We start from the raw sequence: 115343 nt of genomic DNA, 5'->3' as shown, positions 1-115343 counted from the left end.
GGCAGGCGCGACTTCAGCCATTCGAAATCGTGCCACTGCGCTACCGCCGCGGTGATCAGCGTCATCTGCTCTTCGCCATGGCGCACCACCGACATCTCGGTGACGATGCGGCCCTTGTCGTCGGCGAAATAGGCGAGGCCGATGCGGCCGGGCTTGGGCACCAGGCCGGTGACCTGCAGCGCCAGCCATTCGGCTGCGCCAGGACCTTCGAGGTTGAAGCGCGAGAAGCCGGGCAGGTCCAGAATGCCGGCGGCGTCGCGCACCGCCAGGCATTCTTCGCGCACGCGGTGCTGCCACGGCCCGTCGCGGCGGAAGGTGAGTGTTGCTTCTTCCGACGTGTCGTCACCGGGTTGCGCATACCAGGTGGCACGCTCCCAGCCATTATAGGCGTCGAACTGGGCGCCGAGCGCCTTGATGCGATCGTGGATCGGCGACAGCTTGCGGTCGCGCCCGGCCGGCCAGGCATGGCGCGGGAACTGGATGGCGTATTCGTTGCCGTAGATCTCCATGCCCTTGGCGACGCTATAGTCGGGGGCGGCCGCAAAGCTGGTGAAACGGCGCGGATCGCAAGACCACATGTCCCATTCGGTCTGGCCCTGCGTCACCCATTCGGCCAGCACCTTGCCGGCGCCGCCGCCCTGGGCGATGCCGAAGGTGAAGACACAGGCCTCGAACGCGTTGGGAACGCCGGGCATCGGACCGATCAGCGGACTGCCGTCCGGCGCGTAAGGGATCGGCCCGTTGATCACCTTGGACAGGCCGGCAGTGCCGAGAATCGGCACGCGGGCTACGGCATCGGCAAGGTAGTGCTCGAGACGGTCGAGATCGTCGGGGAAGAGCTGGAAGGAAAAGTCCTCCGGCATCGGGTCGTTGTGGGTTGCCCAATGCGCGCGGCAATTGCGCTCATAGGGACCGAGATTCATGCCGTTCTTTTCCTGGCGCAGATAGTAGGAGGTGTCGACGTCGCGCAGCAGCGGCAGCTTCTTGCCCTGCTCCTTCGACCAGGCCACCAGTTCGGGGATTTCCTCGAACAAAATGTACTGATGGCTCATCACCATCATCGGGACGTCGCGGCCGAACATTTTGCCGACTTCCGCGGCTCGGTAGCCGGCGGCGTTGACGACGATCTCGCAACGGATCTCGCCTTGCGGCGTCTCGACAACCCATTCGTCGTTCTCGCGGCGCACACCTGACACCGGACAGAAGCGGACGATCCTGGCGCCCATGTCGCGCGCACCCTTGGCCAGTGCCTGCGTCAGCTGCGCGGGGTCGATGTCGCCGTCGTTTGGATCGTAGAGCGCACCTTTGAGGCCATGCGTCTCGATGAAGGGATAGCGGCGCTTGATCTCATCAGGGCCGACAATGGCGATGTCCATGCCCTGGTAGCGGCCCATGCCCTTGGCGCGCTGGAACTCCTGCATGCGCTCCTTGGTGTGGGCGAGGCGGAGCGAGCCGGTAACGTGGTAGTTCATGGGATAGTCGACCGCGTCGGCGAGACCGCGATAAAGCTCGGTCGAATAGCGCTGCATGTTCATCAGCGACCAGGACGACGAGAAGGTCGGCACGTTTCCGGCGGCATGCCAGGTCGAGCCCGATGTCAGCTCGTTCTTTTCGAGCAGCACGCAATCGGTCCAGCCCGCCTTGCAAAGGTGGTAGAGCGAGGAGGTGCCGACGACACCGCCTCCGATGATCACCACGCGTGCCGTCGTCGGCAAACCGGCCATATTCTTCTCCCAAACCTGAAGCGCGCTGCGCTTCTATCTTTTTGCTTGATGCATGTCGTTTCCCAAACCGCTGCACACTTTGGGCGACATGCATTCAATAAACAGGCGGCGAAACCACCCAGATGACCACGGCCGGCTCGCTGCCGGGATTGCGCCAGCGGTACGGCTTGCGCTCGAAGCGGAAGGAATCGCCTTCGCCGAGCCGGTGCCAGACGCCGGCTATCTCGATCTCGAAAATGCCAGAGGCGATGTAGCCGGCTTCCTCGGTCGGCCGCAGCTGCTCGCTCTTCATCTCGGCGCCCGGCGCAAAGATCGAACGCACCATCTCGAAACTACCGCCGAGATCGGGCGACAGAAGCTCTTCCACCAGGCCGGATTCGCTTGTGCCAAGCGTGCGCCGGCTGCCGGCGCGCACGACAAAGCCGCGCTCCTTTTCGATCGGCACGTCGTGGCTGAAGAACAGGCTGAGTGGCACGCCGAACAGGTCTGCGAAAGCCCTGAGGTCGCCAAGCGAAGGGATAGACAGGCCGCGCTCGACCTGGCTGACCCAGCCGACGGAGCGACCAAGCTTCAGCGCGATCTCAGCCAGCGTCAGCCCGCGCGCCTTGCGCAGCGCACGGATGTCGCTCGCCAGCAGGCGCTCGTCAGGTCCATGCAATGTTTTGGGGATAGCTGGGGACAAAACGCTCACTTGATGAAAAACTTGAAATGAATTTCATGAGAGCTCACGTCCGTGAAAAAATCAAGCGAATTTTCATGTACACACAAGATTTGCTTGCGCGATTTTGGCGGTTCATGCAAAGGCTCTGGCACGAGCGGCGGGTGTGGGAATGCGGGTCGGCGACCAAGGATTGAAATCTGCGCAAGGTCTTTTCCTATAGCCGGTTCGGCTTTCGAAGTGTGCGCAAAGGGACGGCCCATGCTGGAAAAAAACGGCCTGGCAGCGCATAACGCGGCTGTTGTCGACGAGGCGATCATCTCGCGCCGTTCGGTGCGCGCCTTCCTGCCCGACATGGTCGATGACGAGACGATCCGAGCCATTCTTGGCGTCGCCGCGCGCGCGCCTTCGGGCACCAATATGCAGCCCTGGCGGGTCTATGTCGTCAAGGGCGAGGTCAAGCAGCAGATCACCGATGCCATCCTGAATTCCGGTATCCGCGCCGAAAAGGCCGATTGGGACGAGTATCGCTATTACCCCACCCAGTTCTTCGAGCCGTATCTCACCCGCCGCCGCGCCAACGGTTTCGGGCTCTATGGGGCACTCGGCATCGGCCGCCGCGAGGTCGACAAGATGCGCGCCCAGCACGACCGCAACTTCGTCTTCTTCGACGCGCCGGTCGGCATGATCTTCACCATCGACCGGCGGCTGAACCAGGGCTCGTGGATCGACTACGGAATGTTCCTGCAGAACATCATGGTGGCGGCGCGAGGCAGGGGCCTGCACACCTGCCCGCAGGCCGCCTTCGCGCCCTATCACCGGCAGATCCGGCCGGTGCTCAACATCCCCGACGAGGAGATCGTCGTCTGCGGCATGGCGCTCGGCCTCGAGGATACGTCGAAACCCGAAAACGACTTCCGCACCGACCGCGTGCCGCTGGAAGAGTGGGTGACGTTCAGCGGCTAGGCCTCGGCTACCGGGGCCTTATTCCACGTTCATCTGCGCGCCATGGCCGCTGACATGGGCACCGTCCTGCGGTGTCAGTCTGAGATAGGCGATCAGCGCGCACAACGTGATGACGCCCTCGACCACGAACAGGATGCGGAAATCGTTGGTCACCGCCGGCCTGCCGCCAGCCAGGAACGACAACAGCGCCGCCGCCAGGCCGACGCTGATCGCCACCCCCAACTGCCACAGTATGTAGTAGAGCGCGCTGAAGCGGGCGAGCTGGTCGGGCGCGATGTCGGAATAGGCGAGATTGCCGGTCGAAGCCCACTGCGCCGAGCGCAGGACGCCGAAGGCAAAGATATAGACGAGCACGATCCAGACCGGCGTTGTCGCCTCAATCAAGGCGAAGCCCGCTACCATGGCAGCAACGATCGGCGTGTTGACGACCAGCACGCGGCGAAAGCCGAAACGGTTGAGCAGGCGCGGCATGAACACACGCATGATCAGCGAGCCGATTGCGGCGACGAAAGTCAGCGATCCCGCCTGCACCGCGCTCATGCCGAAGCCGAGCTGGAACATCAGCGGCAAAAGGAAAACGACCGAGCTCAGGCCGATCGTGTCCAGCCCACCACCGGTGAGGAATGAGATGCGAAAGGTGCGGATGCGCAGGAGTTTCAGGTCAAGCAAGGGGTTGCGGGCGCGCAGGCAGTAGAAGGAGGCAAGCGTCAGGATGACGATCGCCAGCGTCAGCTCGGCCGCGACCATGCTGCCGGCGGCGTCTTTGGCCGCAAGCGAATCCATGCCGAAGACCAGCAGGACCATGCCGCTGCCGACCAGCAGGAAGCCCGGGAAATCGAACGGCGTGCGCACCGGTTTGGTAACGGCCGGAAACAGCGACGCGGCAAGAACGGCCGCGGCCAGCGCGAACGGCACGTTGATGAAGAAGATCCAGCGCCAGGAAATGTAGGTCGTCAGCGCGCCGCCGACCAGCGGGCCGACCAGCGGTCCGGACTGGCCGGCCAGCGAAATATACATGTTGATCTTCAGCGTGCGGCTGCGCGGGAAGGTCGACAGGATGACGACCTGGCCGAGCGTCCCCATCAAGGCGCCGCCGAAGCCTTGCAGCGCGCGGGCGCCGACCAGCGTCCAGATGTCGTTGGACAATCCGCACAGCGCCGATGACGCGGCGAACACCAGCAAGGCGAAGCAGTAAACGTTGCGCAGGCCGAAGCGGTCGGCGGCCCAGCCGCCGAGCGGCATCGAGATGATCAGGCTGGCGACATAGACGGTGATCAACAGGCCGAGCTGGCTCGGCGGCCGGCCGAGGCTGTCGCTGATGCCGGGCAGGGCGGTGACCACGACATTCTGGTCGAGGCTGGTCATGAACACGCCGCAGGCGACCGTGAGCGGCAGCAGGAGCAAGGCTCTGGCGGACACATCGGCGCGATCCGTGGCGCCGGCGGATAGTTCTGCGGTCATGGGGATGTTCGAACCAAATGACGATCCCGACTCTGAGACGGGATCTTTTTAATCCCCTGGGCCGGTTAGGCCACTTTCCCCACCATGGGCTTCCATTGGAGCATTCTCTAGCGGCAGAACCCGGCTGGCCTTGAGGCCAGAACGGCTGTCGGCCCTACTGAACCTCGTAGCCGACCTCCTCGCTGGCATGGCAGAGCGCCTTCCAGAACGAGCGGGCGAAGGAGCGGAAGACATAGATATCGAACTGGTCGGCGCCGGTGCGCTGGATCTGCGCAAAGACGTCGTGATGGGTGGTCGAACGGCCGGCGCCTATGGGGAAGGCAGGCAGGGCGAAGTCGATGGCGAAGAATTTCGCCAGCACCCATTCGGCCTTAGGGCCGGCGATGCGGATAGCGGTGCGGCCATGCGACAGGTCGGTGATCGTGCCGATTGCCGGGGTTACGTCCCCGGCAAAACTCGCCGCCAGGCCCTCGGCCTCGTCGACGACTGTGAATTTTCCAGGCGCGAAACCGAACACGGCCTTGCCGTCCTTGGCGAGACCGCCGCCGGCGCCATCGGGCAAATCGAGGCCGGTGACCTTGCCGATCACGTCGATCAGTTGCTTTTCCGCGCCCGGCCACGCGGCCAGCTGCAGGATCGAGCCCGGCCGGGTCTCGGTCAGGATGACTTCAACGCCATGCTCGAAATTGCCGTGCGAACCCGGATGGGACACCGGCTCGAGCGGCGAGAGGCGCTCGGGTGATTGGCGTTCGGGTGATTGGCGCTCAGCCATGCATGCGGCTCCCGTCCGGGTCGTAGAAATGGTTGGAGACGATCTCGACCGGCCCGAACCGCTTGCGCAGCGGATCGGAGACGAATGCCCGGGTGCCATGGCGCGCCTTGCCGCCCTCGACCAAAGCCAGCGCGATGTGCTTGCCCAGCGCCGGCGAGTAGCAGCAGGCGGTGATATGGCCGATGGAGTCGTGCGGATTGGCTTCGTCCAGTTCCTCGACGAGGTGGGCTCCGCCATTGAACGGCCGATTGTCGAGCGAGACCAGGCCGACCAGCTGCAGCCGCTCGGGCGCGATCAGGCCTTCGCGGTCCATCATCGCCGAGCCGATGAACGGCTTCTTCTTCGACAGCATCCAGTCGAGATGCAGGTCGCGCGCCGTAGTGCGCCCGTCGATCTCCGCGCCGGTGACATGGCCCTTTTCGATGCGCATCGTGCCCAACGCCTCCAGCCCGTAGGTGACCAGGCCGAACGGCTTGCCGGCTTCGATAAGGGCTTCCCAGACATGGGTGCCGTAGCCGGCGCCGCAATAGACCTCGAAGGCCATTTCTCCGGAGAAGGACAGCCGGCAAATCATCACCGGCACGCCTGATATCTCGCCGCGCACGATGCCCATGAACGGCAGGGCTGTGTTGTCGACCGCGGTGCCGGTGACACAGGCGGCGAGGATGGCCCGCGCCTTCGGCCCGCCGATGGCCGCGCCCGCCCATTCGTCGGTTACCGAGGTGACGTGCACTTTGAGCTCCGGCCAGATGACGTCGAGGAAATATTCCAGATGCTGCATCACCTTGCCGGCGTTGGCCGTGGTGGTCGTCATCAGGAAATCCTGTTCGCCGAGCCGCCATGTGGTGCCGTCGTCGAAGGCCAGCCCGTCCTCGCGCAGCATCAGGCCGTAGCGGGCCTTGCCGACGGGGAGGGTGGAAAACATGTTGGTGTAGACCCGGTCGAGGAATTCGCCCGCATCCGGCCCCTGAACGGCGATCTTGCCCAGCGTCGAGACGTCGACGATGCCGGCGCTTTCGCGCGTCGCCCTGGCTTCACGGACATAGGCCTGCTCGACCGTCTCGCCGGCAAGGCCGTAGATCATTGGTCGATACCAGAGGCCAGCGGAATACATCGTTGCGCCATTGGCGAGGTGCCAGTCATGCATGGGCGTCAGGCGCTCGGGTTTCAGATCGCCGAAGCGTTCGGCGGCAAGCGAGCCGATCGACACCGCGGAATAGGGCGGGCGGAAGCGCGTCGTTCCGACTTCGGGGATCGGTTTGCCCAACGCCTCGGCCATGATGGCGAGGCCCGGAACGTTGGAGTTCTTGCCCTGGTCGGTCGCCATGCCGAGCGTGGTGTAGCGCTTCAGATGCTCGACGGAGACAAAACCTTCGCGATGCGCCAGCCGCACGTCCTCGGCGGTGACATCATGCTGGAAGTCGACGAAGCTTTTGCCTTTCGCCTTGATCTCGAACACCGGAGCCGGATCTGGGTTTCCCGGGGCTGCTTCGACATCCGGCAAGGCTGCCGGCGCAGCCGCTCCGCCCGCTGCGGACAAGCCGGCTGCGCGGCCCTCAGTGATTGCTTCGATGGTCGAGAAGCTTCCGTTGAAAGCACCCGCACCAATCCATTGCTGATTTGGCCAGCGCTGTTGCGTTTGCTTTGGCGGCAGGAAGGCCTGGCGCGCAGGATTCCACTCGGCTCTCGCGCCAGCCTGGCTGGCGAGGTGGATGGTCGGCGACCAGCCGCCCGACATCAGCAGGCTATCGGCGTGGATGCTGCGGGCGTCACCGCTGAGCGCGCCCGAGGTCATGTCGAAGCGCTGCACCTTGAGGCCGGAGAGCGCCTTGCCGCCTTCGGTGGCGACCACGGCATGGCCGGAGAGGATTTCGGCTTCGGCCTCGGTGGCGAGGCTGCGCATTTCGGCCGAAAGCTCGGGGCGCACATCGACGATGGCGACAATAGCCGCCCCGGCCTTCCTCAGCGCCAGCGCCGAGCGATAGGCGCTGTCATTGTTGGTGAACAGCGCGATCCTGTCGCCGGGCAGCACGCCATAATCGTTAGCATAGCGCTCGGCGGCATGCGCCAGCATGACGCCCGGCCGGTCATTGCCGGGGAACACAAGCGGCCGCTCGAAAGAGCCGGTGGCCAGCACCACCGTCTTGGCGCGGATCGCCCAGTAGCGATGGCGCGGCTCGCCCTTGCCGGGCGTTTCCTTGTGGTCGGTGACGCGCTCGAGCGCGGCTAGCGTGTTGCCGTCGTAATAGCCCCACACCGTGGTGCGCGGCAGCAGGCGGACCGTGTCATGTCCTTCGAGCTGGCTGACGGCGCGCGCCGCCCAGTCGGCGGCCGGCGCGCCGTCGATGGCCTCGCCGGACCAGTTGGCCGAGCCGCCGAAACGCGGCTCGAGTTCGGCCAGGATGACGCGCGCGCCCTGGTCGGCAGCGGCCTTGGCGGCTGACAGGCCGGCCGGGCCGGAGCCGACCACCAGCACGTCGCAAAACGCGTTCATGCGCTCGTAGCGCGAGGTGTCGGCGGCAATACCGGCGCGGCCCAGGCCGGCGGCGCGGCGGATGAAATGCTCGCAGAACATCCAGAATCTGGTGCCCTTCAGCGGGCCGAAGACCGGACCCATGAAGGTCTTGTAGTAGAAGCCGGCGGCCAGGAGCTTGCCGCCGAGCTGGTTGATGGCGTTGACGTCCCAGGCGAGCGAGGGAAAGCGGTTCTGGCTGACGGCCACCAGCCCGTCATAGATCTCGACCATGGTTGCGGCGATGTTGGGCTCGCGCACTTCGCCGCGCAGCACCGTCACCAGCGCGTTCGGTTCCTCGACGCCGGCCGAGAGCAGGCCGCGCGGGCGGTGGTATTTGAATGAGCGGCCGAAAAGCGTGACGCCGTTAGCAAGCAGCGCCGAGGCCAGCGTGTCGCCGGCATGGCCGGTGTAGGGCGTGCCGTCGAAGGTGAAGCGGATGGTGCGCAGCCGGTCGACGCGGCCGCCAGTCTCGGTGCGGCGCGGGCTCACGACTTGCCTCCGGCTTTGTGCCGGGCGGCGGCATTGTGGTCGCCGCGGGCGAAACCGGTGCTGGAAATCTCATGCGTGACCGTGTTGCGCACCATCCTCAGATGGGTGCGGCAGCCGCCCGAATGCTGCCAGATCTCATTGTGGTCGCCGGCCGGGTTCAGCCGATCGTAGACATAGGCGTTCCAGGCGTCGAGGTCCTGCGAGTTGGGCTGCGGGCGCTCGCGGTTGCCGTCGCCCTGATAGGTGAACTCGATGACGTCGCGCGGGCCGCAATAGGGACAAGTGATAAGCATTTGTTTGAACCCTAATGCAGCCGGGGCGTTGCGCCCTGGCCCTTGTCGTCAATCACTAGGCCGCGATAAAAACGGTCGAGCGTGAACGGCGCGTTGAACGCGTGCGGTTCGTCCTTGGCGATGGTGTATGCGAAGCACCAGCCCGAGGCCGGCGTCGCCTTGAAGCCGCCATAGCACCAGCCGCAGTTGAGATACATGCCGGGCAGCGGGCCGGTGGTGATGATCGGCGAACCGTCCATTGACATGTCGCAGACGCCGCCCCAGGAGCGCAGCATGCGTACACGCGCAAGGCCGGGAAACAGCGCCAGCATCTCGCTCATCACCTCATCGACGATGGGCAGGTTGCCGCGCTGAGCGTAGCTGTTGTAGCCGTCGATGTCACCGCCGTAGACGAGGCCGCCCTTGTCGGACTGCGACATGTAGAAATGACCCATGCCGAAGGTCAGCACCGTGTCGACGAAAGGTTTCAGCGATTCGGTGACGAAGGCCTGCAGCACATGGCTCTCGATCGGCATCCTGTCGATGCCGGCAAGCTGCATCACCCGTCCGGTGCTGCCGGCAACGGCCACGGCGACTTTCTTGCCGCGGATCTCTCCGCGCGTCGTCTGCACGCCGGTGATGCGGTCGCCGTCGCGCAGGAAGCCGGTGACCTCGCAATTCTCGACGATGTCGACGCCGCGTCGGTCGGCGCCGCGGGCATAGCCCCAGGCAACCGCATCGTGACGGGCGGTGCCGGCGCGCGGCTGCATCAGGCCGCCGACGATGGGAAAGCGCGCGGAGGCCGACATGTCCAGCGCCGGGACCAGGCGCGCGATCTCGGCGGTGCTCATCAGCTCGGCATCGACGCCGAGATGGCGCATGGCGTTGCCGCGCCTTGCCAGGTCGTCGAACTGGCCCGGCGTGTGAGCCAGATTCAGGCAGCCGCGCTGCGAGAACATGACGTTGTAGTTGAGGTCGTGCGAAAGGTTCTCCCACATCTTCATCGAATGTTCGTAGAAGCGGGTGTTGGACGGCAAAAGGTAGTTGGAGCGCACCGCCGTGGTGTTACGGCCGACATTGCCGGAACCCAGCCAGCCCTTTTCCAGCACCGCGACATTGGTGATGCCGTGCTCCTTGGCCAGATAGTAGGCCGTCGACAGGCCGTGGCCGCCGCCACCGATGATGATGACGTCATAGGAAGCCTTGGGGTCGGGCTTGCGCCAGGCCGGCTTCCAGTCCTTGTTTCCCTTGAGCGCGTTCGTGAGAAGCGAAAGGGCTGAATATTCCGCCATTCTTCATGTCATCCCTAGAGCATGATGCCGAAAAGTGTGAAGCGGTTTTCGGACGACATCATGCTCTATATCTTTGATTTTTAGAGCCGGATGATTTCATGTCCAACAGACCTGAAGCCATCCGGCTCGGGTGCGATGCGGCAGACTATAGAGCAGGCGGCGTGCGCAAAGCCAAGATTGCGCCATGGCTTTTCGACTGGCCGACTCCCGCAAGGCGCCCAACTGTCATGACTTCGCCACGACTTGCCCCACGGGATGAGCGTCTCTATCAAGGACCGCTTTAGAAGCGGCCTTTGCCGCCCTTTGAGTCGCCACCATTATGTCTTTTCGCTTCTTTCGCCTGATCTTGGTCCTCGCGCTCGTTGCCTTGGCGCCGCATTCGTTCGGCGCGATGGCGCAGGGGCTTGGCCAGGCGCCTGCCGGGCTGGTCGCCGACCAGCAGAAAATCCTGCAGGGTTTGACGACGAAAACCGACGCTCTGGAGAAGAAGGTCCAGGAGGACGGCGTCGACGACACCACCCTTGTCGAGATCCGCCTGCAGTTGGAAGAGCTGTCGCGCGCTGCGCTGAACAGCGCGCTGGCGTTTCGTTCGCGGCTGGGAGAGATCAATTCGAGGCTCGAGCAGCTTGGCGCCCCGCCGGCTGCCGGACAGCCCCCTGAACCGGACATCGTGACCGGCGAGCGCCAGGCGCTGGCGTCGGAAAAGGCGGAGATCAACGCCGTCATCGCCGGGGCGCAGAACCTGTCGATTCGCATCAATTCGCTGATCGAGAAGATCGGTAATATGCGCAGCGAGCTGTTTCGCAGCGGCCTAACCAAGCGCTATGTGCTGTCCGATGCACTGAGCCCCCAGGTGTTTTCCGACGCAAGGGACGAATACGCCAACTTCTACAGGGCGGTGTCATCGTGGCTGAGCTTTGCCTTCAAGTTCAAGTTCCAGGCGATGCTCGCGGCGACCCTCATGGCGCTTGCTTTGGCGGTGGTGCTTCTGGTCGGTGGGCGCCGCCTGTTTGGGCGCATCTTCGAGCCCGACGCGTCGGTTGAAGATCCGACATATCTCAGTCGCCTGTCGGTGGCGTTCTGGTCGACTTTGCTGCCGACGCTGGCGGTCAGCGCCTTCCTCGCCTCGACGGTGTTCCTGTACAACTACTACAATGTGCTGCGCGGCGACATAGGCGTTTTCCTCAACGCGCTGGCAGCCGTCATCGCCATAGTGTTCTGTGTCAACCGCCTGACCAATGCGGCTCTGTCGCCCAGCATGCCGAACTGGCGCCTGATCCAGGTCGAGACCGGCCCGGCGCGTTGGCTGGTGCGGCTGACGACGGCCATGGCAGTCGTCATCGGCATCAACAATTTCCTGTCGATCGTCAACGACAAGATGGGCTCGCCCCTGTCGCTGACGGTGGCCAGGAGTTTTGTCGCCACCGTCATCGTGGGCGTCATCCTGATCCTTATGGCGCTGCTGAAGCCTTACAAGGACGCCGACGGGCGCTGGCGCCCCTGGCCGGCCTGGCTGCGCTACACCTGTGTCGCGCTCGGCCTGTTCACGATTGCGGCGGCACTGTTCGGCTATATCGGTCTTGCCATCTTCGTCTCGTTGCAGGTCGTGGTCACCGGCACCATCCTGCTCACCGCCTATATCGGCTTCCTGTCGGCGCGCGAGATCGGCGAGGAGGGTGGTTTCGCCGGCACGTCCATCGGGCGCTGGCTGAAGACCAATTCCAGCTATGAGGACACCGCGCTCGACCAACTCGGCCTCGTCGTCAGCGTCGCCATCAACCTGATGATCGTGCTGGTGTTCCTGCCGCTGATCCTGTTGATGTGGGGCTTCCAGCCCGGCGATATCCAGGCCTGGGGCTATAAATTGGCGACAGGCGTCACCGTCGGTTCGGTGACGATTTCGGTCACCGGCATCCTCACCGGCATCGTCGTTTTCATCATCGGCTATTTCCTGACCCGCTGGTTCCAGGGCTGGCTCGACGGCTCGGTAATGGCGCGCGGCAAGGTCGATACCGGCGTGCGCAACTCGATCCGGCTGGCGGTCGGCTATGCCGGCGTCGCGCTCGCTGGGCTCGTCGGCATCTCGGCGGCGGGCATCGATCTCTCCAACCTGGCGCTTGTTGCCGGCGCACTTTCGCTGGGTATCGGCTTTGGCCTGCAGAATGTCGTGTCCAACTTCGTGTCCGGCCTGATCCTGCTCGCCGAGCGGCCGTTCAAGGTCGGCGACTGGATCGTCGCCGGCGACACATCAGGCACGGTCAAGAAGATCAGCGTGCGCGCCACCGAAATCGAGACCTTCCAGCGGCAATCGGTGATCCTGCCCAATTCGAACCTCATCAACAACGCCGTCGGCAACTGGACGCACCGCAACAAGCTCGGACGTGTGGAGATCAAGGTCGGGGTCGCATATGGCAGCGACGTCAAGCGGGTACACGCGGTCCTGCTTGAGATTGCGCGCGGCCATGCGCTGGTGCTGAAGAACCCGGAACCCTTCGTCCTGTTCACCAATTTCGGGCCGGCAGCACTCGAGTTCGAGATCCGCGTGTTCCTGGCCGATGTGCTGAACGGCGCCATCGTTCAGAACGATATCCGCTTTGCCGTTCTCGATGCTTTTGACGCCGAGCACATAGAAATCCCCTCGACGCCGCGCGCCGAGGTCAAGGTCAAGCAGACCGACGCATGGCCGATCGACGACGACAAGATCGAGGTCGAGTTCGCCGAGAAGGAGCAGGCGGAGGCCAGAGCCGCCGCCGAGGCGAAGCGGCTGGCCAAAACTGGTCGCAAGGCCCGCAAACCCGATCCCAGCTAAGGCCCCAAGCTCCTCCCAAACCAATTGCGGCATGAATGCGGCATTCAGTTGCGGTTCAGCTTGCATCTCCTATAAGCTCACATGCAAAGGCGAGAATGCCTTGCGAAATGCAACAGAGGCGGTGTGGAAACACCGATATTGCAAAATGTGGAAGTCGCTCGTCGTCGCCATCGCTCTTACCGCAGCGAGTGGCTCGGCCTTTGCCGCCAGCGCGGTCAACAAGGATGCTGAGACCCGTACGCTGATCGTGACGGAAGGCGGCGGCAAGACGGAGCTGGCGCTGGCCGCCGGCGAAACCGTGGAATTCTGCCCGAACGGCTGTTTCGTCACCTTGCCCAATGGTGACCTCGAGGCCCTGACCGGCTCGGAAACGGTCGAAATCTCAGGTGGCGTTGCCCGCATCAAGTAAAGTCGGCAAGCANCTCGAGGCCCTGACCGGCTCGGAAACGGTCGAAATCTCAGGTGGCGTTGCCCGCATCAAGTAAAGTCGGCAAGCAGATGTAGTAAAGGCCGGGCAATGCCCGGCCTTTTATTGTTCGCGGTAGCGATTGCTTAACAATGACGCGGGAAATATCGTGGCGCCTACCGGCTGCAACCGTGCGTTTTAACGTTCAATACGCCGTTCCGCCGCTATACCGGTGCGAAGACGCCGAAACACGGCGCAACCGGTTATGAATAGGGCAGAACGGACATGGATGCGCGGTCGGACAAGAACGCAATCCCGCTTGCGGTCGACCTCGACGGCACGCTGATTGCGACCGATCTTCTTTGGGAAGGCCTGTTCATCCTGCTCAAGAAGAATCCGCTCTATGTTTTCCTGGTCCCGTACTGGCTGGCCGCCGGCCCGGCGCGGCTGAAACAAGCCATCGCCGACCGCATCGATATCGATCCGGCCTCGCTGCCCTATCGCGAAGCGCTGCTGCAGCGGCTGCTCGCCGACCATAGCGACGGACGCAAGATCGTGCTGGCGACCGGTACGCCACGCAAGTTCGCCGAGGCGATCGCGGCGCATCTGGGCGTCTTCGACTATGTGCTGGCGACCGACGGTCCCCACAACATGACCTCGGGCCGCAAGCGCGACGCGCTCATCGCCGCCTATGGCGACGGCGGTTTCGACTATGCCGGCAACAGCCGGCACGACGTCAAGGTTTTCGGAGCCGCACGCAAGGCCATCGTCGTGGCGCCCGACCGCCATGCGAAGCGCTGGCAGGCCGCGCATAGCGCCGAAAGGATGCCGGCGCCGAAAAGGACATTGAAGACATTCGTCAAGATGCTGCGCGTGCATCAGTGGCTGAAGAATTCGCTGATCGCGGTGCCGATGGTGCTGTCGCATGAATACTTCAACATCAACATGATCTGGCAATGCCTGCTGGCGTTCGTCTCCTTCAGCGCCGTGGCTTCCGCCATCTACATTCTCAACGATTTCTTCGACCTTGCGCTCGACCGCAAGCATCCGACCAAACGCAACCGACCTTTCGCCAGCGGCGCTTTGTCGATCCCGTTCGGTCTCGGCGCGATGGCGGTGCTGCTGGCGATCGGCATTGCCGCCGGGCTTCTGTTGCCGATCGAGTTCCTGGGCGTGCTCGCCGGCTATCTGGTGGTGACCACAGCCTATTCGCTGTCGTTCAAGCGCATGCTCCTGGCCGACGTACTGACGCTGGCGGGGCTATACACTGTGCGTGTGCTGGCAGGTGCTGCGGCGACCGGGGTCGAAGTCTCGTTCTGGCTGCTCGCCTTCTCGATTTTCTTCTTCCTGTCGCTGGCGCTGGTGAAGCGCTATGTCGAACTGCGCACCACAGCCATTCCGGTGGGCGAGCGCATTGCCGGCCGCGGCTACCGCATCGAAGACCAGGAGATCGTCGCCCAGGCAGGAATGGCGTCGGCCTTCTCCTCGGCGCTGGTGCTGGCGCTGTACATGGACAGCGTCGCGGTACGCGAACTCTATCCGCATCCCTGGCTGGTCTGGCCGCTGGCGCCGATCGTGCTGTATTTGACCATGCGGGTCTGGATCCTGGCGCGCCGCAACGAGATGAATGACGATCCGGTCATCTTCATCATTCGCGACTGGCGAAGCCAGATCGTCGTGGTGATCGGCGCCGCCCTTCTGGTCGCGGGAGGCTGGTAGGGGATGGCCGGCGAACGGTACCGGAGTTTTGGCCTCGCCACGCCGGCCGCAAAGCGAGCCATCGCGGCCGACGATGCCATCGCGCTGATGCGAAGCGGCAAGGCGACAAAGAACGCTCTGCTCGCCTATGGCAATGGCCGCTCCTACGGTGATTCCTGCCAGAACGGGCCAGGTGCGGTCGTGGACATGCGGCCGCTGAACCGCATCGGCGCCTTCAATGCCGAGACCGGCCTGCTCGAGGCGGAGGCCGGCGTGTTCCTCTCCGATATCATTGCGCACACTGCACCTTACGGTTTCTTTCCGACTGTCGTCCCAGGCACCCAGTTCGTCACCCTTGGCGGCGCGATCGCCAATGACGTCCATGGCAAGAACCATCACCGGCGCGGCACCTTTGGCTGCCATGTCGAGTCGTTCACGCTGCTGCGCTCGGACGGGCGGACCTACACCTGCTCGGCAACCGACAATGCAAGGCTGTTTGCGGCGACGATCGGCGGCATGGGGCTGACCGGCCTGATCCTGTCGGCCTCGATCCGGCTGATGCGGGTGCATTCGCTCGACATCGCCGAGAAGGTAACGCGGTTTGCCGATCTCGGCGAATTCTTCGAACTGGCCGAGGCCGCCGACCAGGCCAATGAATATGCCGTCGCCTGGATCGACCAGCTTGCCGGCGGCCATGGCCGCGGGCGCGGCCTGTTGTTGACAGGCAATCATGCCGAGTATGGCTCGCATGCGGCGTCTCGCGCCGGCTCCCGTTTTTCAGTGCCGTTCCAGCCGCCGTTCAATGTGCTCAACCGGCCGTTCCTCACCGCCTTCAACGCCGCCTATCGGTGGAAGAAGGGGCGCTCGCCGGGGCCGAGCCAAACCGGCTACCAGGGCTTTTTCTTTCCGCTTGATGGTGTCGGCGACTGGAATCGGCTGTATGGCCCGAAAGGTCTCTACCAGCACCAGAGCTTGGTGCCGGAAAATGTCGCGCGTCAGACCGTGCCGGCGCTGCTCGATGCGGCGCGACGGGCCGGGCAGGGCTCTTTCCTCACCGTGTTGAAGCGCTTCGGCTCGATCCGCTCGCCGGGGCTGCTGTCCTTTCCGCGGCCAGGCTTCACGTTGACGCTGGATTTCCCCAATCGCGGCGACAGGACGCTGGCCCTGCTCAGCGAACTCGACCGCATCACGGTCGCGGCCGGCGGCGCGGTCAACCCGTACAAGGATGCGCGCATGGGCGCTGATACTTTCGCGGCCTCCTTCCCGAATTGGCAGCGGCTTGAAGCGCTGCGCGACCCGGCTTTCGTGTCCAGTTTCTGGCTGCGGACGGCGAAAATGCTCAACGTCCGGCCAAGGCGTGTCGAGGCAGCTGAATAGGTACAATCCGAATAAGTCATGGTGAATAGATCGTAAGTTCCGTAGTTTACTCAAATCATTGTCGTGACTTCACGAAATGTTTGCAGGTTAGTAATAGGACCGTTGCGAGTGGCGGGTGCAAAATATGAAATACATCGTCTTCATTCTGTTCACGGTCATGACCAATGCCGCCGCGCAGCTGATGCTGAAGCAAGGCATGATGTCGCTCGGTCCCATTTCGTTCGAAGGCACCAATCCGCTGTTGAGGCTGTTGCAGGTCGTTTTCAGCCCATGGGTGTTTCTCGGCCTGTGCACCTTCGTCATCTCGATGGCTTCGCATCTCTACGTGCTGTCCAAGGTCGAGCTCAGCTTTGCGTATCCGTTCCTCAGCCTTGCCTATGTCGCGGTTGCGATCTTCGCCTATTTCATCTTCCGCGAGGACCTCAATGCCTGGCGCATTGCCGGCATCGCCTTCATCTGCGTTGGCACCGTGCTGATCGCGCAAAGCGGTCGAGACTTGGGCGGGCGCGGGCATGACGACCAAACCGCTTCCATCATCCCCGACAAGATCCAGACAAACGAGATCGTTCGATGAGACATGTTATTTTCGGCGGCGACGGCTTCGTCGGCCGTCATCTTGCCCCGAAGCTTGTGGCCGATGGTGAAGAGGTTGTCGTTGCCGACATCGTCAAGAGCGACCTGACGCACTATCGCAACGTTCGCTTCGTCACCTGCGATGTCACGGATACGGCCTCGGTGGCTAACATCGGATTGAAGGCCGACGACATGATCTACAACCTGTCGGCCAAAATGCTGTCGCCGATCCAGGTGCGGGCCAAGCGTCACGACTTCTTCTTTCCGGTGAATTTCCATGGCACCGAACACATCATGCAGGCGATGGACAAGGCCGGCGCGTCCAAGCTCGTCCACTACACCACCGACATGATCTACGGCCACACGGTCACCCAGCCGATGACCGAGGAGCACCCGGTCGCACCGCTCGGCGAATATGGCTGGTCGAAGCAGAAGACCGAGGAGCTCGCCGCTCAATGGCGCAAGCGCGGCATGTCGATCTCGCTGTTTCGCCCGCGTCTGATCATCGGTCCCGGCCGGCTCGGGATCCTGGAAAAGCTGTTCAAACTGATCGACTGGAATTTTCCTGTGCCGATGATCGGCTCGGGCAAGAACCCCTATCAGTTCATCTCGGTGTTCGATTGCGCGGAAGCTGCCCGCTCGGCCTGGAAGGCAGGCGTGCCCAACCAGGCTTATAATCTGGGCTCCCTCAATCCGCCGCCGGTGAAGAAATTGCTGGGCGACCTGATCAAGCATGCCGGCTCGAAATCGCTGCTGATCCCGACGCCGGGCTGGGCGGTCAAGCGCACTCTCGACCTGCTCGATCTCATGAACATGCCGATCATGGATCCCGAACAATATCTGATCGCCGATGAGGAGTGCGTGCTCGACGTATCCAAGGCCGAGCGCCAGCTCGGCTGGGTGCCGCAATATCGCGACGAGGACATGCTGATCGCCGCCTACAGCGAATACCGCGCCAAGAAAGACGGGCTTGCCGTCACCGCCAATCATGTCCCCGCCGAATAAGTGGGACGACCAGGAGAACTCCGAAATGACCGTCATGGCCAAGCCTGAGCAGACGAACGCGCGCACCATGGTCGGCGCGCCGGCGTTGTCGCCTACCGCCATCGCCAAGCCCGACCTGATCAGCGTCGAGCAGGCGAAGGCGATGGATGTCGCGCGCATGACCGACCTGTTCAAGGCGCATCTCAATCCGGGCCAGCTGCATTTCATGAAGCTGCTCGGCTTCCACAAGATCAAGATCGAGCGTGCCGAAGGCATGTTCTACATCGACCAGAACGGCCGCAAGATTCTCGACTTCTTCGGCGGCTTCGGTTCGCTGGCCTTCGGCCACAACCATCCGCGCATCCTGGAGGCCAGGCGCAAATTCCAGGAGGAGAAGCGCCAGGAAATCGCCATCGCCTTCATGTCGCAATATGCATCGGCGCTGGCGCACAACATCGCCAAATGCTCGCCCGGCGATCTCGACATGGTGTTTCTGGGCTCGTCGGGTTCGGAAGCGATGGAAGCGGCGGTGAAGCTCGCCGAGCGCGCCGCCGGGCCGAAGCGGCCGAAGGTCGTCTATGCCGAGAATTCCTTCCACGGCAAGACCAAGGGCGTGCTCGGCATCACCGACGGCCAGCTCTACCGCGCGGACTTCAAGATGGCTGAGAACACCGTGCGCATTCCGTTCGCCGATATCGAAGCGGTCGAGCGGCTGTTCCGCTCCGACCCGGAGGTCGGCGTTATCGTACTCGAGACCATCCAGGGCGGCGGCGGCATCATCCAGGCAGAGGCGCAATACTGGCAGAAATTGCGCGCGCTCTGCGACCACTATGGCGTGCTGTGGGTGGCTGATGAAGTGCAGTGCGGCTATGGCCGGTCCGGCCGCTTCTACGCCTTCGAACATTATGGCGTCGTGCCCGATGTGACGGCGCTGGCCAAGTCGCTCGGCGCAGGCAAGGCGGCGGTCGGCGCGATGGTCGCCCGGCGCGAGGTCTATATGAAGGCCTATGGCACGCCGAAGACGGCGATGATCCATGCCATGGCCACCTTTGGCGGCATGGGCGAGGCCTGCGTCACCGCGATCGAGGGCATCAACGTGCTCTATGATGAGGGGCTGATCGACAACGCCGCCACTGCCGGCGACTATCTGCTGCAGCGCCTGCAGGCGCTGAAGGAGAAGTACCCTAAGATCATCAAGGACGTGCGCGGCAAAGGCTTTATGATCGGGCTCGAGTTCCACGACTTCTCGCAGACCTTGCCGATGGTGCTACGTCCGATCGTCAGCGTCCTCGACGACAAGCTGAAGGGCTCGCTGTCGGGCTTCGTCGGCGCGCTGTTGTTGCGCGACTATGACGTGCTCGTCGCCTTCACCGAATACAACCGCAACGTCATCCGTCTCGAGCCACCGCTGATCTGCCAGCGCGAGCATGTCGACCGTTTCGTCGATGCTTTCGACAGCCTGCTGTCGCGCGGCATCGTGGGAATCGTCAAGGATTTCGTCAAAAGCCAGGTCCGTTAAAAGAAGTCCGTTGAGCGAAGTCCTGAGTCCGACAATGCTGAGCAAGTCTCCCGCCCCGCAAAACACACTCGACCGGCTGACTGCGGCCGCTCTCGCGTGGGGCGAGGGGACTTATGCGCGATGGGCGGCTCCGGTCGGCGCGATCGCGTTTTCGCTCTATATCCTGCTGACGGCGTTCATGGCCTTGACGATGCCCGACGCCAATTGGGACATGCTGCCCTATCTCGCCGTCGCCGAGGAGGGCGCTTATCCCGATGCGCAGGCATTGCATGACTATGCCTACAGCACGGTCCAGGCCGGCGTGTCGGCCGGCGACTACAAGACGCTGACCGACGATGGTGGCGGTTTCCGCAGCCATATGGCGCAAAATGCCGCCGACTTTCACTCGCTGCTTGGCATGTACCGGATCAAGTTCCTCTACGCCGAGATTCTTTCGACGATGAGTTCGGTGATGTCGCCTGTCGAGGCGATGCGGGTGCTGCAGGTGGTCTCGGTGCTGCTGTTCGGGATGATCACGCTGCTGTGGCTGCGAACCGAAGGCGCGTTGGCGCTGGCGCCGGTGGCCGGCGCGGTGCTGATCATGGCCGATTTCGGCGACGCGGCACGCGCCGCGACCCCGGATCTGTTGTGCTCGGCGCTGTTCCTCGGCGGGCTGCTTGCCTATGTGCGCGGCCGCGAGGCAGCGACCGCTGTCCTGCTTTTCCTGGCCTTCATGGCGCGGCCGGACAATATTGTTTTTCTGGCCATCTTCGCCGTGCTGCTGCTGGTCTTCCGGCAGCGGGCGTGGGGCGCGCTGGCCGGCTTTGCCGCGTCCTTCGTCGCTTATTTCGCGATTTCGCATTGGGCGCAGCATCCCGGCTGGTGGCCGCATCTGTGGTTCTCCAGCATCGAGCAGCACTACAATATGGATGGCTTCGAGCCACCGTTCTCGGTTGGCGCCTATGTCAAGGCGTTCGCCGCATCCTTCATTCGCGCCACCAGCCTCAACAGTTGGGTCGGGGTCTGGGTTCTGGCGCTGGCCGGGTGGCTTGCGCTCAGCCGCGCCGGCTTCCGGCTCGATCGCCGCGCCGGCATCCTGCTTGCAGCACTGGTGCTTGGCGTGCTGGCGAAATTCACCGTCTTTCCGATCCACGACACCCGCATCTACTTCCCGAACCTTCTGCCGCCCTACCTTTTGCTCGTCGGCCCGATCATGGCGCTGTGGGCGTCGGCAAGCCTGAATGGAAGGCGGCCCATCGCCTTGCACGCCATACCTGGAGATAAGCCATGAGTTCCATTTCCGGCCTGGCGCGCATCGCCCTTTCGCTCGGCCTGCCCGCCGGCCTGCTCGATCGGGGGCCGGCGTTGCGTGGCACGAAATTCCTGGCCAAGGCGGCGCTGAAGGCGCGGTTTGGCGGTGGGCAAGCCTTCCAGATGGTCAATGTCGGCGCTTGCGACGGCGCGCTGTTCGACGACGTCACGCCGTGGCTGCACCGCATTCCGCGGGCGCGGGCCGTGCTGGTCGAGCCGATCCCGTACAATCAGAAGCGGTTGCGGGCCAACTATCCCGACACGGAACGCTTCGTCATCGAACCGGTCGCGGTGACGAAGACCAAGGGCACGATCACCGTCCACACTTTCGATGCCGCGGCACTCGAGGCCGGCACGCTGCCGATCGAGTTCATCGGCTGCTCGTCGGTCACCGACACCAATCTGATGTCGGGCAAGAATGCCTGGGGCGAGGACGACGCCAATTTCAACAAGTTCGCGCCGCACGTGAGGGATATCGAGGTGCCGTCGGAAACGCTGCAGACGCTGCTCGACCGCAACGGCATCACGCATATCGACGCCTTCCTGGTCGATTGCGAGGGCGCCGACTGGATCGTCTTCGAACAGCTCGATCTCAAGCGCTATCGTCCGGGCATGATCAAGGTCGAGGTCGGCGCGCTGCCGGCCGCCGAAATCGGCCAGGTCGTGGTCAAGCTGAAGACATCAGGCTATCAGGTCGGCTTCCAGGCCGAGGACATCTGGGCCTTCGCCTGAGATAGATCGCCACTGGCGGCACGCCGGCGCGCCGGGTCGCGTCGCATCCGCGACGTGTCGCAAACAGGCGGTAGCTGCATCCACGTCCTCTGCATATTGTGCGCCATTCGAACGGGCGCGGACGCGCCCGCTTTATCCCCTTGGAGTCGCGGGCAATGGCAGAGTTTCCGAAACAGGCGAAGGTCGTCATCGTCGGCCTGGGTGGCATTGTCGGCGCGTCGATCGCGCATCATCTGATCGAGCGCGGCTGGACCGACATTGTCGGCATCGACAAGTCGGGCATCCCGACCGATATCGGCTCGACCGCGCATGCCTCGGACTTCTGCTACACCACGAGCCATGATTTCCTGTCGTGCTGGACGACGCTCTACTCGATCGATTTCTACGAAAAGATGGGCCATTACGCCCGCATCGGCGGTCTCGAAGTGGCGCGCGTCGGCGACGACAGCCGCATGGACGAGATCAAGCGCAAGATCGCCTCGGCCAAATCCTTCGGCACCCGCGCCCGGCTGATCGAACCGGCCGAGATCAAGGAAAAATTCCCGCTGATCGAAGAGTCCATGGTGCAGGGCGGCCTGTGGGATCCGGACGCCGGCCTGGTCATCCCGCGCTCGCAGACCGTCGCCGGCAAGCTGGTCGACCAGGCGGAAGCTACGGGGAAACTCAAATCCTTCGCGAACACGCCCGCCAAATCTCTCATCGTCGAGGAAGGCCGCATCAAGGGCGTCGTCACCGACCGCGGCACGATCATGGCCGATTATGTCATCGTATGCGCCGGCATCTGGGGCCGGCTGATCGCCGAGATGGTCGGCGAAGACCTGCCGGTCATGCCGATCGACCATCCGCTGACCTTCTTCGGGCCTTACAAGCAATTCGCCGGCACCGGCAAGGAGATCGGCTGGCCGCTGTTGCGCGACCAGGGTAATTCGGCCTATATGCGCGACACCGGCGACCCCAGGACCGCCGAAGGCGGCCAGATCGAATGGGGTTACTACGAAGAGACCAATCCGCGTCTTTGCCATCCGCGCGATTTGCTGGAGAAGGATCAGGCGCGGCTGTCGCCGTCGCAGCGCGATCTCGACATGGAGCAGATCCTGGCGCCGCTGGAGCGCGCCATGGAACTGACGCCGATCCTGGGCGAACTCGGCTACAATGAAAGCCATTCCTTCAACGGCCTGTTGCAGGTGACCGCCGATGGCGGCCCGTCCATGGGCGAGAGCCAGAAGGTGAGGGGCCTCTGGTACGCCGTCGCCATCTGGGTCAAGGACGGCCCCGGCATGGGCAAGCTGATCGCCGACTGGATGACGGACGGCCGCACGGAAATCGACCATCACGCCATCGACTATGCGCGCTTCTATCCGCACCAGACGAAAGAGCAGTTCATCTGGGATCGTTGCACCGAGACGGCGATGAAGGTCTACAATCCGGCGGTGCATCCGCGCGAGCCGTTCTCCAAAGGTCGCAACATCCGCCGCTCGCCGTTCTGGGAGCGCGAGAAGGAGCTTGGCGGTTACTTCATGGAGCTGGGCGGTTGGGAGCGCGCGCATGGCTATGCCGCCAACGAGCATCTGCTGGAGAAGTATGGCAACCGGGTTCCCGTACGTGAGAACGAATGGGACAACCGCCATTTCTGGCGGGTGTCCAATGCCGAGCACCTGGCGATGAGCGAGGATTGCGGCATCGTCAACCTCTCGCATTTCTCGATGTACGACATCGAAGGGCCGGACCATGTCGCGCTGCTGGAGTGGCTGTGCGCGGCCAAGATCGGTGGCGACAACAATATCGGCAAGGGTATCTACACCCACTTCCTCGACGAGGAAGGCATGGTGCGCGCCGACTTCACCGTCATCCGCATGGCCGACCGCTGCCGTCTGATCGACGGCGCCGACGCCGGTCCGCGCGACTTCCGCTACATGCAGCGCACCGCGCAGGACAAAGGCTTTGACGTCACCATCACCGACGTGACGGAAAAATATGTCACCATCGGCATCTGGGGACCGAACGCCCGCACGACACTGCGGAAAGTGGTCGAAAATCCGGATGGTCTCTCGCTCGAGAACTTCCCGTTCGCGGCGATCAAGCCGGTCAGGATCGGCGGCAAGGACGTCACCGCCTTCCGCATCTCTTATGTCGGCGAGCAGGGTTGGGAACTGCACATGCGCTACGAGGACGGCCTGGCCGTTTGGGACGCGCTGCGCTCGACCGGCGTGATGCCGTTCGGCGTCGAGACCTATGCCAACACCCGGCGCATGGAAAAGAGCCTGCGCCTGCAGAACGCCGACCTTCTGACCGAGTATAATCTGCTCGAGGCCGACCTTGCCCGACCGAAGGTCAAGGAGAACGACTTCTGCGGCAAGGCCAAACATGTCGAATACCGCGCCCGCGAACACCAGCCGGCGATCCTGTGCACGCTGGTGATGACGGAAAACGTCGATTCGAAGGGTGTTGCCCGCTATCCCGTCGGCACCATGCCGGTGATGGATCCGAAGACCGGCGAAACCCTTGTCGACGAACTCGGCCGCCGCTCCTTCACCACGTCGATGGCCTATGGCCCGACCATCGGCAAGAACATCGGCCTCGCCTATCTGCCCTGGGCCCACGCCCAGGAGGGCCGCAAGTTTGCCATCGAATATTTCGGCGAGACCTACCCGGTCGAGGTGGCTGCCGTCGGCTACAAGCCGCTCTACGATCCGGAGAATTTGAAACCGCGGAGTTGAGCGTCATAGGTTCCAACCAACACAGCGAAAAGCCCGGCACCTCGCCGGGCTTTTCGCTTTGTCAGCAGCCGATTTTCGCTTACCTTCGGGCATGTCTGCATTTTCTTGCGCACGACATTTGTTTTCAGGCAGCGCCGCACTGGCGCTGGTGCTCTGGCTTGTGCCGCCGGTTCAAGCCGGCGAGCCGGTCGACGTCGAGCTGGTGCTGGCCGTCGACGTGTCGCTGTCGATGTCGCCGGGCGAACTTGAAATCCAGCGTCACGGCTATGCGGCGGCGCTGACGCACGACAATGTTCTGCAAGCCATCGCCGATGGCGCCTACGGCAAGGTCGCCGTCACCTATGTCGAATGGGCGGGAGCGACCACGCAGCAGGTCGTCGTGCCGTGGACGGTGATCGCCAGCCGGGCCGATGCCGAGCGGGTGGCCGCGCAGCTTTCCGCCCATCCGCCGGCCAGCGCCCGGCGCACCTCGATTTCCGGCGCGCTGGAATTCGGCAGCGATCTGTTCGCCGAAAGCGGTTTTCAGGGGACAAAGCGCGTCATCGATATTTCCGGCGACGGCCCCAACAACCAGGGCCCGCCCGTCGACATCACCCGCGACGCGGTGGTCAAGCAAGGCATCATCATCAACGGCCTGCCGCTGATGACGCGCAGCGGGTTCGGCGGCGCCTATGACGTCAACAATCTCGACCGCTACTACAGCGACTGCGTCATCGGCGGTCCCGGATCCTTCATGATCCCGGTCAATGACTGGACGCAGTTTCCCGAAGCGATCCGCCGCAAGCTGGTGCTGGAGCTGGCCGGCGCCGCTTCGCCGCAACGGGCGAGCGAGGAGGCCGGGCATCCGCTGGTGGTGCTGGCGCAGGACCGGCCGACCGACTGCCAGGTCGGCGAAAAGATGTGGCGCGACCGCAGCTGGATGTTCGATGCGCGTTAGCGTGCGCATCATCACGCTGCCGTGAAGGGCCGGCTTCATTGACAAGCCCATGGGCGTCTGTGACACAATTCGACATCCGAAAAAACAAGGGGAACCGACATGAACAAGACCATCGTCGCTGCCGCGGCATTGGCGCTTGCGGCTGCAATATCCGTGCCGGCCGAGGCTGCCACATCGGTCACCATCGGCATCAGCGGATGGACCGGCTTTGCGCCGCTGACGCTCGCCAAGCAGGCCGGCATCTTCGAGAAGCATGGCCTCGACGTGACCCTGAAGAAGGTGCCGCAGGCCAGCCGGCCGCTCGCCATCGCCAGCGGCGACCTGCAATGCGCCGCCACCACGGTCGAGACCTGGCTGGTGTGGAACGCCTCAGGGGTGACCACCAAGCAGATCTTCCAGCTCGACAAATCCTATGGCGCCGACGGCATTGTCGTGCGCAACGACATCAAGACCGTCGCCGACCTCAAGGGCAAGAATGTCGCGTCCTCGGCGCCGGGCACGTCGCCTTATTTCATGCTGGCCTGGGTGCTGAACAAGAACGGCCTGTCGACCAAGGATGTGACCGTCGTCAACCTGGAACCGGATGCGGCGGCGCAAGCCTTCCTCGCCGGCCAGAACGATGCGGCGGTCACCTATGAGCCGTTCATCTCGGCGGTGCGCGACAAGTCCGATCAGGGCCACATATTGGCGACCACGCTCGACTACCCGATGGTGCTCGACACGGTCGGCTGCACGCCTGAATTCCTCACCGCCAATCCCGACGCCGCCAAGGCGCTGGCCGACAGTTATTTCGAAGCGCTCGACCTGATCAAGAGCGATCCGCAGAGATCCTACGAGATCATGGGCGCCGACGTGAAGCAGTCTGCGAAAGAATTCGAGGATTCGGCGAAATACCTGAAATGGGCCGACAAGGCGGAGAACAAGCAGTTCTTCACCAAGGAATTCCAGGACTTTTCCAAGACCGCCGGCGAGCTTCTGCTGCAGATGGGGTTGATCAAGGAAGCGCCAGATGTTGCCACGCTGGCCGACACCAGCGCGGTGGCGAACTGATAGTCCGGCCTTTGACCATTGTGCGGCGGCGCCTAGGGCCGCCGCTCTCTCCTGGACAAGTGATGATTTGACGATGCGGACGATCTGAAGATGCGCCCCTTGCATCCGGTGTCGCCGGGCATTCGAACCGTGCTTGGCATTTCCTTCTTCGTGCTGTTCGTCGCCTTCTGGGCGTGGATCACGCTTGGCGGCCACGTCAACCGCATCTTCCTCGCCGACCCGCTGTCGATGCTGCGGGATGGTTGGCGGCTGCTGGTCGAGGACCGCTTCTGGCTCGACATATTGATCACCATCTGGCGGGTCTTCGGCGGGTTCCTGCTGGCGTCGATCGTCGCCGTGCCGATCGGCATCGCCATGGGCGCCTGGAAACCAATAGAGGCGTTTCTGGAGCCGTTCGTCTCCTTCGCCCGCTACCTCCCGGCTTCGGCCTTCATTCCGCTGCTCATCCTGTGGGCCGGCATTGGCGAGCTGGAAAAGCTGCTGGTCATCTTCGTCGGCTCGGTGTTCCAGATCATCCTGATCGTCGCGGTCAAGGTGGGCTCGACGCGGCGCGACCTGGTCGAGGCGGCCTATACGCTGGGTTCGACCAACAGCGGCATCGTCAAACGGGTCATCATGCCGGCCAATGCGCCCGAGATTGCCGAGACGCTGCGGCTGGTGCTCGGCTGGGCTTGGACCTATGTCATCGTCGCCGAGCTGATCGGTTCGTCCTCAGGCATCGGCTACATGATCATCAACAGCCAGTCGCGGCTGGCGACAGGGCAGATCATCTTCGGCATCATCGTCATCGGGCTGATCGGACTGTTGTCCGACTTCGCCTTCAAGGCGTTCAATCGCTGGCTCTTTCCCTGGAGCCTGGCATGAGCAAGTTGCTTATCGAAGGCGTCTCGCGAACCTTCGCCGGCGTGCGCGGCGGGCAGCCGGTCAAGGCGCTGATGCCGGTCGACCTTGCGGTCGCGGCCAACGACTTCATCACCATTCTGGGGCCGTCCGGCTGCGGGAAGTCGACGCTGCTCAGGATCGTTGCCGGACTGGAAGCGCCGAGCGAAGGCCGTGTGCTGCTCGACGGCAAGGCGGTGACGCGGCCGGGACCGGATCGCGGCATGGTGTTCCAGTCCTACACGCTGTTTCCGTGGCTAACGGTGGCGCAGAATATCGCCTTCGGACTGCGCGAACGTGGCATGGCCGAAAAGGAGCGAGACGGGATCGTCGCTTCCTATGTCGACCTCGTCGGGCTCAAGGGCTTCGAGAACCATTGGCCAAAGCAGCTGTCCGGCGGCATGCAGCAGCGCACGGCGATCGCCCGGGCGCTGGCCAACGACCCCGAAATCCTGTTGCTGGACGAGCCGTTCGGTGCGCTCGACAACCAGACGCGCGGACTGATGCAGGAACTGCTGCTCGGCATCTGGGAGCGGCGCAAGAAGACAGTGCTGTTCGTCACCCACGACATCGAGGAGGCGATCTTCATGGCTTCGCGGGTGATCGTGATGAGCGCGCGGCCAGGCCGCATCAAGTCGGATGTCGCCATCGACCTGCCGCATCCGCGTCACTATACGCTGAAGACCAGCCGGGAGTTCTCGGCGCTCAAGGCGCGGCTGACCGAGGATATCCGCGTCGAGGCGATGCGCACAGTACAGGCGCAGCCCGCCGAAGCCTGAGTGCGTTTTCGGATCAGGCCGCCAGCAATTGCTTGCGGTCGACGCGCTCCTGCTGCGGCGAGCGGGCATAGAGTTCGCGGTAGCATTTGGAGAAATGCGACGCCGAGACGAAGCCGCAGGCGACCGCTACCTCGACCACCGGCATCGAGGACTGGATCAGCAGATGCCGGGCGCGGTCGAGGCGGATTTCCAAGTAGTAGCGGGCAGGGGATCTGCCCATCTCGGTGCGGAACAGGCGCTCGATCTGGCGGCGCGACAGGTCGACATGGTCGGCGATCTCGATCAGCGACAGCGGTTCGGAGAGATTGCCTTCCATCAGTTCGATGATGGTCAGCACCTTGGAATTCTGCACGCCGAGGCGGGCGCGCAGCGGCAGGCGCTGGCGGTCGGTGGGGCTGCGCACGCGGTCGGTCAGCACCTGCTCGCACACGCGGTTGACCAGATTGTCGTCGAAATCGTCGCCGATCAGCTTGAGCATCATGTCGAGGGCGGCGGTGCCGCCGGCGCAGGTGTAGATGTTCTGGTCGATCTCGAAGAGGTCGGCAAAGACGTTGGCCTTGGGAAAGGCCTCGGAAAAGCCCGGCAGGTTTTCCCAATGGATGGCGCAGCGCTTGTTGGAGAGCAGGCCGGCGGCGGCAAGGATATGCGCGCCGGTGCACAGGCCGCCGACGGCGACGCCTCTGTTGTATTCCTCGCGCAGCCAGGCGAAGGCCGACCTATTCTGGTAGCGCTCGACATTCATGCCGCTGCAGACGATGGCCATGTTCGGCCGATCCGGCCCGGCCATTTTCTTGCGCTCTTCCTCGAGCGAGGTGTTGACGGCGCATTCGACGCCGTTGGAGGCGCGCACCGGCTTGCCGTCGATGCTGGCGAGGCGCCAGCGATAGGCCTCATAGCCGAGCATGCGGTTGGCCGAGCGCAGCGGGTCGAGCGCCGTCGCAAAGGCGATCATGGTGAAGTCCGGGACAAGGAAGAATACAAACGATCGCTTGATCGGATGCTTTACGGCGTTCAAGGGAACCTCACGCGGCCATGGCGCGAACAGGATGTCGCGAACAGCACAGCGACATCAGGAAAAACCATTCCTGTCAATCGGCTAGGGGGCTAAGCGGAAACTATATTTGCGACATGGGTCGCAAATGAGCAATCGTCCGGGATGACAGGCACGGGCTGCCGACGGATTGGGCATGGTGGCGGCGGCATAGGTGCCAAAAATGAGAAACGCCGCTTCGGTCAAGCCGAAGCGGCGCTGTTATCGACTATCGGCAGCGGCAGGGAAGCGCTGAGCGCTAGCCGTTATCTCAGGCAACGAAACCGAGGCGCACCGCATTCATGGCACCGGTCTGGCCGGGCATGGTATTGGCAAGGCGCTGGCGCTCGAGAGCGGTCGTCAGGTTCATTTCGCGGCGGGCAAAGAGGCGGGCAAAAAGCTTCATCATCATCTCCTATCGGTTGCTCAGACGGGTCGCCTTCGCTTGATGGAGTGGGGCAGCTCGTTTGCTGACGGTGATATAGGCATGCGTGAGCAGAAACTAAATCGCAAATGCGAAGCGCTTGAATGGAAATGCGACATCGTTTGCGACATTATTGGGCATGGTGCCCAAAATTTACGATTACTTACAGTGTGTTACCGGCGACATTGAGGCGCCATGCAAGTGACGCATATGCGCCATGCAGCGGCGACACGGCTCTGAAAATCATTTGAGTGCAAATAAGTTGGAGAAAGCCTGCAGGGCCAATAGAGAAGGCCTGCCGGGCTGGTCTGCGCGGCAGGCCTTCAGCACAAGGTACACAATGGTTTACTTTGCTCCAGCCCAGGATCCGACGCCGTGGCGTGCACCGGTCTTGGTGTCGGCAGCTTCAGGCCAGCCGATATCCTTCTGCAGTTCGATCGGCAGCGAGCGGATCGCACGTTCGGTCTGGAAGCGGGCGCGGGCCGCGCTCAATTCGGTCGCAAGCCGACCGATGGATGACAGGATAGACATTTCATTCTCCTTTGGTTGTGGCACGTCCCGCATGAACGCGTTCCGTCGCCTGGATATTCCGCATCGAGTGCAATTCCGTGTCAGGAGCGTTGGAGCCATGGCACGTCCTGCCTTCGATGGAGTTGACTATCCTCCCAATCTGATGTTCAATCAAACGAAATGGAATGATGCTTCACATCAGAAAAATTGAAGGTCGATCCCGATGAACGCCCCACTCAATCATCCGCTGCCGCTGCTCGATCTCGACGTTTTGCGCACCTTCGTGGCCATTGCAGAGACCGGCAGTTTCACCACGGCGGCCAATGCGGTGTTCCGCACGCCGTCGGCGGTCTCCATGCAGATCAAGAAGCTCGAGGACATTCTCGGGCGCTCTGTTTTCGCGCGGGATGCGCGCTCGGTGACGCTGACCACGGATGGCGAGATGCTGCTCGGTTATGCCCGCCGGCTGTTGTCGATCAACCGCGAGGTGGTGTCGAAGTTCATCATCCCCGAGATCGTCGGCGTGGTGCGGCTCGGCTCGCCGGACGACTATGGCGAGCGCGTGTTGCCGCATGTGCTGAAGCGTTTCGCGCAGTCGCATCCGTCGATTGCCGTCGACGTCACCATCGACCAGAGCAGCAATCTGCGCCGCCGCATGGACGACCGGGCGCTCGACATCACGCTGCTGACCAATTCCTACAAGACCAGCGCACTCGGCGCCGAGGTGCTGCTCACCGAGCCGATCGTCTGGGCCGGCGCCAAGGGCGGCAGCGCGCATCTGCGCGAGCCTTTGCCGGTGTCGCTGTGGGAAGAGGGCTGCGCCTGGCGGGCCGGCGCGCTCGATGCGCTGAGCCGTGAAGGCCGCAATTACCGCATCGCCTATATGAGCGCCCACACGGCAGGCCAGCGCGCCGCCATCATGTCGGATCTCGCGGTTGCACCGTTGCCGAAGTCGTTCCTGGGCAACGACATGGTCGAGCTTTGCCCGAAGGACGGCATGCCCGATATCGGCACCTACAATCTGGCGATGGTGGTGTCGCCGGACGCCAGCGCGCCGGTCAAGGCCGTCGCCGACCATATCCGTGCGACGTTCGAGCTTTTCCGCGAAACCGGCAAGTTCTAGAGCGGTTCACCGTTTCACGGAAACGGCGAGCCGCTCTAACTCCTTGTTTTGACGCAATTCCCAAGGGAAAGCGCTACACGCTTTTGCCGGGAAAACCGTTTTACACTTTTCCTGGAATTGCTCTGCTATTCCGCTGCTTGGGCGGGGCGCGCCGCGAGAGCGGGTCGCGCCGTGCGCCGCGCAGTTGCGCGCCGCTTGGTGGGCTCGCCTTCAAGGAAGGCGACGATGCTGTCCCTGGCGCGACGCGCCTCCGGCATCTCGATCAGCGGCCAGACGTGGAACATGCCTTCCTCGTAGACGACCTGGACGTCGACGCCGGCAGCGCGCGCCTTTTTGGCGAAGATCAGATTGTCGGGGCTGAGCAGGTCGTGCGAGCCGGTCAGAAGCAGGGTCTGCGGCAGCACCGAGAGGTCGCCATAGAGCGGGCTGATGTGCCAGTCGCTGCGATCGATGCCGGCACTGTACATGCGGATCGCTTCCAGCCCGCCGGAAATGCCGAGCCACGGATCGTTGCGTTCCGCCTCGAACACTTCGGGGTTGGACAGCGACATGTCGAGGCCGGGTGAAATCAGCACGTGGCGCGACGGCAAGGGCAGGCCTTCCTCAGCCGCCATCATGGTCAGCACGACGGCCATGTTGCCGCCCGCGGAATCGCCCATGAAGACGATGTCTTCAGCGTCGGTCTCATCCAGCATCTGCCGGTAGACGTCGCCGACCATGCCGAACATGGCGTGGAAATCATGCTCCGGCGCGATGGGATAGATCGGCACGGTGATGCCGAAACCCAAGCGCTCGGCCATCTCGGCGATCAACCCCCAATGATAGGATGTGATCTGGAAGACATAGGCGCCGCCATGCATGTAGAGGATGCGCCTGCGTTCGCCCACCTTCGGCGCGATCTCGTAGACGGGAAAGCCATCGACGCTGCGCTCGGTGATATCGAGCCGCTCCCGCAGCAATGCCGGGGGATGATGATCCTCGGTCTTGCGGGCATAGGCGATCCAGCGCTGCAGGTTTTCCGGGCTGGCAAATGCCTTCTTGCGGCTGTGCCGGAGGATGAAGGAAACGAGGTGGCTTTTGAAACTGGGCATTCGAATACACAAGCTCGGCAGCAGCCGACTAAGAGAATTCCCCACTATCTCGAAGATCGTACCTCCAGCCGAAATGTCAAGATTCTGGCCCAAGCCAACACGGTTGTTTGATCAGCCACGTCCGCTGTTTTGCGCAGCGCGGCTCAGCGCCGGGGCAGCAGCGCGGCGCGAAGCTTGATGTCGGTCGCAGCCGGGACCACGCGGCGGTCCCGGCGATTGGTCAGCAATTTGCACTTGTCGGCGAAGGTCATCAGCGGCCCGAGCCTAGGATCAGACGCGACAGGTTGGTCTGGGCGTCGATGCGCGGCGACACGGGCCAGCCGATGTCCTTCTGGATTTCGGGTGGCAGGTTGTTCATGGCGCGCACGGCCTGTGCATTCTTCATGGCCGCACGAAAACGGCCGAGGGTCTCGAACATCTCTATTCTCCTTTGGAGCGTTGTGGCGGCGGAATAGCCCGGTCCGCCATTCGATGTCCGTTAAATGCTTCACGTCTGTATCGGACGTATTGCGCCAAAACAGCGTTTCGGTTTCCAGATCGGTGCGATCTGGAAACATTTGCATACAAATGAAATTGGGCGAATTGGCGGCCTTCGGAAGACGGCTTATCCCCGGCTGCGCCTGGCGGCATGGCCTTCGCGCGAACGCCGTCGCGGGGCGGCGTCGCCGGCGACGCCATCCTCGCTGACGGTCTTGCGTGGCGGCAATTTCACCGCCGCCGACAGTTTCGGGAACGGATCGACCTTGTTGGGAAGCGCCATGGCGTAGACGAAATGCTCCTGGAATTTCGGCTCCAATGCGGTCTCGATCTTCTCGATGTGGCTGACCGTGTCCTCGATCTCGCGGCGATAGCCACGATTGAGCAGCGCCATGCGCGCACCGGCGCCGGCGGCGTTGCCGACGGCCGATACCTTGTCGAGGTCGCAGTCCGGGATCAGCCCAAGCACCATGGCGTATTTCGGATCGATGAACGAGCCGAAGGCGCCGGCGAAATGGATGCGGTCGACATGTTCGGTGTTCTGCTTTTCCATCAGAAGCTTGGTGCCGGCATAGAGCGCCGCCTTGGCAAGCTGGATGGCGCGCACGTCGGTCTGCGTGATGGTGATCTTGGGTTCGCCTTCCTTCAAGACATAAGAGAAGGTGCGGCCGTTGACCGTGACGCGCGGCGACCGCTCGGCCAGCGACCCGTCGATCACTCCATCCTCGGAGATGATGCCGGCGAGGTACATTTCGGCCACGATCTCGATGATGCCGGAGCCGCAAATGCCGGTGACGCCGGTCGCCTGCACGCTGTCGAGGAAGCCGGGATCGTCGGACCAGAGTTCAGAGCCGATGACGCGGTATTTCGGCTCCAGCGTATCGGGGTCGATGCGCACGCGCTCGATTGCACCGGGGGCAGCGCGCTGGCCGCCGGAGATTTCCGCGCCCTCGAAGGCGGGACCGGTGGGCGAGGAGGCTGCGACCACCCGCTTGCGGTTGCCAAGCACGATCTCGGCATTGGTGCCGACGTCGACGATCAGCATCATCTCGTCCTGGCGGTGCGGGCCTTCCGACAGCGTCACGGCTGCGGCGTCGGCGCCGACATGGCCGGCAATGCAAGGCAGCATATAGAGGCGGGCGCCCTGGTTGAGCTTCAGGCCGATATCGGAGGCTTTGATGCGCACCGCGCCCGAGACGGCGAGTGCGAAGGGCGCGCCGCCGAGTTCGGTCGGATCGATGCCGAGGAACAGATGGTGCATGATCGGATTGCCGACAAAGACGGAATCCAGGATGTCGTTGCGCTGGACATTGCCTTCGGCGCAGACCTTGTCGACCAGGCCCGAGATCGCCTCGCGCACGGCGACCGTCATGCCTTCGCGGCCGTCCGGGTTCATCATCACATAGGAGACGCGGCTCATCAGATCCTCGCCGAAGCGGATCTGCGGGTTGGAGGTGCCCGACGAGGCGGCGACGCGGCCCGACAGTAGGGACACCAGATGCATGGCGATGGTGGTCGAGCCGATATCGCAGGCCAGGCCATAGGCCTCGTTCTTGAGGCCGGGCCACAGTGCGATCACGCGGGCGATGTCGCTTTCGGCATCCTTGTGGATGGCGGCGGTCGCGGTCCAGTTACCTTTGCGCAGTATGCCTTGCACCTGCGGCATCAGGTAGAAATCGAATTCGAGGTTTTTAAAGCCCCAATCCTTCATCAAGGCGATCTTGAGGCGGTCGAGATCGCCCAGCGGCTTGTGCATGTCGGGCTCTTCGATCTCGACATAGCACATGCGGATTGCCGCATCGCGGGCGATGACGCGCGTGTCGGCATCCTTGCGGATGGTCTGGGCGTTGATGACCGTGTCCTGCGGCACGTCGATGACGAGGTCGCCGAGAATCTGCGCCGAGCAGGACAGGCGCCGCCGCTCGGGCAGGCCGCGGACGCGCTCATATCGCTCTTCCTTGGCGCCCTTGGGCGAGATGTGGTCGTTGGACGAGACGATCTTGTGCTTGGCGAAATTGCCTTCCTGCACTTCGATCTGGCAGCGACCGCAGGTGGCGCGGCCACCGCAGACGCTCTCGACATAGACGCCGAGCTGACGCGCGGCATCGAGCACCGGTGTGCCGACGGGAAACCGCCCGCGCTTGCCTGACGGCATGAACAGCACGAGCGGATCAGTAATGTTTGCAGGCGAGTTCACGATTGCGCGCTTATCCCCTGGCCATGCGGGCTTCACGGCCGCCGCGCCGGCGACCGCCATTGCCGCCGCCTTCGCCCGGAGCGTTAACCGCGGTGGGCGCTGCGACCGCCTGGCCGCCTTCGGCCGGTTTGTAATCCTTGTAGGTGCGGATCCAGTTGGTGCAGTTCTCGTCGGTGCCGTTGAGCACATTGGCGCCGCGCACGGCTTCCATTTCCTGCGGCCGAACCGGGTTCATGATAGCGCTAGTCATGCCGGCGCCGATCACCATCGGGATGAAGGCGGCGTTGATGCCGTGGCGATGCGGCAGGCCGAACGAAATGTTGGACAGGCCGCAGGTGGTGTTGACCTTGAGCTCTTCGCGCAGACGGCGCAGCAGCGCAAACACCTGGCGGCCGGCATCGCCCAGCGCGCCGATCGGCATCACCAGCGGGTCGACGACGACGTCATGCGCCGGAATGCCGAAATCGGCGCAGCGCTGCACGATCTTCTTGGCGACGGCGAAGCGCACATCCGGGTCCATCGAAATGCCGGTCTCGTCGTTGGAGATCGCGACGACTGGAACGTTGTACTTCTTGACCAGCGGCAGGATGGCTTCGAGCTTTTCCTCTTCGCCGGTCACGGAGTTGACCAGCGGGCGGCCCTTGGCGACCTTGAGCGCTGCCTCGATGGCGGCGGTGACCGACGAGTCGATCGACAGCGGCAGGTCGACCAGGCCCTGGACGATCTCCAGCGTCTGCACCAGCAGGCCGGGTTCGGTTTCGTTCGGATTAACGGAGGTGACGCCGGCATTGACGTCGAGCATGGTGGCGCCGCAGGCGGCCTGTTCCAGCGCATCCTTGATGACTGTCTCGAAATTGCCGGCGATCATCTCGGCCGCCAGCTTCTTGCGGCCGGTCGGGTTGATGCGCTCGCCGATGACGCAGAAAGGCTGGTCGAAGCCGATGATGATCTCTCGTGTCGCCGAGGCGACGATGGTCCGGGTCATGAAGTCTCTCCGCCTGATATAAAGATTTCTTTATATCGTTGTCTGGTTTCATTCAAGCGAATGGCTGGCCGTCCGCGCTGTCAGTGCGCGGTCTTCACCATATCCACCTGCGTTTCGGTAATGTCGTCGTGCAGTATGCTCTCGAGCCGGTCGGCGATCATCTGATCGTCGTGGCGGATCTCGCGTTTCCATGGCTGGCGGCCTTTCAGCACACCCGATTCATCGACGATCTCGGCGACATATTCCTCCTGGCGGTAGGCCATCACATGGATGCCGGAGACACCAGGAATTTCCTTCACCTCGTTGATGATGTCGGTGCAGAGCTGCTTGCCTTCCTTCTTCTGGTCCTGCGCGCCTTCCAGCCGCTTGATGATGGTATCGGGAATATGAATGCCCGGCACGTTGGAGCGGATCCATTTGGCCGTCTTGGCCGAAGCCAGCGGGCCGACGCCGCACAGGATGAAAACTTTTTCCGTATGCCCCAAGTCCCGCGCCCTCTGCATGAAGGTTCTGAACATCGGCACGTCGAAGCAATACTGCGTCTGCACGAACTGCGCGCCGGCGGCGATCTTCTTGCCGAGATGGATCGGGCGGAAATCGAAGGGTGGCGCGAAGGGGTTGACGGCGGCGCCGAGGAAAATTTGCGGCGGCGTCGTCAACTTGCGGCCGGACAGGAACTTGCCGTTGTCGCGCATAATGCGGCAGGTTTCCAGCAACGACATGGAATCGAGGTCGAAGACAGGCTTGGCGCCGGGCTGGTCGCCGGCCTGGACGCCGTCGCCGGTGAGGCACAGCATGTTGGCGACCCCCATGGCGGCACCGCCCAGCACGTCGCCCTGGATGGCGATGCGGTTCCTGTCGCGGCAGGCGATCTGCATGATCGGCGCGTAGCCCATGCGGGTGAGCAGCGCGCAAATGCCGACCGAAGACATGTGGCAGTTGGCGCCGGAGGCATCGACGGCATTGATGGCGTCGACCCAGCCGTCGAAGATTTTCGCGCGGTTATAGACGTCTTCGGGATCGGCGCTGTCGGGCGGGTTGAGCTCGGTGGTGACCGCGAATTCGCCGCGCCGCAGCACACGCTCCAGTCGGCCACGTGAGGAGTGGCCGGGCAGGGGATCGAGCGGCAGATGGATGCCGGCCGGGTTTTCGTCGCGCTGGCGGCCGATCACGCGGCCGCTCCAGTGTTGGCTTTGGCAGCGGCTTCACGGGCCGCTGCCGACTGCGCCGTCACCCGCAGCCAGGCCGAGGTTTCGCGCAGCGACTGGTCTACGGGCTTCTGAACGGTCAGGATCCTGTCGCCATGCTCCATGTTCCGCGAACCTTCCCAGGCCTTGACCCAGACGCAAGGCATGTCGGGCTCGACCTCGCAATTGCCGTTGGCGCGCACGCCGCCACACGGGCCGTTGCGCAGCTGTTTGGGGCAGTTCATCGGGCACGACATGCCGGTCGAGGACAGGATGCACTGGCCGCACATGCGGCAGTCGAACATGAAGCCCTTGACGCGCCTTTCGACAAACTTGATCGGCGCCTCGACGCGCCCATAGCCGAGGCCTTTCCAAAGCGGATGAAGAAGCAGGAACATGTCGGCGAACCTGGAGTAGAACCATTCGAGCAATCGCGAGTGGCGGATCGACCACAGCCTGATCGCAAACGAGCGCTGCACGCGCCGCTGCGGCGATACGTCGGCCGGCTTGTAGTCCGATTTCGGCGCTGCTTTCTTGACCTGAGTGGCCTGGGTAACCGGCTGGGTAACCCTTGGCCCCTCTTTGGCAGGAGTGGTTTCAGACATTTTCTTTCCCGCCTGCCTTGACCAGAGCGACCAGCCGCTCGCGGTCGTATTTCGCGTCGATGTCGCTGAATGCCTTCTCGACCTCGGCTTCGAGGTCGTCGCCGACCGGGATCGGATCGGCCTTGCGCCATTCGGCGAGGTAATCGTCGGTGCCGCCGGCGCCGGTGCGCATGGCGCACATATCGATCGCCTCGGTGAAGCGCAGCGGCAGTTCGCGCTTGGCGTTCTGCCGGCCCTTCTTGACGATGACCTGGGCGGGGATGTCGCGCCAATAGACGACAATCAGATCGGCCATGAATTCTCTCACTCCCTGTAGAGCGCCGTGCGTCCATGAGGGAAACGACGCTCCACCACTTTGTCCAGCAGGTGCGAGCATTGCCGGATGCGCAGTGGGGCTGCTTGTTATGGGACGACGCGCGCGCATTCAAAAGCGACGCTATTGGACGTCGCAAAAAGAAAGGCAAGAATCTTTGACTTTGTTACGGACTGAGATGGCCTGAGGCGAGGGTAAGAGGGTGCGTACAAACCGCCTGGCAGGGTGAACATCGCCGCTTTTCCAACAGCGTCGTCATTCGTCCTCGAAGCCGTTTTGTTTCAAATCCGCGATCCGAACAATCATGCTGCGTTTTGGGTCGAATGGGAGATCTTCAAAGTCGAAGGCGAGATAGAAGCCTCTTACATCATCATCGAGCGGATGCGTCAGGACACCGAAGCAGCCTATTTCCCTTGAGAACCGCACCGCTGTTCTCAAGGCGAAAAGGAGAAGCGAACGTCCACAGCCATGACCTTGATACCGCCGGTCCACGGCAAGCTGGCCGAGCAAGATAACTGGAATGGGATCGGGGCGGTTGCGTTGCGCCGATTTTGGCAGATGGGCGCGCTCGATTTGACCCGTGCTTAAGGTGACATAGGCGGCGATAGCCCCGGTCGCGAGATCACAAATGATGCTGGTGCGCGAGGTCCCATCCTGTTGATTGCGCCAGGCATGGCGGCGAAGCCAGTTGTTGAGCGACTCGCGACCGCAATCGAAGGCCTCTCTGTCGTCATCCGCCGCAAGAGGCCGGGGAGGCGTTAGTCCTGCCATACAGGCCGTGAGGCAGCGAGCCTCCGCAGCCCAGGACGGGTTTTCGCGGGAGACTTCGCCCACGCCTCGAACTTTTCCCAATCGGCGGCCGGAATCGTCACGATACGTCCGTCCAGTACCTCCATTTCGGCGGCTTCGACCGCCTTGCGCCTGATAAAGTCGCTGAGATTGGTGTTTGCCTGACTGGCGGCGGCTTCAAGAATGTCACGTTCATCAGAGGTGACGCGGACACTGAGGGGGGCCATATTTGACATCGGCAAACTCGCTTTCTGTATGACAATAGCGTACAAGCCGTCAGATTGACAGTGCCTTACCACACACCCCGGCGCACACCGGTCCAGAGATGGAACCAGATCGTCGGGTGGTACCATTGTTTCGACGGCAGGCCGGGGTCGATCGTGACAAGCTTGCCGTCCAAGGCACCGCGGACCGCCTCGACGCAGATGTCGCGCGAGAACGCCGCCTGGCGCAACGCATAGCTCGAAATAGTGTCGCCGGGCTCCGGCTTGCCGCGCGCCTGTTTCAACACGCCGCCGGTGTCGACGCCGGCGTCGACCAGATGCACGGTGGTGCCGAAATTCTGGAGATCGCCGGAGGCCAGCGCCCAGTAGCCGCCATTCATGCCGCGGTATTTGGGCGCGATGCCGGCGTGGTAGTTGAGCACCGGGCAGGGCATTTGCGCCAGCGTCTGCCGGGACAAAATCCGGCAGCCGGCGAGCAGCACCACGCCCGGGCGGATGTCGGCGACCGCCTGCAGGCAATCGGGCCCGTCGGCGGAGGAGACGTGGATGATCTTTTGTCCCGGCCTCGGCTCTGTCTGCAGTTTTGCGCTGCGATCAGCCGCTCCGCGTGCCCGGCGAAGAGGCGTTTGCCGAGCCTGGTCAGCACCATCGTGCCAAGCTGGCCGATGGCCGAAAACAAGCCCTGGCGGCGCGCCCGGCCGAGCAGCAATTGTTTTTTGGATTCAGGGCTTTCGAGGATGACGCTGACAGGACCGAACTGGTCGGCGATGGCGTTGACGATGGCCCAGATGTGCGGCCCGCCTTCGGTGACGATGACGATCGCAGCACTTTTTTCAACCGCTGATGCCATGGCGCGCTTTCTTGCCGGCGCGCAGCCATTTGCCGTGCGCTGCCCGGCTCAATTCTGTGCCGGGCGAGGTTAAATCTTGATGACCGCCCGGCCAGCGAGAGACCAACGGATCAGCGCTTGAACTCGATGATGTCGAGTTTCGATTCGTAGTAGGGCGCCGGGAATTCGATGCGCCATTCATTGGCGCTGGTGCGGAAGGCATAGCCGACCTGGTCGCTTTCCGGGCCGCTGCCATAGGGTTTTGGCTTGTTGTCATTGACATAGCCGGAGCCGAGATAGATCGCGCGTTTTTCGCTATCGTCGAAGAAACGGCCCTTGGTGCGTTGCGAGCCGCTGACCTTTTCCAGCTGCCAACCGGAGCCATCGTCCGTGACCTTGCACTTGAACCAGCCATAGATGACCAGCGGGCCGGTCAGGCCCACCTTGATGGTTCGGCATTGCCAGTTGCCGCTCAGGTCCTTGTCGGAAAAGGCCACTATCGGCTTTGCCAGCAGCGCGTCGAGTTGGCTGACCTCAGCCGGGTCTCCCGCTTTTGCCTCGGCCAGCGCCGCCTTGCGGGTCTCGCCATATTTGTCGAGGCGAACCTTGTCGGCAGGCGTGATGATCTTCTGCACCTCGCCGTCGGCGCGAGCGGGCAAGACGAGGCAGAGGAGGCCAAGGGCGGCGAGCAGGACGCGAGGGGTCATCGGGACGTTCCGTGTTCGGATGGCTGAATCAGCCTGTTTGCTTATGGCTCACAACTTAACCATTCGCGGCGGCCTGTCATCTGTTCTCGACAGCGTCCCGGCTCAAGAACCGCTTCAGGCGTGGGCGGCGGCCTGCGCCAGCCCGGCCGTCAGGTCGCCATAGCCCGTCGAGCGGCGCTCATAGGCGAGGCCAAGCATCTTCGCGGCCTTCTCGGCGACCTTGTCGAGTTCCGGATCGTCGGTCTGGGCGATGTAGATCAGCTTCTGGTAGTTGCCGAAATAGTCCTTGATCAGCTCCGGGTGCTTGTCGAGGCCGAGCGGCTTCATGAAGAAGGCGTCGAACTGGCGGCACAGGAAATCGGTCATGTAGAACGACATCATGTCGGCGTCGGCGACCTTCGCATAGGCGTCCATGCCCTGGTAGAAGGCAAAGCAGTGCGGCCCGGCCATGCGTTCGACGCCGTGCTTCTCCAGAACCCGGTCGAGCATGCCGCCGGTACCGCAATCGGCATAGCCAACGAAGATGTTGCTATAGCCTTCCGCCTTGGCCTTTTCGATCGCCTTGTCCATCGCCGGTGCGATGCGGTCGGGGTAGAAATGGAACTCCGCCGGCAGGCAGGTCAGGTCGAGATGGTCGAGCTTGAGCTGCTCCTTGACGGCCAAAACTTCGCGCGCAATCATTCCACAGGCGATGACCAGCAGCCTGTCGTCCTGATTCGGTTTCGTTTTTTGCATTCTGGCCATGGAACCCGGTCGAAGCGGCCTTCGTTGCTGTGGGGCGAATCTATCGAGAGAGGGATAAACCGTCCATGAAACTGTTACGCGTTGCGCCGATTGCAATCCTTGCCTGCGTCCTGGCGCTTACGGCCTGTGCCAACACCGTCCGTGGTGTCGGCCGGGATATCAAATCGACTGCGAAAACCGTCGACGACACCGTCACCAAACCCTGACGCAGCCATCCGTTCCAATAGCTGGGAACAAAAAAGCCGCGCTGCAAGGCGCGGCTTTCGATTGTGGGCCAGACGCCTTGCGGAAGAGATCAGGCTGAAGCGCGCATATTATGCTTGCGCTTCATGAAGTCCTTGGCGGTCTCGACCGCCACAGCCGCGTCGCGGCAATAGGCATCGGCGCCGACGGCCTTGCCGAATTCCTCGTTGAGCGGCGCGCCGCCGACCAGGACGACATAGTCGTCGCGGATGCCCTTTTCCTTCATCGTGTCGATGACGACCTTCATGTAGGGCATGGTCGTGGTCAAAAGCGCCGACATGCCGATAATGTCGGGCTGGTGCTGCTCGATGGCGTCGAGGTATTTTTCCACCGCATTGTTGATGCCGAGATCGATGACGTCGAAGCCGGCACCTTCCATCATCATGCCGACGAGGTTCTTGCCGATGTCGTGGATGTCGCCCTTGACGGTGCCGATCACCATCTTGCCCTGCTTCGGCGCGCCGGTGGCGGCCAGCAGCGGGCGCAGGATGAACATGCCGGCCTTCATGGCGTTGGCCGACAGCAGCACCTCGGGAACGAACAGGATGCCGTCGCGAAAGTCCTCGCCGACGATGCGCATGCCTTCGACCAGAGCTTCGGTCAGCACCTTGTAGGGCGCCCAGCCGCGCTCGAGCAGGATGTTGGTGCCTTCCTCGATCTCTTCCTTCAGCCCGTCATAGAGATCGTCGTGCATCTGCTGCACCAACTCGTCGTCGGAAAGCTCGGAGAGGATGATCTCGTCGTCGGCCATTTTTTCTCGGGCTCCTTGCCGCGCGGATGCGACCACGGCGGCTTAAAATAATCGCGTCAATACCTAACCCGGCGGGGGCAGGTATCCATAGCTGATTTGCGACTTCCCGCAAAAGGAAAGCGACCGCAAATCTATTGGAATTCTTGTCGATTTTGCGACAGGCGTTGGCGCTGGCGGGCCGTTTCGAATAGGGTGCATGGCTACGATCCGGGCGAGAAGCCGCCATACGCGGCCGCAAACGGTTTTTAGGGAAAAACGATCATGAGTGAAAACGCGTCAGTCGACCAGGAAGCGTCCAATGCGCGACGTGGACGTGCTGCCAGCGGCGGCGCGGCTGCAAGGCGGGCGGCGCGCTCGGGCGGCGGACCGGGCACCCAGCTCACCTATATCAAGCGCAAGATCAACATCTATGAGGTCCTCAACGAGGAAGGCCTGGCGATTATCGAAAACAACACCGATACGGTGCTGGAAGAGATCGGCATCATCTTTCGCGACGACGCCGAGGCGCTGCAGCTTTGGAAAGAGGCGGGCGCCGACGTCAAGGGCGAGCGCGTGCATTTTCCCAAGGGCCTCTGCCGCTCGCTGCTGAAGACCGCGCCGCCCATCTACACCCAGCATGCGCGCAACGCCGAACGTTCGGTGCAGATCGGCGGCAACGCCACGGTCTTCGCGCCGGTCTATGGTCCGCCCTTCGTGCGCGATCTCGACGGTGTCAGGCGCTACGCGACGATCGAGGATTTCCGGAATTTCGTGAAGCTCGCCTATATGGCGCCGTCGATTCACCATTCGGGCGGCACGGTTTGCGAGCCGGTCGACGTGCCGGTCAACAAACGCCATCTCGACATGATCTACAGCCACATCAAATATTCGGACAAACCGTTCATGGGTTCGGTGACGGCGCCAGAGCGGGCCGAAGACACCGTCGCCATGGCCAAGATCGTGTTCGGCGACGATTTCGTCGAAAACAACACCGTGCTGACCAGCCTGATCAACGCCAATTCGCCGATGGTGTTCGACGAAACCATGCTGGGCGCGCTGAAGGTTTATTCGCGTCACAACCAGGCTTGCATCGTCACGCCGTTCATCCTTGCCGGCGCGATGAGCCCGGTCACGGTGGCCGGCACGCTGACGCAGGTTCTGGCAGAGGTGCTGGCCGGCGCCTCTTTCACGCAGTTGATCCGTCCCGGCGCGCCGGTGCTGTTCGGCACCTTCGCCTCGTCGATCTCCATGCAGTCTGGTGCGCCGACCTTCGGCACACCGGAGCCGTCGCTGGTTTCCTACGGCGCCGCACAGCTTGCCCGCCGGCTCGGTCTGCCGTTCCGCACCGGCGGCTCGCTCTGCGCCTCCAAGGTTCCGGATGCGCAGGCCGCCTACGAGAGCGCCAACACGCTCAACTCGACCATTCTTGCCGGCACCAATTTCGTCCTGCATTCGGCCGGCTGGCTCGAAGGCGGACTGGCGTCCTGCTACGAAAAATTCATGATGGACATCGATCAGCTCGGCATGACGCAAAAGTTTTCCGAAGGCGTCGACCTCTCGGAAAACGGCCAGGCGATGGACGCCATCCGCCAGGTCGGCCCGGGCAGCCACTATCTCGGCTGCGACCACACCCAGGCCAATTTCCAGACCGCCTTCTACCGCTCCAGCATCGCCGACAACAATTCCTACGAGCAGTGGCTGGCCGAGGGCGAGAAGACAGCGCCGCAGCGCGCCAACGAACTCGCCCGCCGCTGGCTGGAGACCTACGAGGCGCCTTATCTCGATCCGGGCATCGACGACGGCCTGAAGGACTACATAGCGACGAAGAAGGCGTCGATGGCTGACGCCTTCACCTGAAAGGAGCCCGAGTCAGGCGGGGCTAAAGTCGCCAACATCATCCACAAGGAAGTCTGGCGGAGCGCTTTCTCCGACCCGGACAAGAAGGGATGATTGCGCGGCGCCGGGCTGACGAGATAGCGGCCGCGCTTTCCGCCGACGGCCTCATCCTGCGCGGCGGCTTCAATTTCGCAACAAGCGAAACGCCGCCGCATGGCCCTTCAGTTGCCCCCGCCAAATCCGTGCTGTTGGTGGGGCAGGCGGGAGCGGCACCCTGGCCGCATTTCCTGCGCTGGCGCGACCGGCAACCGCAAACCATTGCTAATCCGCTCGACACATGGTCGCGCGCAGTGATCGGTGCGGTGGCGGAGAAATTCGGCGCGCGCGCCGTTTCGCCTTCGGACAGACCTTATCTGCCGTTCCAGCAATGGGCGATGCGAGCGGAGGGGCTGAGACCGTCGCCGCTGGGCATCCTGATGCATCCGCAGTACGGGCTCTGGCATGCCTATCGCGGCGCGTTGCTGTTCGAGGATGAGATCGCGCTTCCTGAACGTCGCGAAGCGATTCACCTTTGCGACGCCTGTGTCGCAAAACCTTGCCTGAAATCCTGTCCGGTTGACGCCTATTCCGCGGATGGTTTCGCTCATCAGGCTTGCCTGGCGCATGTGCGGGGATCGAAGGGCGAACCATGCCGCGGCGGCGGCTGCCTCGACCGCAACGCCTGTCCGTATGGCACGGCCCATCGCTATCCGCCTGAGGTTCAGGCCTTTCACATGACGGCGTTTGCCGGCCTGTAGCCGGGTCGAAAGCCCGCACAAAGTGTTGAACGGGATTGTCAGGGAACGGCTTGCCCTGACGGTGCCTGCTTATATGTATCGCACGACATTTAACGGAGCGGGCCATGGCGAAGCAGGACATTGAGATCAAGACCGGGGACGGCGTGGCGAAAGCCGGGCTGTTCCGCTCGGCGACCGCTTCCTCGTCCAGGGCCGGCATCATTCTCTATATGGACGCTTTCGGTCCGCGACCGGCGCTCGACGCAATGGCGGAACGGCTGGCAGGCGAGGGCTATGCCGTGCTGGTGCCGGATCTTTTCTATCGCAAAGCACCCTACGGGCCGTTCGAGCCCAAGACCGCTTTCGTCGTCGAGGAGACCAAGGTCGCGCTGACGGCGTTGGTCCACGGCACGACACAGGACATGACCATCCGCGACAGCAGGGCGTTCCTCGACACGCTTACCGCTGAAGGTGTCACCGGACCGGTCGGTGTCGTCGGTTACTGCATGGGCGGGGCGCGGGCCTTGAATGCGGCTGCAACCTATCCCGATCGCATCGTGGCGGCGGCGAGCTTCCATGGCGGCAATCTGGCCAGCGATGCCGCCGACAGCCCGCACCGCAAGGCCGCAATGATCAAGGCGCGCGTCTATGTCGGGACATCGGGCGTCGACCGCAGCTTTCCGCCGGAGCAGTCGGCGCGGCTGGTCGAGGCGCTGCGCGTGGCGGAGGTCGACCACGCCATCGAAAACTATGCCGGCATGGCGCATGGCTGGTGCGTGTCGGACCACAGCGTCTTCAACGCGGCCGGCGCCGAACGTCATTGGAAGCGACTGACGACGCTGTTCGCCGAGACGCTGATCTAACGAGGCGTTGCCTGAAGTCGCAACGAACGGGTAGAGACTGCACGATTGGCGCGGCCTGTTAAAACAGCGCCGGTCGAGCGGGAACGAACAGCCTGATGCAATCCTATGATGTCGTGGTGATCGGCGCCGGTGCGGCCGGAATGATGTGCGCCATCGAGGCGGGCAAGCGCGGCCGCTCGGTCCTGGTGCTCGATCACGCGGCAAAGCCCGGCGAGAAGATCCGCATCTCCGGCGGTGGCCGCTGCAATTTCACCAACATCCACACCAGCCCGAAGAATTTCATCTCCGGCAATCCGCATTTCTGCATTTCGGCGCTCAGCCGCTACACGCAAGGCGACTTCATCGCGCTCGTCGAACGCCATGGCATTGCCTATCACGAGAAGACGCTGGGACAGCTGTTTTGCGACGGCTCGGCGCGCCAGGTCATCGACATGCTGGTTTCCGACATGCAGGATTGGGGTGTGGAACTGGCGTTGTCGACCGAGGTGAGGAACGTCAGCAAGACCGCGGACGGGTTTGTGCTGACGCTCTCCGCTGGCAGCGTCGCTTGCAGCTCGTTAGTCGTGGCTTGCGGGGGCAAGTCGATCCCCAAAATGGGCGCGTCCGGTTTCGGCTACGAGCTTGCGGCGCAATTCGGCCTTGCGGTGGTGGAAACACGGCCGGCGCTGGTGCCGCTTACCTTCGACGCAAGAACGCTGGAGCGGCTGGCGCCTTTGGCCGGCAATGCCGTCGATGCCGAAGTCGCCTGCGGCAAGACGCGGTTTTCAGAAGCGATGCTGTTTACGCATCGCGGCTTGAGCGGGCCTTCCATCCTGCAAATATCGTCCTATTGGCGCGAGGGCGACGAGATCCGCATCGCCATGCTGCCGGGGAGGGATGTGGCGGAACTGCTTCGCGCCGCCCGGCGCGTCAACGGCAGGCAAGCGGTGCAGACGGTGCTTGCAAACCATTTGCCGAAGCGCCTTGCGCAAGCAGTCGCCGAGCGCAGTGGGATCGATGGCAATCTCGCTGATTTGACAGACCTGCAAATGAAAACCGTCGAAGCCGCCGTCAACGACTGGCGCATCAAGCCGGCCGGCTCCGAGGGTTACCGCACGGCGGAAGTGACGCTTGGCGGTGTCGATACCAACGGGCTCGATCAGAAGACGATGCAGGCGAAATCCGTGCCGGGGCTGTTTTTCATCGGCGAAGTCGTCGATGTCACGGGCTGGCTGGGCGGCTATAATTTTCAGTGGGCTTGGTCGTCCGGCTGGGCCTCGGGCCAGGTGTGCTGATATTCAGGTGAGGCCGGCCTGCAAACGACGGCTTTCAGTGCTTCCGGTGCTCGCGTACCAAAAGTACGCTCCACTCCGGTTCTCGAAATCCATCGTTTTCGGCTCGGCCTCACCTGAATCTCAGCGCACCTGTTGCGCGTGCATCCGTCGCCTCGGAAAAAAATCTTTCCATAACCCCAAGGATTGGCCATTAGCCTTCGTCCAACAGGCAAATGATGGCGATGATGCTGGATGAAAGCGAAGCCTCCGACGCCGAATTGATCGGGCGGGCGAAGGGCGGAGACAGGGGTGCCTTCGGCAAATTGCTGGAGCGGCACTACGACTTCGTCTATCGCGCCGCCTATCGCTGGTGCGGAAAGAAGGCCGATGCCGAAGACATCGCCCAGGAGGTCTGTGTCCGTCTCGGCAAGGCGATCCGCGACTATCGCGGCGGCGGCGCGTTCACGACATGGCTCTATTCCGTGACGCTGAACGCGGCGCGCGACATGATGCGCAAGACCACGCGCGAAAACGTCAAGACCGAGGCTTTCGGCGCCTACAGCATGATTTCGGGAGAGGCCTCGGCCGAGCCCGAAGATCCGACTGAGGCGCTCTGGGCAGCGGTGCGGCAATTGCCGGACAAGCAGCGCGATGCAGTACTTCTGGTCTATGGCGAAGGTTTGAGCCACGCGGCCGCCGCCGAGGCGATGGCAATCTCGGAGACGACGGTTTCCTGGCACATCCATGAAGCGAAGAAACGGCTGAAGACGTTGATGCGTTCAGCCGGGGAAGTGTGACCATGGTCGACGACAACGAACTCAACAGGCTGCGCGACGCAGCAGTACCGGCGCCGGGCGAAAGCGCGAAGGCACGCGCCTTCGAAGCCGCCATGAGCGCCTATGATCAGGAAAATATTTCTGCCGTCACCCAAGGATCGGTCGGCGGGCTTCGTCTCACAGAGCGAGCACAAAAGCTCTGGAGCGAGATCATGCAAAAGAAACTCATCGCCACGCCGGCCATTGCCGGGCTCGTCGCCCTGCCGATCGCCGGATACGCCACCTTCCATATGCTGAGGGAACAGCCGTTGCCGTTCGGCGGCGACGAGAAGATCACCGAGACGCTGGCCGACAAGCCGGCAACCAATGGGCCGGCGATCAACGCGCCGGTAAAAGAAAAGCAGGCGCCTGAAGGCGACAAGAAGACCGACGCCGATGTGCGAAGCCGCGACACCACTACGCCGCTTACGCCACCCGCGCCGCCGAAGCCCGAATCGACCGTTGCTGTCGCCCCGGCGCAGCAGGATGCGCTGGGACGCGGCGTGTTGGCCGAGCCTGCGCCAGTTGAGAGCCGCGAGTTTTCGCTTGACGGCAGTGCTGCTCCGGCCGGCGGCGCGCGGGTCAACCGCATGGCCGGCGCGACCGAATCCAAGTACCTGGCACAGCCTTCGACGATGCCGGCCGACCAGATTGCGCCGCAGGAGCCAAACCGCGACCGCGTCGAGGATTTCAAGACCAATCCGGTGCATGCAGCCCTTCAGGATCCGGTCTCGACCTTCTCGATCGACGTCGACACGGCTTCCTATTCCTTCGTCCGCGGCTCGCTGAAGCAGGGCTACCTGCCGCAGGCCGATACGGTCCGCGTCGAGGAGATGGTCAATTACTTCCCCTATGACTGGAAGGGTCCGGACTCGGCTTCGACGCCGTTCAACTCGACCGTCAGCGTCATGCCGACGCCGTGGAACGGGCACACCAAGCTGATGCACGTCGCCATCAAGGGCTTCGACATCAAGCCGGTCGAGCAGCCCAAGGCCAATCTGGTGTTCCTGATCGACGTCTCGGGTTCGATGGATGAGCCGGACAAGCTGCCGCTGCTGAAGTCGGCTTTCCGGCTGCTGGTCAGCAAGCTCAAGGCGGACGACACCATCTCGATCGTCACCTATGCCGGTGACGCCGGCACCGTGCTGATGCCGACCAAGGTCACCGAGAAGGACAAGATCCTCAACGCCATCGACAATCTGCAGCCGGGCGGCTCGACGGCCGGCGAGGCGGGTATCAAGGAAGCCTACAAGCTTGCCCAGCAGTCCTTCGTCAAGGACGGCATCAACCGTGTGATGCTGGCCACGGACGGCGACTTCAATGTCGGCCAGACCGATGACGACGATCTGAAGCGACTGATCGAGCAGGAGCGCAAGACCGGCGTCTTCCTGTCGGTGTTCGGCTTTGGACGCGGCAATCTGAACGACCAGATGATGCAGACCATCGCCCAGAACGGCAACGGCACCGCCGCCTATATCGACACGCTGGCCGAGGCCGAGAAGGTTCTGGTCGAGGATGCCTCCTCGACGCTGTTCACCATCGCCAAGGACGTCAAGATCCAGGTCGAGTTCAATCCGGACAAGGTCTCGGAGTACCGGCTGATCGGCTATGAAACCCGCGCCTTGAACCGCGAGGACTTCAACAATGACCGCGTCGATGCCGGCGATATCGGCTCCGGTCATTCGGTGACGGCCATCTACGAGATCACGCCGAAGGGCAGTGGCGGCGAGCAGATGGATCCGCTGCGCTACGGCCAGGCCGCGGTCGACAATGGCGGCGTCGCCAACGCCGACGAATATGCCTTCGTGAAAATCCGCTACAAGCTGCCGAACGAAGACGTCTCGAAGCTGATCACCACGCCGGTGACGTCGGCCAACGAGGTCGCGTCCTTCGACCAGGCCAGCACCGACCAGCGTTTCTCCGTCGCTGTCGCCGCCTTCGGCCAGAAGCTGCGCGACGAGGATGCGACCGCGAAGTTCGGCTACGACAAGATCATGGAGATTGCCACCGCCGCCCGAGGAGCCGACCCGTTTGGGTACAGGTCCGAGTTCCTTTCGCTTGTGCGCCTTGCCTCGGCGCTCGGCGGTAACCGGTAGTGGCAATACAGCCGGTTCCTTTCAGACGGGGGTCGTTCTGATACGGGGAACCGGCTACGGGCGGGTGAGGCAGGCCGGCGGGGGAAACCCTGCCGGCCTTTTTTCGGATCGATTGATCCGAAGCGCACAGATGATCCGCCTGATCGTTAAATTGCGCGGCTTTTCCGGAACGTCATCGCAATGCCCTGCTATTATTGCATGGGGTCGGGACTGGGCTTGGGGAGCCGGGAATTGCAGATCATGAACATTGGAAACACGACGCCGGCGGTGAGACACACGCAGGCGTCGGGAACGCTGTCGCCAGAATCCAGGCGCATCATGGATGACGTCGACGCAGCCCGGAATACCGCAAAGTCGGCGCTGACCAATGACCGCTTTCGCGTCATGCTGGAGCAGATCGGCAATCCGCAGTCGTCGGGTGACCTGGTGACGATGAATGAAAGCGCCGACAGCACCGCCCTGGATTTCACGACGGCGCTATCGCGTTACGCTGAAAACAGCGAATAAGTTCGATATCAGGCGCGGCTGCGGCGGCGTTCGCGGCGGGCTTCGCTGGTCTCGGCGGTGTTTTCCGTCGCCACCTTGTTGCGCATCGGACCGATGCGCTCGACGATCCCCGCGACGGTCGGGCGTTCGGATTTGGTGTGCGCGTCGAGCGCCTTGCGCATGGCGGCAAGGTGCTGGAACGAGGTGCCGCAGCAGCCGCCGATGATCTTCGCGCCGCCATCCACCGCCAGCCGGACATAGTCGGCCATCAGCTCCGGCGTGCCGGAATAATGGATCTCGGTGCCACGAAATTCGGGAATGCCGCAATTGCCCTTGACGATCACCGTCGCTTCCGGCTTCGCCTCCGTCATGTCGAGCAGCGAGGCCAGGATGTCGGAAGCGCCGACACCGCAATTGGCGCCGACACCGAGCGGCGTCTCTGAAAGTCCGTCGACGACGCCGTGGATATCCCTGGGCAGCAGGCCCATCATGGTGCGGCCGGCAGTGTCGAATGAACCGGTATAGGTGTAGGGCAGGCCGACGCGGATGGCGGCCTCCGCCGCGGCGCGGATTTCGTCCGGCGCAGACATGGTCTCGATCCAGGCGACTTCGGCGCCGCCTTCCTTGAGACCCTCGATCTGCTCGGCAAAAGCCTCGACTGCTTCGTCATAGGTCATGGCGCCGAGCGGCACCAGCAACTCGCCGGTCGGGCCGACCGAGCCGGCGACGATGACTTTCCTGCCGGCCTTGTCGGCGACCGCGCGGGCAATCTCGGCGGCGCGCTTGTTCAGCGCATGCACGCGGTCCTGCGCATGGTGCAGCTTCAGCCGGTGGCGCGTGCCGCCGAACGAGTTGGTGAGAATGATATCGGCGCCGGCGTCGACGAAATTCTGGTGCAGGCTGGTGATGGTGTCGGGCGCTGTCTCGTTCAGCAACTCCGGCGCTTCGCCGGCCTCCAGACCCATGGCGAACAGATTGGTGCCGGTGGCGCCATCGGCGAGCAGCACGCCCTTTTCGGCCAGCAGAGCATCGATGGGATTGTTCGCGGTCATCGGATCGGCTTTCAGATTTTGAATGGAATAAGGATATAAAGAAGTCTTTATGTCCAGTCAATGTGTTTGCGACCTGCAATTGCCGCGCGGTTCACCTTTCCGGGGCGTTGGCGGTCAGGCAGAACCCGATGGAAATGACGCGCCGGCCAGATTGCGCGCGTAGGCGGCGGCCTCATGCGGGTTGATGTCGGCGGCCCGGATCAGATTGTCAAAATGCTGGGTCAGCGCCTGTACCGGCTGGGTGGCATTCAGCACGACATACATGTCGCCGACATAGATGGCGGCGCGGTAGGGACCGAAGATTGTCAGCGGGATCGAATAGCGCATGCGGCCGTCATAGAGGAACAGGCGGAAGGTGGGGTAGAGATCGTCAAGCAGCGTCGCCATATGGGCAAGCTGCTGCCGGCGGTCAGCCTCGGGAAAGCGGTCCCAGACGCCCAGGCCGCGGGCGAAAATCTCCAGCGTGTGGCGCGGCATGCAGACCTCCATATCGGTCTCAGGGCGCCGGTTGTACTCGATGCGGTACTGCGTCTCGCTGGCCTGCGCCAGACGGCTGCGGTTGGTGATGTTGGCTTCGTAGTCGACCAGCTGGCGTGTGCGCAGGAGATCGGGAATGCCGGCCGGCACATAGCGGATCTTGGTGCCTGCGGCTTCCGCGAACCATTTGGCGAGCAGCGTGCGGTCGAAGCCGTCGGGCGCCTCTTCGATCTCCAGGCTTTCGCGGATTTCGCCGGTGACGCCTTCGTCCTGGGAGAGGCCGAGCAGCCAGTCCAGCGAGATCTTGAATTCGACGGCGATGTTGAGCAGCGTTTCGGCGCGTGGCAGGCGCGTCGAGGCGCCGGACATCAGTTGCGACAGCGCCGACCGGTCGATGCCGACTGCTGACGCGAAAGCCGACTGGTTGAGATCGGACCGTGTCAGGAGCAGCTTCAGGCGCTCCCGGAAGATTGCCGAAAGGTCCCGTTTGTCCACTGTTCGTTCTCCGCACTCTCTTAGGAAAAATTTGCGCCCGAGCCGTCGAATCAGCACTTCCAGCGTAAATGAATCCGTAGGGTTGTTTACAATGTATAACATCTGCGGTCGAAAATGCGCAATCGCAACATTTTGTACACTTTGTCTCGTTGAGCGGAATCGCTTCTCCTGACACTATGCTGTCAGGAACCAATTCCGGCGACTGAGGGACAGTGGTCGATAGCATGACAGGCAAGCGCATCAAGCGACGCGACGCAGCCGCCATCGAGTGGCCGACCGTGGTGCTCGCTTTCTTCTGTTACGGAATGTGGCTCGCTGCCGGGCTCCTGCTCTGGCCCTCTTATCCGATCCCGGCACTTCTTCTCCTCGGCTTCATCCTGGCCTTGCAGTCGTCGATCATGCACGAAGTGCTGCATGGCCATCCGACGCGCAGCGCGCTCATCAACGAAGCCTTCGTCTTCCTGCCGATCGGCCTGGTCTGGCCGTTCCGTCGCTTCAAGACGCTCCATTTGCGCCACCACGCCGACGAGCGCCTGACCGATCCGCTCGACGATCCCGAGAGCTATTACCAGGCGTTGTGGATGCATGACGATCTGCCGCCGACGATGAAATTCCTGCTCAAGATCAACAACACCATGGCCGGCCGTTTCTTTCTCGGCCCCTGGCTGTCCTGCATCGGTTTCTTCGTCGATGACGCCAGGCATGTGATTGCCGGCGATAAGGTGATCGGCAAGGCATGGCTGCTGCATGCGATCGGCCTCGCCATCGTGGTGCCGATCGTGCAGTTCGGCTTCGGCATTCCGGTATGGCTCTACATTCTGGTGCCGGTCTGGCTCGGCCAGTCGCTGATCGCGGTCCGGACTTTCGCCGAACATCAGTGGTCCGAGCACCCTGAAGGACGCACGGTGATCATCGAGCGCTCGCCGCTGTCGTTCCTGTTCCTCAACAACAATCTGCACTTCGTTCACCACAAGACCCCGACCGTTGCCTGGTACAGGCTGCCAAAACTGTTTGCCGACCGCCGCGACGAGTGGCTGCGGATGAACAATGGCTACGCCTATCCGAACTATTTCGCACTGATCAAAGCCTACGCCTTCAAGCCCAAGGAGCCGATCGTGCACCCGGTGCTGCGCCGCCAGGCCGAGCCGGGCAGGGCGTTCAAGCCGCGCATCAGGGCGCGCAGCATCAGCGGGCTTGGCAGCGCGCCGGTTCCGGCCGAGCCGCCGAAGGAATAATCCCCGGACTTCCCGAACCCGTGTCGGCCAATTCTGATTGGACGCCGCGTTTTTGCGATCCTTTCCCGAGCCATGATGATTGAGTGTCGGCATGAGTGATTTGGTTGCGGCATTGCCGATGTATGACTGGCCCGAAGTGCGCGGCGAGGTCGACGCGCAATGGGCAGCGTTGCGCGATGCTTTTCGGCACAAGGGCGTCGATGGGCCGCAGACAATCGTGCGCCGCAATGGCGACCTGCCGCCGGTGCCGGGCGGTATCCACGACGCCGAGGGCAGACTGATCGCGCCCGATCCGGCGACACTGCCGCCGGACGAACTCGACCATCACCAGCTTTGGCTGCATCCGGCGCTGCTGTTCGCGCAGACCTGCTGGGGGCCGATGGAACTCGGCCTGAGCAAGCATGTGCAGGTGGTCGGCCAGCCGAGCTACGACGCTTACGAGGGCGGCGAAGGCGAACTCTATTCGAGCGCGCTGGTGATGCGGACGGGCGAGGGACCGGAGGTTCGCTCGCCCGCGGATGGCAAAGCCTTGCTGCCGCTCGATCTGATGCGTGGCAAGTGTTTTACCTACAACAGCCTCGATTCGATGTCGGGCATCATCGCGCTGACGCGCGATCTGCAGGCCGCCGGCGAAAGCCTGGATATCTTTTCCTCGCGCAGCGAAAGCGGTGGCCATCGCGGCTCGATCGTCGCGGTCGCCGAGGGCAAGGCGGATATAGCTGCCATCGACTGTGAGAGCTGGGCGCTGGCGCAGCGTTTCGAACCTGCGGCAAACGCCGTGAAGGTCGTCGGCTGGACGGCAAGGCGCAAAGGCCTGCCCTACATCACCGCCAGGACGACGCCGGAAAAGACGCTCAAGGCTCTGCGCGAGGCGCTTGCCGGATCAGCCGAGCAGCCTCGCATCCAACGGGTAGGTTGAAAGCTGCTCGTTACCGGTCTCGGTGATCAGGATCTGTTCCTCGATCTTGACGCCCTCATGGCCGCCGAGACGGCCGATATAGCTTTCCACGCACAGCACCATTCCCGGCTCCAGCACGCCATCGGGCGTGTCCGGCGTCCAGTCGCTGGCATGTGGCAGGGTTGGATACTCGTCGGCGAGGCCGACGCCGTGATAGAGCACGCCGTAGCGCGCCGGGAAGCAATCTCCCGGCGGCACCACGGAGCGTTCGACCAGGTCGCGAAAGGACATGCCGGGCTGCATCAATTGCGTGTTGTGGGCGATCTGGTCGGCGGCGATGCGGAACAGGTCGCGCTGCTCGTTCGATGGCCTCGCATCGCCGCAAAGCCAGGTGCGCGAGAGATCGGCGCAGAAGCCGTAGGGACCGATCAGGTCGGTGTCGAAGGCGACGAGGTCGCCTTCCTCGATCACCCGCGACGAGCATTCCTGGAACCACGGATTGGTGCGCGGCCCCGAGGCAAGCAGCCGGGTTTCGATCCATTCGCCGCCGCGCGCAATGTTGCCGCGGTGGAGTTCGGCCCACAATTCGTTTTCGGAAATGCCCGGCGTCAGCGCCTTCTCCATTTCACCCATCGCCGCTTCGCAAGCGACGATTGCGCGGCGCATGGCGAGGATCTCGTCCGGCGATTTGATCAGCCGCGCATTTTCCATCACCGCTTCGCCATTGCCAATCGAGATGCCGAGCCGGGCGAGTTCCTCGACGCCTTCCGGGTTGATGTGGTCGACCGCAATGCGGCTGTTGCCGCCGCCATGCTCCTTGACCAGATCGGCGATGCCGGCCGCCCAGCGGCGGACTTTGTGCTCGGTCAGCTCGCCGCCATAGAGATACATCCACGACACTGCCGGCCGCACCTCGTCGACGACGCCGGAATGATCGGACAGATGCTCGCAGGAGAAATAGTCGAACAGCACCACGGGTCCCTCAGTGGCGACGAAGCAGTGGCGGGTCGGATTGTGCGCGACCCACAGCTGCATGTTGGTCGAATCGGTGGCGTAGCGGATGTTGACGGGGTCGTAGAGCAGCGCGCCGGCGTAGTTTCGGCGCTTCAGTTCGGCTCTGATGCGCTCGAGCCGGTATTGGCGCATAGCGGCAAGATCGGGCGCGGCGATGCCTGCCGCTTGCCATTCGGTTTCAGCCAGCGCGCCATAGCCCAGCACATGCTGGTTCAGCGACGCCGCTTTCTGGCGCGAGGCGTCGCGCAAGGCTTCGACGGAGCCCGGCTCGAACGGCATGATCTTGCGGTGACGGCCGAACCCTTGTTTCTGCACCCGACGCCTCCCTGCCGACTTACTGTGGCGCTGCGCCCGCGGCCGCTTTCTTCAGCCGCGTGACCGTCAGCGTGCGGGTGGGCGGCTCGCTGTCGAACAGCATCGGGACGACCAACTGCTGCGGCGAGCCGTCAGCGACATAGCCGGCCTCGCTCAAGGCCCGCAGGATGCCCTCGGGAGGTTCCTTGTCATTGGCCATCACGAGCACCGCCGGCTCGATCAGCAAATGGCCGAAGTTCGGCATCTCGTCGTCGAGCACGACCAGATCGGGATCGACAAGACGCAGATTTCCCACCCAGTGCCAGCTCGATATCGCCGTGCGAACCGGACCGTTTGCCGTCAGCTGGCCATAGAGCGACTGGTAGTCGACACGCACAATGCTGCCACGGCTGTCGCCGCCATTGAGGTGCGTGTACCAGGTCACCGGCAGCACGAGGATGGCAAGCGTTGCGCCTACAAAGACGACGACGTCCTGCACCTTCCTTCCCTTGTCGCCTCTGGCATCCATCCGCAAGGCCAGCGCGACCGGCAGCAACACAAGGATGGGAAGCATCCAGCGATCGCGAAATTGCGTCGTCCCGCTCGCCAGGACGAGCACGATGGTCATCGCCAGGGCAAAAGCGATGGTGCGCCACACCAGTTTCTCGGTCCATGGCGCCGGTTGCAGCGCGGGCGCCGGCTTTTTCCATGCGATGAGCAAAGCCGCGACGAATATGCCGGCCGGCAACACGGCGAAATACAGGATAGCCTTGCCCAGTCCGCGCATTCCGTAGAATGCGGTTTGTATGGCGCTTTCTCCTCTGCCCATGCCGAAGCCGCTGCTGTGCGACAGCAGCTGGTCGGTGTAGGTCAGGTTCCAGTAGAGCGTCGGCAGGCAAAGCAGCACCGCCACGACAAGGCTGATCGAAAACCGGCGGTTGAGGATGACGCCGCGCGTTTCGCGCAGCGACAGGGTGGACAGGATCAGCGCGCCGAGAAAGATCGCGTTGTTGTATTTCGACAGGATGGCGGCGGCCATCGCCACGCCAAACAGCACATAGGTGGCCAGCGAACGCCGCTGCACCAGTTCAACGAGCGCAAGAAACAGCACCACTGAAAAACAGAAAGCGGCGATCGAGTGGGTGAGGGCGTGCTGCATCTCCCACACCATCTGCGGAAACAACAGCAGGCCGAACAATGCGGCGGCGCCAGCGCGGCTGGAATAGCCCAGGCGGCGGACAGCGATGAAAACCGACGCCAGCGCCGCTCCGATCAGCAGGTACTTCACGATCTTGAGCGCGAGGATGTTCGTTCCGACCACGGCGGCGACGAGGCGGGCAAGCCAGGTGTAGAGCGGCGGCTGCGAGCCGCCATAGCCAGCCCAGAGGTAGTGCATGTACATCAGCTGTTCGGAATCGTCGACGCCGACACCGGTTCCTACGACATGGGACAGCAGCGCCATCACCACGATCTGGACGACGCAATAGACCGCGACGCAGACCAGTGCGGCGTTGAAGGGACCGACCTTGCCTTCGCCGAGCCAGTCCGTCCATTTCTCTAGATACTGCAAGGGGATCGTCTTCTCATCGAGGGAAAATGCCTGCGGCCAACTCCGAAGGCCCCTTACACGATCTCACGCTCCCTGTCGCCTTTTCAGGTCCGCATCTTCTCGCCGCTGGGGTCGAAGGGCGCCTCGACATTGATGCGCGCCGGACGCCGGTGGCCGAGGATCTCGATCTCGAACAGTCCGGCACTTTCGTCCTCGGCGAGTGCCGCCGGCACATAGCCCTGCGCCATCGACTTCTGCACATAGTGCGCGTAACCGCCCGAGGTGACCCAGCCGACCACGCGCCAGTCGCGGTCGACGATGCCGCGCACGGCGGAAGCGCCTTCGGCAGCCTTTGAGCCACGCACTTCCTTGCCTGCCGTATCGAAGCGTGGCGCGCCATAGCCATGCGGCTTTTCCACCGTGCCATAGTCCTTGCCGACCTTGGCCCAGATCGGCTCGTCGCCCATGACATCGGCGTCGGCCGCATCGACGATGAAGGAGACACGCCGCAGTTTCGGCCCTTCCGCCTGTTCCTTGGCGGCGGCTTCGCGGCCGATGAAGTCGTTCTTCTCCAGCTTGATGAAACGGTCCATCGCGCCTTCGAACGGGCCGTAGATCGGGCGCAACTCGCGGTACCAGGTCGGGAAGTTCTTCTCCAGGCGCATGGAGAGCAAAGCGCGCATGCCGAAATCGACGAGGCCGAACTCCTCGCCGGCGTCCTTGATCGCCTTGTAGACCAGACGCTCATAGGCCGGCGCCATCCAGATTTCATAGCCGAGATCGCCGGTATAGGTGATGCGGTTGACCATGCAGGGCGCGCCGCCGACCGCCATTTCGCGGAAATCCATGAAGCGAAACGCCTTGGTCGAGATGTCGACATCGACCAGCTTCTGCAAGAGGTCGCGCGATTTCGGACCGGCGATCGACAGGCCGACGAGCGTCTGATCGAAGCGGTGGATGCGCACCGAACCATCCTTCGGCAGATGCTTCTCGAACCAGCGCATGTGGTACTTCTGCGCGGCGGACGAACCCCAGATCATAAATCTGTCTTCGCCTGCCTTGGCGATGGTGAAGTCGCCGATCAGCTTGCCGAACTCGTTGATCATCGGCGTCAGCACGATGCGGCCGATCTTCGGCATGCGGTTGGTCATCAGCCGGTTGAGGAAATCCTCAGCCGCAGGTCCCGACACTTCGTATTTGGCGAAGTTGGCGATTTCGGTGACGCCGACGCGTTCGCGCGTGGCGCGCACTTCCTCGCCGATAGGACCGAAATCGTTTGAGCGGTGGAAGGAGACGACGTCCTTCGGCTCCTTGCCCTTCGGCGCGAACCACAGCGGGGTCTCCAGGCCCCAGCTATCGCCCATGACGGCGTTGTTGGCGAGCATCGTGTCATAGAGCGGCGTCGTCTGCGCCGGACGCGCAGCCGGCAGCTCTTCATTGGGGAAGCGGATGGAGAAGCGGCGCGAATAGTTTTCGCGCACCTTTGCGTTGGTGTAGCGCAGGCCGGCCCACTCGCCGAAGCGGGCGACATCCATGCCCCAGACGTCGAAGCCGGGATCGCCATGCACCATCCAGTTGGACAGCGCGAGGCCGACGCCGCCGCCCTGGCTGAAGCCGGCCATGACGGCGCAGGCGCACCAGAAATTGGTCAGACCCTGCACCGGCCCGACCAGCGGATTTCCGTCGAGCGCGAAGGTGAAGGGGCCGTTGATGATCTGCTTGATGCCGGCTTTCTCGATGCCGGGGAAATGCTTGAAGCCGATCTCCAGCGACGGCGCGATGCGGTCGAGGTCGGGCGGCAGCAGTTCATGGCCGAAATCCCACGGCGTGTTGACCGGCGACCATGGCTTGCAGGCCTTTTCATAGGTGCCGAGCAGGATGCCGTTGCGCTCTTGTCGGGTGTAGATCTCGCCCTTGAAGTCGAGCACGCCGATCATCTCGCGGCCGGTCGATTTGTTGAACTCTTCGACCTCGGGCATCGGCTCGGTGAGCAGGTACATGTGCTCCATGGCCAGCACCGGCAGTTCGACGCCGACCATGCGGCCGATCTCGCGCGCCCACAGGCCGCCGCAGTTGACGACATGCTCGGCGTGGACGGTGCCCTGTTCGGTGACGACGTTCCAGGTGCCGTCAACTTCCTGCGTCAAGTCGACGACGCGGTTGCGCAGCACGATCTCGGCGCCCAGCTTCTTGGCCGCCTTGGAGTAGGCGATCGTCGTGCCGGAGGGATCGAGATGGCCTTCGACCGGATCCCACATGGCGCCGACGAAATTGGTCTCGTTCATCAGCGGGAACATCGCCTTGGCTTCGGAGGGCGTGATCAGCTCGGTGTCCATGCCGAGATAGCGGCCCTTGGCGTGGGCCAGGCGCAGAAAATCCATGCGCTCGGGCGTATCGGCCATCATCACGCCGCCGGTCAGATGCAGCGAGCAGGACTGGCCGGAGATTTCCTCGATCTCCTTGTAGAGCTGCACCGTATAGGCCTGCAGTTTGGCGACGTTGGGATCGCCGTTCAGCGTGTGGAAGCCGCCGGCTGCGTGCCAGGACGAGCCGGAGGTGAGCTCGGACCGCTCGATCAGCATGATGTCGGTCCAGCCGGCCTTGGCCAGGTGATAGAGCACCGAGCAGCCAACGACGCCGCCGCCAATGACAACCGCTTTTACATGAGATTTCATGAGAGATAGGTCCGTTTTTGCGTAAATTGAATCAGGTGTGTCGGTTGGCAGGATGCCGCCAGTTGCTTGCCGATCAAAAATCGGTCGGCGCGCCGCCTTCGGCCGTGCGCTTTTCGACGAAGTCGTTGAGCTCTTCACGGATCGCCGGGTCCATATAGGGTTCCTCGTAGGATGCCAGCCGCTCCTTCCAGACCTTGTTGGCCTTTTCCAGCGCGGTCGGCGATCCGGCTTCGGCCCAGGTCTCGAAATTGCGCCAGTCGGAGAGGATGGGCGAGTAGAAGGCTGTCTTGTAGCGGTCCTGCGTGTGCTGGGTGCCGAAGAAATGGCCGCCGGGGCCGACCGACTGGATGGCGTCGAAGCCGAGCGCTTCGTCGGACAGGTCGAGCGGGGTGAGGAACTCGGCCACCATCTGCAACAGGTCGATGTCCAGCATGGTCTTCTCGTAGGAACAGCGCAGGCCGCCTTCGAGCCAGCCGGCGCCGTGCATCATCAGATTGCCGCCGCCCTGGATGGCGCCCCACAGCGAGAACACACTTTCATAGGCTGCCTGCGCGTCGACGGTGTTGGCAGCGCAGGTATTGGAGGTGCGGTAGGGGATCTTGTAACGGCGGGCAAGCTGGCCGCCGACAAGCTGCGCCTTCATATATTCAGGCGTGCCGAAGGCCGGCGAGCCCGACTTCATGTCGACATTCGAGGTGAAGCCGCCATAGCCAACCGGCGCGCCCTTTCTCACCATCTGGGCAAAGGCGATGCCGGACAGCGCCTCGGCATTTTGCTGCACCAGCGCACCGGCGATGGTCACCGGCGCCATCGCGCCGGACAGGGTGAAGGGCGTGATGACGACGACCTGACCCTTGCTCGACATCTGGATGATGCCTTCCATCATCGGCACATCCAGTTTCAGCGGCGAATTGGTGTTAATGATGGTGAAGACGGACGGCTCTTCGAGCATCTGCTCATGGCTGATGCCGCGGGCGATCCTGGCGATCTCGATGCCGTCGACATTGCGCTCCTTGCCGAGCGAATAGATGTGGAACACCTTGTCGGTCAGCGTGGCGAGGTCGCGGATGCATTCGAGGTGGCGCACGGAAGGATGGATGTCGGTCGGCTCGACCGGATAACCGCCGGTGCAGTTCAGGATGTTGTGCATCTGCGCCAGGCGCAGGAAGTTGCGGTAGTCCTGCTGGTTGCCCGGACGGCGGCCGCGATCGAGGTCGGAGCAGTTCGGTGCCGACGCCATCATCGACAGGATCACATTGTTGCCGCCGAAGCGCACATTGTGCGCCGGGTTGCGGGCATGGAGCGTGAATTCCGACGGGCAGTTGGAGATGAGATCGAGGATCATGTCGCTGTCGAAGCGCACGCGCTCGCTGCCCTCGCGGACATCAGCGCCATTTTCCTTCATGATGCGGCGCGCTTCGTCATGCAGCACGTCGACGCCTATTTCCCTCAAGACGCGCAGCGAGGCGAGGTGGATCGATTCCAGCTCGTCGTCCGAGATCAGCTTGGTCGGCGTCAGCGGATTTCTCAGTTGTCGAAAAGCCGGCTGTTCGAAGGCGGCCGAGCCGCCGGCGCGCTTGCCCGCACGGCCACCGCGACGGGCACGGTCGGCTGCCAAAGGCGGTTCGGCTGGATGCAGGGCGGCGGTCATGATGGTCCTCGTACGATGCTGGTAGCGGGCGGCATAATGGACCGGCGGCTGTCCGGCCATTGCGGAGGCGGCGACCACTAGGACGAGGGAAGCGACATGCCCGAACGGCAGTCCGATAGCTGACAACCTTGCCGGGGATTGGCGGACAGGACGCGCCCACTGCGGCTCTTGGCGCAAGGGGATTTCAGGCGCGGCCCTTCCTTTCCCTAAATCGAACCGCTAGCTCAATGGTTTGCCGCTGGATCGGGCCGGCAATTCATGTGGAAGGCATCATGGCTGCGACCGGTTCGAGCGATGGCGAAGCGGGGACGCAATGGGCGGCGCTTGCCGGCGTAACTGCCGCCCTCGCGATGTTCGGTGCGGCGCAAGGGCTGAGCTCGCCGCTGTTTACGCTGCTGATGCAGAAGCAAGGCATGTCGCCGGCGCTGATCGGCTTGTCGGCAGCGATGATGCCGCTTGGCCTGATCCTTTCGGCCTCGTTCGTGCCGGCAGCCGTTCGGCTGGTCGGCGCGCGCAACCTGGCTGTGGGTTGCTCATTGATTGGGGCGCTGTGCTTCCTCGGCATCGGCTACCTGCAGGACTGGGTGGGCTGGTTCGTCATCCGCTTCATCATCGGTATCGTCATCAACCCGCTCTATATACTGGGCGAAGTATGGGCGCTGTCGCTGGCGCCGCCGTCGCGCCGCGGCAGGGTGATGGGGGCATTCAACACCGTGCTGGGCGCTGGCTATGCTGCGGGGCCTTTGGTCCTGACCGCGGTTGGGATATCGGGCTGGGTTCCTTTCCTGGTCGGCATGGCCGGCTTCATCCTGTGCGCCGCGATCCTTCGTGCTGTTTCGTCAAGCCTCGCCGGCTTCGAGGATGACGGCCAATTGCCCGGCGGCTTTTTCGGTTTCGCCAGGCTGGCGCCGGCGCTGTTGTTTGCCGTGCTGGTTTCGGCGGCGGTCCAGCAGGGCACCTACGCTTTGATGCCGGTCTTCGGTGCCGCCTATGGCCTGCCCGAAAGGACGCTGGCGGCCCTGGTGATGGCACTGTCGCTGGGAAACATCTTCCTGCAAATCCCGCTCGGCCTGCTGGCCGAGCGTTTCGGCGGGCGGGCGATGATCATCTTCTGTGCGTTGGCGACAACGACCTGCGCGGTTTTGCTGCCGTTGCTGATCACGACGCCGGCGATCTGGCTCGTCCTTCTCGTCATGGGCGCTGTCGGCTACGGCGTCTACACCATGGCGCTGGTGGAACTCGGCAGCCGCTTCAGGGGAACCGTGCTGGTCGCCGGCAACGCCGCCTTCGCATTGATGTGGGGCGCCGGCGGCATTGTCGGCCCGCCTGGCGCCGGTGCCTTGATGCAGATCATCGGTCCGCTCGGTCTGCCGGTGGTGATCGCCGGACTCGACGCGCTGCTGGTGAGCTTCGCGCTCTATCGATCGTTCAAGCGCCAAAACTCCTGACGGCCCAAAAACTCCTGACAGGCCCAAACTCATGACAGGCCTTGTCTGGAGCAAACGGTTTTTCGCGGGGCGGGGCTTACCCGCGTCGGACAGAAAAGCTAGTCCTGAACCTGGTTTAGGTGCCAATGATGAACCTGGCGGAAGCTGACAACGAGAAGATGCAGTGGGCGGCGATCAGCGGCGTGATCGCGACCGTCTCGGTGTTCGCCATCGCGCAAGGCCTGTCCTATCCGCTGCTGAGCTTCATCCTGCAACGCCAAGGCGTTTCGCCGGCCATCATCGGGCTCTCGGCGGCAATGACGCCGATCGGCTTCATTGTCTCGTCGCCGCTGATCCCGGCACTGGCGCGCCGGTTCGGGGCAGGGCGCACCGCGCTTACCTGCGCGGCGCTTTCGGCTATTGTGCTTGCGCTGATCGGCTGGACGCAGAATGTCTATCTGTGGTTTCCTCTGCGCTTCTTGATCGGGGTGGTGACCAATCCGCTCTATGTCTTGAGCGAAATCTGGGTCATTGCACTGGCGCCGCCATCGCGCCGCGGTCGCGTCATGGGTGTCTATTCAACCATCATCTCGGCCGGCTTCGCTGCCGGGCCGCTCTGCCTGCTCGCTGTCGGCACCGTGGGATGGCCGCCATTCCTGGTGGGGATCGCCGCCTTCATCTTCTGCGGCGCCTGCCTCGCGCTGGTGCTGCCGCGACTGCCGAAGGTCGACGAAGCTGGGCGCCGGGTTTCGGTCATGGGCTTCGTGCCACTGGCATGGCTACTGCTGTCGGCGGTGGTCGTTGCCGCCGGTTTCGAACAGGGCGTGCTGGCGCTGCTGCCGGTCTACGGCACGCACTATGGCATCGCGGAAGCGCGCATGTCGGCGCTGCTGTCGGTGATGATCGCAGGCAACATCGCCATGCAGGTGCCGCTCGGCTTGCTGGCGGAACGGCTGACGGCGCGGCTGGTGCGATTCGTCTGCGTCGTGGTGACTGTGCTGGGCTGCGTGCTGCTGCCGCTGCTGATCGAGACGCCGTTGATCTGGCCTTGCGTCTTTATCTGGGGCGCGGTCTCCTATGGCATCTACACCATGTCGATCATCGAGCTCGGCGAGCGCTTTACCGGCTCGGCGCTGGTCGCCGGCAATGCCGCCTTCTCCCTGATGTGGGGCATCGGCGGCATCGTGGTGCCGCCGCTGGCGGGTGGCGTCATGGATGTGATCGGCGCCTCCGGCCTGCCGATCACGCTGGGCACGATTTGTCTGGCACTGGCTGTGGCCACGGTCCTGCGCCGGCGGATGGTTTGAGGCCGCATTCCCCCGATGACCTGACGTCACCATCTTGAATAAAACCGCTTGCAACGCGATGTAGGCAGGGCTGCCCGCCACTAGCCTGGAGACCATGCGTGACCCAATCGATGACAAAACGCCAGACGGATGCCACCGCGGAGGACAAGTTCCTCTGGCTGGAGGACCGGACCAGCAAGGAATCGCTCGACTGGGTGCATCGCCAGAACGAGATCACCGTGGCCGAACTACAGGGCGATCCGTCCTACCAGGCGGCCTTCGAGACGGCGCTCGACCTGATGACGGCCGAGGACAACATTGCGGCCGGTGCCGCGCTCAACGGCCAAGTCTATAATTTCTGGCAGGACAAGACCAATGTGCTCGGCCTCTGGCGCCGCACGACGGTTGCTTCCTACAAGACCGAGAAGCCTGTGTGGGAGACGATCATCGACTTCGACGTGCTGTCGGCCAAGGAGGGGGTGAAGTGGGTGTTCAGCGGCGCCAGCCGCCTTTACCCCGATTTCAACCTTTGCCTGGTGGCGATGTCGCCGGATGGCGGCGATGCGAGCGAGATGCGCGAATTCGACATCGAGACCAAATCATTCATCGAGGGCGGCTTCCGCGCTCCCGCCTCGAAATCCGGCTTTTCCTGGCTGGACAGGGACACGGTCATTGTCTCGGCTGCCTTCGATGAAGACGACAAGACCCAGTCCGGTTATCCGCGCGTCGTCAAGCTGTGGAAGCGCGGCACCCGGTTGGAGGAGGCGACGCCGATCTTCGAGGCCGAGAAGCAGGATCTCGCGGCCGGCGCGGGGGTCGAGCATGATGGCGACAGGCAGTATTTGTTTCTGGCCCGCACGATCGCCTTCTTCTCCTCGCACAGTTTTCTGCGCCTGCCGTCGGGCGAAAACCGGCGCATCCCGCTGCCGGACGATGTCACCGACACCGCGCTGTTCAAGGGCCGGTTCGTGTTCGGGGTGCGCAGCCCATGGACGGCGCCGGGCGGCACTGAGTGCTTGCCGGACGGCCTCTCTTCCTTCGATTTCGAACACTGGATGGACACCGGCGACCTGGGCCCTGTTGAAACCATGCTCGCGCCAGCGCACCGTGTTTCGGTCGCCGGCATTGCCCGCACTCAGGACCGGCTGTTCATCAATCTGATGGACAATGTGCGCGGCAAGGTCGTTGTCGCCGAGCGCAGCGGCGACCGCTGGTCGCTGAAGCCGGTGGCGCTGCCCGAGAACGGCAATGTCGGCATCGCGCATGCCGAGCATTTCGGTTCCAGCGTCTCCTTCTCCTTCACCGATTTCCTGACGCCGAGTTCGATCATCTGGTCGGACGATGACGGGGTGACGCTGGCCACCGTGAAATCGCAGCCGGCGCGGTTCGACGCCGCGCCGCTGGTCTCGGAACAGTTCGAGGCGCGCTCGAAGGACGGCACCATGATCCCGTATTTCGTCGTCAGGCGGCGCGACCAGAAGGGTCCGGTACCGACGCTTCTCTATGGTTATGGCGGCTTCGAAATACCGCTGCTGCCCGGCTATGCCGGCGTGCGCGGCAGGCTGTGGCTGGAGAAGGGCAATGCCTATGTGCAGGCCTGCATTCGCGGCGGCGGCGAGTTTGGGCCGGCCTGGCATCAGGCGGCGCTGAAGGGCAATCGCCAGACTGCCTTCGACGATTTCGCCGCGGTGGCGCAGGACGTCGTCAGGCGCGGCATAGCCACGGCTGCTTCCCTCGGCATCCAGGGCGGCTCGAATGGCGGCCTGCTTACCGGCGTTTCCCTGACGCAGCATCCCGAACTGTTCGGCGCCGTCATCATCGAGGTGCCGCTGCTCGACATGCTGCGCTACACCGAACTGCCGCCAGGCGCCTCGTGGATCGGCGAATATGGCGATCCGGCAAAACCGGAAGAAGCCAAGTGGCTCGCCGCCTATTCGCCGTACCATCATGTCTCGGCCGATGCCGTCTATCCCCCGGTGCTGCTCACGACATCGACCGCCGACGACCGCGTCCATCCCGGCCACGCCCGCAAGATGGCGGCGAAGCTGCAGGAAGCAGGTCACGGCAAGACGTTGTTCTTCGAGGAGACGGAAGGCGGCCATGGCGGTCGCGGCGACCGCCGGCCGCAAGCGGCGCAAACCGCCATGAAATACGTGTTCCTGCAAAGGGTATTGAGCGGCACCGCTTGAATTCCGGGCCTCGGGCGGCATAGACTGCCGCCATGGTCTACATGAGCACATCCGGCGCCTTCGGGGTCGCGGTGACACCGTCGCCGCGCACGCTGCGCGCCGAACTGCTCAGGCTGTGCGCCCGCATCGGCTATTCGCCGCCCGCCGTCCTCTGACGAAGTCGCCCCGGCAGCTTGCCGGTTTGATTCCAGAGGAAAGAGCAAACCCATGACTTACCAGAATTATTCGCTGAAGCAGCTTCAGCAGATTGACGCCGCGCATCATCTGCATCCCTTCACCGACCACAAGGAATTGCGCGAGACCGGCTCGCGCATCATCACCCACGCCAACGGCCCGTTCATCTACGATGCCGACGGCACCGAAATACTCGACGGCATGGCCGGGCTGTGGTGCGTCAATGTCGGCTATGGCCGCGACGAGCTGGCCGACGCCGCTTACGCGCAGATGAAGGAATTGCCCTACTATAATTCCTTCTTCAAATGCTCGACGCCGACGCCCGTGCTGCTGTCGAAGAAGCTGGCCGAGCTGGCGCCCAAGGGCATCGCCCAGGTGTTTTACGGCTCCTCCGGCTCGGAGGCCAACGACACGGCGCTGCGGCTCGTGCGCCACTATTGGGTGCTGGAAGGCAAACCGGAGAAGAACCGCATCATCTCGCGCAAGTCGGCCTATCACGGCTCGACCGTCGCCGGCACGTCGCTCGGCGGCATGAATTTGATGCACAAGCAGCTCGGCGGGGCGGTTCCCAACATCGTCCATGTGATGATGCCCTATGCCTATGAGTTGGCGCTGCCTGGCGAAAGCGACCATGATTTCGGCCTGCGCGCGGCCAAGGCGGTCGAGGATGCCATTCTGGAGGCCGGCGCCGACAAGGTGGCTGCCTTCATCGGCGAGCCGGTGATGGGAGCGGGCGGGGTGAAAATACCGCCGATGAGCTATTGGCCGGAAGTGCAGCGCATCTGCCGCAAATACGATGTGCTTTTGATGCTGGACGAGGTCATCACCGGCTATGGCCGCACCGGCGAATGGTTTGCGGCGCAGACCTTCGGCATCGAGCCCGACACCATCACCACGGCCAAGGCACTGACCTCGGGCTATCAGCCGCTGTCGGCGCTGCTGGTCGGCGACCGTATCGCGGCGACGCTGGTCGAAAAGGGCGGCGAATTCTACCACGGCTATACCTATTCGGGTCACCCGGTGGCCTGCGCGGTGGCGCTGAAGAATCTCGAGATCATGGAGCGAGAAGGCCTGGTCGACAGGGTCAGGAACGACACTGGACCTTACTTCGCCCAGGCGCTGCAGGAGCGCATTGCCGGCCACGAACTGGTCGGCGAGGTGCGATCGATCGGGCTGATGGGCGCGGTCGAGATCGTCAAGGACAAGGCGACCAAGGAGCGCTTCCTGCCGGCGGGCAGTGCCGCCGTCACCGTCCGCGACCACGCCATCGCGCAAGGCCTGATGCTGCGCGCCACCGGCGACACGATGATCCTGTCGCCGCCGCTGATCTGGACCCGCGCGACGATCGACATGGCTTGCGATCGCATCGCCAAAGCGCTGGATCTGGCGCAAGCGGATTTGCGCAAGAAGTAGATGGAACGACAGCCGACGCCTTGCAATCAGGGCGCCCGGACTGTGCGCCTGCTTATCGTCAGGGTCGAAGGGGTCAGCGCACCGATCGTGCTGGTCAATGAAGACCATCAGGCAATTCCGAACGCTGCAATCGAAATATAATTCAGACCGAACAGTATAGGACTGCAAAACGCAAAAACCGCGCTCCATCGGAACGCGGCTTTGCCAGATACGCATGGCATTTCGCCAACAATACACTTGCGAAAATTACGGGCTCCGGTACGCGAGACCTGATCCGGAGCGCCGGGCGGATGCGATATGTCCGCCTCGCCATCCGTTATATAGGCACATCGTTACCGCCGGGTTATCGAGAGCTTAAGCAAATCTAAATTTGCAATTTTTCCGCGCAATAAAAATCGAGAAAAGCGCTGCCAAATTCGAAACTTATAGAGAACTGCCGCGAAGGAAATTTATGATGCCGGAAAAATCGTCGCCGCCATTTCCCTGGGCGTTGAACAGCGCATAAAGCTGGGCCGCTTCGGCCCCCATCGGCGTCACCGCGCCGGCGCTTTGGGCGGCTTCCTGCGCCAGTTTCAGGTCCTTCAGCATGAGTGCCGCGGCAAAGCCCGGTTTGTAGTCGCGGTTGGCGGGTGAGGCCGGCACGGGACCCGGCACCGGGCAATAGGTGGTCAGCGACCAGCACTGGCCCGACGAGGTCGAGGCAACGTCGAACAGCGCCTGATGCGAGAGGCCGAGCTTTTCGGCCAGCACGAAAGCCTCGGCAACCCCGATCATCGAAATGCCGAGCATCATGTTGTTGCAGATTTTGGCTGCCTGACCGGCGCCGTCGTCACCGCAATGGACGATGCGGCCTGCCATCGGCTTCAGGACCGGTTCGGCCTTGGCGAAGGCATCCTTGGCGCCGCCGGCCATGAAGGTCAGTGTTCCCGCAGCAGCACCGCCGGTGCCGCCGGAGACGGGGGCGTCGATCGAATGCAGCGCGTGTTCCCTTGCTACGGCATGCGCCTTGCGGGCCGACTCGACATCGATGGTCGAGGAATCAATGAACAGGGCGCCTGGTTTGGCCTTGGGTGCGATGTCCTCGTAGACCGAGAGCACGTGCTTGCCGGCGGGAAGCATGGTGATCACGACATCGACGTCCTTCACCGCGGCAACAGCATTAGCCATGACGGTGACACCATGCTCGCGCGCGACGGTCAGGTTCTCCGGCATCAGGTCGAAGCCATGTACCGTATGACCCGCCTTGACCAGATTGGCGGCCATAGGATTGCCCATATTACCCAAGCCGATGAAGGCGACAGTGGTCATAGCGGTGCTCCATGATGAGTAGGCAGTAGGCAGTAGGCAGTAGGCAGTAGGCAGTAGGCAGTAGGCAGTAGGCAGTAGGCAGTAGGGCGACCTATTCGGGTGCGAGTTTGAGAATAAGTTGGCGAAGCATTTTTCCGATGGCCTCGGCCGCCAGAAGCAGGTGCTCAGCTTGCCCATGCGTGGCAACGCCAATGCGTTGAGCGATTTGGAGGTGTGTCTCGAACTCCTTAAGCGAGCCTTGGGCTATCCTGAGAAATTGCTGATAGGAGCCTCGGTTGTCTCGGCCATAGCCTTCCGCGATGTTTGCAGGGATAGAGGTTGCTGAACGGCGGATTTGGCTGGTCAGCCCATATAATTCCTCTTTGGGCCATGTCTTGGTCAATGAGTAGGTGCTGATAGCCAGATCCATCGCCTGCTGCCATACGATAAGATCCTTGTACGAGTTGACCTTGCCGGTCATCTTTGCCTACTGCCTACTGCCTACTGCCTACTGCCTACTGCCTACTGCCGTCCGATCAACGCCCGCGCGATGATGACGCGCATGATCTCGTTGGTGCCTTCGAGGATCTGGTGGACGCGCAGGTCGCGCACCAGTTTTTCGATACCGTAATCATGAAGATAGCCATAACCGCCATGCAGCTGCAGCGCCTCGTTGGCGACGTTGAAGCCGATGTCGGTGACGAAGCGCTTGGCCATGGCCGACCATTTGCCGGCATCCGACGCCTTGCGGTCGAGTTTCGAGGCGGCGGCGTAGAGAAAGATCCGCGCTGCCTGCAATTCGGTCTCCATGTCGGCCAACCTGAACTGCAGCGCCTGGAACTGGTTGATCTTCGAGCCGAAAGCCTTGCGCTCGGCGGTATAGGACAGCGCCTTGTCGAGCGCAGATTGCGCGCCGCCGAGCGAACAGGCAGCGATGTTGAGGCGGCCGCCGTCAAGGCCGGCCATGGCGATGCCGAAACCTGCGCCTTCCCCCGACAGCAGGTTTGCAGCCGGCACCTTGCAGTCCTCGAAGATCACCTGGCGGGTCGACTGCATGTGCCAGCCCATCTTGTGCTCGTTGGCGCCGAAGGAGAGGCCGGGCGCATCCTTCGGCACGACGAAGGTGGAAATGCCCTTCGGCCCGTCGGCGCCGGTGCGCGCCATGACAACATAGAGGTCGCTGTCGCCGGCCCCGGAGATGAACTGCTTGGCGCCGTTAAGCAAATAGTCGTTGCCGTTCTTCACCGCGCGCGTCTTCAGCGCCGCGGCATCCGAACCTGAACCCGGCTCGGTAAGGCAGTAGCTCGCCAGCCATTCCATCGAGGTCAGCTTCGGCAGGAAGCGTTGGCGCTGCTCGTCGTCGCCGAAGCGGTCGATCATCGACGCCGCCATATTGTGGATCGAGATGAAGGAGGAAAACGCCGGATCGGCGTGCGACAGTGCCTCGAAGATCAGCACGGCGTCGAGCCGGCCGAGCGCCGAGCCGCCGACATCGTCCCTGACATAGATGCCGCCGAGGCCGAGCGGGCCGGTCTCGCGGATTACATCGGCGGGAAAGTGTCTTGCCCGGTCCCATTCGAGCGCATTGGGCGCAACGCGATCGGCGGCGAAGGCCTGTGCCATCTCCTGGATGGCGCGCTGTTCCTCGTTGAGCTCGAACTGGCTGGTGCTCGCATCGACCGCGGCGTCCATGGCGTGCTCCCTGTGTTCCCCAGCTGGGGTTGGCTTGCTGGCCTGTTGTTTTTGGCTTTGCGCGCCGCTCAATCTAGACCAATGATGCCGCCGCGCAACCCGGCTCGCCGCGCAGCCGCTGTGCATGAATGGAGCAACGGAGCATTGCGTGCCGACATATTTCGACGAATTGCTCGACCGCTTCCATGCCTATCTCCGGGGCGTGGACAACGCGCTGGTGCGGGACGCCGTGACCCGGATCGGCTGGAATATGACGGCGCGCGTGCTCGAAGCGCATCCGCTGCCTTGCCTTGGTCTGCTCGACCGCATTGTCGAACTGGCGCCGCCGGACCCGCAGCCTCTGGTGCAACTGCTGGCGGAGCGTCGTGACGATCTGTGCTGGGGGCAGACCTACAACGCGAGCGATTTTGGTGAAGCGTTCTTGCAAAAATACGGCTGGCTGGAGGTGTTTGGCACGCGCGGCCATTTCGCCAATGAAGAGGTCGCGGCCGGATTGCTGATCCTGGGACCCGGCATCACCTATCCCGACCATCATCACATTGCCGAGGAGATCTACATTCCGCTGACCGGCGGCACCGAGTGGCGCATGGGCGAAGGCGGCTTTCACACCCGCCAGGCGGGCGAAATTATCCATCACGCCTCCAATGTCAGCCATGCCATGCGCACCGGCAGCGAACCGTTGCTGGCGCTCTACATCTGGCGCGGCGGGCCGCTGTCGCAGAAGTCGACCGTTTCCGGCGCGCAGGGCAGGGGCTGAGCATGGCCAAGGCGNAGGCGATCATGCTGCAAGGCACGGGTTCGGATGTCGGCAAGACGGTGCTGGTGGCGGGGCTCTGCCGCGCGGCCAGGAATCGCGGGCTGAAAGTCAGGCCGTTCAAGCCGCAGAACATGTCGAACAATGCCGCCGTCGCCGACATTCCGGGCGACAACCGCCCCGGCGGCGGCGAGATTGGCCGTGGGCAATGGCTGCAAGCGCTGGCGTGTGGTGTTCAGCCGACCGTGCATATGAATCCGGTGCTGCTCAAACCCCAGAGCGACATCGGTTCGCAGGTGATCGTGCAAGGCAAGGTGTTCGGCGAGGCGCGAGCGCGCGACTACCAGACAATGAAAGCGGGGCTGATGGACGCCGTGCTGGAGTCCTGGACGAAGGTCGGTGAGGGCGCCGATCTGGTCGTCGTCGAGGGCGCCGGATCGCCGGCCGAAATCAACCTGCGCAGCCGCGACATCGCCAATATGGGCTTTGCCACGCGCGCCGACGTGCCGGTCATCCTGGTCGGCGACATCGACCGCGGTGGCGTCATCGCTTCGGTCGCCGGCACGCATCTGATCCTGCCGGAGGAAGACAGGCGCATGATCGTCGGCTACCTCATCAATAAGTTCCGCGGCGATGTCTCGCTGTTCGACGACGGCATCCGGTCGATCGAAAGCTTCACCGGCTGGCGCTGCTTTGGCGTCGTACCGTGGCTGAAGGCGGCGGCGCGATTGCCTTCGGAGGATTCGGTCGTGCTCGAACGCCTGGCATCGGGCGAGAAGCGGGCGTTGAAGGTCGCCGTGCCGATGCTTGGCCGCATCGCCAATTTCGACGACCTCGACCCGCTCAAGGCCGAGCCGCAGGTCGAAGTGGTGTTCGTGCCGCCGGGGCAGCGCTTGCCGGAGGATGCCGGCCTGGTGGTCATTCCCGGTTCCAAATCGACGATCGGGGATCTCATGAAATTCCGCGAGAATGGCTGGGATCGCGATCTCCTCGCGCACCGCAAACGCGGCGGCCATATCGTCGGCATTTGCGGCGGCTTCCAGATGCTCGGCCGCCTGGTGCGCGATCCCGATCGCATCGAGGGCAGCGTCACCGAGGCCGAGGGACTCGGCCTGCTCGACATCGAGACGGTGATGGAGCCGGAAAAGACGGTGCGCAATGTCAGCGCCCGCTCAGCGCCGTTCGGCCTGGCGCTCGAGGGCTACGAAATTCATCTCGGCCGCACCACCGGGCCGGACATGGCGCGGCCGTCGGCTGTGATCAACGGCATCGACGACGGTGCGATTTCCGCCGACGGCAAGGTTTTTGGCACCTATCTGCACGGCCTGTTTTCCGCCGACGCTTTCCGGGCGAGATTCCTGGAAAGCCTCGGCGTGAAAGGCGGCGGCATCGACTATCGCGCGGACGTGGAAAAAGCGCTGGACGAGATCGCCACCGAGCTGGAGCGCCATCTTGAGTGCGATGCGATTTTTGGGTTAGCAAGGTAGGACCGTCCACCGTTTCGCCATCCTCGGGTCTGCGCGTCCGCTTCATTTCCACTCCGTGGATGTCGAAGTTCGGGCGCTTTCGCCGACCTTCGACGCGGCGCTGAAGGACCAAGGCCGATGGCGAAGGATTCTGCGAAACTGATCACCAGCGGGACGGTGAGCGAGGCGTATTCGACATTGCGAAAATGGCCGGGCGCCGTTTCGCGATAGCCACAAATGTCGGTGACCGCGTTCTGCAGCCGCAGGCCCGGCGCGCGCCGCACCATCTCGAACCGGTCGGCTACCGGGCGGTGCTGTTGATCGTGGCGCTCCGTCTCGCCGGACATGGTCATCCTTCCGCGCGGAAGAGCCTAACGGACCATGCATCCAAAGCAAAAGCGCCCGGCTTTTGACCGGGCGCTTCGAATTGCAGAAGTCTCGGGTGCCTAGGCGCCGCGCATCAGGCAGGCGGCGGCAAGCACAATGTATGCGATGAGGACAATCCACACCGCAGCCAGAGGAATGAACGCAAGAACGCCAAGCGCGGCGAGCACGCCGATGATGGCGATGACAAGGGATATGATGAAAACAAGCTGAGTGGGTGCACTAAGATTCATGTGTGGTCCCTCCAACATGATTCGTACAACGGCACTCTATCAGGCGTGAGGCTTATACACCAATCAGCTGGCGCAATGGGTTCGCCGGGTCGGCCAGCAGCTTCACCGCCAGAGCCAGGCAGATGATCACCAGCAGCGGCTTGATCAGCCGGGCGCCGATGCGGATGGCAAGGCTGGCGCCGAGCCGGGCGCCGAGGAACTGGGCGACGCCCATCATCAGCCCGATCTTCCAGCAGACGACGCCGGCGACGGCAAAGACGATGAAGCCGCCGATGTTGGAGGCGAAATTGAGCAGCTTGGTGTGTGCCGTGGCCTTGAGCACGCCGAAGCCGGCGAGGCTGACGAAGGCCAGCATGTAGAAGGAGCCGGCTCCCGGCCCGAACAGCCCGTCATAGAAGCCGACCAAAGGGGCGATGACCAGCCCGAACAGGAAGGGCGACAGGCGCTCGGCGCGGTCGACATCGTTCATGTTGGGTTTCACGGCGAAGTAGATCGCGATGGCGATTAAAAGCAGCGGCAGCAGCGCCCGCAGGAGATCACCCGGCACGAATGCCGCCAGCAAGGCGCCGACGGCACTGCCGGCAAGGGCCAGAAGCGCCGATGGCAGCTGTCGGCGCAGATCGACATGGCCATTCATGGCGTAGTGGATGGTCGCCGAAGCGGTGCCGAAAATGCCCTGCAGCTTGTTGGTTCCAAGTGCTGCGACGGGCGGGAAGCCGGCAAGCAGCAGGGCCGGGATGGTGATCAGCCCGCCGCCGCCGGCTATCGAATCGACAAAGCCGGCTGCAAAGGCGGCGAAGGCAAGCATGATGACGGTCTGGGTAGCGAGGTCGAGCATCGGGATTTCTGAACATTCCGGCGGGAAAGGTGGTGCCGCGCCTTCTCATGGCCATCCGGTTTGCGCAAGGCCGATTCCGCGCTACGTCCATCCAAGCGCGTTGCGCTTGGATTTCCTGTGGTGCATGTCATTATCTCAGTACCGCTGCGCAGTTTTGGGTCATGTGCGCTGGGCGGGCTCGGGAAAGGGACACTGTTGGCGATGGCATTGCTCGACCAGATACGCTCGATCTTCGATGGTGACCCCGGCGTGCGCAAGGTTGCCGACGACCCCGTGCTGTCGGCGGAACTCTTGATGCTGTTTCGCATGATCCTGGCCGACGGCTCGGTTTCGGAGAGCGAAATGGTCGCCTTCCGGCGCATCTGCAAGGACGCCTTCGGCATCCCGGAAACCAGCATCGACGCGGTCATCGAATATCTCAATGATTTCGGCTACGAGACCAACGGTTCGCAAGCCATGGCGCTGTTCCGCGATCTCGATGTCGAACGGCGCAAGTTGCTGGCGCTCCACATGGCGGAGATCGCCAAAGCCGATTCCAAACTGGCCGAGAGCGAAGTGCGGCTGTTGCGCCGCACGCTCGATTTGCTCGACATCAGCCCGGTCGATGTGGTGAAGCCGGAGGAGTGAGGCAGACCAGGGGCAACGGCCGCCCGGCCGGGTCCCCGCTGCTTCGCAGCGTCCCAGCGTTCGTGACCTTTCATCGTGCCACTGGCACGATGAATTCGCTGCGCGAACCGGTCGCTCACCCCTGTTCCTGCATACGGTGAGCGATCGCCTGATGCAGATCGGGCGCAGCCGCGACCAGCGCCCTGGCCGCCTCCGACTGCGGATGATCGAGCACGTCGCCGGTCTTGCCGCGCTCGACGATCCTGCCGTCATGCATGACCAGCACCTCATCGGTGATGGCGCGGGCGACGGTCAAATCGTGAGTGATGAAGAGATAGCCAATGCCGAGCTTCTGGTTGAGCTCTGCGAACAGATCGAGGATCTGGGCGCGGATCGACACGTCGAGCGCCGAGACCGGCTCGTCGGCGACGACCAGCTTCGGCCTTGTGATGATGGCGCGGGCGATCGACAGGCGCTGGCGCTGGCCGCCGGAAAACTCATGCGGATATTTATCCATGTCGCTGACGCCGAGGCCGACCTCGTGCAGCGCATGCGCCACCATCTCGCGCCGCTCGGCCGGTGTCGGCTTCTTTTCCAGTACATGCAGCGGCTCGGCGACCAGTTTCTCGACCTTCTGGCGCGGGTCGAAAGAGCCGTAGGGATCCTGGAACACCACCTGCATGTCGCGCCGCGCGGCTTTGAGCTCCGCCTCGCTTTTGCCGGTGATGGTCTCGCCGCGAAAGCGGATCGTTCCCGATGTCGATTTGTCGAGCGCCAGGATCATGCGGGCAAGCGTTGACTTGCCGCAGCCGGAGCGGCCGACCAGCGCCACCGATTGGCCCGGCGCCAGCGACAAGGACACGTCGTCGACGGCGCGGATTGGAGCCGCTGACTTGAACAGGGAGGTGCGCCGGCCCGGATAGTCCCGTGTCACGCCTTCGACCTCAAGCAGCGGTTTGCCCTGGCCGGTGGCGTGAACCTTGGCGCGCGCGGGCACGTGCATGGAGGCCAGCGCCAGCTGGCGCGTGTAGGGATGCAGCTGTTCCGATAGCGTGCGTGCGGTGTCGCCGGCTTCCATCACCTCGCCATGACGCAGGATGGTGATGCGGTCGGCCATTTCGGTGACGACGGCGAGATCGTGCGAGATCAGAAGCAGGCCCATGCGGTTTTCGCTGACAAGGCCGCGCAAGAGGTCGAGGATCTGCGCCTGCAGCACCACGTCGAGCGCCGTGGTCGGCTCGTCGGCGATGAGCAGCTTGGGTTTCAATGCGCAGGCAATGGCGATGACGACGCGCTGGCGCTGGCCGCCCGACAATTCGTGCGGATAGCGCGACAGCGGGAATTTGGCCTCGGGCAGGCCGACGCGGTCGAGCATTTTGCGCGCGCGGTCTTCGGCGTCGGCACGGCTTGCCCTAGTGTGCCAGCGTATGCCTTCGGCGACCTGCTCGCCGATGGTCTTGACGGGGTTGAGCGCCGTCATCGGCTCCTGGAACACCATGCCGATGTCGTCGCCGCGCAGCGCGCACATCTGGTCCTCGGTTGCGGCCAGAATATCGATGCCGTCGAAGGTCACGCGGCCGGTGGCGCGCGCAGCATGCGGCAGAAGCTGCATGATGGTCAGCGCCGTCATCGATTTGCCCGAGCCGGATTCGCCGACCAGCCCCATCACCTCGCCGGGCGCGACGGAGAGGTCGACCCCTTTCAGGATCGGCGTGTCGCCGATGGCCAGCGACAGGTTCTCCATCTGCAGCAGGCTCATCGCTGCCGCCGCGATTTCGGGTCGAGTATGTCGGCGATGCCGTCGCCGAGCAGATTGAGCCCAAGCACCGTGACGACGATGGCCATGCCGGGGAAGATGGCCATCCAAGGCGCCACCACCATGCGCGTCTGAGCGTCGAACAGCATGCGGCCCCAGCTCGGCATTGGCGGCTGGGCGCCGAGGCCGACATAGGAGAGGCCGGCTTCGGCCAAAATGCCAAGCGCGAACTGGATGGTGCCTTGCACCAGAAGCAGCGTGGCGATGTTGGGCAGCACGTGCTCGGTTGTAATCTGCGCTTTGCTCTTGCCGGCGGCGCGGGCGGCGAGGATGAATTCGCGCGGCCAGATCGCCAGCGCGCCGGCGCGGGCGACGCGCGCAAACACCGGGATGTTGAAGATGCCGATGGCGATGATGGCGTTGATTGCGCCCGGTCCGAAGATGGCGGTGATCATGATCGCCGACAGCAGCGCCGGGAAGGCGAAGACGAGGTCGGTCAGCCGCATCAGCGCCTCGTCGACCAACCCGCCGCGCGCCGCGGCGAAGGCGCCGAGCGGCACGCCGACGCCCATGCCGATGCCGACCGCGACCAGCGCCACGGCAATCGAGTTGCGGGCGCCGACCATGATCATCGACAGGATGTCGCGGCCGAAATGATCGGTGCCGAACCAGTGCGCCGCAGAGGGCGCCAGCGTCTTGTCCGAGATCACCAGTTTGGTCACGTCGTAGGGCGTCCAGACGTAGGAGATGACCGCTATTGCAGCCACCAGCACCGTGATGGCGAAGCCGATGAGGAAGGAGCGGTTGCGGAAGGCCTTGGCCAGAATGCTGCCCAACGTCTCCTGCGGGATGTCGATGTGCAGCGTCATTGCCGGCCTCGAAGGCGCGGATCGACGATGGCGTAGGAGACGTCGACGACGAGGTTGACCGCAATGACGGCGACGACCAGCAGCATGACGATGCTTTCCACCACGATCAGGTCGCGCTGAGTGATCGCCTGGAACACCAGCCGTCCGAGGCCGGGGAGATAAAAGACGTTCTCGATGATGATGGTGCCGGCGAGCAGGAAGGCGAATTGCAGGCCCAGAATGGTCAGAACCGGGATCATCGCGTTGCGCAGCGCGTGCCGCCATAGCACGGCGCGGTAAGGCAGGCCCTTGGCGCGGGCGGTGCGGATATAGTCCTCGTTCAGCACCTCGATCAGCGCCGAGCGGGCAACGCGCGCCAGGATCGCCGCCTGCGGCAGAGCGAGGGCGATGGCCGGCAGCAGCAGCGATTTCAGCGCCGGCCAGGCGCCGGCGCTCCAGCCGGGGAAACCGCCGGCCGGCACCAGCCGCAGCCAGACGGCAAAGAGGTAGATCAGCATCAGCGCGAACCAGAAGTTCGGGATGGCAACGCCGAGCTGGGCGGCGCCCATGGCGATCGTATCGCCGGCCCGCCCGCGCCGGCTGGCGGAATAGAGCCCGACCGGGATGGCAATGATGGTGGACAGCGCCAGCGCGATCAGCGCCAGCGGCAGGGAAACCGCCATGCGCTCGCGGACAAGGTCGATGACCGGCACTGAATAAGTGTAGGAGCGGCCGAAATCGAGGCTGAGCAGACCGCCGACCCAGTGGAGGTAGCGCAGGAGAAGCGGCGCGTTGAGGCCCATCTGGTTGCGCAGGAGTTCGACCTGCTCGGCGCTGGCGTTGAGGCCAAGCATCAGCCGCGCCGGATCGCCGGGCAGGATTTCTAGCACGGCGAAGACGACCATCGAGGCCAGGATCAAGGTTGCGATGGCGATGGCGAGGCGTTTGAGGAGGTAGGCGGTCATGGTGGAGGGGCGCCCGGTGCGGCTGCGCCTTGAAAGTCGAGTTCCCCCCCACCCCCCTCTGTCCTGCCGGACCCGGCCCTTCGCTGTCGCTTCGGGCGTTCGTTGTTCGGAAAGCCAAGCAGTTGGCTTTCCGTCCGCTGCGCGGACCACTCCTCACCCCCCGCAAGGGGGGAGATCAGCAGGTTCTGTGTCGTCGACCAGCGTTCAACGTTCGCGATAGGCGAAAGCGGAGATGAGAGCCCGATCTCCCCCCTTGCGGGGGAGATGCCCGGCAGGGCAGAGGGGGGTGTGACGGAGCGCAAACGCCGCCCTTTGGCCCGCCGCCTCAATCCGTCCACTTCACCTTGGTCAGATCATTCGCCTGGATCGGCGCATTCTCCCACAGGCCCTGCAGCTTGGCGTCCCAGACGCCGACCTTCGGCAGTTCATAGAGGAAGCCGACCACGGCGTCGTCGGCCAGGATCTTCTGTGCTTCGCCGAGCAGCGTGTTGCGCTTGGCGTCGTCGGAGGTGAGGTTCAGCTCGGCGATGATCTTGTCGAAGGCGGGGTTGTCGTAGTTGAAGTAGTAGTCCTTGCGCGAGTAGATATCGATGTCGTTGGGCTCGGTGTGGGAGACGATGGTCAGGTCGTAATCCTTCTTGGTGAACACCTGGTCCAGCCACTGCGCCCATTCGACCGGAATGATTTCCAGGTCGATGCCGACATCGCGCAGCTGCGAAGCGATGATCTCGCCGCCAAGCCGCGCATAGGAAGGCGGCGGCAGTTTCAGCATCGCCTTGAAGCCGTTCTCCAGGCCGGCCTGCTTCAGCAGTTCCTTGGCCTTGTCGACATTGTGCGGATAGAGGCCGGTGAGGTCGACATAGGCCTTGCTGGCCGGCGACATGTGCGAGCCGATCGGCACGCCGAGGCCGGCCGAGGCGCCGTCGATGATCGCCTTGCGGTCGAGCGCGAAGGCAATTGCCTGCCGCACCTCGAGCTTGTCGAAAGGCGGCTTCTTGTTGTTGATCGCCAGAATGGTCTCGCCCTCGGTCGAGCCGATCACCACCTTGAAGCGCGGATCGTCCTTGACCTGCGCGACGCTGTCGGGATCGAAGAAAGGGAAAGCCTGGATGTCGCCGGAGAGCAGCGCCGGCACGGCGGCGGCGGCGTCGGGAACGATGCGGAACTCGGCCTTGTCGAGGAACACCGGGGCGCCCCAGTAAGTGTCCGATTTCACCAGCGTGATCGACGAGCCCTTGGCCCAGCTCTGGAATTTGAACGGGCCGGTGCCGATGGGCTTTTCCTTGTTGGTGTCGGCGCTCTCGGGCGCCACGATCACGGCGTCGCCCCAGCCCAGATTGTAAAGGAACGACCCTTGCGGGTTCTTCAGCGTCACCTTGACCGTTGCCGGATCGACGACTTCGACCGTATCGATGGCGGCGAACAGGGCCTTTTGCGCGTTTACGGAATTGTCGGCACGGGCGCGGTCGAGGGAGAACTTCACGTCGCCGGCGTCGAAATCGCTGCCGTCATGGAATTTGACGCCGGTGCGCAGCTTGAAGGTGTAGACCTTGCCATCGTCGGAAATGGCCCAGCTCTCGGCAAGGTCGGGCAGCACTTCGCCATTCGGGCCGATGCGGGTCAGGCCCTCGAAGACGTTGGCGTAGAGCACTTCGTCGATCGCCGCGGCAGCACCGGCGGTCGGATCGAGATGTGGCGGCTCGAGCGTAATGCCGATCACCAGGTCGGTGCGTGCGGCAAATGCCTGACTGCCGGCCAGTGCCAGCACTGCGGCGGCAAGAATGGTTTTCCACAATCTCATCGTGCAACTCCCAAATGCTCGAACCCTGGTACGATAGAAGCGTGATTTCGAGGTGGAGTAAATTGCGTTTCGTGCTCTGCAGCGGCGCGGGGAGGAATGTTTTTTCAGCGAAGTCGATGGTTCAGTCCGCGGCCGTGCCCCTAAGCAGCACATTCAGCCCGATCGCCATCACCTTGGCCGACTCCACCATGTCAGAGATACCGACCCATTCGTCGGGCCGGTGGGCGAGGTCCAAAATGCCCGGGCCATAGGCGATGCAATCATAGATGTGGCCGATGCGGGCGATGTGCTTCTGGTCGTAAGTACCTGGTGAAATGACATAATCCGGCTCGCGGTCGAAGATCGCCATGATGCCTTGCGCCACCGCCTTGACCACCGGCGCATCGCGCTCGGTCATCAGCGGCAGCACCTCCATCAGGTCGCGAATCTCGTAGTCGAACTTTTTGCGCTCGCGCTTCAGCCGGTCGAGGATATCGGTCACCTCGCTCTTGACCGTGGCAAGGTCCTCCTCGAGCAGGAAGCGGCGGTCGATGGTCAGCCGGCAAGCGTCGGGCACGTTGGGTGAGGGCAGGCCGGGGCGGAAATCCTCGGTCTGGCCGCCATGGATCGAGTTGATGTTCATGGTCGAGCGCTTTGCGCCTTCGGGCACGACAGGCATGCGCGTCACCTTGCGGTCGAGCGCCGGAAAAAGTTCATCCTCGAAGGCCTGCAGCACGGCGCCCATGTGGCGCACGGCATTGTCGCCGAGGAACGGCATCGAGCCATGCGCGATCTCGCCCTTGGTCTCGATCTCCGCCCACCAGACGCCGCGATGGCCAAGACAGATGCGGTCCTTGTTCAGCGGCTCGGGGATGATGACGTGGTCGACCTTGGGTTTCGAGAAATAGCCGAGCCTGGCCAAATGGGCGACGCCGCCGAAGCCGCCGGACTCTTCATCGACGGTGCCGGAGATTTCGATGGCGCCGGGAAAGTCGGGGAAAACCTCCATGAAGGCTTCCGCCGCGATGATCGAGGCGGCCATGCCCCCTTTCATGTCGCAGGCGCCGCGGCCGTAGACCTTGCCGTCCTTCACCACCCCGGCAAAGGGATCGACGCTCCAGCCTTCGCCGGCTTCGACCACATCGATGTGCGAGTTGAAATGGACGCAGGCCCCAGGCGAGCGGCCGTCGAAGCGGGCGACGACATTGACGCGGGGATAGCGGTCGGTGTCGCCGGGCGTGCCTTCGGCGCGGATGAATTCGGTTTCGAAGCCAAGCCTGCCTAGGCGCGCACCGATATATTCGGCGCAGGGGCGATAGGCTTCGCCGGGCGGGTTGATGGTCGGGAAGCGGATCAGGTCGGCGGTCAGTGCGACCAGGTCATCAACACGGGCGTCTATCGCTTTGAAGAGTCGTTCGCTCATTCCCGGATTTGAGCAGGCAAGGGGGTGGTTTTGCAAGCATCGCGCCACTGGCGCCGAAACTTCGTGTCGCAGCGGCAACTATGGCGGGAAAATCGTTCAAATTCGCTGCTTTAGATTGGCGAATTTATCAAGGAGTGTGTGTTAGATCACTCACCTGTCGTTAAAAAGATGAAAAACCGCGTGATGACAGGGCAGGCAAGGGGCATCAAAGGGGTTTGATCTCATGACTAAAATCGTTCTCATGGCAGCTGCTTTTGCTGCGATGCTGTTCGGCACGTCCATCGAAAGCAGGGCTGCCTCGCTGGTGGCCAGCATCGACGTCTCGTCGCAGACCATGACCGTCAGCCAATACGGCCAGGTGCTTTATCGCTGGAGCGTGTCGACCGCGCGCAGCGGCTATTTCACGCCGCGTGGCACCTATCGGCCGCAACGCACGGCGCGGATGTGGTATTCGAAGAAATACCACATGTCGCCAATGCCTTACTCGGTGTTCTTCCATGGCGGCTACGCCATCCACGGCACCGGCGCGGTCAGGCAGCTAGGGCGTCCGGCATCGCATGGCTGCGTGCGGCTGCACACCGCCAATGCCGCGATGTTCTATGCGATGGTGCGCGAAGTCGGCTTCGGCAATACGCGGATCGTTGTGACGAACTGAGGCTTTCGACCACTTAAGATTGACGCTGCCCCTGGCCGGTGGCGTTGGCCTGTCCGCGCCGGCGGCGACGCCGGCCTGAGATTTCCCACCTTTTGTGGAACCACATCCACTGTCCCGGATCTTCGCGCACCCAGCGCTCGACCACGTCGGCGAGCAGTTGGGTGGTGGCCGCGACATCGACGCTGCCGCTTTCATTGCGCGGCAAGGTCAGCTTGTCCTCGATCTCGAGGCGGAAGCGGTTGCCTGGCAGCCGCACACATCGCGCCGGATAGACGTCGCAATCATAGTGACGAGCGAGCATGCCCAGAACCGGATTGCTCTGGCATGGGCGACCGAAGAAGATCGTCTCCAGCCCGCTGGAGAATTTCTGGTCGACCAGCACGCCGATATTGCCGCCCTTCTCCAGAATCGACGCCAGCGCGAAGGAGGCGCCGGTCGAAGACGGCAGCAAGGCGCCCATGCTCGAACGCCGCGTCGAATGGATATAATCGGCGAGGTAAGGATTGTTGGGCGGACGAAACAGCGCCGTGATCTTCATGCCGAACGTCGCGGCTGCCACGGGCAGCAGCTCGAAATTGCCGAGATGGCCGGTGAACAGGATATGCGGTTTGTCCTCGCCAGCTATCTGATGGAAATGATCGGCGCCACCGACTTCGACGCGGCCGGGCTTCGCTGCCTTCGGATCATAATCGAAGAGCGCGTCAAGAAAGATGTATTCGGCGGCGAGCCGGGCCATGTTGCCCCACATGTCGGAGGCGATGGCCTCGATCTCGACATCGCTCTTTTCGGGATAGGCAAGGCGCAGATTGTCGATGGCGACACGGTGGCGCCCGACCCGCGGACCGATGCGCCGGGCCGCGCGGTCGGCGAAATTGAGCGCCCTGTCCGCGGGCAGGAGGCGCAGCAGCGAGATGATCGTCATCGCCACGCGCGCCACCAGCCAGTGCTCCATCTGGCGCAGTCTTCGGCCATAGCGGAACATGAAGTCCCGGCGGGCTTTCTTGAACACCGAGCCGGCCATTGTCCTAGGAAACGCGCAGGATGATCTTGCCGAACACGTCGCGGCCTTCCATGCGCTTCAACGCGGCGTCGATGCCGTCGAAGCCGACCTCGGTGTCGATGACAGGTGCGACCTGTCCCGCCGCCATCTTCTGCATGGCGTTGGCCATGTTCTCCATGCGGCAGCCGAAGGACCCAAGCAGCTTCAGCTGTTGCTGGAACAGCTGCATCAGATTGATCTGCGTCGACACGCCCGAGGTCGAGCCGCAGGTGACCAGGCGGCCGCCGCGCTTGAGGCACAGCATCGAGGCGGCAAAGGTGTCGGCGCCGACATGTTCGAAGACGACGTCGACGCCCTTCTTCCTGGTGAGCTTGCGCACGACGCCTTCGAAACGATCGTCGCGGTAGTTGATGACATGGTCGGCGCCGAGCGCCTTGGCCTTGTCGATCTTGTCGTTGGAACCGACCGTGGTGATGATGGTGCAACCCATGCGCTTGGCCAGCTGGATCGCCGCCGAGCCGATGCCGGAGCCGCCGGCATGGATGAGGATGGTTTCGCCGGGCTGCAGCTTGGCATTGTCGAACAGCATGTGCTCGACGGTGCCGAAGGTGACGGGGGCGACAGCCGCGCCGACATCGGTCACGCCGGGAGGAGCAGGGACCAGCAGGCGCGCCGGCAGGTTGATCTTCTCCTGGGCAAAGCCGTCGAGATGGAAGCCGTGGACGCCCGAGACATGTTCGCAGAGATTGTCGCGGCCTTCGCGGCAGGCGCGGCAAAGGCCGCAGGTGCGCGCGCCGTAGATCGACAGCAATTGTCCGGGCAGCAGGCTGGAGACGCCGGGGCCGACAGCTTCGACCTCGCCGGAGGCTTCGGCGCCGACGACCAGCGGCAGCTTACGCTTGGCGAAGGCCATGCCACGCCAGCCCCAGACGTCGATATGGTTCAGCGCCACCGCCTTGATGCGCAGCGTGACTTCGCCCAATGCGGGGGGCGGCGGGGGCGGCAGGTCCACCGTTTCAAGACGGCGGTCCTCAATAAGTTGCAGTGCGCGCATGGGGCCTGTCAGTTCAGTCTGGCTGAAAAAGGTCGCTTAGACCGGTTCCCGCGCCATGACAAGGCAAGTGTTCTGGCCGCCGAAGCCGAACGAGTTCGACAGAACGCTACGAACCTCGGCATTGCGCTTCTTGTTGGGCACCACGTCGAGCACGATTGCCGGGTCGGGATTGTCGTAGTTGATGGTCGGCGGAATGACGCTTTCGCGCATGGTCATCAGCGAAAACGCCGCTTCGACGGCCCCGGCCGCCGACAGCGTGTGGCCGATCATCGACTTGTTGGACGAGACCGGCATCGAGCCGATGCGATCGCCGAACACGGTCGACAGCGACAGATGCTCCATCTTGTCGTTTTCCGGTGTCGAGGTGCCGTGAGCGTTGACGTAGTCGATCTCGTCCTTGCTCAAGCCGGCATCGGCAAGGGCGGCGCGGACTGCTGCGATCGCCGGCGAACCGTCGGGCTTGGAACGGGTGCGATGGAAATCGTCGGCCTTTTCACCGCAGCCGCGCAGGATGCCGAGAACGCTGGCGCCCCGAGCAAGGGCTGCCTCAAGCGATTCCAGCACCAGAGCGCCGGAGCCTTCGGCCAGCACAAAGCCGTCGCGGTCCTTGGAGAAGGGTTTTGACGCCTTTTCAGGGATGTCATTGTGGGTCGACAGCGCCGAGAGCAACGAAAAGCGGATCAGCGCCTCGGCGGTTGCCGAACCGTCGGCGCCGATGGACAGCGCCCGGTCGCATTCGCCGCGGCGGATCGCTTCGACGCCGAGCTGGATGGCGGTGGCGCCCGAAGCGCAGGCCGTTGACAGCGTGATCGGCAGGCCGCGCGTGCCAAAGCGGTCGGCCAGCCGGTCGGCGATCGCGCCGAACTGCGTGCTTGCGAACGTATCTGTTTCCTTCAGCCCGCGCGCCACCCTGAGCAGCCTTTCGGCGCCGGCGCCTTTGCCGTCGGAATTGTAGAGCGCGAAGCGATCCTGCCAGTCGAGTTCGACCGGCGGCGAGGCGAGGAACAGAGGCCCGCCAAAATCAGAGGAATCGAGGCCGGATTCGGCCACCGCCTCCTTCGCTGCGGTTTCGGCCAGCTCGTAGGTCAGCAGGCTGGCGCCTTTCGAGCTTGAGTCGAGGAAGTCGACCATGCCGGAGATGCGGGTGTTGAGGTGGTCGACGGGAAAGCGGGTGATCGGGTGGATGCCCGATTTGCCGGAGGTCAGTGCCGCCCAGTTATCGGCCTTGCCGATGCCGAGCGACGTTACCACGCCGATGCCGGTGACGGCGACGATCGGCCTGCCCATGTGATCTCTGAGATTGGCCATCCGGAACCTCTTAACTTTGCAGCACGATCGCGCAGCGCTGCTTCAAGCAGCGTTGACCAGCGCCATGCCCTCGAATTGGTGATAGCCGATCGCCGTTGCGAGCACGGTTTCGGGAATGCCTTCGAACGGCTTCTCGGCCGCGGCGTCGAATACGGGGTAGGCGGCCTTGCGGTCGACGGCCAGGGCGGCGAGGGCGACCGCGAATGGAAACTGCGCTTCCTTCATATGCCCGGTCAGCGTGGCGAAGCCGCGCGCCGATATCGCCGGATTGGCATCCAGCGCTGACTTTTCGGCTGACGTTGCGGTATGCGCCCCGGATGCGCCCGACAGGGCCAGCAACTTGCCGTTCGGGAGAGCCGCCTGTTTGAGCAATGCCGCGATCTCGGCGTCAAGCTCGCCGCGCGAACGCCGGGCGCGGCCTGAGACGACCGGTCCGAGCTCGGCATAGATTTTCCGCCCACGGCTTTGCGCGTGTTCGCGCTGCTCCAGCACCAGGAAGGCGCCGCCGGAGCCGGAGACCAGGCCACCGCCCTCGGCGCCCTGTCTCTGCCAGACCGGCTTCCATGGGCCGCGATGCAGATAGCCGGCCAATTCATAGCCGAGCAGCATGTCGGAATGTTCGGTCTGGAAGGCGCCACCTACCAGTATGTGGGTCGACTGTCCGGAGCGGATGCGCGCGGCGGCGGTCTCGACGGCGGCGACGCCGGCACCTTCCTCGCCCATGAAGGTCCTCGACGATCCCGTCACCTTGTGGACGATGGAGATGTTGCCGGCGAGCAGATTGGAGAGCTGGGCCAGGAAAAGCGTCGGCCGCAATTCGGTGGTCAGTTTCTCGTTGAGCAGCACGTCGCGGTCGTTGCGGCTCTCGGACGCTGCGAGGATGGCGGCATCGACCGCCTCGTCCCGCTCGCCGCCGCCGGCGGCCACCACCATGTCCATCGTCGTGCAGAGATCGTCATTGCCCTTGATGCCGGCGTCGTCCAGCGCCATGCCGGCCGCATAGGTGCCGAGCCGCTGCCATGTTTCCATCTGCCGCTGGTCGCCGCGTTTGGCGATCTGCAGGTTCCAGTCGATCTCCGGCAGTGGATGCACGGTGTAGGGCGCAAAGCGCGCGGATTCGAGCACCGGCTGCAGGCCGGGCTGCGCCAGCTTCTGCCAGTGGGTATCCGGACCCTCTCCCAGCGAGGAGACAAGGCCGATACCGGTGATGACGACGTCGCGAGGGCTGCTCATGAGCGGCTTTGTGGGTCAGGCGGCGCAGCCCGTCAAGGCCGCGCGCCAGCCGATATCAGGCGGTCTTGGCGGCGACCAGCGCGTCGATCTTGGCGCACAGGTTCTTCATGACGAAGTAATCGTCGGTCGAAGCCTTGCCGTCATTGACTTCCTGGGTCCACTTTTCCAGCGGCACCTTGATGCCGAATTCCTTGTCGATGGCAAAGACGATATCGAGGAAATCGAGACTGTCGATGCCGAGATCGTCGATCGTGTGGCTCTCGGGAGTGATGGTGTCGATATCGATCTCGCTGGTGTCGGCAATGATCTTGGCGACTTTGTCGAACGTGGTGGACAAGGGCTCTTCCTTAGGTTGCGGGCGGAATCTGTCCGCATCTGGTTTGGGCGCTGTCTAATCGGTTTTTCCCGGCAGGAAAAGGCCTGATGCGCGGGGCGCAGATGGGATGGCCCTCCCGTGAAGACAAGAAGGGCTGCCCGACAAGCCGGCGGCCCTTCCAGTTGACGTTACGTCAGATAAGTTTTTAGGGAGCTTGACCACTGGCTTTCTCAGAACGTGACGCGGCCGAGCACGCGCAAGCCATCGCCCTGCGGCTCGACCACCACCGCTTCGCCCTCGCGCGGCGAGACGCCGGTCAGCGCGACGATGTTTTCGAGATGCGTGACCATGACCAGATTGTCGGAACCGGTGTAGGCGCGGATTTCCTTCATCACCGCGTCGAGCTGCGCGGCCTTCTCGGTCGGATCGCTCCTCAGGAGGTCGAGCGGCGCAAAAAGCTCCGGCTCCGCTTCGAAGGCGATGCGGGCAGTGTCGAGGCAGCGGCAATATCGGCTGGACAGCACCCGCTCGATGGGGGCGGCGCGGGCGCCGAACAGCGCGCCGATCTTGCTCGCCTGCTGCTTGCCGCGCGCCGATAGATTGACCTGGGTGGCACAGTTGTCGATGACGAAATTGGCGGGGTCGGTGGTGCCGGTGACCAGTGCGTGGCGAAGCAGCACGACATGCCCGCCGTCACGCAGCAGCGCCCAGCCGGCGTCGGTCGCGTGGGCGACGGCGGGAACAGCAAGCAGGAACAGCGACAGCACAAATCGAATCATCGAAACCTTTCCGGGAGCCGGATGCCGGCTCCGGTCATTCTGATATAGGGATCGGAAAGCCGGCACAAAGACAAGCGAAAGGCGAACCCTCGGTTCGCTTCACATTTTCGCCATTTGCTTCTTCGCCAGCTCGATCTTCTGATCGGTGAGCGGGATAGGGATCGTGTAGCCGGCTTCGGTGAAGCCCTGCTTGGCGTTCTCGAAGAATTCGATCGCCTTGAGATATTCCGGCTTGCCCGCGCCATAGCTGGCGCGGTTCCAGTGGACGTCGCCGATATTGTTCTGCTCGAAGGCCCACTGCAGCGGCTGACTTTCGCGCGTAAACACCTTCAGCGCCGCCGTGAACGCCGCTTCGGCGTCGTTGAGATATTTGTCGGTCCGCTGGAGATTGCCGAGATTGAGCAGGCTCATACCGATGCCATTTTGAGCGTTGGCCCAGTCGACCGGCGCGGCCTCGATGGTGAGTATTTCGAGCGCTGCCCGCCGCGCCGCAATCGAATCCTGCAGCGTCTTGGCATCGCCATTGCTCATGCTCAACCAGTGCAGCGTCGAGCCCAGGCCGGCCTGGGCCATTGCCCATTGCCGCGGGTTGGTCTCGCGCTTGTAATCGCGCAACGCATTGCCGTAGGCGTCGACCGCCTCGCTGTAATGCTCGGGCTTGTCGGTGACGCCGCCGAGAAGCTGCAGCGTGTTGCCGAGATTGTAGTAGCTCATCGCCCAGTCCTGCGGGAACTTCCGCCTGACATAGACCTGCCGTGCCGCCTGGAAGGCTGCCGCCGACTGTTCCAGCTTGGCCGCATCACGCGTGCGCTGGCCCAGCGTCTGATAGATCGAGCCGAGATTGTTCTGGGCTGACGCCCAGTCCATCGGGAAGCGCTTGCGGGTAAACACCGTCAGAGCGTCGTCATAGGCAGCAGCAGCTTCTTCGAGCGTAGCCGTGCCCATATCGAAGCGGGCGATACCGCTCAGCGCATTGCCCAGGTTGAGGCGGCTGGTCGCCCAGGACACCGGGAAAGTTTCGCGGGTTCGCACTTCTAGCGCGGCGCGGAAAGCGTCGGCCGCCTCATTGATCTTGGCCTTGTCGTTGAGCTGGATGCCAAGCGTTACAAGCGTGTTGCCGAGATTGTTCTCGACCATCGCCCATTCCACGGGTGCTTTCTCGCGTGTGTATTCCTCAAGCGCCAGCCGGTAGGCTGCTTCCGCCTGGGTGAGATGCTCGCCGGCAGGCTCACGCTCGGAGAGTGCATAGAGCGCGAGGCCTAGATTGTTCTGCGAACCGGCCCAGTCCAACGGCAGCTTGTCGCGCGGACGCTTCTCAAGGGTGGCGCGCGTCGCCGCCACCGCTTCATTGAGACGCTTCGGGTCGCTCTCGCGTTCGCCGATCTTAAGCAGCACATTGGCCAGGTTGTTCTGCGCAGCGGCCCAGTTGCGATCATCTTTCTCGCGCTCGAAAACGGCAAGCGAACCGCGGAAGATCTGCGCTGCCTCTTCCAGATGCGCGGTCTCGGTTTCGCGTTCGCCGATGGTTTGCAGCACGACCGCCATGTTGTTGCGAGTGATTGCCCAATCGCGGCTCTGTTCGCCATTGGGAATGAAGTTCAAGATGACATGATAGGCCTCGATGGACTGTTGTAGTGCATCGAGGTCGCCGGTGGCGTATCCATAAGCGTTCAGCGCCTCGGCCTCCTGGTTCTTGTAGTTCCAGCGCAGCTTTTCGTCCCACTTCTCGACCAGCGAAAACGCCTTGGCGTAGTCGCTGGCGGCGGATTCGTAGTCGAAGACCAGCGCGGCGGCGTCGGCGCGTTTGGCATAGATGGCGGCGTCGGCGATGCGCTTCTGCCGGAGCAGGTCCTCGGCTTCGTCGACCGCACCGCTGTTTTCCTCGATCCGGCCGACCGCGTCGTCGAGGAATTTGCGCGCCGTCACCATGGCGCCCTGGCCGATGGCCTTGTCGGCGGATGCGACCAGGCGACTGATCTCGGGATCGTCGGTGCGTAATGCGGCGCGCTCGGCCATCATCTTCTTCAGACGCTCGGCCTGGCTGTCCAGCACCTTCTGCAGGTCGTTGGGATCCTCGGGGATCTTTTCCGTGCCGAGCGCCTTGAGCACGCCGTAGAGAGCGTCAAGGGGCACGCCGTCCTGCAGAGAAGCCAACTCCACCTGAGCCCGCTTGGGATCGGGCAGGTCGGAAATGGTCAGCAGCAATTGCCGCCGCTCACCGGTGATCAGCCCGTCGTCGCCGGTCGGTTCCGGCGGCGCGACGCCGAAATAGAGCAGGCGACGCAGGCTCTCGCTGACCCAAGGTCGCTGCTTTGCCTTGGTGTCGAGATAGACCTCCTCGGTGACCATGCGCATGACCGAGCCGAATTCCGTGCCTTTCATCGCGGTGAGGTGGCGCAGCAGGGCGGCGGCGTAGGGGCTGTTTTCGCCGGCGGCGCCATCGAGCGCCGGTCGGCCCGGCTCGGCGGCGAAGCCGACCACGGTTCCCAGGCTGGCATCATCCAATGAGGCATCGGCGAGGGCTTTTGCGCCGCGCACCGGTTCCAGCCCGCCGGCGCCGACAGGCTCGGCGGAAGCCGTCGGCCCGCGTCGCACGACCGCGTCCGGCGGAAACGGGTTGGTGCGGCAGGCGTCAAGCAGCACGATCGTCACCGGCACGGTCTTTTTCAGCTCGTCCATGACGGCTGAAATCGGCACCAGCGCCTCACCAGCATTTTTCAACGACGAGACATCGGCATCGACCGGCACCAGATAATTCTCGCCGCCCGCCTCGATGCCGTGGCCGGAATAATAGATGAAGGCGACGTCGGCGCCTTCGGCGTCCTCGACAAACCGATCGAGATCGCGCTTCAGCTTGGCGGCATCGCGATCGGTGACGTTGCGGGCGTCGAAGCCGAGGTCGGTCAGCATCTTGGCCATGTCGCGGGCGTCGTTGGCCGGGTTGGCAAGGGCTGCGATGTGTTCGTATTTCGACTGGCCGATCATCAGCGCCACGCCCTTGAGACTTTTGGTCTCGGCGGCCTGGGCCTCAGATACCCCAAGGCAAAGCAGTATAGCGACGAAACCCGCCAGCCACCCCTGTCTGACCAGCCACACTTGTCTGACCAGCCACTCCTGTCTGACCAGCCACTCCTGTCTGAAATGACGCTGTTTCGGCGTCGCAACCATTCGCTGTGTGTCCGCCCTGATGATCCCAAGCCTGTATAGCGCTGCCACCCGACCATGATCAAATTCAGGCGCCGGGCGGATCGAGGAGCGGTTTCTGAAGATCATGGCGATTGCGCTGGAATCCGGGCTCGCCTATCCCTGAAAAATGTCTCCGCTCACCGAAACCGTTCTTTTCGTCTTCAGCCTCGTCGCGCTCGGCTATGTCACCGGGCTCACCGGCTATCTGAAACCGGCCAGCGGGGACGGCATCTCCGAATTCGCCATCAACGTCGCGATGCCGCTGCTGCTGTTTCGGACGATGGTGAATTCCGATTTCCACGGCGTGGCGCCCTGGTCGCTGTGGGGTGCTTATTTCGCGGCGGTTGCAATGACATGGGCCGCCGGCCATCTGGTGACGACACGGATCTTTGGGCGGGACGCGCGCACCGGCATCGTCGGTGGAGTGTCGTCATCCTTCTCGAATGTGGTGTTGCTGGGCATTCCCTTCGTTCTCGGCGTATTCGGGTCCAGCGGATTCGAAGTGCTGTCGCTGCTCGTTTCCGTGCATCTGCCGACCATGATGATGGCTTCGATCATCATGTTCGAGCTATTTGGCCGCGGCGGCAGCGAGCCCGTACACCCGCTGCGCATCATCCAGAGCTTTCTGAGAAGACTGTTCACCAATCCGTTGATCATCGGCATCCTGGCCGGGCTGGCATGGCGCCTCACCGGCGCGCCGCTGCCGAACCTTGCCATGCGACTGGCCGATGCGCTGGCTAACACCGCCGGGCCGGTGGGCTGTTCGCCATGGGGCTCAGCCTGCGCCGTTTCGGCATTTCCGGTAACATCCGACCGGCGCTGGCGCTGTCGACGCTGAAACTGTTCCTGATGCCGGCGCTGGTCCTCGGCCTGGTCTGGCTGTTTGGCCTGCCGCCCTTGACGGCCAAAGTGGCGGTCGTGGTGGCGGCGCTGCCGTCCGGCATCAATTCCTATCTCATTGCCGTGCAGTTCAACACCGGCCAGGCGCTGGCGTCGAACCAGATGACTATCGCCACGGCAAGCGCGGTTATTACAACCGCCTTTTGGCTGACGGTGGTGGTTCATGTCTTTGGGTAGGCTTGGTCTTTTGTAAGGCTGTCTTTGGCAAGGCTGGTCTTTGGCAAGGCTGGGGCCCAAACTAATTTACATGTGAATTTTCTCTGGCGTTTGGCTGGCCCAAAGCCTATATGCCATCTTGCAATTGCTTGCCGAGCTTGCCCTAGGTAAAGAGCAGTGGCTCAGCGTGTCGGGCATCCAGGCCATTGCGCGCGCTCATCGAAGACATCCACAGACCGGCCCGTCAGTGCGCCGAACGGAGGCTAGACCATGCTGCAGAAAACCAGCCATTTCATGCGCCAGGCCAATCTCATCAATGGCGAATGGGTGCAGGCCGACAGCGGCCAGACGGTCGACGTCAACAACCCTGCCACCGGTCTCAAGATCGGCACCGTGCCGAAGTCGGGCAAAACAGAAACCCGCCGCGCCATCGAAGCCGCAAGCGAAGCCTTCAAGACCTGGCGCAAGACGACCGCGCTGGAGCGCTCGAAGCTTCTGCGCAAGCTGCATGACGCGATGATGGACAATCAGGATGTGCTGGCCGAACTGCTCACCATCGAGCAGGGCAAGTCGCTCGCCGAATCCAAGGGCGAGATCGGTTCGGCTGCCGCCTACATCATGTGGTTTGCCGAGGAAGGCCGCCGCACCTATGGCGATGTCGTGCCATCACCATGGGGCGATCGCCGCATCCTGGTGACCAAGGAGCCGGTCGGAGTCATTGCCGCCATCACGCCGTGGAATTTCCCCTCCTCGATGCTTGCCCGCAAGCTCGGCCCCGCGCTTGCCGCCGGCTGCACCGCCGTGGTAAAGCCGGCTTCGCAGACGCCGTATTCCGGCCTCGCATGGGGCGCGCTCGCCGAGGAAGTCGGCTTCCCCAAGGGCGTCATCAACATCCTGACGGGTGCTGCCGGCGAAATCGGCGACGAGATCTGCGCCAATCCGCTGGTTTCGAAGATCACCTTCACCGGCTCGACCGAGATCGGCAAGCTGCTGATCCAGAAGTCGTCCGTCACTGTCAAGAAGGTCTCGATGGAACTCGGCGGCAATGCGCCGTTCCTTGTCTTCGACGATGCCGACCTCGATCGCGCCGTCGCCGGCGCCATCACCGCCAAATACCGCAATTCAGGCCAGACCTGCGTGTGCACCAACCGCTTCCTGGTGCAGGCCGGCATCTACGACAAGTTTGTCGAGAAGCTGGCCGCTGCCAGCAATGCGCTGAAAGTTGGCTCGGGCCTGGAAGAGGGCGTGCAGCAGGGACCGCTGATCGACGTGAAGGCGGTCGAGAAGGTCGAGGAATTCATCGCCGACGCCACGTCGAAGGGTGGCAAGGTCGTTGCCGGCGGCAAGCGCCACGCGCTTGGCGGCGCGTTCTTCCAGCCGACCGTCATCGCCGATGCGAAGCCTGACATGCGCTTCATGAAGGAAGAAATTTTTGGCCCGATCGCCCCGGTGTTCAAGTTCGAGACCGAGGAGGAAGCCATTGCGCTCGCCAACGACACCGAGTTCGGCCTGGCCGCCTATTTCTACACCGGCGATCTCGGCCGCGCCTTCCGGGTCATGGAAGGCCTGAAATACGGCATGGTCGGCGTCAATGAAGGCCTGATCACCACGCCGGAAGCGCCGTTCGGCGGCGTCAAGGAATCGGGCCTCGGCAAGGAAGGCGGACATCAGGGCATCGAGGATTATCTCGACACCAAATATGTCTGCATCGGGGGTCTCGGCCTCTAAATCATTGACGGGGGCAGGCCGCGCGCCTGCCCTTGCCAGACGACATTCAGCCGGACTGGAGCGGTTCAGCGTTTCACGGAAACGCCGAACCGCTCCAGTTCTTTGTTTTTTGCAATTCCGGACGGAAAACCGTTTCACACTTTTCCTGGAATTGCTCTAAGTCGATAGATCGACGAATTAGCATTTGGACATAGCGATGAAGGACGGCGAAGTCTTCGGCACGACGCAGGCAGGCGAACCCGTTCGCCGTTTCACCATCCGGGGCGGCGGCGTCAGCGCCAACATCATCGGGCTCGGCGCAATCATCCAGGATCTGCGGCTCGCCGGTCACGACGCGCCGCTGGTGCTGGGCTACGACCGCTTCGAACCTTACGAGACCGACCGGGCCTTCTTCGGCGCGGTCGTCGGCCGCTATGCCAACCGCATCCGCGACGGCCGCTTCACCATTGCCGGCCAGCGCTACCAGACTGAGCGCAATTTCCTCGGCAAGCACACGCTGCATGGCGGCTCGGAGGGCTTCTTCCACCGGCCGTGGACGGTTTCGCTGCACGGCCGGGATTTTGTCACCCTGACCCTGCACGATCCCGAGGGCACGATGGGCTTTCCCGGCGCGCTCGACGTCACCTGCACCTACCGGCTGAAGATTCCCGGCACGCTCTCGATGGAGCTGACCGCCACCTGCGAGGAGCCGACGCTGTGCAATCTGGCGCAGCATTCCTATTTCAATCTCGACGATGGCGGCACCGGTGACATTCTCGACCACCGGCTGATGCTGAATGCCGGCGCCTATACGCCGGTCGATGGCGAGATGATCCCGACCGGCGTCGTCAAACCTGTCGACGGCACGCCCTTCGACTTCCGCCAGGCGCGGCCGCTGCGCATGGAAACGGAAGGCGAGCAGCTTCCCTACGACGTCAATTTCTGCCTGGCGTCAGCCCGGGGCCCGCTTCACCAGGTGGCGTGGGCGCAAGGCGCCAATTCCGGCGTCGAGATGGAAGTCTGGACCACCGAGCCGGGCCTGCAGCTTTACACCGGCCAGTATGTCGCGCCGACCTCGGGCGGCCTGGACGGACGGCGCTACAAGGCGTTTTCCGGCTTTTGCCTGGAAGCGCAGACCTGGCCCGACGCGCCGAACCGGCCCTATTTCCCGCAGGCCACGCTGTGGCCGGGCCAGATCTATCATCAGGTGACGGAATATCGTTTCAGGCTTCCCTAAGGTCTTAGCCCTCGAAAGCGGTTCTTAGAACCTCGAACGGCGCCAGCGCGCCTCGCACCTGCACGACAGCGGCGGCGACGCGATGCGCGCGCTGCACGGCATCCGCCGGGGCATGGCCGGCAAGCCGGGCGGCGAGATAGCCGCCATTGAAGGAATCGCCGGCGCCGGTGGTGTCGACCGGGGTGGCGACATGCTGGGCCGGAACCGGCTGCAGGGCTCCGCCAGTGGCGATCAGCGCGGGTTCCTCGCCATTCTTGACGACGACTTCGCCGACCAGTTTTCCGAACCGCTCGGCGGTCGCTTGCGATGCCGTGTCGCCAAACAGCATCTGCTCGTCGGGAAAGGTCGGCAGCGCGATGTCGGTGACGGCAAGCGCGTCGAGGATCGCGGCTTGCGCCTCCTCGCGGCTCTGCCACAGGCGCGGCCGGTAGTTGGGGTCGAAGGCGACGAGCGAACCGGCAGCCCGCGCCTTGGACACTTCCGCCAGCAACGTCTTGCGCGCGGCGGCATCCAGAATTGCCAAAGTGATTCCGGAAAAATACACAAGAGCCTGGTTTTCAAGGCTTTTTGCCAAGGCGGCCGGGTCCGAGGCGAGCCGCCTGGCCGCCGCGTCGCTGCGCCAGTAGGTGAAGGCGCGTTCGGCGCCGGTCAAGGTGATGGCGTAGAGGCCGGGCCGCGCGCCTGGGATGACCGGGCTGGCGCCGATGTCGATGCCGTTTTCGGCGAAGAACGAAATCTGGCCCTGCGAGAAGGGATCGTCGCCGAAGGCCGAGACATAGGTCGCCGGCCGCTCGCCGCTCAGCGCATGCAGCGCCCACAGCGTGTTGAACGTGTCGCCGGCAAAGCCCATGCGCCAGTTCGGCCCGGCCTGGCCGGACAGCTCGAGCATGCATTCACCGATCGAAGCGACGCCGTCTGCTGCCATGTATCTGTCTCCGGATCAGTTCGCTGCTGTAGCTTTTTGCGGCCGGCAGCGCCATGCTTGGCGGCGGCGGTTTTTTGCGCCAGAAGCGTTTTCCCACAGAAGCGGCGGGACGCGAATTGCTTCCCGAGACGTTATGCCCAGAAGAGGAACCGGTTTGGCATCGATATGGCGTTATCTTCTTGCGGGCGTTGGTCTGGCCGGCTTGCTGGCTGGCATATTGGCGATCGTCTATCTGACCGCGCCGCAGTCGGCGCCGGGCCCGGATATTTCGCGCTCGAAGAAGACGGCGAACGGCTTGTTTGTCGCCAGCATTCAGCCGGAACGCGGCGTTATCCGGCAAGGCGAACTGCAATCCTGGTTGCTGACCCTGAAGACGGTCAACGGCGATTCCGTGGAAGGTGCGGCGATCTCGGTGTCCGGCGGCATGCCGCAGCACAATCACGGCTTGCCGACCAGTCCGCAGGCGACCGATTATCTTGGCGAGGGGCGCTACAGGATCGAGGGGCTGAAATTCACCATGAGCGGCGTGTGGCAGTTGCGCTTCGCCATTTCGGCGGCGGCCGGTTCCGACACGGTCGTCTTCAACGTGGTGCTGTGAGCGGATGAACGGCCTGTTGCGCCTTCTGGCATTGGCGGCGGTCGTGCTCGTTGCCGGCTGCGGCAAACCGGATTTTTCCGATGCCGAGAAGAAGACCATCGCTTCGCTGGCGCTGAACACCTTGCCGGCGCTCAAACCCGACACCACCAACCGCTTCGCCGACGTGCCGGCCGCCGCCGCCCTGGGCTCCACTCTGTTCTTCGATCAGGGGATGAGCCGTGACGGGAACGTATCCTGCTCGACCTGCCACAAGATCGACCGGCAATTCCAGGATGACCTGCCGCAATCCGTCGGCGTTGGCCGAACCAACAGGCGCTCGATGCCGCTGGCCGGCATTGCCCGCAATCCGTGGTTCTTCTGGGATGGACGGCGCGACAGCCTGTGGGCGCAGGCGCTGACGCCGCTGGAAAACCCGCTTGAGCAGGCGGGGAACCGCGCGGCCTTCGCGCATTACATCCAGAAGCGGTTCGGCGAGCGCTATGAGCGCATCTTCGGGCCACTGCCGGATCTTTCCGCCGTGCCGGCCAACGCCAGCCCGCTCGGCAATGAGGCCGAGCAGGCGGCGTGGAAGGCAATGACCGCGGCGCAAATGGACGACGTCAACCGCGTCTTTTCCAACATCGGCAAGGCGATCGCCGCCTTCGAACGGTCGATCGAACCGGCACAGACGCGCTTTGACCGCTTTGCCATCGATCTTGCGTCAGGCGCCAAGCCGAAAGCCGACGATGCCTTTTCGCAGGAGGAGATGCTCGGGCTGAAACTGTTCATCGGCAAGGCCAATTGCGTCACCTGCCATAACGGCCCGCGCTTCACCGACAACGCTTTCCACAACACCGGCGTGCGGCCGGTCAGGGATTTGCCATTGGATCGCGGCCGTTTCGATGCGGTGGCCCAGGTTCAGGCCGACCCATTCAACTGCTTCGGCGCCTTCCGCGATGGCGACGCCGGCGCCTGCGGAGAACTGCGCTTCATCGTCAAGGCAGCACCCGAACTGATGCGTGCCTACAAGACGCCGTCGCTGCGGGGCGCGGCGACACGGCCGCCCTATATGCATGCCGGACAGTTCTCCACGCTGGAGGAGGTGGTGGCGCACTACGCGAAGGCGGAGGCGGCCGTTGAAGGCACCTCCGAAGTGCACCCGTTGCAACTGTCGGACCGCGAACGCGCGGCGCTGGTGGCATTTTTGAAGACGCTGTCGGAGTGAGCTAGCGATCCTTCACCGTCTCCATGGCCACGAAGGTCGAGGTCTGCGCAACATGCGGCAGTGCCGAGATGCGCTCGCCGAGCACGCGGCGATAGGCGGCGATGTCGGTGGTACGGACTTTCAGGAGATAATCGAAGCTCGACGCCATCATGTGGCACTGCTCGATCTCCGGCACGGTCTGCACCGCACGGTTGAAAGCATCGAGCGCGGCCGAGCGCGTGTCCGACAGTTTGACCTGGACGAAGGCGACATGGCCTTCGCCCATGCGCTCGCGATCGATGATCGCCTGATAGCCCCTGATATAGCCGTCCTTCTCCAGGCGCTTCACCCGCGCCTGCACCGGCGTCTTCGACAGGCCGACCTTGCCGGCCAGTTCCGACATGGACAGCCGCCCGTCGCGCGCCAGCGCCGACAGGATGTTTCTGTCGATGCGGTCCAATTGGTCTTCTGTCACGGATATCACAGCCCATCTGATAACAATTGAGCCGCAATGATAGATCATTCGGCCTGCCATGTCGATTTCTTTGGACCGGCCGAAAATGCGGCTCTGTGCTAGCTTGCGCCATTCGGTCCGGCGACCGCCGGCCCGCTCCCAGATGCTTGCTCCGCAGGACCGCCATGCCGCTCGACACCATCCGCCAGCAGATCCGCGCCAACTACCTGCCCGACGAAGACGCGGCTGTGAAGCGCCTGGCTGCCGCGACAGAACTTTCGGCCGATGACCGCAAAGCCGTCTCGGCCCGTGCCGCGGATCTGGTGCGCGCGGTGCGCGGCTCGTCCGACCCGCGGCTGATGGAGGTTTTTCTCTCCGCCTACGGCCTCTCCACCAAGGAAGGCGTGGCGCTCATGTGCCTGGCCGAGGCACTGCTGCGCGTGCCTGACACCGAGACTATGGACGACCTGATCGCCGACAAGATCGCACCGCATGACTGGTCGGCGCATTCGGGCGGGTCGAGCTCGATCTTCGTCAACGCCTCGACCTGGGCGCTGATGCTGACCGGCCGTGTGCTCGACGAAGGCGAGGGCGGCATTGAAGGCACGCTGCGCTCGATGGTTCGCCGGCTGGGCGAACCGGTGATCCGCAAGGCGGTCGCCGCCGCCATGCGCGAAATGGGCGAGCAGTTCGTGCTCGGCCGCACCATTGCGGAAGCCGTCAAGCGCGGCAAGTCGATGATCCAGAAAGGTTATCTCTATTCCTTCGACATGCTGGGCGAGGCGGCCCGCACCGAGGCCGACGCGCTGCGCTACCTCAAGGCCTATGCCGATGCGATCTCCTCGCTCGATTCAGGCTCCAACGGTCCCGATATCCGCCAGAACCACGGCATCTCGGTCAAACTGTCGGCGCTGCATCCGCGCTACGAAGAGGCACAGAAGGAAAAGATGCTGCCGGTGATGGCCGAGCGGCTGCTGTCGCTGGCGCTGGCCGCACGCCATTCGCGCATGGGCCTCAACATCGACGCCGAGGAGGCCGACCGGCTCGACCTGTCGCTCGATGTGATCGAGCGTGTGTTGTCCGAGCCGGAGCTTGCCGGCTGGAATGGCTTTGGCGTCGTCGTCCAGGCCTACGGCCCGCGCGCGGCCTTCACCATCGACTGGCTCTATGCGCTGGCGGAAAAGTACGACCGCAACATCATGGTGCGGCTGGTCAAGGGCGCCTATTGGGACACCGAGATCAAGCGGGCACAGACGCTCGGGCTTTCCGGCTACCCCGTCTTCACCCGCAAGGCCAACACCGATGTTTCCTACATGGCCTGCGCCAAAAAGTTGCTGTCGATGACCGACCGCATCTATCCGCAATTCGCCACGCACAATGCCCATACCGTCGCCGCCATCCTGTCGATGGCTGACAACCGTGACGCTTTCGAATTCCAGCGCCTGCACGGCATGGGCGAAGCGCTGCATGAGACGGTGCGCCGGGCCGAAGGCACGCGCTGCCGCATCTATGCGCCGGTCGGCGCGCACTCCGACCTCTTGGCCTATCTGGTTCGCCGCCTGCTGGAGAATGGCGCCAACTCCTCCTTCGTCCATCAGCTCACCGACGAGGACGTCGAGCCGGAGGATATTGCGCGCGATCCGCTCGAGACGGTCGAGAGCCAGGGCCCCGCCGCCAATCCGGCAATCGCTCGTCCTGCGACGATCTTCGGCGCTGGTCGGCGCAACTCGAAGGGGTTCGACATCACCGATCCGGTGACGCTGGCGGCGATCGACAAGGCCAAGGCGGCCTTTGCCGGGCCCGAGCGCTGGCATGCCAAGCCGATCACGCGCGCCGCCGGCTACGGCAAGCAGCGCCCGGTGGTCAATCCGGCAAAGCCTGCCGAGATCGTCGGCACGGTCGCCGAAGCCGCTGCCAAGCAGGTCGCGACCGCGGTGCGCTTTGCTGTGGAAGCGCAGCCGGCCTGGGCGAAGCGTCCCGTTGCCGAGCGCGCCGCCATCCTCAACCGCGCCGCCGACCTCTATGAGGCCAATGCGGTCGAGTTTTTCGCGCTGGCTACAAGGGAAGCCGGCAAGTCGCTGGCCGACGGCGTGGCTGAACTGCGCGAAGCCGTCGACTTCCTGCGTTACTACGCTGCCGAAGCGGCCAACAACGAAGCGGGCAGCGAGGCGCGCGGCGCGATCGTGTGCATTTCGCCGTGGAATTTCCCGCTCGCCATCTTCACCGGCCAGATCGCGGCAGCGCTCGTCACCGGCAATTCGGTCATCGCCAAGCCAGCCGAACAGACGCCGCTGATCGCCTTCCGCGCCGTCGAGCTGCTGCGCGAGGCCGGCGTTCCGGAAGATGTCATCCAGCTTCTGCCGGGCGACGGTCCGGCGGTCGGCGGACCGCTGACTGCGGATCCGCGCATTGCCGGCGTCTGCTTCACCGGCTCGACCGAGGTTGCAAAGCTGATCGAGAAGCAACTGGCCGAGACGGCCGCGCCGGACGCCATGCTGATCGCCGAGACCGGCGGTCTCAATGCCATGATCGTCGATTCCACAGCACTGCCCGAACAGGCGGTGCGCGACATACTGGCATCGGCTTTCCAGAGTGCAGGCCAGCGCTGTTCGGCGCTTCGCGTGCTCTACGTGCAAAAGGATGTCGAGAAGAAGATGCTGGAGATGCTGAAGGGCGCCATGGAAGCGCTCACCATCGGCGATCCCTGGCAGATTTCGACCGATGTCGGGCCGGTCATCGATGACGAGGCGCAGGAATCGATCCGCGAGTATTGCACCAAGATGGGGCTGCAGGGCCGGTTGATTGCCAAGCTCGAAGCACCGAAGGACGGCCGCTTCGTTGCGCCGCATGTGTTCCGGGTCAAGGGCATCGAGGAGATGGAGCGCGAAGTGTTCGGTCCGGTGCTGCATGTCGCCAGCTTCGACGCCGACGGGATCGACGCCGTCATCGCCGCCATCAACCGCAAGGGCTATGGCCTGACCTTCGGCCTGCACACCCGCATCGAAGGCCGCGTCCAGCATTTCGTCGACGGCATCCATGCCGGCAACATCTATGTCAACCGCAACCAGATCGGCGCCGTCGTCGGTTCGCAGCCCTTTGGGGGCGAGGGGCTTTCGGGCACCGGGCCGAAGGCCGGCGGGCCGCATTATCTCCGGCGGTTCCGCAAAGGGCCGGAGGCGGGCACGGAGATTGCCGAGGGCCACAAGGTGACGGCGACCGAACTGGCCGACAATCTGCCCGATCCGACGCTTGGCGGCTGGTCGACGAGGCCGGACCGCATCGCCATTTTGAGAAAACATCTGCGCGGCAAGGGCGCTGCAGCCATCGGCGCTGCAGCCGCCATCGATTTCGGCCAGGTCGACCTGCCCGGACCGACCGGCGAGGCCAACACGCTGTCGCTGTCGCCGCGTGGCCGGGTGCTGTGCCTCGGTCCGGACGCCGACACGCTGCTTGCCCAGACGATCCAGGCGCTGGCCGCCGGCAATGCGGTGCTGGCCGTGGCGCCGGGCGCGCCGGCGGCACTGTCGGCGCTGACCGGCAAGGGGTTGCCGCTGGCGGCCATAGACGGTCGGCCAGACCCAGTCGAAGCGCGTTCGCTGCGCGTCCATGTCGTCGCCTTCTCGGGCAGGCCCGAGGCGGCGCGGATCGTGCGCAAGGTCATTGCCGACCGCAGCGGGCCGATCGTGCCGCTGGTCAGCGAGGTGCTCAACCCGGCGGCCTATGCGCATGAACGCGCTGTCTGCGTCGACACCACGGCTGCCGGCGGCAATGCCAGCCTGCTCGCGGCGGCCTAGGGGGCTTTTCGCGGCTCGCTTGCCTGCGTCGGGTTGCAAGGGTATGCGCAAGGGACAGAGAGCAACTCGAGCGGGGCAGCCGAACAGATGGAAGACACGTCCCGACCGTTTGAGCTGCCGCGCGTGGCGGTGGTCATCACCTGCTTCAACTATCGGCCGTACGTCGAACAGGCGATCCGCTCGGTGCTTGCGCAGACCTACCGGAATTGGGAATGCGTCATCGTCGACGATGCCTCGACGGACGGCTCGGCCGACCATGTCCGACAGCTTCTAAGGGATATAGAAGACCCGCGCCTGCGCCTGTTGGCGCGCACGGAGAATGGCGGCCAGACCGCGGGATTCCGCGACGGCTTTGCCGCAACCGACGCGCCCTTCGTCGCGTTTCTCGACGCCGATGACGTGTGGCTGCCGGATTTTCTCCTCGCTCATCTGTCCGCCCACCTCAACACGACGCATTCGGCCGCACTGTCGAGTTCCGATGTGTTCCTTGTCGATGGCGACGGCACCTTGCTGGGCGGTACCTTCCTTGCCTTGCGCAAACCGCGGTCCGGAGCGGATCGCAGTGGCGTCGCCATCGCGCCCGGTGGCCGGCTTGCCGGCATGGCGCCCGGGATCGCCTACGCATCGGAGCATCCGGTAACCTATTTCGCACCTGCGGTGACGGGCTGGCTGTGGTCGCAATGCTCGGCGATCATGTACCGGCGTGGCGCGCTGGAACCGGTATTGTCCTTCCCGTTCAAGGCCAAGGTCGGGACGGATTATCTGACGGCGACACTCGCGCACCAGGCCGGCGGCAGCCTCATCCTGTCAGAAGGTCTCGGCCTCTATCGCCTGCATGGCTCCAACCTGTCCACCGGAACTGCCTTTGCTGGCGGCAATGTGCGGCAAACGCCTGCATACAGGAGCTACAGGAGCGTGTTGGCGGCGGATGCCGCAGACTATTTGCTGGCGAATTCTGCCTGGCTCAGCGATCTCAACGGGCGCAATTTCATACCTGCATTCCTGACGCAGCATGTGCGCCAGTTCCCGGAGCTGGCCGGTGATCCGCGGTTGGCGCGCTACCTGACACGCGGACAGCCCTGGCGGCGGCTGCGCCTGCACATTGCCCAGTGGCTTCGGCGACTGGGCGGCCGGAATTCAACCGGAACCTGACGGCATCTGCCCGTCGTCAGATCTCGTCGACGGGTGAAATCTCAATCAGGCCCCTTCGACGACCGAAAAGCCTTCGAACTGCGGATGGCCGAGATAATGCACCTTCGAGGTGCCGGTGTTGCGGTGGGCGGCGCGAAAATTCTCGGATTTGGTCCAGGCGACGAAATCCTCATGGCTTGCCCACACCGTGTGCGAGGCAAACAGCGTATAACCCTCGGTCTCGTTGACCGGGCCGCGCAGCAAGTGGAATTCCCTGAAGCCTTTCATCTCCGAGAGGCTCGAATCGCGGTTCTTCCAGACATCCTCGAAGCCGGTCTCCGAGCCGTTCTGGACCTTGAAGCGGTTCATGGCGATGTACATTGGGCTTCCTCTTGAATTGATGGACGATGACATTTGGCGAGGTCTACGAGCTGGTTAAAACGGACCGATCCGCGCCCTGAACACCCAACTTGATAATCCGGTCTCGGGTGGAATGGGCGGGAACGGCGCTTGCTGGCGCACCAGTTTCAAAGCGAATTGGTCTAGCTCGGCAGACCCTGAACTTTCGACAAGCTGCAAGTCGCTGACGCTGCCGTCGGCAATGACGACGAAATAGACCCTGGCATTGTTGCGAGCCTTGGCTTGAACCGCCTTCGAAACGTGGCGGTTGGCGCGGACAAGCTTGTTCTGAACTTCAACGCTGTAGCCGGATTCCATCGAATTGCCCGCCGCGCTCTGTTTTCCGCCTTTGCTGGCAACCGCCGTTGCCTCGCGCTCCTCGCCATCTGCCGTGCCGCCAGTCTCTCCCGATATTGGTGCGCCCGATATTGATGTACTTGGCCTCGGGCTTGGGACTGGTGGCCTCGCGGCAGGCAATTCAACGGCAGGCTGATTGGCGGGAGACGCCTCCGAACTCTGCGTTTGAACCGGTGACGGTGCAGGCGTCTCAGCCTCTGGGGCGACACTTTGATCATCCGGGATGGCGGCCGTTGGTGCATCGGGAGCGACGGTTGCCTGGTTGGCAGATTCCGGCGCAGATTTGGGCGCCGCCGGCTCCTCTACGGCTTGAGGCGCCTCGGTTTGCGGCGTGGGTTGGACGGGCTTGGCCGGCTGCGGATCGGTTACCAGGGTAACATCCATCGCGTCGGGTACCGGGTTTTGCAAAGCGGTGCCGAGGACGTCTGCGCCTGATCGATCGGCGCCTTCGGCCTGTATTGCCTTCCCGGTATCAAATGTCCCGGCGGGTGCGACCATGAACGCCGCTGCGGCAGCGGCATGGAGCAGGCAGGACGCGACGATCGCCACAGTCCATTTGCGGTCCGCGGCCGCCGGCTGTACGAGCTCGTCCATTGTTATCGCCGGTTCGTTGCCGGCGTCGGGGAGGGGGGTGATGTCCTGCATGGTTCGCGGCGAGACCTGCCGCGAGCGCGGCGGGATTGTCAAATCAAGATCGGTTGCCGGCCATAACGGCGGAGCTGCGATGGGTCGTGTCGCATTGTCGTGCAGGAAGGCGGGATGCAGACCCACCTCAAACGCCGAATGCGATACCGGACTTGGTCTGCGTCTTCATGCCGCGCATGCAGGCGCCCGGTTCGACGCCGGCGCATTCGGTGGCGCTGTTGATCAGCACGCGGCTGAGTTTGGTGCAGTCGGTGCCGGCGAGGTCGAAGCGGATCACCTTGGTCTTGCCGGCCGGCAGGTCCTTGAAGTCGAGCACGCTCAGGCGGTCGACAATGCCGGCCTCGTTGAACAGCGCGATTTCGAATGCCGCCTTGGAAAGATCGGCGCCGAGCGCATTGTTGACGACGAAGGTCAGGCGGCAACCCTTTTCGGAGGGCTGCGCGGCATTGAGCTCGAGGCTGAGTTGCGGAGCCGGCGCGGACTGAGCCCACGCCGGCATCAAGCCAAGCGACATCGCCAGCGTCGAGGTCAGGAGCCGAAGCGATGCCGTCAAACTTGTCATGGGTGTCAGCCTCCAAAGCGCATGGTTGCGGCCAGCTTCAGCGTGATGCCGGGTTCATAGATGACGGCGGTGGTGCCGCCGTTCAGCGGGTTGGTATATTTGACGTCGAACAAATTGTCGGCGCGGAAGTCCACCTTCAGATTGTCGGTGGCCTGGTAACTGGCGAAGGCGTTGACCAGAGTATAATCCTTGGCCACGGGGTTGCCCTTCGGCTTGCCGTTGTACTGCACCTCGCCGCCGACGGTCAGCTTGTCCTGAAGGAAGCGGAAGCCGAGCTGCCCGGTGACCTGCGAGGACGGGATGGTGGCAAGGTCGGCCCGCTCGCCTTCATCGGAGATGGTGTGGCCGTTGATGATCGAGGCCGACAGCCCGGCATAACCCCAGGCGGCATCGTAGACGCTTTCCAGTTCGAAGCCGTTGATCCTGGCCTGGGCGACGTTCTGGTACTGGAAGCAGATCGGAATGCCGGGGCCGAACGGGCAGCCGCTGGTCGGGTCGAATGGCGACAACGTGACGCCTTCGATGTAATCGTCGACATTGTTGTGGAAGTAGCCGGCCTTGAGCCGGAACGCGTCGCCGGCCTCGATAAGGTCGTTCAGCTTGTAGTTGACGCCGAATTCGGTGGTCTTGCCGGTTTCGGGTTGCAGGTTGGGGTTGGGCAGGAACGGGAAGGTGACGCCTGCCGGATGGTTGCCGCTGATCAGCGTTTCGGTCAGCGACGGTGAGCGATAGCCTTCGGCGTAGGTGCCATAGAACTGCAGGCCCGCCAGGCTGGCGCTTTCGAAGGGCGTGACACCAACGGTGATGCGCGGCGACAGACGATCACCTGACGTTCCATTGTCGGAATCCTCCAGGCTGTAATTGTCGTAACGCAGCCCGGCAATGACCTCGAGCCAGTCCCAGGTGAGCTTGTCCTGGATGTAGGCGCCCGAAACACTACGCTTGCCCGATGGGGTGTAGAAGCTGTCGCCGCCGGCGGTGCCGCCGGTCTCGACATCGTCACCCACCCAGTCGCCGCCATAGGTCAATTCGTGCGCAACACCGGCTGTTTCGAAGCGCGACGTGTTCCAGATGTCGACGCCGGCCGTGCCAACGTCGAAGGTCGAGGTCGAACCGACGGGCAGCAGCACGGGAAGGCCGGTCGACGGATCGAAGCGGTTCTGCGGGACCAGCGTGGTGAGGTCGAGATTGGTCTTGTTGTAGGAGGCGTTGATGTGGAGGTCGAGCCAGCTCTTGGCGTCGTCAGTGATGTTGTAGCGGGCGGTGAAGGTGTTCGACTTCAGGTCGACGTCGTTGGCCGGCACGCCGCCGCTGGTTTCCGTCCAGCCGTCGCTCGAGCCGACCCAGCCGAGCTTCAATTCGCTGTTCTCGCTGGGGCGGATTGTGGTCTTGAGCAGGCCGCTCAGCACGTCGAAACCGGTACCGGCGACGGTGTCGCCGCTGCCATTCTTGTAGTCGCCGTAGTCGCGGTAGACGATGTTGCCCAGCACATCCAAATCGTCGTTGAATTTGTAGGCGCCGCTGGCGCTGGCGGTCCAGCCCTTGCCGTTGCTTTCATAGCGCCCGGTGACGGAGCCGGCCCAGGTTTCGCCCGGTCTGAGGAAATCCACCGCATCCTTGGTGTCGAAGAAGACGACGCCGCCAATGGCGCCGGAGCCGTAGGTGTTGGCGGTCGGTCCGCGAATGACGTCAACGGATTTGATGAGCTCGGGATCGACATAGAAGGTCGACTGCGTGCCGTGGTCTGAGCGCTGGAAATTCTGCCTGGCACCGTCGACGATGACGGCGACGCGACCGAAATCCTGCAGGCCGCGGATGTTGATGCTGGAGCTGACGCGTCGCGCATCGGCCTGCACGGCGACACCAGGCACACCGAGCAGCATTTCGTTCGGCGTCGTCGCCATGCGGCGGTCGAGCTGTTCCTGGTCGACATGGCTGGCTGAGGCCAGCGATTCGATTGCCGTCTCGCCGGTGCGGCTGATGACGAGGATCTTGTCCAGCAGGGTCGCGCCGGCGGGTGCCGGCTTGGTGTCCTCGGTTTTCCTGGTCTGGTCGGCCTGGTCAGCGGCCGGCTGAGCGCTGGCCGGCGATGTCAGCAGCGCGATCGTCGCTGCCCCCGCAAGCAAGGCTGCCATTGCCTTTGCCATAGGCCGATGCACCGGATCGGCGTTCGCCAGACCCAGTCGTCCACAATTTCCCAAGCCCATGCCCCAACTCCAAAATTCCAGGTTCGATGCTGGCTGGCTTGGTGCTCGCTGGCATTTTTCATTGTGTCCGGCGTCTTAAATGTTGACTCATTTAGTCCGGTATTGCACTGACTAATAAACATGATGATTCTAGTCAAGAAATGAATCGGCATTTGCAACGCCTAGCCAGTTGCCCGGCAGAGGAAAGGGATCGAAAGAGATGAACACCCACAATCCCAACGACTTCCGTTACCGCGTCCGCCGTTCCGAGGAGACGCCGACCCGCTTCGACCGGGTGCCGCTGGCGGTGCGGACGCTGTCCTCCAACACGCTGTTCCAGGGCGAGCACGAGATTGGCATCGAGCACCATGGCGCGCTCTATCGACTGAAGATCACCCGCCAGGGCAAGCTCATCCTCAACAAGTGATGAAACAGCCAGGCAGGCCAAAACGCCAGGCAGGACAGGTAAGCAGGACATGGACCAGCGCGTAAAACCCGCACCGCATGAAATCCGGCGAGCGCGGGCAGACAATCCGAAAGCGCGCGAGCGCGATCTTGCCGCCGAGTTCGGTATTTCCGAAGCCGAACTGGTCGCCGCGCATTGCGGCGACGGTGTCGTGCGCGTCGAGCCCAGGGTCAACGATCTGCTGACCGGCCTCGATGCCGTTGGCGAAGTGATGGCACTGACCCGCAACGAAAGCGCGGTGCACGAGAAGATCGGCGTCTACGACAAGGTTGTTACGGGTGCGCACAATGCCATGGTACTGGGCGAAAACATCGACCTGCGTATCTTTCCAAAGGTCTGGGCGCATGGCTTTGCCGTCGAGAAGCGCGACGGTGGCGACATCCGCCGCAGCCTGCAATTCTTCGACGCGGCCGGCGATGCGGTGCACAAGGTGCATCTGCGGCCGGCGTCCAATCTCTATGCCTACCAGAAGCTCGTGGCCGCACTCGAATCGCCGAACCAGGAGGCGACTGTGTCTATCGCAGGCCTGGCCGACGACGACGCGGAGACGTCGGGCATTGCCGCAGACATCGATGATCTGCGCGACCGCTGGAGCCGGCTGACCGACGTGCATCAGTTCTTTGGCATGTTGAAAACGCTGAAGCTCACTCGCCGCCAGGCCGTGCGCATGGTCGGCCAGGACTATGCCTGGCTGCTCGACAATGACGCCATCGGCGCCATGTTCCACCATGCCGCCGCCGACGGCATGCCGATCATGTGTTTTGTCGGAAACCGAGGCTGCATCCAGATCCATTCCGGTCCCGTCAAGTCGATCAGGCCGATGGGGCCGTGGATCAACGTGATGGACGAGACGTTCCACCTGCATCTGCGCACCGACCACATCCAGGACGTGTGGGCGGTGCGCAAACCGACCAAGGACGGTCATGTCACCTCGCTCGAAGCCTATGGCGCCGACGGCAAGATGATCATCCAGTTCTTCGGCAAGCGCCATGAAGGCGAGGGCGAGCGCGACGACTGGCGGTTCCTTGCCGAGAACCTGCCGCGCATTCCAAGCCCGACGGCAGCCTGAGGAAACGACGATGATTTCACTGTTCAGGACGCTTGCCGCGGCCATGGGCCTGTCGCTGTTTATTGCCGCCCCAGTGCCGGCCAGCGAGAACGTGGCCGTGTTGGCCGACACGTCGCGGATCGTGGCGATCGGCGGTTCGATCACCGAGATCGTCTACGCGCTTGGCGAGGAAGGTCATCTCGTCGCCCGCGATTCGACCAGCCGCTACCCCGCCGCCGCGGTCGCGCTGCCCGACGTCGGCTATATGCGCCAGCTGTCGCCGGAAGGCGTGTTGTCGGTCAATCCTTCGGGCATTCTGGCGCTGCATGGCAGTGGGCCGAAGGAAGCGGTCGATGTGCTGAAAAAGTCGAGCGTCCCGTTCATCGACGTGCCTGAACATTACAGCCATGACGGCATCCTGGAAAAGATCCGCATCGTCGGCAAAGCGCTCGGCGTCGACGCCAGGGCCGAGGCGCTGGTGGCTGAGACCGACGCCAAGCTGAAGGCGGCCGAGAAGCAGACGGCGTCGATCAAGCAGCGCAAGCGCATCCTGTTCGTGCTGTCGATCCAGGGCGGCAAGATCCTGGCCGCCGGCACCGACACCGCCGGTGACAGCATCATCAAGCTCGCCGGTGCGGTCAACGCCGTCGAAGGTTTTTCCGGCTACAAGCAGATGTCCGACGAGGCCATCGTAACCGCCAGGCCGGACGTGATCCTGGCGATGAAAAATGCCGGACCGCCGATTGCGGAGGCCGAGCTGTTTGCCATACCGTCGATCACCTCGACGCCGGCCGGTGAAGGCCGCAAACTGACTCTGATGGATGGCAGCTATCTGCTCGGCTTCGGGCCGCGCACGGCCGATGCCATCCACGATCTGGCCGCCTCGCTCTATGGCAGCCAGGTCACGGACTGAGCCGATGGTGGATCAGTCGATCGCCGGCGCGGCGGGCAAGGTGGCCGAGGGCGATCGTTCCGGGCGCGCTCGCCTGGTTATTGTGCTCCTGTGTGTGGCGCTTGCCCTTTCGATGTTCCTGTCGCTGAGGTCGGGCGCTTCCGATGCATCGGCCGTCGGTGTCATTCGTGACTGGCTGACCGGCGCCGTGCCGGCCGACGCCGCGCTTGGCGCCCGCGACCGGCTGATCGTCTACGACATCCGCATGCCGCGCGTGCTGCTCGGCGTGCTGATCGGTGCGGCGCTGGCCGTATCGGGCGCGGTCATGCAGGGCCTGTTTCGCAATCCGCTCGCCGATCCCGGCCTGATCGGCGTTTCAGCCGGTTCCAGCCTCGGCGCCGTCGCCGTCATCGTGCTCGGCACAACATGGCTGGCGCCGCTCACTTTGGCGCTCGGCGGCATGGCCTTGCCGCTCGCCGCTTTCTGCGGCGGCCTTGCGGTCACGCTGGTGCTCTACCGCGTCGCCACGCGGCAGGGGCGCACCTCGGTCGCCACCATGCTGCTTGCCGGCATTGCGCTCGCAGCCCTTGCCATGGCGCTGACCGGTATCCTGATTTTCATGGCCGACGACCGGCAGTTGCGCGACCTGACCTTCTGGCAGCTGGGCTCGCTTGGCGGCGCGACCTGGCCGAAGATTGCTTCCGTCGGGCCGATCATCGTCCTGGCGCTTGCGGCAATGCCGTTCCTGGCCAAAGGCCTCAACGCCCTGGCGCTCGGCGAGGCGACGGCCGGACATCTCGGCATCCCGGTACAGCGGCTGAAATACACCGCGATCGTCGGCGTCTCGGCAGCGGTCGGCGCCTCTGTCGCAGTCAGCGGAGGCATCGGTTTTGTCGGCATCGTCGTGCCGCATCTGCTGCGGCTGCTGATCGGTCCGGACAATCGCTATCTCTTGCCGGCTTCGGCGCTGCTCGGCGCCTCGATGCTGCTGATTGCCGATGCCGTCGCTCGCGTCATCGTGGCGCCGGCCGAACTGCCGATCGGCATCGTCACGGCGATCGCCGGCGCACCGTTCTTCCTCTGGATCCTGCTGCGCAAGCGCGGCGTAATCGACTTGTGAGATTTGAAACCTATGAGGCCGGCATGATCGAAGCACGCGATGTCTCGGTAGCGATCGGCGGCAAGCGCATTGTTGCCAATGTCGATTTCGTCGCGCGGCCGGGCGAAATTGCGGCAATCGTCGGACCCAACGGCTCGGGCAAGACGACGTTTTTGAAGGCGTTGTCGGGCGATCTGGCGTTTGCGGGGACAGTGGCTGTCAACGGGCGCGATCTCACGGCGATGAAGCCGGTGGAGGCCGCCACCGTGCGTGCCGTGCTGCCGCAGGCCGCGACGCTGTCCTTTCCCTTCACCGTGCACGAAGTGGTCAGGCTCGGCCTTATCGGCGGCCGTTCCGGCGTTCTGCCGGGCGAAGATGATCGTCTGCCCGAGCGGGCGCTGGCGCGGGTCGACCTCGACGGCTTTGCCGGCCGGTTCTATCAGGAGCTTTCGGGCGGCGAACAACAGCGTGTGCAGCTGGCGCGCGTGCTGTGCCAGGTCTGGGCGCCGGTGCTGGACGGCAAGCCGCGCTATCTCTATCTCGACGAGCCGGTCTCCAGCCTCGATATCAAGCACCAGCTGATCATCATGAACATCGCCCGCGATTTCGCCCGGCGCGGCGGCGGTGTGATCGCCATCCTGCACGACCTCAATCTGACGGCCATGTATGCCGACCGGATTTTCGTGATGCATCGCGGCCGGCTCGCCGCCGACGGTTCACCGCAGGAGGTGCTGAGCGACGATCTGATCGAAAAGGTGTTCGATTGTCGGCTAAGGGTCGGTGTGTTGCCGGCGGCGAACATGCCGTTTGTCTTGCCGCAGTCAGCCGCCTAAAGCGCGTCGCGTTTGAACGAACTCAGGCGACGCGCTTTAGGTCTTTGTCTTTATGCATGTCGTTGTCTCAAAACCGGGGCCACTTTTGAGCGACTTGCACTAGAAAACTCAGGCGGCCGGTGCTCGCTGGACCAGCATGTCGATGCCGAGCAAATGACGCACATTCGGGCGCGCCGCCACCATATCGGCGATGGTGTAGCGGGAGAGTACGGCAAAGAAGGCGTTGAGCGCCTCGCGCAGCGCCGAATTCAGCTGGCAGCTGTCGACCAGCGGGCATTCGGCGGCGTCGTTTTCGAAGCACTCGGCCATGGCGAAGCTCTCTTCGGTCACCCGTACGACGTCGAACAGGCTGATCTGCTCGGCGGGGCGGCCGATCCTCACGCCGCCATTCCTGCCGCGCACCGTCTCGACCAGGCCATGCTCGACCAGCGGCTGCAGGATCTTGAACAGGAAAAGCTCCGACACCGAATAGGCGGCCGCAATCTCGGGGATGCGGCTCAGGCGATCGTTGTTGGCGGCGCAATACATCAGGATGCGCATGGCGTAGTTGGTCTGGCGCGTCAGCCGCATTTAATTCCTCACCCGAGTGCTGGCGCGCTGGAACTGCACCAGATTTTAGATTGTGCTGGTGCGGCTTTCTCACCCGGAGTTTCGGATTCGCCCACACTGGCCTGATCGGAATATGGCCTATACCTTGGAACAATTCCAGACTGGGATTGCATGATAGATGAACATTCTTGTCAACTTTGCGTGCGAAACCGGCAATCCCCGGACGAAATCGGCCCATCCGATCATGCTACGGGCCCAAACACCCCCTAAATAGCCCATGCCAGATAGCCAAGAGATCGATGAGGAGCGGCGTATCATGTCCCAATCGGCTTCGTCCCTGGCGCCTGGCGGTTTTGATGCCGAGACGGGCGCCAAGCTTTTCGCGTTGCGGCGGACAAAGTTCCTCGCCACGGCTGCGCTGGTGCTTTGCGTCGTGGTTTTTGCCGTGGCCAAATCGTCCGAGGCCAAGTATCCGTGGCTGGGCTTCGTGGCGGCCTTCGCCGAGGCGGCGACCATTGGCGGCCTGGCCGACTGGTACGCGGTGGTGGCGCTGTTCAAGCGGCCGCTGGGCCTGCCGATCCCGCACACCGCCATCATCCCAGCGAACCAGAACCGCATCGCCGATAATCTGGGCCGCTTCATCGAGGTCAATTTTCTGGCGCCGGAGCCGGTGCGGGAAAAGCTGGCCGAGGTCGATTTTGCAGCACTCGTCGCCGACTGGCTGACTGACGCCGAACGCTCTGCCGGCCTGTCACGCTTCGTCGTACGGCTGGTCCCGCAGACGCTTGCGGCGATCGAGCAATCCGGCCTGCGCGGCTTCGTCACCAGCCGCATGCTGGAGCAGATCGACAAGGTGCCGCTGGCGCCGCTCGCGGCCGAATTGCTGTCGGCACTGACCGACGACCGCCGCCACCAGAAACTCTTCGACGAATTCACCAGGGTGATCGGCCGGTTCCTGAACGATGAAGAGGCGCTGGCGACCATGCGCGAGAAAATCCGCGAGGAATTGCCGTCGCTGTTCAACCTGTTCAGAGCCGACGCCTATCTGCTGAAGAAGATAGTCGCTTCCGCCGGTTCGCTGCTTGACGAGGTGCGGGCCGACCCCGACCATCCGATGCGCGCCGAATTCGACCGTTTCGCGCACAGCTTCATCGAGCGGCTCAGAACCTCGAAGCAATACGCCAAACGGGCCGAGAAGCTGAAACGCGATTTCCTGGCGCGGCCGGAAGTGAAGTCGCTCGCCGGCGACATGTGGCAGAGCCTCAGCCTGTTCATCGAACAGGACGCCAAGGCGGAGAATTCGATTGTTCGCGCGCATCTCGCCAACATGTTCGTCGAGGTCGGCCGCCATCTCTCAGGCGATCCGCAGATCAGGGCCGACATGAACCAGGGCTTTGTCGTGGCGCTGTCGTCGTTCGTCGAGAGCCAGAAGAGCGGTGTGTCGACATTCATCGCCGACCAGGTCAAGCGCTGGGACCTTGCCCAACTGACGAGGCTGATCGAGATGAACATCGGCAAGGACCTGCAATATATCCGCTTCAACGGCATGATTATCGGCGGATTGGCGGGTATCGTGCTCTACACGGCGGAGAGGCTGTTTCTCGCTGGCTGATGCTGCATTTGCCGCTGAATTGCTTGGGCGTCCGAATGGACACACGGCGCGCGAGTGCTATTGTCCAGAACAGGGTTCAGCATTTGCGACACTGGGGAGCACGAGCAATGGCCAAACAACCCGACTCCGATTCGTTCCTTGACATGTTCAGCCGGTTCGGCCGTGACCTGAAGGTGCCGAATGTCGAGGCGATCCTCGCGCATCATCGCAAGAACCTCGAGGCCCTGGAAAGATCGGCGCGGGCGGGAGCTGCCGGCGCGACCTCATTGTTGTCCAGACAGCGCGAGATGCTGCAGGACACGCTGCGTGAAGTCAGCGACATGGCGCAGAGCTACAAGGCGCCGGGCAATCCCCAGGAACTGATGACAAAACAGGCGGAGTTCGCCAGGAAATCCTTCGAAGCCGCCCTGAAAAATGCCGGCGAAGTGGCCGAGCTGGTCAAGAAATCCGGCACCGAATCGATCGAAATCCTGCGCAGCCGCATCAAGGAAGCGATGGAGGAAATCCGCTCGGGCTATGACAAGAAGTGACTCTCAACGCAACCATGAGAGGAGCGGGCCGGTTGCGGCGCATGAGCATGGACGAGGGACGCTGTTTGGCGGAAAATGGCGGAACGGAATCGCAACGGGCGAATTGACAGGAGCCGTCCGTTCGTGGTCCGAGGCACTGGGAGCCACCGGGAAAGCAGGAATGACGGAACTACGGCCGAAAACGCCGCCGACCTTCGAGCAGTTAAGGGCGATGGCCGGGCAGGAGCTCGGCGTGTCGGAATGGACGACCGTCGACCAGAACCGCATCAACCAGTTTGCCGAATGCACAGGCGACCATCAGTGGATCCACGTCGATCCGGAGCGGGCGAAGCGGCAGAGCCCATTTCGCACCACGATCGCGCATGGCTATCTGACGCTGTCGATCATCGGCGCGCTGGCGCTGGGCATGGGCATCGTCCCCGAAAACACGCAAGCCGCCTTCAATTACGGCTTCGA

Annotated in this window: 101 protein-coding genes and 3 pseudogenes (2 of these 104 only partly in view); 50 read left to right on the top strand and 54 right to left on the bottom strand. The window is 63.4% G+C overall.

Translation table 11 applies throughout. The features are described from left to right. Positions 1-1724: the 5' portion of an FAD-dependent oxidoreductase gene (locus tag X730_RS158080; RefSeq protein WP_023825784.1), read on the bottom strand. Its footprint begins 730 nt before the window's first position; 1724 of the gene's 2454 nt are visible here — the first part of the coding sequence; the start codon lies at positions 1722-1724; its stop codon lies beyond the left edge, outside the window. Between the two features lie 94 nt (positions 1725-1818). After that, positions 1819-2361: an XRE family transcriptional regulator gene (locus X730_RS158085; protein WP_023739108.1), complete on the bottom strand. Its 543-nt coding sequence runs from the start codon at positions 2359-2361 to the stop codon at positions 1819-1821. 282 nt (positions 2362-2643) lie between these two features. Between X730_RS158085 and X730_RS158090 the strand changes: the two genes are divergently transcribed. Beyond that, the gene (locus tag X730_RS158090; RefSeq protein ID WP_023670762.1) at positions 2644-3348 is read left to right on the top strand and encodes a nitroreductase; all 705 of its coding nucleotides are present in this window, start codon (positions 2644-2646) and stop codon (positions 3346-3348) included. An 18-nt stretch (positions 3349-3366) separates the two neighbouring features. Here X730_RS158090 and X730_RS158095 read toward each other — a convergent pair whose 3' ends face one another. The 5 genes from X730_RS158095 to X730_RS158110 all read right to left on the bottom strand — a co-directional run bounded on the left by X730_RS158095 (position 3367) and on the right by X730_RS158110 (position 10149). Continuing rightward, on the bottom strand, positions 3367-4809 hold the full coding sequence (locus tag X730_RS158095) for an MFS transporter (RefSeq protein ID WP_023825782.1): 1443 nt from the start codon (positions 4807-4809) through the stop codon (positions 3367-3369). Between the two features lie 154 nt (positions 4810-4963). Beyond that, positions 4964-5581, bottom strand: a complete 618-nt coding sequence (locus X730_RS0133290; protein WP_050588071.1) for a sarcosine oxidase subunit gamma — start codon at positions 5579-5581, stop codon at positions 4964-4966. Continuing rightward, positions 5574-8585 (bottom strand): sarcosine oxidase subunit alpha, encoded by a 3012-nt coding sequence (locus X730_RS158100; RefSeq protein ID WP_023825780.1) that lies wholly within the window; start codon positions 8583-8585, stop codon positions 5574-5576. The genes X730_RS0133290 and X730_RS158100 overlap by 8 nt, the downstream gene beginning before the upstream one ends. Then, positions 8582-8878: a sarcosine oxidase subunit delta gene (locus tag X730_RS158105; RefSeq protein ID WP_023670367.1), complete on the bottom strand. Its 297-nt coding sequence runs from the start codon at positions 8876-8878 to the stop codon at positions 8582-8584. Before X730_RS158105 ends, X730_RS158100 begins: the two co-directional genes overlap by 4 nt. Positions 8879-8889: 11 nt before the next feature. Continuing rightward, positions 8890-10149 (bottom strand): sarcosine oxidase subunit beta family protein, encoded by a 1260-nt coding sequence (locus X730_RS158110; protein ID WP_023670368.1) that lies wholly within the window; start codon positions 10147-10149, stop codon positions 8890-8892. 319 nt (positions 10150-10468) lie between these two features. Here X730_RS158110 and X730_RS158115 point away from each other — a divergent pair, with 319 nt between their 5' ends. The 14 genes from X730_RS158115 (at position 10469) to X730_RS158180 (ending at position 27899) form a co-directional block, all read left to right on the top strand. Then, a complete protein-coding gene (locus X730_RS158115; RefSeq protein ID WP_023670369.1) occupies positions 10469-12958 on the top strand; it encodes a mechanosensitive ion channel family protein in 2490 nt (829 codons plus the stop codon). Between the two features lie 145 nt (positions 12959-13103). Further along, a complete protein-coding gene (locus X730_RS158120; RefSeq protein ID WP_023670370.1) occupies positions 13104-13367 on the top strand; it encodes a hypothetical protein in 264 nt (87 codons plus the stop codon). Positions 13368-13649: 282 nt separating this feature from the next. Further along, positions 13650-15083: a UbiA family prenyltransferase gene (locus X730_RS158125; RefSeq protein ID WP_023681796.1), complete on the top strand. Its 1434-nt coding sequence runs from the start codon at positions 13650-13652 to the stop codon at positions 15081-15083. Positions 15084-15086: 3 nt separating this feature from the next. Then, positions 15087-16439 (top strand): FAD-binding oxidoreductase, encoded by a 1353-nt coding sequence (locus X730_RS158130; protein WP_023681795.1) that lies wholly within the window; start codon positions 15087-15089, stop codon positions 16437-16439. Positions 16440-16563: 124 nt separating this feature from the next. Next, positions 16564-17013 (top strand): EamA family transporter, encoded by a 450-nt coding sequence (locus X730_RS158135; RefSeq protein ID WP_023670373.1) that lies wholly within the window; start codon positions 16564-16566, stop codon positions 17011-17013. Then, complete coding sequence (locus tag X730_RS158140) at positions 17010-18017, top strand: NAD(P)-dependent oxidoreductase (protein ID WP_023670374.1); 1008 nt, start codon at positions 17010-17012, stop codon at positions 18015-18017. The genes X730_RS158135 and X730_RS158140 overlap by 4 nt, the downstream gene beginning before the upstream one ends. A gap of 67 nt (positions 18018-18084) precedes the next feature. Then, positions 18085-19515, top strand: coding sequence for an aspartate aminotransferase family protein (locus tag X730_RS158145; RefSeq protein ID WP_245261312.1), 1431 nt, complete (start codon positions 18085-18087; stop codon positions 19513-19515). A 34-nt stretch (positions 19516-19549) separates the two neighbouring features. Next, positions 19550-20785, top strand: coding sequence for a DUF2029 domain-containing protein (locus X730_RS158150; RefSeq protein WP_023825779.1), 1236 nt, complete (start codon positions 19550-19552; stop codon positions 20783-20785). Beyond that, complete coding sequence (locus X730_RS158155) at positions 20782-21537, top strand: FkbM family methyltransferase (RefSeq protein ID WP_023670377.1); 756 nt, start codon at positions 20782-20784, stop codon at positions 21535-21537. Before X730_RS158150 ends, X730_RS158155 begins: the two co-directional genes overlap by 4 nt. Positions 21538-21692: 155 nt before the next feature. Continuing rightward, positions 21693-24254: an FAD-dependent oxidoreductase gene (locus X730_RS158160; protein WP_023725593.1), complete on the top strand. Its 2562-nt coding sequence runs from the start codon at positions 21693-21695 to the stop codon at positions 24252-24254. Positions 24255-24345: 91 nt separating this feature from the next. Beyond that, a complete protein-coding gene (locus X730_RS158165) occupies positions 24346-25191 on the top strand; it encodes a DUF1194 domain-containing protein (RefSeq protein ID WP_023825778.1) in 846 nt (281 codons plus the stop codon). Positions 25192-25290: 99 nt separating this feature from the next. Beyond that, complete coding sequence (locus tag X730_RS158170; RefSeq protein ID WP_023825777.1) at positions 25291-26241, top strand: ABC transporter substrate-binding protein; 951 nt, start codon at positions 25291-25293, stop codon at positions 26239-26241. 90 nt (positions 26242-26331) lie between these two features. Next, positions 26332-27105, top strand: a complete 774-nt coding sequence (locus tag X730_RS158175; protein ID WP_023688107.1) for an ABC transporter permease — start codon at positions 26332-26334, stop codon at positions 27103-27105. Further along, positions 27102-27899, top strand: coding sequence for an ABC transporter ATP-binding protein (locus tag X730_RS158180; protein ID WP_023696446.1), 798 nt, complete (start codon positions 27102-27104; stop codon positions 27897-27899). Before X730_RS158175 ends, X730_RS158180 begins: the two co-directional genes overlap by 4 nt. A 13-nt stretch (positions 27900-27912) precedes the next feature. Here the strand turns inward: X730_RS158180 and X730_RS158185 are convergent, their stop codons facing one another. The 3 genes from X730_RS158185 to X730_RS158190 form a co-directional block, all read right to left on the bottom strand. Beyond that, positions 27913-28851: a GlxA family transcriptional regulator gene (locus X730_RS158185; protein ID WP_348524244.1), complete on the bottom strand. Its 939-nt coding sequence runs from the start codon at positions 28849-28851 to the stop codon at positions 27913-27915. 349 nt (positions 28852-29200) lie between these two features. After that, positions 29201-29335: a hypothetical protein gene (locus X730_RS1000000169065; protein ID WP_023681787.1), complete on the bottom strand. Its 135-nt coding sequence runs from the start codon at positions 29333-29335 to the stop codon at positions 29201-29203. Positions 29336-29698: 363 nt separating this feature from the next. Then, complete coding sequence (locus X730_RS158190) at positions 29699-29884, bottom strand: hypothetical protein (RefSeq protein ID WP_023681786.1); 186 nt, start codon at positions 29882-29884, stop codon at positions 29699-29701. A gap of 202 nt (positions 29885-30086) precedes the next feature. On the opposite strand from X730_RS158190, the gene X730_RS158195 reads away from it, so the two are divergent. Next, positions 30087-30986: a LysR substrate-binding domain-containing protein gene (locus X730_RS158195; protein WP_023670389.1), complete on the top strand. Its 900-nt coding sequence runs from the start codon at positions 30087-30089 to the stop codon at positions 30984-30986. 125 nt (positions 30987-31111) lie between these two features. On the opposite strand, the gene X730_RS158200 is transcribed toward X730_RS158195, so the two are convergent. From X730_RS158200 to X730_RS158240, 12 genes and pseudogenes are all read right to left on the bottom strand, one after another. Beyond that, positions 31112-32077, bottom strand: coding sequence for an alpha/beta hydrolase (locus X730_RS158200; protein ID WP_023825776.1), 966 nt, complete (start codon positions 32075-32077; stop codon positions 31112-31114). Between the two features lie 250 nt (positions 32078-32327). Next, positions 32328-32495: a hypothetical protein gene (locus tag X730_RS1000000168080; RefSeq protein ID WP_196813564.1), complete on the bottom strand. Its 168-nt coding sequence runs from the start codon at positions 32493-32495 to the stop codon at positions 32328-32330. Positions 32496-32681: 186 nt separating this feature from the next. Next, positions 32682-34811 carry an ASKHA domain-containing protein gene (locus tag X730_RS158205; RefSeq protein ID WP_032909833.1) on the bottom strand — a complete coding sequence of 710 codons (2130 nt, stop codon included), beginning with the start codon at positions 34809-34811 and terminating at the stop codon, positions 32682-32684. Then, entirely contained in the window at positions 34762-35736 is a 975-nt protein-coding gene (locus X730_RS158210) for a methyltetrahydrofolate cobalamin methyltransferase (RefSeq protein WP_023670394.1), read from the bottom strand. Before X730_RS158210 ends, X730_RS158205 begins: the two co-directional genes overlap by 50 nt. A gap of 80 nt (positions 35737-35816) precedes the next feature. Then, positions 35817-36908, bottom strand: a complete 1092-nt coding sequence (locus tag X730_RS158215) for a methylenetetrahydrofolate reductase (protein WP_023825774.1) — start codon at positions 36906-36908, stop codon at positions 35817-35819. Beyond that, positions 36905-37528: a methylenetetrahydrofolate reductase C-terminal domain-containing protein gene (locus X730_RS158220; protein ID WP_023688112.1), complete on the bottom strand. Its 624-nt coding sequence runs from the start codon at positions 37526-37528 to the stop codon at positions 36905-36907. Before X730_RS158220 ends, X730_RS158215 begins: the two co-directional genes overlap by 4 nt. Then, entirely contained in the window at positions 37521-37823 is a 303-nt protein-coding gene (locus X730_RS158225; RefSeq protein ID WP_023670397.1) for a virulence factor, read from the bottom strand. The genes X730_RS158220 and X730_RS158225 overlap by 8 nt, the downstream gene beginning before the upstream one ends. 273 nt (positions 37824-38096) lie before the next feature. Beyond that, on the bottom strand, positions 38097-38612 hold the full coding sequence (locus X730_RS1000000165825; RefSeq protein ID WP_081731010.1) for a GNAT family N-acetyltransferase: 516 nt from the start codon (positions 38610-38612) through the stop codon (positions 38097-38099). Next, positions 38600-38866, bottom strand: coding sequence for a DUF6290 family protein (locus X730_RS158230; RefSeq protein ID WP_023735234.1), 267 nt, complete (start codon positions 38864-38866; stop codon positions 38600-38602). Before X730_RS158230 ends, X730_RS1000000165825 begins: the two co-directional genes overlap by 13 nt. A gap of 56 nt (positions 38867-38922) precedes the next feature. Next, positions 38923-39704, bottom strand: a pseudogene (locus X730_RS01000000164215) (formyl transferase). 110 nt (positions 39705-39814) lie between these two features. Continuing rightward, entirely contained in the window at positions 39815-40390 is a 576-nt protein-coding gene (locus tag X730_RS158235) for a DUF4893 domain-containing protein (RefSeq protein ID WP_023670399.1), read from the bottom strand. Between the two features lie 114 nt (positions 40391-40504). Continuing rightward, complete coding sequence (locus X730_RS158240; protein WP_023753434.1) at positions 40505-41134, bottom strand: DUF1638 domain-containing protein; 630 nt, start codon at positions 41132-41134, stop codon at positions 40505-40507. 65 nt (positions 41135-41199) lie between these two features. On the opposite strand from X730_RS158240, the gene X730_RS23095 reads away from it, so the two are divergent. Next, complete coding sequence (locus X730_RS23095; protein ID WP_023825773.1) at positions 41200-41340, top strand: entericidin A/B family lipoprotein; 141 nt, start codon at positions 41200-41202, stop codon at positions 41338-41340. Positions 41341-41429: 89 nt separating this feature from the next. On the opposite strand, the gene X730_RS158245 is transcribed toward X730_RS23095, so the two are convergent. Next, positions 41430-42128, bottom strand: coding sequence for a B12-binding domain-containing protein (locus X730_RS158245; RefSeq protein ID WP_023753433.1), 699 nt, complete (start codon positions 42126-42128; stop codon positions 41430-41432). 261 nt (positions 42129-42389) lie between these two features. Between X730_RS158245 and X730_RS158250 the strand changes: the two genes are divergently transcribed. The 7 genes from X730_RS158250 (at position 42390) to X730_RS158280 (ending at position 50253) form a co-directional block, all read left to right on the top strand. Next, positions 42390-43964: a trimethylamine methyltransferase family protein gene (locus X730_RS158250; protein ID WP_023670403.1), complete on the top strand. Its 1575-nt coding sequence runs from the start codon at positions 42390-42392 to the stop codon at positions 43962-43964. A gap of 89 nt (positions 43965-44053) precedes the next feature. Then, positions 44054-44740: a hypothetical protein gene (locus X730_RS158255; RefSeq protein WP_023691016.1), complete on the top strand. Its 687-nt coding sequence runs from the start codon at positions 44054-44056 to the stop codon at positions 44738-44740. Positions 44741-44844: 104 nt separating this feature from the next. After that, positions 44845-45582 (top strand): dienelactone hydrolase family protein, encoded by a 738-nt coding sequence (locus tag X730_RS158260; RefSeq protein WP_023691017.1) that lies wholly within the window; start codon positions 44845-44847, stop codon positions 45580-45582. A 95-nt stretch (positions 45583-45677) separates the two neighbouring features. Continuing rightward, positions 45678-46856: an NAD(P)/FAD-dependent oxidoreductase gene (locus X730_RS158265; protein ID WP_023700323.1), complete on the top strand. Its 1179-nt coding sequence runs from the start codon at positions 45678-45680 to the stop codon at positions 46854-46856. 215 nt (positions 46857-47071) lie between these two features. Further along, positions 47072-47632 carry an RNA polymerase sigma factor gene (locus X730_RS158270; RefSeq protein WP_023696454.1) on the top strand — a complete coding sequence of 187 codons (561 nt, stop codon included), beginning with the start codon at positions 47072-47074 and terminating at the stop codon, positions 47630-47632. Positions 47633-47634: 2 nt separating this feature from the next. Next, positions 47635-49746: a VWA domain-containing protein gene (locus tag X730_RS158275; RefSeq protein ID WP_023746824.1), complete on the top strand. Its 2112-nt coding sequence runs from the start codon at positions 47635-47637 to the stop codon at positions 49744-49746. A 240-nt stretch (positions 49747-49986) separates the two neighbouring features. Next, a complete protein-coding gene (locus X730_RS158280; RefSeq protein ID WP_023724232.1) occupies positions 49987-50253 on the top strand; it encodes a hypothetical protein in 267 nt (88 codons plus the stop codon). 8 nt (positions 50254-50261) lie between these two features. On the opposite strand, the gene bmt is transcribed toward X730_RS158280, so the two are convergent. Both bmt and X730_RS158290 read right to left on the bottom strand, forming a co-directional pair. Further along, complete coding sequence (gene bmt, locus X730_RS158285; protein ID WP_023688124.1) at positions 50262-51284, bottom strand: betaine--homocysteine S-methyltransferase; 1023 nt, start codon at positions 51282-51284, stop codon at positions 50262-50264. Positions 51285-51398: 114 nt separating this feature from the next. Next, positions 51399-52256 (bottom strand): helix-turn-helix transcriptional regulator, encoded by an 858-nt coding sequence (locus X730_RS158290; protein WP_023825772.1) that lies wholly within the window; start codon positions 52254-52256, stop codon positions 51399-51401. A 224-nt stretch (positions 52257-52480) separates the two neighbouring features. On the opposite strand from X730_RS158290, the gene X730_RS158295 reads away from it, so the two are divergent. After that, positions 52481-53491, top strand: coding sequence for a fatty acid desaturase (locus tag X730_RS158295; RefSeq protein ID WP_031196653.1), 1011 nt, complete (start codon positions 52481-52483; stop codon positions 53489-53491). 91 nt (positions 53492-53582) lie between these two features. Further along, positions 53583-54410 carry a PhnD/SsuA/transferrin family substrate-binding protein gene (locus X730_RS158300; protein WP_023681766.1) on the top strand — a complete coding sequence of 276 codons (828 nt, stop codon included), beginning with the start codon at positions 53583-53585 and terminating at the stop codon, positions 54408-54410. Here the strand turns inward: X730_RS158300 and X730_RS158305 are convergent. From X730_RS158305 to X730_RS158320, 4 genes are all read right to left on the bottom strand, one after another. After that, positions 54375-55682, bottom strand: a complete 1308-nt coding sequence (locus tag X730_RS158305) for a Xaa-Pro peptidase family protein (protein ID WP_023825770.1) — start codon at positions 55680-55682, stop codon at positions 54375-54377. The genes X730_RS158300 and X730_RS158305 overlap by 36 nt on opposite strands. Positions 55683-55737: 55 nt before the next feature. Beyond that, entirely contained in the window at positions 55738-57267 is a 1530-nt protein-coding gene (locus tag X730_RS158310) for a glycosyltransferase family 39 protein (protein ID WP_023825769.1), read from the bottom strand. A gap of 83 nt (positions 57268-57350) precedes the next feature. Continuing rightward, positions 57351-59921: an FAD-dependent oxidoreductase gene (locus tag X730_RS158315; RefSeq protein ID WP_023825768.1), complete on the bottom strand. Its 2571-nt coding sequence runs from the start codon at positions 59919-59921 to the stop codon at positions 57351-57353. A 73-nt stretch (positions 59922-59994) separates the two neighbouring features. Beyond that, positions 59995-61572: a trimethylamine methyltransferase family protein gene (locus tag X730_RS158320; protein WP_023815488.1), complete on the bottom strand. Its 1578-nt coding sequence runs from the start codon at positions 61570-61572 to the stop codon at positions 59995-59997. A gap of 272 nt (positions 61573-61844) precedes the next feature. Between X730_RS158320 and X730_RS158325 the strand changes: the two genes are divergently transcribed. The 5 genes from X730_RS158325 (at position 61845) to X730_RS158345 (ending at position 68061) form a co-directional block, all read left to right on the top strand. Then, a complete protein-coding gene (locus X730_RS158325; RefSeq protein WP_023825767.1) occupies positions 61845-63020 on the top strand; it encodes an MFS transporter in 1176 nt (391 codons plus the stop codon). 128 nt (positions 63021-63148) lie between these two features. Continuing rightward, a complete protein-coding gene (locus X730_RS158330) occupies positions 63149-64306 on the top strand; it encodes an MFS transporter (RefSeq protein ID WP_023825766.1) in 1158 nt (385 codons plus the stop codon). 98 nt (positions 64307-64404) lie between these two features. After that, positions 64405-66474 (top strand): prolyl oligopeptidase family protein, encoded by a 2070-nt coding sequence (locus tag X730_RS158335; protein WP_023825765.1) that lies wholly within the window; start codon positions 64405-64407, stop codon positions 66472-66474. A gap of 32 nt (positions 66475-66506) precedes the next feature. Continuing rightward, the gene (locus X730_RS158340; protein WP_023670422.1) at positions 66507-66629 is read left to right on the top strand and encodes a hypothetical protein; all 123 of its coding nucleotides are present in this window, start codon (positions 66507-66509) and stop codon (positions 66627-66629) included. A 52-nt stretch (positions 66630-66681) separates the two neighbouring features. Continuing rightward, positions 66682-68061, top strand: a complete 1380-nt coding sequence (locus tag X730_RS158345) for an aspartate aminotransferase family protein (RefSeq protein ID WP_023825764.1) — start codon at positions 66682-66684, stop codon at positions 68059-68061. A gap of 423 nt (positions 68062-68484) precedes the next feature. Here the strand turns inward: X730_RS158345 and mmsB are convergent, their stop codons facing one another. The 3 genes from mmsB to X730_RS158360 all read right to left on the bottom strand — a co-directional run bounded on the left by mmsB (position 68485) and on the right by X730_RS158360 (position 71040). Next, the gene (gene mmsB / locus X730_RS158350) at positions 68485-69369 is read right to left on the bottom strand and encodes a 3-hydroxyisobutyrate dehydrogenase (protein ID WP_023825762.1); all 885 of its coding nucleotides are present in this window, start codon (positions 69367-69369) and stop codon (positions 68485-68487) included. A gap of 91 nt (positions 69370-69460) precedes the next feature. Further along, a complete protein-coding gene (locus tag X730_RS158355) occupies positions 69461-69829 on the bottom strand; it encodes a four helix bundle protein (RefSeq protein WP_023688137.1) in 369 nt (122 codons plus the stop codon). Positions 69830-69870: 41 nt separating this feature from the next. After that, entirely contained in the window at positions 69871-71040 is a 1170-nt protein-coding gene (locus X730_RS158360; RefSeq protein ID WP_023825761.1) for an isobutyryl-CoA dehydrogenase, read from the bottom strand. Between the two features lie 148 nt (positions 71041-71188). Between X730_RS158360 and X730_RS158365 the strand changes: the two genes are divergently transcribed. Together X730_RS158365 and X730_RS158370 are read left to right on the top strand one after the other, a co-directional pair. Next, the gene (locus X730_RS158365; RefSeq protein ID WP_023744728.1) at positions 71189-71797 is read left to right on the top strand and encodes a dimethylsulfonioproprionate lyase family protein; all 609 of its coding nucleotides are present in this window, start codon (positions 71189-71191) and stop codon (positions 71795-71797) included. A 2-nt stretch (positions 71798-71799) separates the two neighbouring features. After that, entirely contained in the window at positions 71800-73281 is a 1482-nt protein-coding gene (locus X730_RS158370; protein WP_023825760.1) for a cobyric acid synthase, read from the top strand. 107 nt (positions 73282-73388) lie between these two features. Here X730_RS158370 and X730_RS1000000168505 read toward each other — a convergent pair. From X730_RS1000000168505 to X730_RS158380, 3 genes and pseudogenes are all read right to left on the bottom strand, one after another. Beyond that, positions 73389-73607 (bottom strand): annotated as a pseudogene (locus X730_RS1000000168505) (AraC family transcriptional regulator); the annotation flags it as partial. 99 nt (positions 73608-73706) lie between these two features. After that, positions 73707-73877: a hypothetical protein gene (locus X730_RS1000000165815; protein WP_023670429.1), complete on the bottom strand. Its 171-nt coding sequence runs from the start codon at positions 73875-73877 to the stop codon at positions 73707-73709. A gap of 52 nt (positions 73878-73929) precedes the next feature. Next, positions 73930-74715 carry a TSUP family transporter gene (locus X730_RS158380; protein ID WP_023753415.1) on the bottom strand — a complete coding sequence of 262 codons (786 nt, stop codon included), beginning with the start codon at positions 74713-74715 and terminating at the stop codon, positions 73930-73932. A gap of 195 nt (positions 74716-74910) precedes the next feature. On the opposite strand from X730_RS158380, the gene X730_RS158385 reads away from it, so the two are divergent. Further along, positions 74911-75342, top strand: a complete 432-nt coding sequence (locus X730_RS158385; protein WP_023691035.1) for a TerB family tellurite resistance protein — start codon at positions 74911-74913, stop codon at positions 75340-75342. A gap of 115 nt (positions 75343-75457) precedes the next feature. On the opposite strand, the gene X730_RS158390 is transcribed toward X730_RS158385, so the two are convergent. The 5 genes from X730_RS158390 to X730_RS158410 all read right to left on the bottom strand — a co-directional run bounded on the left by X730_RS158390 (position 75458) and on the right by X730_RS158410 (position 82093). Beyond that, positions 75458-77080, bottom strand: a complete 1623-nt coding sequence (locus X730_RS158390) for a dipeptide ABC transporter ATP-binding protein (RefSeq protein ID WP_023825759.1) — start codon at positions 77078-77080, stop codon at positions 75458-75460. Beyond that, the gene (locus X730_RS158395; RefSeq protein WP_023706066.1) at positions 77077-77946 is read right to left on the bottom strand and encodes an ABC transporter permease; all 870 of its coding nucleotides are present in this window, start codon (positions 77944-77946) and stop codon (positions 77077-77079) included. Before X730_RS158395 ends, X730_RS158390 begins: the two co-directional genes overlap by 4 nt. Continuing rightward, positions 77943-78890, bottom strand: a complete 948-nt coding sequence (locus X730_RS158400; protein ID WP_023710755.1) for an ABC transporter permease — start codon at positions 78888-78890, stop codon at positions 77943-77945. Before X730_RS158400 ends, X730_RS158395 begins: the two co-directional genes overlap by 4 nt. Before the next feature lie 325 nt (positions 78891-79215). Further along, entirely contained in the window at positions 79216-80691 is a 1476-nt protein-coding gene (locus X730_RS158405; RefSeq protein ID WP_023825758.1) for an ABC transporter substrate-binding protein, read from the bottom strand. Positions 80692-80812: 121 nt separating this feature from the next. Further along, entirely contained in the window at positions 80813-82093 is a 1281-nt protein-coding gene (locus X730_RS158410; RefSeq protein WP_023751595.1) for an acetylornithine deacetylase/succinyl-diaminopimelate desuccinylase family protein, read from the bottom strand. Between the two features lie 223 nt (positions 82094-82316). Here X730_RS158410 and X730_RS158415 point away from each other — a divergent pair, with 223 nt between their 5' ends. Then, positions 82317-82748 (top strand): L,D-transpeptidase, encoded by a 432-nt coding sequence (locus X730_RS158415; protein WP_023681747.1) that lies wholly within the window; start codon positions 82317-82319, stop codon positions 82746-82748. A 13-nt stretch (positions 82749-82761) separates the two neighbouring features. Here X730_RS158415 and X730_RS158420 read toward each other — a convergent pair whose 3' ends face one another. The 7 genes from X730_RS158420 to X730_RS158450 form a co-directional block, all read right to left on the bottom strand. After that, positions 82762-83769 carry a lipid A biosynthesis lauroyl acyltransferase gene (locus tag X730_RS158420; protein ID WP_031196649.1) on the bottom strand — a complete coding sequence of 336 codons (1008 nt, stop codon included), beginning with the start codon at positions 83767-83769 and terminating at the stop codon, positions 82762-82764. Between the two features lie 4 nt (positions 83770-83773). Further along, positions 83774-84802, bottom strand: coding sequence for a zinc-binding dehydrogenase (locus X730_RS158425; protein WP_023815478.1), 1029 nt, complete (start codon positions 84800-84802; stop codon positions 83774-83776). A 36-nt stretch (positions 84803-84838) separates the two neighbouring features. Then, positions 84839-86110, bottom strand: coding sequence for a beta-ketoacyl-ACP synthase (locus X730_RS158430; protein ID WP_023825757.1), 1272 nt, complete (start codon positions 86108-86110; stop codon positions 84839-84841). Between the two features lie 42 nt (positions 86111-86152). Then, the gene (locus X730_RS158435) at positions 86153-87343 is read right to left on the bottom strand and encodes a beta-ketoacyl-ACP synthase (protein ID WP_023681743.1); all 1191 of its coding nucleotides are present in this window, start codon (positions 87341-87343) and stop codon (positions 86153-86155) included. 55 nt (positions 87344-87398) lie between these two features. Beyond that, positions 87399-87680, bottom strand: a complete 282-nt coding sequence (locus X730_RS158440) for an acyl carrier protein (protein WP_010909964.1) — start codon at positions 87678-87680, stop codon at positions 87399-87401. 209 nt (positions 87681-87889) lie between these two features. Further along, positions 87890-88438: a histidine phosphatase family protein gene (locus X730_RS158445; RefSeq protein WP_023670442.1), complete on the bottom strand. Its 549-nt coding sequence runs from the start codon at positions 88436-88438 to the stop codon at positions 87890-87892. A 99-nt stretch (positions 88439-88537) separates the two neighbouring features. Beyond that, entirely contained in the window at positions 88538-91606 is a 3069-nt protein-coding gene (locus tag X730_RS158450) for a caspase domain-containing protein (RefSeq protein WP_023825756.1), read from the bottom strand. Positions 91607-91751: 145 nt separating this feature from the next. Between X730_RS158450 and X730_RS01000000164210 the strand changes: the two are divergent. The 3 genes and pseudogenes from X730_RS01000000164210 (at position 91752) to X730_RS158460 (ending at position 95624) form a co-directional block, all read left to right on the top strand. Beyond that, positions 91752-92701: pseudogene (locus tag X730_RS01000000164210) on the top strand (AEC family transporter). A gap of 249 nt (positions 92702-92950) precedes the next feature. Continuing rightward, positions 92951-94408 (top strand): NAD-dependent succinate-semialdehyde dehydrogenase, encoded by a 1458-nt coding sequence (locus X730_RS158455; RefSeq protein ID WP_023696483.1) that lies wholly within the window; start codon positions 92951-92953, stop codon positions 94406-94408. Between the two features lie 190 nt (positions 94409-94598). Beyond that, positions 94599-95624: an aldose epimerase family protein gene (locus X730_RS158460; protein ID WP_023746803.1), complete on the top strand. Its 1026-nt coding sequence runs from the start codon at positions 94599-94601 to the stop codon at positions 95622-95624. A gap of 4 nt (positions 95625-95628) precedes the next feature. Here X730_RS158460 and X730_RS158465 read toward each other — a convergent pair whose 3' ends face one another. Continuing rightward, on the bottom strand, positions 95629-96549 hold the full coding sequence (locus X730_RS158465; protein ID WP_023725631.1) for a sugar kinase: 921 nt from the start codon (positions 96547-96549) through the stop codon (positions 95629-95631). Between X730_RS158465 and X730_RS158470 the strand changes: the two genes are divergently transcribed. Both X730_RS158470 and X730_RS158475 read left to right on the top strand, forming a co-directional pair. Continuing rightward, positions 96473-97147 (top strand): FixH family protein, encoded by a 675-nt coding sequence (locus X730_RS158470; RefSeq protein WP_245260578.1) that lies wholly within the window; start codon positions 96473-96475, stop codon positions 97145-97147. The two genes, X730_RS158465 and X730_RS158470, sit on opposite strands and share 77 nt — an antisense overlap. A 4-nt stretch (positions 97148-97151) precedes the next feature. Further along, entirely contained in the window at positions 97152-98351 is a 1200-nt protein-coding gene (locus X730_RS158475) for a cytochrome c peroxidase (RefSeq protein ID WP_023696486.1), read from the top strand. Between the two features lies 1 nt (position 98352). Here X730_RS158475 and X730_RS158480 read toward each other — a convergent pair whose 3' ends face one another. Further along, complete coding sequence (locus X730_RS158480; protein ID WP_023696487.1) at positions 98353-98805, bottom strand: Lrp/AsnC ligand binding domain-containing protein; 453 nt, start codon at positions 98803-98805, stop codon at positions 98353-98355. 164 nt (positions 98806-98969) lie between these two features. Between X730_RS158480 and putA the strand changes: the two genes are divergently transcribed. Both putA and X730_RS158490 read left to right on the top strand, forming a co-directional pair. After that, positions 98970-102578, top strand: a complete 3609-nt coding sequence (gene putA, locus X730_RS158485; RefSeq protein ID WP_023825755.1) for a bifunctional proline dehydrogenase/L-glutamate gamma-semialdehyde dehydrogenase PutA — start codon at positions 98970-98972, stop codon at positions 102576-102578. A gap of 87 nt (positions 102579-102665) precedes the next feature. Next, a complete protein-coding gene (locus X730_RS158490) occupies positions 102666-103730 on the top strand; it encodes a glycosyltransferase (RefSeq protein WP_023688160.1) in 1065 nt (354 codons plus the stop codon). 45 nt (positions 103731-103775) lie between these two features. On the opposite strand, the gene X730_RS158495 is transcribed toward X730_RS158490, so the two are convergent. From X730_RS158495 to X730_RS158510, 4 genes are all read right to left on the bottom strand, one after another. Next, complete coding sequence (locus X730_RS158495) at positions 103776-104090, bottom strand: antibiotic biosynthesis monooxygenase (protein WP_023825754.1); 315 nt, start codon at positions 104088-104090, stop codon at positions 103776-103778. 54 nt (positions 104091-104144) lie between these two features. Beyond that, on the bottom strand, positions 104145-105110 hold the full coding sequence (locus X730_RS158500; protein WP_023825753.1) for a TonB family protein: 966 nt from the start codon (positions 105108-105110) through the stop codon (positions 104145-104147). 127 nt (positions 105111-105237) lie between these two features. Then, a complete protein-coding gene (locus tag X730_RS158505) occupies positions 105238-105672 on the bottom strand; it encodes a hypothetical protein (RefSeq protein ID WP_023805440.1) in 435 nt (144 codons plus the stop codon). A 5-nt stretch (positions 105673-105677) separates the two neighbouring features. Next, entirely contained in the window at positions 105678-107807 is a 2130-nt protein-coding gene (locus X730_RS158510; RefSeq protein ID WP_031196644.1) for a TonB-dependent hemoglobin/transferrin/lactoferrin family receptor, read from the bottom strand. A gap of 271 nt (positions 107808-108078) precedes the next feature. Here X730_RS158510 and hemP point away from each other — a divergent pair, with 271 nt between their 5' ends. Genes hemP through X730_RS158535 form a run of 5 tightly spaced genes read left to right on the top strand, consistent with a single transcriptional unit; the run spans position 108079 to position 112196 of the window. After that, complete coding sequence (gene hemP / locus X730_RS158515; protein WP_023673860.1) at positions 108079-108285, top strand: hemin uptake protein HemP; 207 nt, start codon at positions 108079-108081, stop codon at positions 108283-108285. A gap of 49 nt (positions 108286-108334) precedes the next feature. Continuing rightward, the gene (locus X730_RS158520; protein WP_023825751.1) at positions 108335-109393 is read left to right on the top strand and encodes a hemin-degrading factor; all 1059 of its coding nucleotides are present in this window, start codon (positions 108335-108337) and stop codon (positions 109391-109393) included. Positions 109394-109403: 10 nt separating this feature from the next. Continuing rightward, entirely contained in the window at positions 109404-110285 is an 882-nt protein-coding gene (locus X730_RS158525) for a hemin ABC transporter substrate-binding protein (RefSeq protein WP_023825750.1), read from the top strand. A gap of 4 nt (positions 110286-110289) precedes the next feature. Next, positions 110290-111384, top strand: coding sequence for an iron ABC transporter permease (locus X730_RS158530; protein WP_023825749.1), 1095 nt, complete (start codon positions 110290-110292; stop codon positions 111382-111384). A gap of 23 nt (positions 111385-111407) precedes the next feature. Next, positions 111408-112196, top strand: coding sequence for a heme ABC transporter ATP-binding protein (locus tag X730_RS158535; RefSeq protein ID WP_023825748.1), 789 nt, complete (start codon positions 111408-111410; stop codon positions 112194-112196). Between the two features lie 108 nt (positions 112197-112304). Here X730_RS158535 and rirA read toward each other — a convergent pair whose 3' ends face one another. Next, positions 112305-112766, bottom strand: coding sequence for an iron-responsive transcriptional regulator RirA (rirA, locus tag X730_RS158540; RefSeq protein WP_023672640.1), 462 nt, complete (start codon positions 112764-112766; stop codon positions 112305-112307). 295 nt (positions 112767-113061) lie between these two features. On the opposite strand from rirA, the gene X730_RS158545 reads away from it, so the two are divergent. From X730_RS158545 to X730_RS158555, 3 genes are all read left to right on the top strand, one after another. Further along, positions 113062-114357, top strand: a complete 1296-nt coding sequence (locus X730_RS158545) for a DUF445 domain-containing protein (protein WP_023691056.1) — start codon at positions 113062-113064, stop codon at positions 114355-114357. Positions 114358-114464: 107 nt separating this feature from the next. Then, positions 114465-114887, top strand: coding sequence for a phasin family protein (locus X730_RS158550; RefSeq protein ID WP_023672638.1), 423 nt, complete (start codon positions 114465-114467; stop codon positions 114885-114887). A gap of 160 nt (positions 114888-115047) precedes the next feature. Next, on the top strand, positions 115048-115343 hold the 5' portion of the coding sequence (locus tag X730_RS158555) for a MaoC family dehydratase (protein WP_023681725.1). Its footprint extends 202 nt past the window's final position; the window shows 296 of its 498 coding nt (coding positions 1-296); it begins with the start codon at positions 115048-115050; the stop codon falls past the right edge of the window.

The organism is Mesorhizobium sp. L103C131B0 (assembly GCF_000502275.1).
Classification (GTDB): Bacteria; Pseudomonadota; Alphaproteobacteria; order Rhizobiales; family Rhizobiaceae; genus Mesorhizobium.
The sequence above is the reverse complement of the archived record's forward strand: the minus strand, read 5'-3'. Positions and strand labels throughout refer to the sequence as shown.

Coding starts and splice junctions, on each gene's coding strand:
- X730_RS158090 (WP_023670762.1), top strand. CDS start 2,644: ATGCTGGAAAAAAACGGCCTGGCAGCGCATAACGCGGCTGTTGTCGAC.
- X730_RS158095 (WP_023825782.1), bottom strand. CDS start 4,809: ATGACCGCAGAACTATCCGCCGGCGCCACGGATCGCGCCGATGTGTCC.
- X730_RS0133290 (WP_050588071.1), bottom strand. CDS start 5,581: ATGGCTGAGCGCCAATCACCCGAACGCCAATCACCCGAGCGCCTCTCG.
- X730_RS158105 (WP_023670367.1), bottom strand. CDS start 8,878: ATGCTTATCACTTGTCCCTATTGCGGCCCGCGCGACGTCATCGAGTTC.
- X730_RS158110 (WP_023670368.1), bottom strand. CDS start 10,149: ATGGCGGAATATTCAGCCCTTTCGCTTCTCACGAACGCGCTCAAGGGA.
- X730_RS158115 (WP_023670369.1), top strand. CDS start 10,469: ATGTCTTTTCGCTTCTTTCGCCTGATCTTGGTCCTCGCGCTCGTTGCC.
- X730_RS158120 (WP_023670370.1), top strand. CDS start 13,104: ATGTGGAAGTCGCTCGTCGTCGCCATCGCTCTTACCGCAGCGAGTGGC.
- X730_RS158125 (WP_023681796.1), top strand. CDS start 13,650: ATGGATGCGCGGTCGGACAAGAACGCAATCCCGCTTGCGGTCGACCTC.
- X730_RS158130 (WP_023681795.1), top strand. CDS start 15,087: ATGGCCGGCGAACGGTACCGGAGTTTTGGCCTCGCCACGCCGGCCGCA.
- X730_RS158135 (WP_023670373.1), top strand. CDS start 16,564: ATGAAATACATCGTCTTCATTCTGTTCACGGTCATGACCAATGCCGCC.
- X730_RS158140 (WP_023670374.1), top strand. CDS start 17,010: ATGAGACATGTTATTTTCGGCGGCGACGGCTTCGTCGGCCGTCATCTT.
- X730_RS158145 (WP_245261312.1), top strand. CDS start 18,085: ATGGTCGGCGCGCCGGCGTTGTCGCCTACCGCCATCGCCAAGCCCGAC.
- X730_RS158150 (WP_023825779.1), top strand. CDS start 19,550: ATGCTGAGCAAGTCTCCCGCCCCGCAAAACACACTCGACCGGCTGACT.
- X730_RS158155 (WP_023670377.1), top strand. CDS start 20,782: ATGAGTTCCATTTCCGGCCTGGCGCGCATCGCCCTTTCGCTCGGCCTG.
- X730_RS158160 (WP_023725593.1), top strand. CDS start 21,693: ATGGCAGAGTTTCCGAAACAGGCGAAGGTCGTCATCGTCGGCCTGGGT.
- X730_RS158165 (WP_023825778.1), top strand. CDS start 24,346: ATGTCTGCATTTTCTTGCGCACGACATTTGTTTTCAGGCAGCGCCGCA.
- X730_RS158170 (WP_023825777.1), top strand. CDS start 25,291: ATGAACAAGACCATCGTCGCTGCCGCGGCATTGGCGCTTGCGGCTGCA.
- X730_RS158175 (WP_023688107.1), top strand. CDS start 26,332: ATGCGCCCCTTGCATCCGGTGTCGCCGGGCATTCGAACCGTGCTTGGC.
- X730_RS158180 (WP_023696446.1), top strand. CDS start 27,102: ATGAGCAAGTTGCTTATCGAAGGCGTCTCGCGAACCTTCGCCGGCGTG.
- X730_RS158185 (WP_348524244.1), bottom strand. CDS start 28,851: ATGATCGCCTTTGCGACGGCGCTCGACCCGCTGCGCTCGGCCAACCGC.
- X730_RS1000000169065 (WP_023681787.1), bottom strand. CDS start 29,335: ATGAAGCTTTTTGCCCGCCTCTTTGCCCGCCGCGAAATGAACCTGACG.
- X730_RS158190 (WP_023681786.1), bottom strand. CDS start 29,884: ATGTCTATCCTGTCATCCATCGGTCGGCTTGCGACCGAATTGAGCGCG.
- X730_RS158195 (WP_023670389.1), top strand. CDS start 30,087: ATGAACGCCCCACTCAATCATCCGCTGCCGCTGCTCGATCTCGACGTT.
- X730_RS158200 (WP_023825776.1), bottom strand. CDS start 32,077: ATGCCCAGTTTCAAAAGCCACCTCGTTTCCTTCATCCTCCGGCACAGC.
- X730_RS1000000168080 (WP_196813564.1), bottom strand. CDS start 32,495: ATGTTCGAGACCCTCGGCCGTTTTCGTGCGGCCATGAAGAATGCACAG.
- X730_RS158205 (WP_032909833.1), bottom strand. CDS start 34,811: ATGGCGGTCGCCGGCGCGGCGGCCGTGAAGCCCGCATGGCCAGGGGAT.
- X730_RS158210 (WP_023670394.1), bottom strand. CDS start 35,736: ATGACCCGGACCATCGTCGCCTCGGCGACACGAGAGATCATCATCGGC.
- X730_RS158220 (WP_023688112.1), bottom strand. CDS start 37,528: ATGTCTGAAACCACTCCTGCCAAAGAGGGGCCAAGGGTTACCCAGCCG.
- X730_RS158225 (WP_023670397.1), bottom strand. CDS start 37,823: ATGGCCGATCTGATTGTCGTCTATTGGCGCGACATCCCCGCCCAGGTC.
- X730_RS1000000165825 (WP_081731010.1), bottom strand. CDS start 38,612: ATGGCAGGACTAACGCCTCCCCGGCCTCTTGCGGCGGATGACGACAGA.
- X730_RS158230 (WP_023735234.1), bottom strand. CDS start 38,866: ATGTCAAATATGGCCCCCCTCAGTGTCCGCGTCACCTCTGATGAACGT.
- X730_RS158235 (WP_023670399.1), bottom strand. CDS start 40,390: ATGACCCCTCGCGTCCTGCTCGCCGCCCTTGGCCTCCTCTGCCTCGTC.
- X730_RS158240 (WP_023753434.1), bottom strand. CDS start 41,134: ATGGCCAGAATGCAAAAAACGAAACCGAATCAGGACGACAGGCTGCTG.
- X730_RS23095 (WP_023825773.1), top strand. CDS start 41,200: ATGAAACTGTTACGCGTTGCGCCGATTGCAATCCTTGCCTGCGTCCTG.
- X730_RS158245 (WP_023753433.1), bottom strand. CDS start 42,128: ATGGCCGACGACGAGATCATCCTCTCCGAGCTTTCCGACGACGAGTTG.
- X730_RS158250 (WP_023670403.1), top strand. CDS start 42,390: ATGAGTGAAAACGCGTCAGTCGACCAGGAAGCGTCCAATGCGCGACGT.
- X730_RS158255 (WP_023691016.1), top strand. CDS start 44,054: ATGATTGCGCGGCGCCGGGCTGACGAGATAGCGGCCGCGCTTTCCGCC.
- X730_RS158260 (WP_023691017.1), top strand. CDS start 44,845: ATGGCGAAGCAGGACATTGAGATCAAGACCGGGGACGGCGTGGCGAAA.
- X730_RS158265 (WP_023700323.1), top strand. CDS start 45,678: ATGCAATCCTATGATGTCGTGGTGATCGGCGCCGGTGCGGCCGGAATG.
- X730_RS158270 (WP_023696454.1), top strand. CDS start 47,072: ATGGCGATGATGCTGGATGAAAGCGAAGCCTCCGACGCCGAATTGATC.
- X730_RS158275 (WP_023746824.1), top strand. CDS start 47,635: ATGGTCGACGACAACGAACTCAACAGGCTGCGCGACGCAGCAGTACCG.
- X730_RS158280 (WP_023724232.1), top strand. CDS start 49,987: ATGAACATTGGAAACACGACGCCGGCGGTGAGACACACGCAGGCGTCG.
- bmt (WP_023688124.1), bottom strand. CDS start 51,284: ATGACCGCGAACAATCCCATCGATGCTCTGCTGGCCGAAAAGGGCGTG.
- X730_RS158295 (WP_031196653.1), top strand. CDS start 52,481: ATGACAGGCAAGCGCATCAAGCGACGCGACGCAGCCGCCATCGAGTGG.
- X730_RS158300 (WP_023681766.1), top strand. CDS start 53,583: ATGAGTGATTTGGTTGCGGCATTGCCGATGTATGACTGGCCCGAAGTG.
- X730_RS158305 (WP_023825770.1), bottom strand. CDS start 55,682: ATGCCGTTCGAGCCGGGCTCCGTCGAAGCCTTGCGCGACGCCTCGCGC.
- X730_RS158315 (WP_023825768.1), bottom strand. CDS start 59,921: ATGAAATCTCATGTAAAAGCGGTTGTCATTGGCGGCGGCGTCGTTGGC.
- X730_RS158320 (WP_023815488.1), bottom strand. CDS start 61,572: ATGACCGCCGCCCTGCATCCAGCCGAACCGCCTTTGGCAGCCGACCGT.
- X730_RS158325 (WP_023825767.1), top strand. CDS start 61,845: ATGGCTGCGACCGGTTCGAGCGATGGCGAAGCGGGGACGCAATGGGCG.
- X730_RS158330 (WP_023825766.1), top strand. CDS start 63,149: ATGAACCTGGCGGAAGCTGACAACGAGAAGATGCAGTGGGCGGCGATC.
- X730_RS158340 (WP_023670422.1), top strand. CDS start 66,507: ATGGTCTACATGAGCACATCCGGCGCCTTCGGGGTCGCGGTGACACCG.
- X730_RS158345 (WP_023825764.1), top strand. CDS start 66,682: ATGACTTACCAGAATTATTCGCTGAAGCAGCTTCAGCAGATTGACGCC.
- mmsB (WP_023825762.1), bottom strand. CDS start 69,369: ATGACCACTGTCGCCTTCATCGGCTTGGGTAATATGGGCAATCCTATG.
- X730_RS158355 (WP_023688137.1), bottom strand. CDS start 69,829: ATGACCGGCAAGGTCAACTCGTACAAGGATCTTATCGTATGGCAGCAG.
- X730_RS158360 (WP_023825761.1), bottom strand. CDS start 71,040: ATGGACGCCGCGGTCGATGCGAGCACCAGCCAGTTCGAGCTCAACGAG.
- X730_RS1000000165815 (WP_023670429.1), bottom strand. CDS start 73,877: ATGAATCTTAGTGCACCCACTCAGCTTGTTTTCATCATATCCCTTGTC.
- X730_RS158380 (WP_023753415.1), bottom strand. CDS start 74,715: ATGCTCGACCTCGCTACCCAGACCGTCATCATGCTTGCCTTCGCCGCC.
- X730_RS158390 (WP_023825759.1), bottom strand. CDS start 77,080: ATGAGCCTGCTGCAGATGGAGAACCTGTCGCTGGCCATCGGCGACACG.
- X730_RS158395 (WP_023706066.1), bottom strand. CDS start 77,946: ATGACGCTGCACATCGACATCCCGCAGGAGACGTTGGGCAGCATTCTG.
- X730_RS158400 (WP_023710755.1), bottom strand. CDS start 78,890: ATGACCGCCTACCTCCTCAAACGCCTCGCCATCGCCATCGCAACCTTG.
- X730_RS158405 (WP_023825758.1), bottom strand. CDS start 80,691: ATGAGATTGTGGAAAACCATTCTTGCCGCCGCAGTGCTGGCACTGGCC.
- X730_RS158410 (WP_023751595.1), bottom strand. CDS start 82,093: ATGAGCGAACGACTCTTCAAAGCGATAGACGCCCGTGTTGATGACCTG.
- X730_RS158415 (WP_023681747.1), top strand. CDS start 82,317: ATGACTAAAATCGTTCTCATGGCAGCTGCTTTTGCTGCGATGCTGTTC.
- X730_RS158420 (WP_031196649.1), bottom strand. CDS start 83,769: ATGGCCGGCTCGGTGTTCAAGAAAGCCCGCCGGGACTTCATGTTCCGC.
- X730_RS158425 (WP_023815478.1), bottom strand. CDS start 84,802: ATGCGCGCACTGCAACTTATTGAGGACCGCCGTCTTGAAACGGTGGAC.
- X730_RS158430 (WP_023825757.1), bottom strand. CDS start 86,110: ATGGCCAATCTCAGAGATCACATGGGCAGGCCGATCGTCGCCGTCACC.
- X730_RS158435 (WP_023681743.1), bottom strand. CDS start 87,343: ATGAGCAGCCCTCGCGACGTCGTCATCACCGGTATCGGCCTTGTCTCC.
- X730_RS158445 (WP_023670442.1), bottom strand. CDS start 88,438: ATGATTCGATTTGTGCTGTCGCTGTTCCTGCTTGCTGTTCCCGCCGTC.
- X730_RS158450 (WP_023825756.1), bottom strand. CDS start 91,606: ATGGTTGCGACGCCGAAACAGCGTCATTTCAGACAGGAGTGGCTGGTC.
- X730_RS158455 (WP_023696483.1), top strand. CDS start 92,951: ATGCTGCAGAAAACCAGCCATTTCATGCGCCAGGCCAATCTCATCAAT.
- X730_RS158470 (WP_245260578.1), top strand. CDS start 96,473: ATGCGCCAGTTCGGCCCGGCCTGGCCGGACAGCTCGAGCATGCATTCA.
- X730_RS158465 (WP_023725631.1), bottom strand. CDS start 96,549: ATGGCAGCAGACGGCGTCGCTTCGATCGGTGAATGCATGCTCGAGCTG.
- X730_RS158475 (WP_023696486.1), top strand. CDS start 97,152: ATGAACGGCCTGTTGCGCCTTCTGGCATTGGCGGCGGTCGTGCTCGTT.
- putA (WP_023825755.1), top strand. CDS start 98,970: ATGCCGCTCGACACCATCCGCCAGCAGATCCGCGCCAACTACCTGCCC.
- X730_RS158490 (WP_023688160.1), top strand. CDS start 102,666: ATGGAAGACACGTCCCGACCGTTTGAGCTGCCGCGCGTGGCGGTGGTC.
- X730_RS158495 (WP_023825754.1), bottom strand. CDS start 104,090: ATGTACATCGCCATGAACCGCTTCAAGGTCCAGAACGGCTCGGAGACC.
- X730_RS158500 (WP_023825753.1), bottom strand. CDS start 105,110: ATGCAGGACATCACCCCCCTCCCCGACGCCGGCAACGAACCGGCGATA.
- X730_RS158505 (WP_023805440.1), bottom strand. CDS start 105,672: ATGACAAGTTTGACGGCATCGCTTCGGCTCCTGACCTCGACGCTGGCG.
- X730_RS158510 (WP_031196644.1), bottom strand. CDS start 107,807: ATGGCAGCCTTGCTTGCGGGGGCAGCGACGATCGCGCTGCTGACATCG.
- hemP (WP_023673860.1), top strand. CDS start 108,079: ATGAACACCCACAATCCCAACGACTTCCGTTACCGCGTCCGCCGTTCC.
- X730_RS158520 (WP_023825751.1), top strand. CDS start 108,335: ATGGACCAGCGCGTAAAACCCGCACCGCATGAAATCCGGCGAGCGCGG.
- X730_RS158525 (WP_023825750.1), top strand. CDS start 109,404: ATGATTTCACTGTTCAGGACGCTTGCCGCGGCCATGGGCCTGTCGCTG.
- X730_RS158530 (WP_023825749.1), top strand. CDS start 110,290: ATGGTGGATCAGTCGATCGCCGGCGCGGCGGGCAAGGTGGCCGAGGGC.
- X730_RS158535 (WP_023825748.1), top strand. CDS start 111,408: ATGATCGAAGCACGCGATGTCTCGGTAGCGATCGGCGGCAAGCGCATT.
- rirA (WP_023672640.1), bottom strand. CDS start 112,766: ATGCGGCTGACGCGCCAGACCAACTACGCCATGCGCATCCTGATGTAT.
- X730_RS158545 (WP_023691056.1), top strand. CDS start 113,062: ATGTCCCAATCGGCTTCGTCCCTGGCGCCTGGCGGTTTTGATGCCGAG.
- X730_RS158550 (WP_023672638.1), top strand. CDS start 114,465: ATGGCCAAACAACCCGACTCCGATTCGTTCCTTGACATGTTCAGCCGG.